The organism is Niveispirillum sp. GW835-FHT14G11, from assembly GCF_058793615.1.
Genome location: NZ_JBXAFZ010000002.1, coordinates 1 through 115343, shown reverse-complemented (window position 1 = coordinate 115343; position 115343 = coordinate 1). Strand labels below are relative to the sequence as shown.

At 63.7% G+C, this 115343-nt stretch carries 94 protein-coding genes, 1 tRNA gene and 1 pseudogene (1 of these 96 running past the window's edge); 58 read left to right on the top strand and 38 right to left on the bottom strand.

Translation table 11 applies throughout. The features are described from left to right. Positions 1–319 carry the 5' portion of a 2,4'-dihydroxyacetophenone dioxygenase family protein gene (locus tag AC1Q7F_RS04105; protein WP_492504081.1) on the bottom strand. The gene continues 89 nt to the left of window position 1, outside the view, so the window shows 319 of its 408 coding nt (coding positions 1–319); the start codon lies at positions 317–319; its stop codon lies beyond the left edge, outside the window. 16 nt (positions 320–335) lie between these two features. Next, on the bottom strand, positions 336–2543 hold the full coding sequence (locus AC1Q7F_RS04100; RefSeq protein ID WP_492504079.1) for a TonB-dependent receptor: 2208 nt from the start codon (positions 2541–2543) through the stop codon (positions 336–338). Positions 2544–2805: 262 nt separating this feature from the next. Between AC1Q7F_RS04100 and AC1Q7F_RS04095 the strand changes: the two genes are divergently transcribed. From AC1Q7F_RS04095 to AC1Q7F_RS04045, 11 genes are all read left to right on the top strand, one after another. Beyond that, complete coding sequence (locus AC1Q7F_RS04095; RefSeq protein WP_492504077.1) at positions 2806–3774, top strand: helix-turn-helix domain-containing protein; 969 nt, start codon at positions 2806–2808, stop codon at positions 3772–3774. A 189-nt stretch (positions 3775–3963) separates the two neighbouring features. Next, on the top strand, positions 3964–4731 hold the full coding sequence (locus tag AC1Q7F_RS04090) for an SDR family NAD(P)-dependent oxidoreductase (RefSeq protein WP_492504075.1): 768 nt from the start codon (positions 3964–3966) through the stop codon (positions 4729–4731). After that, positions 4728–5732 (top strand): thiamine pyrophosphate-dependent dehydrogenase E1 component subunit alpha, encoded by a 1005-nt coding sequence (locus AC1Q7F_RS04085; protein WP_492504073.1) that lies wholly within the window; start codon positions 4728–4730, stop codon positions 5730–5732. Before AC1Q7F_RS04090 ends, AC1Q7F_RS04085 begins: the two co-directional genes overlap by 4 nt. Beyond that, on the top strand, positions 5732–6748 hold the full coding sequence (locus AC1Q7F_RS04080) for an alpha-ketoacid dehydrogenase subunit beta (protein WP_492504071.1): 1017 nt from the start codon (positions 5732–5734) through the stop codon (positions 6746–6748). The genes AC1Q7F_RS04085 and AC1Q7F_RS04080 overlap by 1 nt, the downstream gene beginning before the upstream one ends. Further along, positions 6745–6984, top strand: coding sequence for a lipoyl domain-containing protein (locus AC1Q7F_RS04075; protein ID WP_492504069.1), 240 nt, complete (start codon positions 6745–6747; stop codon positions 6982–6984). Before AC1Q7F_RS04080 ends, AC1Q7F_RS04075 begins: the two co-directional genes overlap by 4 nt. After that, positions 6981–7655 (top strand): 2-oxo acid dehydrogenase subunit E2, encoded by a 675-nt coding sequence (locus AC1Q7F_RS04070; RefSeq protein WP_492504067.1) that lies wholly within the window; start codon positions 6981–6983, stop codon positions 7653–7655. The genes AC1Q7F_RS04075 and AC1Q7F_RS04070 overlap by 4 nt, the downstream gene beginning before the upstream one ends. After that, complete coding sequence (locus tag AC1Q7F_RS04065; protein ID WP_492504065.1) at positions 7624–8352, top strand: lipoate--protein ligase family protein; 729 nt, start codon at positions 7624–7626, stop codon at positions 8350–8352. The genes AC1Q7F_RS04070 and AC1Q7F_RS04065 overlap by 32 nt, the downstream gene beginning before the upstream one ends. Before the next feature lie 122 nt (positions 8353–8474). Beyond that, entirely contained in the window at positions 8475–9839 is a 1365-nt protein-coding gene (locus AC1Q7F_RS04060) for a tetratricopeptide repeat protein (RefSeq protein ID WP_492504063.1), read from the top strand. Beyond that, positions 9836–12379, top strand: a complete 2544-nt coding sequence (locus AC1Q7F_RS04055) for an ABC transporter substrate-binding protein (protein WP_492504061.1) — start codon at positions 9836–9838, stop codon at positions 12377–12379. Before AC1Q7F_RS04060 ends, AC1Q7F_RS04055 begins: the two co-directional genes overlap by 4 nt. Continuing rightward, positions 12376–13176, top strand: a complete 801-nt coding sequence (locus tag AC1Q7F_RS04050; RefSeq protein WP_492504059.1) for an ABC transporter permease — start codon at positions 12376–12378, stop codon at positions 13174–13176. Before AC1Q7F_RS04055 ends, AC1Q7F_RS04050 begins: the two co-directional genes overlap by 4 nt. Continuing rightward, complete coding sequence (locus AC1Q7F_RS04045) at positions 13173–14759, top strand: dipeptide ABC transporter ATP-binding protein (protein ID WP_492504057.1); 1587 nt, start codon at positions 13173–13175, stop codon at positions 14757–14759. The genes AC1Q7F_RS04050 and AC1Q7F_RS04045 overlap by 4 nt, the downstream gene beginning before the upstream one ends. Positions 14760–14788: 29 nt before the next feature. On the opposite strand, the gene AC1Q7F_RS04040 is transcribed toward AC1Q7F_RS04045, so the two are convergent. The 4 genes from AC1Q7F_RS04040 to AC1Q7F_RS04025 all read right to left on the bottom strand — a co-directional run bounded on the left by AC1Q7F_RS04040 (position 14789) and on the right by AC1Q7F_RS04025 (position 18080). After that, on the bottom strand, positions 14789–15784 hold the full coding sequence (locus AC1Q7F_RS04040) for a P1 family peptidase (protein ID WP_492504055.1): 996 nt from the start codon (positions 15782–15784) through the stop codon (positions 14789–14791). Then, entirely contained in the window at positions 15781–17187 is a 1407-nt protein-coding gene (locus AC1Q7F_RS04035) for an amidase (RefSeq protein WP_492504053.1), read from the bottom strand. The genes AC1Q7F_RS04040 and AC1Q7F_RS04035 overlap by 4 nt, the downstream gene beginning before the upstream one ends. A gap of 10 nt (positions 17188–17197) precedes the next feature. Further along, a complete protein-coding gene (locus AC1Q7F_RS04030; RefSeq protein WP_492504051.1) occupies positions 17198–17524 on the bottom strand; it encodes a hypothetical protein in 327 nt (108 codons plus the stop codon). Between the two features lie 61 nt (positions 17525–17585). Next, positions 17586–18080, bottom strand: a complete 495-nt coding sequence (locus AC1Q7F_RS04025) for a YciE/YciF ferroxidase family protein (protein ID WP_492504049.1) — start codon at positions 18078–18080, stop codon at positions 17586–17588. Positions 18081–18342: 262 nt separating this feature from the next. Here AC1Q7F_RS04025 and AC1Q7F_RS04020 point away from each other — a divergent pair, with 262 nt between their 5' ends. The 10 genes from AC1Q7F_RS04020 (at position 18343) to AC1Q7F_RS03975 (ending at position 31406) form a co-directional block, all read left to right on the top strand. Further along, the gene (locus AC1Q7F_RS04020; protein ID WP_492504047.1) at positions 18343–19857 is read left to right on the top strand and encodes a thymidine phosphorylase family protein; all 1515 of its coding nucleotides are present in this window, start codon (positions 18343–18345) and stop codon (positions 19855–19857) included. Next, on the top strand, positions 19854–21452 hold the full coding sequence (locus AC1Q7F_RS04015) for an MBL fold metallo-hydrolase (protein ID WP_492504045.1): 1599 nt from the start codon (positions 19854–19856) through the stop codon (positions 21450–21452). The genes AC1Q7F_RS04020 and AC1Q7F_RS04015 overlap by 4 nt, the downstream gene beginning before the upstream one ends. A 135-nt stretch (positions 21453–21587) precedes the next feature. After that, positions 21588–23105: a PAS domain-containing sensor histidine kinase gene (locus AC1Q7F_RS04010; protein WP_492504043.1), complete on the top strand. Its 1518-nt coding sequence runs from the start codon at positions 21588–21590 to the stop codon at positions 23103–23105. Next, positions 23095–23718, top strand: coding sequence for a response regulator transcription factor (locus tag AC1Q7F_RS04005; protein ID WP_492504041.1), 624 nt, complete (start codon positions 23095–23097; stop codon positions 23716–23718). The genes AC1Q7F_RS04010 and AC1Q7F_RS04005 overlap by 11 nt, the downstream gene beginning before the upstream one ends. 125 nt (positions 23719–23843) lie before the next feature. After that, entirely contained in the window at positions 23844–24227 is a 384-nt protein-coding gene (locus AC1Q7F_RS04000) for a response regulator transcription factor (RefSeq protein WP_492504039.1), read from the top strand. Positions 24228–24361: 134 nt separating this feature from the next. Next, entirely contained in the window at positions 24362–25084 is a 723-nt protein-coding gene (locus tag AC1Q7F_RS03995; RefSeq protein ID WP_492504037.1) for a helix-turn-helix domain-containing protein, read from the top strand. A 111-nt stretch (positions 25085–25195) separates the two neighbouring features. Beyond that, positions 25196–26197 carry an HlyD family secretion protein gene (locus AC1Q7F_RS03990; RefSeq protein ID WP_492504035.1) on the top strand — a complete coding sequence of 334 codons (1002 nt, stop codon included), beginning with the start codon at positions 25196–25198 and terminating at the stop codon, positions 26195–26197. Continuing rightward, positions 26184–28928: a ribosome-associated ATPase/putative transporter RbbA gene (rbbA, locus tag AC1Q7F_RS03985; RefSeq protein ID WP_492504033.1), complete on the top strand. Its 2745-nt coding sequence runs from the start codon at positions 26184–26186 to the stop codon at positions 28926–28928. Before AC1Q7F_RS03990 ends, rbbA begins: the two co-directional genes overlap by 14 nt. A 2-nt stretch (positions 28929–28930) precedes the next feature. Continuing rightward, positions 28931–30061, top strand: coding sequence for an ABC transporter permease (locus tag AC1Q7F_RS03980; protein WP_492504031.1), 1131 nt, complete (start codon positions 28931–28933; stop codon positions 30059–30061). A gap of 103 nt (positions 30062–30164) precedes the next feature. Beyond that, positions 30165–31406 (top strand): HAD-IIIA family hydrolase, encoded by a 1242-nt coding sequence (locus AC1Q7F_RS03975; protein ID WP_492504029.1) that lies wholly within the window; start codon positions 30165–30167, stop codon positions 31404–31406. Between the two features lie 36 nt (positions 31407–31442). Here the strand turns inward: AC1Q7F_RS03975 and AC1Q7F_RS03970 are convergent, their stop codons facing one another. The 4 genes from AC1Q7F_RS03970 to AC1Q7F_RS03955 form a co-directional block, all read right to left on the bottom strand. After that, positions 31443–34124, bottom strand: coding sequence for a glycosyltransferase (locus AC1Q7F_RS03970; protein ID WP_492504027.1), 2682 nt, complete (start codon positions 34122–34124; stop codon positions 31443–31445). Between the two features lie 106 nt (positions 34125–34230). After that, positions 34231–35022: a hypothetical protein gene (locus tag AC1Q7F_RS03965; RefSeq protein ID WP_492504025.1), complete on the bottom strand. Its 792-nt coding sequence runs from the start codon at positions 35020–35022 to the stop codon at positions 34231–34233. A gap of 92 nt (positions 35023–35114) precedes the next feature. Beyond that, positions 35115–36020 carry a calcium-binding protein gene (locus AC1Q7F_RS03960; RefSeq protein ID WP_492504023.1) on the bottom strand — a complete coding sequence of 302 codons (906 nt, stop codon included), beginning with the start codon at positions 36018–36020 and terminating at the stop codon, positions 35115–35117. A gap of 255 nt (positions 36021–36275) precedes the next feature. After that, on the bottom strand, positions 36276–37937 hold the full coding sequence (locus AC1Q7F_RS03955) for a methyltransferase domain-containing protein (RefSeq protein ID WP_492504021.1): 1662 nt from the start codon (positions 37935–37937) through the stop codon (positions 36276–36278). 171 nt (positions 37938–38108) lie between these two features. Here AC1Q7F_RS03955 and AC1Q7F_RS03950 point away from each other — a divergent pair, with 171 nt between their 5' ends. From AC1Q7F_RS03950 to AC1Q7F_RS03930, 5 genes are all read left to right on the top strand, one after another. After that, positions 38109–39404, top strand: a complete 1296-nt coding sequence (locus AC1Q7F_RS03950; RefSeq protein WP_492504019.1) for a glycosyltransferase — start codon at positions 38109–38111, stop codon at positions 39402–39404. A gap of 129 nt (positions 39405–39533) precedes the next feature. Beyond that, positions 39534–41171, top strand: coding sequence for a tetratricopeptide repeat protein (locus tag AC1Q7F_RS03945; RefSeq protein ID WP_492504017.1), 1638 nt, complete (start codon positions 39534–39536; stop codon positions 41169–41171). A 139-nt stretch (positions 41172–41310) separates the two neighbouring features. Continuing rightward, positions 41311–42063 carry a FadR/GntR family transcriptional regulator gene (locus tag AC1Q7F_RS03940; protein ID WP_492504015.1) on the top strand — a complete coding sequence of 251 codons (753 nt, stop codon included), beginning with the start codon at positions 41311–41313 and terminating at the stop codon, positions 42061–42063. Between the two features lie 103 nt (positions 42064–42166). Continuing rightward, a complete protein-coding gene (recR, locus tag AC1Q7F_RS03935; RefSeq protein ID WP_492504013.1) occupies positions 42167–42760 on the top strand; it encodes a recombination mediator RecR in 594 nt (197 codons plus the stop codon). A gap of 260 nt (positions 42761–43020) precedes the next feature. Further along, positions 43021–44274: a polyhydroxyalkanoate depolymerase gene (locus AC1Q7F_RS03930; protein WP_492504011.1), complete on the top strand. Its 1254-nt coding sequence runs from the start codon at positions 43021–43023 to the stop codon at positions 44272–44274. Between the two features lie 53 nt (positions 44275–44327). On the opposite strand, the gene AC1Q7F_RS03925 is transcribed toward AC1Q7F_RS03930, so the two are convergent. Next, positions 44328–44840, bottom strand: a complete 513-nt coding sequence (locus tag AC1Q7F_RS03925) for a GNAT family N-acetyltransferase (RefSeq protein ID WP_492504009.1) — start codon at positions 44838–44840, stop codon at positions 44328–44330. A gap of 131 nt (positions 44841–44971) precedes the next feature. On the opposite strand from AC1Q7F_RS03925, the gene AC1Q7F_RS03920 reads away from it, so the two are divergent. Then, a tRNA-Leu gene (locus tag AC1Q7F_RS03920) sits at positions 44972–45057 on the top strand. Positions 45058–45396: 339 nt separating this feature from the next. Here AC1Q7F_RS03920 and AC1Q7F_RS03915 read toward each other — a convergent pair. Further along, a complete protein-coding gene (locus tag AC1Q7F_RS03915) occupies positions 45397–47757 on the bottom strand; it encodes a hypothetical protein (protein WP_492504007.1) in 2361 nt (786 codons plus the stop codon). 306 nt (positions 47758–48063) lie between these two features. Here AC1Q7F_RS03915 and qatA point away from each other — a divergent pair, with 306 nt between their 5' ends. From qatA to qatD, 4 genes are read left to right on the top strand one after another with little or no spacing between them, the layout of a single operon-like run. After that, positions 48064–50013 carry a Qat anti-phage system ATPase QatA gene (qatA, locus tag AC1Q7F_RS03910; protein ID WP_492504005.1) on the top strand — a complete coding sequence of 650 codons (1950 nt, stop codon included), beginning with the start codon at positions 48064–48066 and terminating at the stop codon, positions 50011–50013. Between the two features lie 4 nt (positions 50014–50017). Next, on the top strand, positions 50018–50905 hold the full coding sequence (gene qatB / locus AC1Q7F_RS03905) for a Qat anti-phage system associated protein QatB (protein ID WP_492504003.1): 888 nt from the start codon (positions 50018–50020) through the stop codon (positions 50903–50905). Further along, on the top strand, positions 50902–52275 hold the full coding sequence (qatC, locus tag AC1Q7F_RS03900) for a Qat anti-phage system QueC-like protein QatC (protein ID WP_492504001.1): 1374 nt from the start codon (positions 50902–50904) through the stop codon (positions 52273–52275). Before qatB ends, qatC begins: the two co-directional genes overlap by 4 nt. Next, positions 52272–53039: a Qat anti-phage system TatD family nuclease QatD gene (gene qatD / locus AC1Q7F_RS03895; protein WP_492503999.1), complete on the top strand. Its 768-nt coding sequence runs from the start codon at positions 52272–52274 to the stop codon at positions 53037–53039. The genes qatC and qatD overlap by 4 nt, the downstream gene beginning before the upstream one ends. A 27-nt stretch (positions 53040–53066) precedes the next feature. Here qatD and AC1Q7F_RS03890 read toward each other — a convergent pair whose 3' ends face one another. The 4 genes from AC1Q7F_RS03890 to AC1Q7F_RS03875 are packed head-to-tail and all read right to left on the bottom strand — an operon-like array spanning position 53067 to position 54869. Next, positions 53067–53909 (bottom strand): protein NO VEIN domain-containing protein, encoded by an 843-nt coding sequence (locus AC1Q7F_RS03890; RefSeq protein ID WP_492503997.1) that lies wholly within the window; start codon positions 53907–53909, stop codon positions 53067–53069. Next, a complete protein-coding gene (locus tag AC1Q7F_RS03885) occupies positions 53899–54084 on the bottom strand; it encodes a hypothetical protein (protein ID WP_492503995.1) in 186 nt (61 codons plus the stop codon). Before AC1Q7F_RS03885 ends, AC1Q7F_RS03890 begins: the two co-directional genes overlap by 11 nt. Before the next feature lie 11 nt (positions 54085–54095). Next, positions 54096–54593: a hypothetical protein gene (locus AC1Q7F_RS03880; RefSeq protein ID WP_492503993.1), complete on the bottom strand. Its 498-nt coding sequence runs from the start codon at positions 54591–54593 to the stop codon at positions 54096–54098. Between the two features lie 27 nt (positions 54594–54620). After that, positions 54621–54869, bottom strand: a complete 249-nt coding sequence (locus AC1Q7F_RS03875; protein ID WP_492503991.1) for a hypothetical protein — start codon at positions 54867–54869, stop codon at positions 54621–54623. A 392-nt stretch (positions 54870–55261) separates the two neighbouring features. Here AC1Q7F_RS03875 and AC1Q7F_RS03870 point away from each other — a divergent pair, with 392 nt between their 5' ends. Genes AC1Q7F_RS03870 through AC1Q7F_RS03860 form a run of 3 tightly spaced genes read left to right on the top strand, consistent with a single transcriptional unit; the run spans position 55262 to position 58597 of the window. Beyond that, positions 55262–56857: an ATP-dependent nuclease gene (locus tag AC1Q7F_RS03870; RefSeq protein WP_492503989.1), complete on the top strand. Its 1596-nt coding sequence runs from the start codon at positions 55262–55264 to the stop codon at positions 56855–56857. Then, complete coding sequence (locus AC1Q7F_RS03865) at positions 56844–57914, top strand: UvrD-helicase domain-containing protein (protein ID WP_492503987.1); 1071 nt, start codon at positions 56844–56846, stop codon at positions 57912–57914. Before AC1Q7F_RS03870 ends, AC1Q7F_RS03865 begins: the two co-directional genes overlap by 14 nt. Before the next feature lie 8 nt (positions 57915–57922). Then, positions 57923–58597 carry a HEPN domain-containing protein gene (locus tag AC1Q7F_RS03860; RefSeq protein WP_492503985.1) on the top strand — a complete coding sequence of 225 codons (675 nt, stop codon included), beginning with the start codon at positions 57923–57925 and terminating at the stop codon, positions 58595–58597. A 90-nt stretch (positions 58598–58687) separates the two neighbouring features. Here AC1Q7F_RS03860 and AC1Q7F_RS03855 read toward each other — a convergent pair whose 3' ends face one another. Next, positions 58688–59383: a hypothetical protein gene (locus AC1Q7F_RS03855; protein ID WP_492503983.1), complete on the bottom strand. Its 696-nt coding sequence runs from the start codon at positions 59381–59383 to the stop codon at positions 58688–58690. 137 nt (positions 59384–59520) lie between these two features. Between AC1Q7F_RS03855 and AC1Q7F_RS03850 the strand changes: the two genes are divergently transcribed. From AC1Q7F_RS03850 to AC1Q7F_RS03840, 3 genes are all read left to right on the top strand, one after another. Continuing rightward, on the top strand, positions 59521–59745 hold the full coding sequence (locus tag AC1Q7F_RS03850) for a YodC family protein (protein WP_492503981.1): 225 nt from the start codon (positions 59521–59523) through the stop codon (positions 59743–59745). Positions 59746–59748: 3 nt separating this feature from the next. Next, positions 59749–62766 carry a DEAD/DEAH box helicase gene (locus AC1Q7F_RS03845; protein WP_492503979.1) on the top strand — a complete coding sequence of 1006 codons (3018 nt, stop codon included), beginning with the start codon at positions 59749–59751 and terminating at the stop codon, positions 62764–62766. A gap of 205 nt (positions 62767–62971) precedes the next feature. Beyond that, the gene (locus AC1Q7F_RS03840; protein ID WP_492503977.1) at positions 62972–63925 is read left to right on the top strand and encodes an MvdC/MvdD family ATP grasp protein; all 954 of its coding nucleotides are present in this window, start codon (positions 62972–62974) and stop codon (positions 63923–63925) included. A 366-nt stretch (positions 63926–64291) separates the two neighbouring features. Here AC1Q7F_RS03840 and AC1Q7F_RS03835 read toward each other — a convergent pair whose 3' ends face one another. Further along, on the bottom strand, positions 64292–64588 hold the full coding sequence (locus tag AC1Q7F_RS03835; RefSeq protein WP_492503975.1) for a hypothetical protein: 297 nt from the start codon (positions 64586–64588) through the stop codon (positions 64292–64294). Between the two features lie 26 nt (positions 64589–64614). Continuing rightward, the gene (locus AC1Q7F_RS03830; protein ID WP_492503974.1) at positions 64615–65343 is read right to left on the bottom strand and encodes an endonuclease; all 729 of its coding nucleotides are present in this window, start codon (positions 65341–65343) and stop codon (positions 64615–64617) included. A gap of 408 nt (positions 65344–65751) precedes the next feature. On the opposite strand from AC1Q7F_RS03830, the gene AC1Q7F_RS03825 reads away from it, so the two are divergent. Together AC1Q7F_RS03825 and AC1Q7F_RS03820 are read left to right on the top strand one after the other, a co-directional pair. Next, positions 65752–67695 (top strand): hypothetical protein, encoded by a 1944-nt coding sequence (locus AC1Q7F_RS03825; protein WP_492503972.1) that lies wholly within the window; start codon positions 65752–65754, stop codon positions 67693–67695. Between the two features lie 59 nt (positions 67696–67754). After that, positions 67755–68357, top strand: a complete 603-nt coding sequence (locus AC1Q7F_RS03820; protein WP_492503970.1) for a hypothetical protein — start codon at positions 67755–67757, stop codon at positions 68355–68357. 122 nt (positions 68358–68479) lie between these two features. On the opposite strand, the gene AC1Q7F_RS03815 is transcribed toward AC1Q7F_RS03820, so the two are convergent. Together AC1Q7F_RS03815 and AC1Q7F_RS03810 are read right to left on the bottom strand one after the other, a co-directional pair. Continuing rightward, positions 68480–68665 carry a hypothetical protein gene (locus AC1Q7F_RS03815; RefSeq protein ID WP_492503968.1) on the bottom strand — a complete coding sequence of 62 codons (186 nt, stop codon included), beginning with the start codon at positions 68663–68665 and terminating at the stop codon, positions 68480–68482. 29 nt (positions 68666–68694) lie between these two features. Next, positions 68695–69567: an endonuclease/exonuclease/phosphatase family protein gene (locus tag AC1Q7F_RS03810; RefSeq protein ID WP_492503966.1), complete on the bottom strand. Its 873-nt coding sequence runs from the start codon at positions 69565–69567 to the stop codon at positions 68695–68697. Between the two features lie 142 nt (positions 69568–69709). Here AC1Q7F_RS03810 and AC1Q7F_RS03805 point away from each other — a divergent pair, with 142 nt between their 5' ends. Then, positions 69710–69889, top strand: a complete 180-nt coding sequence (locus tag AC1Q7F_RS03805) for a hypothetical protein (protein ID WP_492503964.1) — start codon at positions 69710–69712, stop codon at positions 69887–69889. Between the two features lie 6 nt (positions 69890–69895). Here the strand turns inward: AC1Q7F_RS03805 and AC1Q7F_RS03800 are convergent, their stop codons facing one another. After that, positions 69896–70285: a ribbon-helix-helix domain-containing protein gene (locus AC1Q7F_RS03800; protein ID WP_492503962.1), complete on the bottom strand. Its 390-nt coding sequence runs from the start codon at positions 70283–70285 to the stop codon at positions 69896–69898. Positions 70286–70679: 394 nt separating this feature from the next. Between AC1Q7F_RS03800 and AC1Q7F_RS03795 the strand changes: the two genes are divergently transcribed. The 5 genes from AC1Q7F_RS03795 (at position 70680) to AC1Q7F_RS03775 (ending at position 78887) form a co-directional block, all read left to right on the top strand. Further along, the gene (locus tag AC1Q7F_RS03795) at positions 70680–72776 is read left to right on the top strand and encodes an AAA family ATPase (protein ID WP_492503960.1); all 2097 of its coding nucleotides are present in this window, start codon (positions 70680–70682) and stop codon (positions 72774–72776) included. Positions 72777–72965: 189 nt separating this feature from the next. Further along, the gene (locus AC1Q7F_RS03790; RefSeq protein ID WP_492503958.1) at positions 72966–73751 is read left to right on the top strand and encodes a PDDEXK family nuclease; all 786 of its coding nucleotides are present in this window, start codon (positions 72966–72968) and stop codon (positions 73749–73751) included. Positions 73752–73767: 16 nt separating this feature from the next. Beyond that, positions 73768–75945, top strand: coding sequence for a TnsB C-terminal domain-containing protein (locus AC1Q7F_RS03785; protein ID WP_492503956.1), 2178 nt, complete (start codon positions 73768–73770; stop codon positions 75943–75945). After that, positions 75946–77043, top strand: a complete 1098-nt coding sequence (locus tag AC1Q7F_RS03780) for an ATP-binding protein (protein WP_492503954.1) — start codon at positions 75946–75948, stop codon at positions 77041–77043. It begins immediately after the preceding gene. Next, positions 77040–78887 carry a TniQ family protein gene (locus AC1Q7F_RS03775; protein WP_492503952.1) on the top strand — a complete coding sequence of 616 codons (1848 nt, stop codon included), beginning with the start codon at positions 77040–77042 and terminating at the stop codon, positions 78885–78887. Before AC1Q7F_RS03780 ends, AC1Q7F_RS03775 begins: the two co-directional genes overlap by 4 nt. A 294-nt stretch (positions 78888–79181) precedes the next feature. Here AC1Q7F_RS03775 and AC1Q7F_RS03770 read toward each other — a convergent pair whose 3' ends face one another. Together AC1Q7F_RS03770 and mprF are read right to left on the bottom strand one after the other, a co-directional pair. Further along, positions 79182–80450: a virulence factor family protein gene (locus AC1Q7F_RS03770; RefSeq protein WP_492503950.1), complete on the bottom strand. Its 1269-nt coding sequence runs from the start codon at positions 80448–80450 to the stop codon at positions 79182–79184. Then, positions 80447–83017 carry a bifunctional lysylphosphatidylglycerol flippase/synthetase MprF gene (gene mprF, locus AC1Q7F_RS03765; protein WP_492503948.1) on the bottom strand — a complete coding sequence of 857 codons (2571 nt, stop codon included), beginning with the start codon at positions 83015–83017 and terminating at the stop codon, positions 80447–80449. The genes AC1Q7F_RS03770 and mprF overlap by 4 nt, the downstream gene beginning before the upstream one ends. Before the next feature lie 132 nt (positions 83018–83149). Here mprF and aptA point away from each other — a divergent pair, with 132 nt between their 5' ends. Together aptA and AC1Q7F_RS03755 are read left to right on the top strand one after the other, a co-directional pair. Beyond that, positions 83150–84478, top strand: a complete 1329-nt coding sequence (gene aptA, locus AC1Q7F_RS03760) for an omega-aminotransferase AptA (RefSeq protein WP_492503946.1) — start codon at positions 83150–83152, stop codon at positions 84476–84478. A gap of 27 nt (positions 84479–84505) precedes the next feature. Then, on the top strand, positions 84506–85957 hold the full coding sequence (locus AC1Q7F_RS03755; protein ID WP_492503944.1) for an NCS1 family nucleobase:cation symporter-1: 1452 nt from the start codon (positions 84506–84508) through the stop codon (positions 85955–85957). A 12-nt stretch (positions 85958–85969) separates the two neighbouring features. Here the strand turns inward: AC1Q7F_RS03755 and kynA are convergent, their stop codons facing one another. Next, positions 85970–86803: a tryptophan 2,3-dioxygenase gene (kynA, locus tag AC1Q7F_RS03750; RefSeq protein WP_492503942.1), complete on the bottom strand. Its 834-nt coding sequence runs from the start codon at positions 86801–86803 to the stop codon at positions 85970–85972. Between the two features lie 71 nt (positions 86804–86874). Further along, positions 86875–88041 carry a GGDEF domain-containing protein gene (locus AC1Q7F_RS03745; RefSeq protein ID WP_492503940.1) on the bottom strand — a complete coding sequence of 389 codons (1167 nt, stop codon included), beginning with the start codon at positions 88039–88041 and terminating at the stop codon, positions 86875–86877. 209 nt (positions 88042–88250) lie between these two features. Here AC1Q7F_RS03745 and AC1Q7F_RS03740 point away from each other — a divergent pair, with 209 nt between their 5' ends. Beyond that, positions 88251–90188 (top strand): TonB-dependent receptor domain-containing protein, encoded by a 1938-nt coding sequence (locus AC1Q7F_RS03740; RefSeq protein WP_492503938.1) that lies wholly within the window; start codon positions 88251–88253, stop codon positions 90186–90188. Between the two features lie 195 nt (positions 90189–90383). On the opposite strand, the gene AC1Q7F_RS03735 is transcribed toward AC1Q7F_RS03740, so the two are convergent. From AC1Q7F_RS03735 to AC1Q7F_RS03725, 3 genes are read right to left on the bottom strand one after another with little or no spacing between them, the layout of a single operon-like run. After that, entirely contained in the window at positions 90384–91277 is an 894-nt protein-coding gene (locus tag AC1Q7F_RS03735; RefSeq protein ID WP_492503936.1) for an alpha/beta hydrolase, read from the bottom strand. Positions 91278–91322: 45 nt separating this feature from the next. After that, entirely contained in the window at positions 91323–92318 is a 996-nt protein-coding gene (locus AC1Q7F_RS03730; protein WP_492503934.1) for an inorganic phosphate transporter, read from the bottom strand. Between the two features lie 16 nt (positions 92319–92334). Then, entirely contained in the window at positions 92335–92988 is a 654-nt protein-coding gene (locus tag AC1Q7F_RS03725) for a DUF47 domain-containing protein (protein WP_492503932.1), read from the bottom strand. Positions 92989–93226: 238 nt separating this feature from the next. Between AC1Q7F_RS03725 and AC1Q7F_RS03720 the strand changes: the two genes are divergently transcribed. From AC1Q7F_RS03720 to rutD, 5 genes are all read left to right on the top strand, one after another. Further along, a complete protein-coding gene (locus tag AC1Q7F_RS03720) occupies positions 93227–93649 on the top strand; it encodes an NUDIX hydrolase (protein ID WP_492503930.1) in 423 nt (140 codons plus the stop codon). 198 nt (positions 93650–93847) lie between these two features. Continuing rightward, positions 93848–94927 (top strand): pyrimidine utilization protein A, encoded by a 1080-nt coding sequence (gene rutA, locus AC1Q7F_RS03715; protein ID WP_492503929.1) that lies wholly within the window; start codon positions 93848–93850, stop codon positions 94925–94927. Then, positions 94924–95655, top strand: a complete 732-nt coding sequence (rutB, locus tag AC1Q7F_RS03710) for a pyrimidine utilization protein B (protein WP_492503927.1) — start codon at positions 94924–94926, stop codon at positions 95653–95655. The genes rutA and rutB overlap by 4 nt, the downstream gene beginning before the upstream one ends. A gap of 23 nt (positions 95656–95678) precedes the next feature. Further along, a complete protein-coding gene (gene rutC, locus AC1Q7F_RS03705; protein ID WP_492503925.1) occupies positions 95679–96068 on the top strand; it encodes a pyrimidine utilization protein C in 390 nt (129 codons plus the stop codon). Next, positions 96068–96841, top strand: a complete 774-nt coding sequence (gene rutD / locus AC1Q7F_RS03700; RefSeq protein ID WP_492503923.1) for a pyrimidine utilization protein D — start codon at positions 96068–96070, stop codon at positions 96839–96841. The genes rutC and rutD overlap by 1 nt, the downstream gene beginning before the upstream one ends. Before the next feature lie 3 nt (positions 96842–96844). Here the strand turns inward: rutD and AC1Q7F_RS03695 are convergent, their stop codons facing one another. From AC1Q7F_RS03695 to AC1Q7F_RS03670, 6 genes are all read right to left on the bottom strand, one after another. Then, complete coding sequence (locus AC1Q7F_RS03695) at positions 96845–97147, bottom strand: type II toxin-antitoxin system RelE/ParE family toxin (RefSeq protein ID WP_492503921.1); 303 nt, start codon at positions 97145–97147, stop codon at positions 96845–96847. Between the two features lie 2 nt (positions 97148–97149). Continuing rightward, positions 97150–97395, bottom strand: a complete 246-nt coding sequence (locus tag AC1Q7F_RS03690; protein WP_492503920.1) for a type II toxin-antitoxin system ParD family antitoxin — start codon at positions 97393–97395, stop codon at positions 97150–97152. 63 nt (positions 97396–97458) lie between these two features. Then, positions 97459–99108, bottom strand: coding sequence for an alpha-glucosidase family protein (locus AC1Q7F_RS03685; RefSeq protein ID WP_492503918.1), 1650 nt, complete (start codon positions 99106–99108; stop codon positions 97459–97461). A 242-nt stretch (positions 99109–99350) separates the two neighbouring features. Next, positions 99351–99734, bottom strand: coding sequence for a hypothetical protein (locus AC1Q7F_RS03680; RefSeq protein ID WP_492503916.1), 384 nt, complete (start codon positions 99732–99734; stop codon positions 99351–99353). Positions 99735–100227: 493 nt separating this feature from the next. After that, the gene (locus AC1Q7F_RS03675; RefSeq protein ID WP_492503914.1) at positions 100228–100908 is read right to left on the bottom strand and encodes a Fe2+-dependent dioxygenase; all 681 of its coding nucleotides are present in this window, start codon (positions 100906–100908) and stop codon (positions 100228–100230) included. 146 nt (positions 100909–101054) lie between these two features. Continuing rightward, entirely contained in the window at positions 101055–103454 is a 2400-nt protein-coding gene (locus AC1Q7F_RS03670; RefSeq protein ID WP_492503912.1) for a TonB-dependent receptor, read from the bottom strand. 573 nt (positions 103455–104027) lie between these two features. On the opposite strand from AC1Q7F_RS03670, the gene AC1Q7F_RS03665 reads away from it, so the two are divergent. Next, the gene (locus tag AC1Q7F_RS03665; protein ID WP_492503910.1) at positions 104028–104582 is read left to right on the top strand and encodes a hypothetical protein; all 555 of its coding nucleotides are present in this window, start codon (positions 104028–104030) and stop codon (positions 104580–104582) included. Between the two features lie 62 nt (positions 104583–104644). On the opposite strand, the gene AC1Q7F_RS03660 is transcribed toward AC1Q7F_RS03665, so the two are convergent. Beyond that, positions 104645–105346, bottom strand: coding sequence for a hypothetical protein (locus tag AC1Q7F_RS03660; protein ID WP_492503908.1), 702 nt, complete (start codon positions 105344–105346; stop codon positions 104645–104647). 156 nt (positions 105347–105502) lie between these two features. On the opposite strand from AC1Q7F_RS03660, the gene AC1Q7F_RS03655 reads away from it, so the two are divergent. From AC1Q7F_RS03655 to AC1Q7F_RS03645, 3 genes are read left to right on the top strand one after another with little or no spacing between them, the layout of a single operon-like run. Further along, entirely contained in the window at positions 105503–106462 is a 960-nt protein-coding gene (locus AC1Q7F_RS03655; RefSeq protein WP_492503906.1) for a UDP-glucuronic acid decarboxylase family protein, read from the top strand. A 58-nt stretch (positions 106463–106520) separates the two neighbouring features. Further along, positions 106521–108485 (top strand): O-linked N-acetylglucosamine transferase, SPINDLY family protein, encoded by a 1965-nt coding sequence (locus AC1Q7F_RS03650; RefSeq protein WP_492503905.1) that lies wholly within the window; start codon positions 106521–106523, stop codon positions 108483–108485. Positions 108486–108489: 4 nt separating this feature from the next. Next, positions 108490–110340 carry an O-linked N-acetylglucosamine transferase, SPINDLY family protein gene (locus tag AC1Q7F_RS03645; RefSeq protein ID WP_492503903.1) on the top strand — a complete coding sequence of 617 codons (1851 nt, stop codon included), beginning with the start codon at positions 108490–108492 and terminating at the stop codon, positions 110338–110340. Between the two features lie 23 nt (positions 110341–110363). Here the strand turns inward: AC1Q7F_RS03645 and AC1Q7F_RS03640 are convergent, their stop codons facing one another. Beyond that, on the bottom strand, positions 110364–111782 hold the full coding sequence (locus AC1Q7F_RS03640; RefSeq protein WP_492503901.1) for an HlyD family type I secretion periplasmic adaptor subunit: 1419 nt from the start codon (positions 111780–111782) through the stop codon (positions 110364–110366). Continuing rightward, positions 111782–113899 carry a peptidase domain-containing ABC transporter gene (locus AC1Q7F_RS03635; protein ID WP_492503899.1) on the bottom strand — a complete coding sequence of 706 codons (2118 nt, stop codon included), beginning with the start codon at positions 113897–113899 and terminating at the stop codon, positions 111782–111784. The genes AC1Q7F_RS03640 and AC1Q7F_RS03635 overlap by 1 nt, the downstream gene beginning before the upstream one ends. 508 nt (positions 113900–114407) lie before the next feature. Between AC1Q7F_RS03635 and AC1Q7F_RS03630 the strand changes: the two are divergent. Further along, positions 114408–115343 (top strand): annotated as a pseudogene (locus AC1Q7F_RS03630) (beta strand repeat-containing protein); the annotation flags it as partial.

Below are 115343 nucleotides of genomic sequence, written 5' to 3'. Positions count from 1 at the left end.
TCACCGGGCCGTGGTTGGTGAACAGCAGTTCGGTATATTCGGGGAAGGTCGTGCATTCATGGATCGTGTCCAGGGGTTCGTACCCCCAGGTGCCGGCCAGCGCCACCCCCATGCGATATTCCATGCGGCCCTTGACCACGAAATATTCGCCGGCCCCGTAATGCTTATGACGGCCGAAGGAACTGCCGGGCTGGCAGCGCAGCATCACGGTCCAGCGGCCCGTCTCCGCACTGGTGAACAGCAGGCGGAAATCGATCCCCTCGGCCAAGGGCACCCAGGGCTTTTCTTCGGCCGGGATCAGGCTTTCATCGGTGGACATCTGTCCCTCCCTTTGATCAGAAACGTTGGGTGTATTCGACGCCCCAGGTCGCCCGCTCGCCGTAATACAGCGGGATCAACCCGAAATCGCGCAGGTCGGTGGCGTCGACGATGTAGGCCTTGTCGGTGACGTTGCGGCCCCAGACGGCCAGTTCCCAATCGGCTTCGGGGGCCGACAAGGCCAGGCGCAGGTTCAGCAGACCATGGCCGCCCCGGCTGCTGACCAGATCGTCCTGGGCGTTGTTGTAATATTTCTTGGCCGTGTAGTTGTATTCGGCCCTGAACGCGGCACTGTAGCTGTCGTTCAGCGGCACCTGATATTGCGCGAAGCTGGACAGCGTGAATTTCGGCGCTCCCGGCAGCTTGTTGCCGGAGAAGTCGCGCGGCCGGCCCGTGGCCGGGTCGATGGCACCGGAGGTGTAGTTGCGATACTGCGCATCCAGCAGGCCCAGATTCAGGCCCAGATCCAGCCCGTCGGTGGGGATGGCCGTCAGTTCCACCTCGATCCCTTTGATGCGGGCATCGGCGGCATTGTCCAAGCCCAGGGTGGGCACGCCGCTGCCCTGCTGGTTCACCGACAGGACCTGCAGGTCGCTGTAATCATAGAGGAAGGCGGCGATGTTGGCGCGCAGGCGGCGGTCCAGCAGCGTGCTTTTCAGGCCGACCTCGTAAGCCGTCAGGAATTCCGGATCGACCTTGGTCCGTTCGGCCACGCTGGTGATGATGCCGATATTGAAATTGCCCGACTTGAAGCCGCGCGTGACGGAGCCATAGGCCATGACGTCCTTGGTCAGGTCGTAATCGGCGGCCAGCCGCCAGGAGGACGCTTTGAACGTGTCGCCCATGGCGGCATAGGGCACCAGGGCGATGGGAGCGCCGTCGGGAATGTCGGCATCGAAGAAGCCGGGGATCAGCAGCCCCTCATGCGTGGCATCGACCTTGTCCCAGGTATAGCGGGCACCGCCGGTCAGGCGCAGATCGTCGGCCAGATTGACCGTCGCCTGCCCGAAGATGGCATAGCTCTTGTTGTTGCGGCTGGCATTGGTGATCAGCGGCACGGCCCCCTGGGCGAAACTCAGTTCCCCCACCAGATCGGCCTCGGAATGGGAGGTGAAATCCTCGTCGAAATAGAAGGCGCCCAGCAGGCCCTGGATACCGTCGCCATTATAGGCGAACTGCAGTTCCTGTGACTTCTGCTCCGTATCGGTCAGGAACTTGATCTGGTCGATGCGCTTGGGCCCGCCATCCACATCGACGCGGTTATCGACATTGCCCTTGTCATAGCCGGTGATGGATTTCAGCGAGAGCGTGTCCGTCAGCCCGAAGGACGCCGTCAGCGACACCCAGTCATTGTCGGAGTAATTGCGGCTGTCGGCGTTGAAATTCAGGATCTTGACATCGTCCGGGGCCGGGTCGGTATAGCCGAACAGGTCGGCGCCATTGATCTGCCCGTCGGGTTTGGGCTGCAGGTAATCGCTGCGGTCGCGGCCCGTGCCGGCGGCCAGACGGATATCCACGTCATGATCGCCGTCCGGGTGGTAGCGCAGGATGGCGCGCACCGCCCCTTCATCGACATCGATGGCGCGGTCCCCGGTTTGGAGATTGACCCGTTCCCCGTCGCGCCGGCGCAAGGTCCCCGATACGCGCGCCGACAACCCATCGGCCAGCGGCATGGAAGCCGCACCTTCCACCTCGAACAGATTGAAGCGGCCATAGCCCAGGCGGAAATAGCCCTCCTGCTTCTCGTCCGGCAGCTTGGAGATATAGACGATGGCGCCGCCCGTGGTGTTCTTGCCGAACAGCGTCCCCTGCGGCCCGCGCAGCACCTCCACCCGGTCCAGGTCGAACAGCGAGAAGATCTGGCTGCCGGTCGAGGCCACGGGCACGTCGTCGCGATAGATGCTGACCGGGCCCACGGAGGAGGAGTTGAAGTCGTTATTGCCGACGCCGCGGATGAAGATGTTCGGCACGCCGCCAAAGGTCTTGATCTCCAGGTTCGGCACCACGTCGCCGATGGCCAGGCTGTTGGACAGGCCGCTTTCCTGCAGCTGCTCCCCACCCATGGCGGTGACGGAAACCGGCACCTCCTGCAGGTTCTGGGCCCGGCGCTGGGCCATGACCACGATCTCTTCGATCGCCTCCTGTGCGACCGCCGGTACCGTCAGTGCCGTGCCGGTCAGCAATGACAGGGCCAGCGCCGCCGGCGCTCCCTTCCTGAAACCCATGTTTCCTCCCTTGTCCCTTTGATCGGGCGTTCTTCTGCGATGGTCGGAAACTATCCCGCCGGCCGCGGCGTGACTTTGCGCTGAGCGTCAGAACTCATGCGTCAGAGCGCGTTCGCCGGCCCGATTTGCGCGGCAGCGACAGTTCTTTTGTTCTTGCGCGCATCGCCCCGTATGCGGCTGCTCGTCAGGATGGGGATTGCGGTTTACTATGCGCTACCCGAACGGATCGGGCCAAAAACAAGATCAATCCGTGGGAGGATACATGTCGTTGGCCGAGATCGAGAACTGGTCATCCCAGTCCATGCCTGTTGCGCGCCGGTTCCGGGGCTTCCAGGACGTGCTGGACCGCACTCATTTCCATTGGGACCTGCATGTCGACCGGGGCGATAATTACAGCGCCGAGGTGCGGCGCCGGCCCGTGGATGAATTCGTCTTCACCCATGTCGTGGCCGATCCCTTGTCCGGCTGGCGTCGGGCCGACGATATCCGCAAGTCTGAGGCCGCATATTTCTGCCTGCTGTTCCTGGAGCAGGGCCGCACCCTGCTGGAACAGGGGCGCAACCAGAGTGAACTTGGGGCCGGCAGCATCTCGCTCTGGGACAGTACCCGCCCGGCCTATTTCGCGGCCAAGCAGGTGCAGCACCAGTTTTCCCTGCTGATCCCGCGCCAGCAGGCCCTGTCGGCGCTGCCCTGTATCGAGGATATGTGCGGGTTGCAGGTACGGGGCGATAGCGGGGTGGGGGCGGTGCTGCTGGCCCATCTGCGCCAGTTGCACCGGTCCATCGACAATATCGATCCCACCGACCGGCCCGCCATGCTGCGCGCCACGGTGGAACTGGCGGCCATCGCCTTCCGCCCGGAACTGGAACGGCTGAACGGATCGGCCTTCCAGCGCGCCTTGCTGGCGCGGGTGCAGGATTATATCAACGCCCATGTCGGCGATCCGGACCTGGGGCCGCAATCCATCGCTGCCTCCTTCCGCTTTTCCCCGCGCTACCTGCATCGCCTGTTCGAGGCGACGGAGATGACCGTGTCGGAATGGATCAAGCAGCGGCGCCTGCTACGCTGTCGGGAGGATCTGGCCGCCGTCGGCTGTGATGGGCTGTCGCTGACCCAGATCGCCATGAAGAACGGCTTTGCCGACGCTTCCCAGTTCAGCCGCTCTTTCCGCGCCGCCTTCGGCACCACCCCACGGGAGTTCCGGCAGCAGGCACGGGAGGGGCGGGGGTAGGAGAACTGGGGGCGCCATCATTGCCGCTTTCCCCACCGTCACCCCGGCCTGCACCGGGGTGACGGTGGATAGCGCAGTAAGCCGCTCCCCTGTTCCCTGCCTGACAAACTATCCGCCCCTGCCCGACAAGCCCGGAGACGCCATCCCGTCCATCATCCCCATAACGAAACAGGGGAGGGGATGGAACCCATGGCAAGGCGATTGGAAGGCAAGGTGGCGCTGGTCACCGGGGCCGCGCGCGGGATCGGGGCCGGCATCGCCGCCGCGTTCCGCGAGGCGGGTGCTACCGTCTATGGCGGCGATCTGGGCGAACCCGATGGCGGCGACGACCGCACCCTGCGCCTGGACGTGCGCCGGGAGGATCACTGGCAGGCGGCGGAGCGGCTGATCCGGGAGCGTGACGGGCGGCTGGACATCCTGGTCAACAATGCCGGGGTGGAGCTGGTGCGGCCGCTGTCGGAACTGTCGCTGGATGACTGGCGCCACGTTATGGCGGTCAATGTCGATGGCGTGTTCCTGGGCTGCCGCACGCTGCAGGGCCTGATGGCGACCACCGGGTCGGCCTCTTCACCGGCGTCGATCATCAACATCTCCTCCATTGCCGGCATCGTGGGCTATCCCGACCAGTCGGCCTATAACACGTCGAAGGGGGCTGTGCGCCACCTGACCAAGAGCCTGGCCATTGAATTCGCGGCGCATGGCCAGCCCATCCGGGTCAATTCCATCCATCCCGGCTGCATCCGCACGCCGATGCTGGAAGAGGCGGTGGAAGGCTGGACGAAGCAGGGGCTGCTGAACCGCGACGATCCCTGGAAGGACGTCGGCGCCATGTGCCCCATGAACAAGGTGGGCAGCCCGCGCGACATCGCCATGGGGGCCGTCTATCTGGCGTCGGACGAGGCCGGTTTTGTCACCGGCATTGAACTGATCATTGATGGCGGATGGGTCGCGCGATGAACGACACGGGCAGCAACCGCCATCACCGGCTCTGGATGTATGAGCAGATGGTGAAAAGCCGGCATTTCGAGGATCTGATCAAGCCGGCCTATCTGGAGGGCAAGAAGCCCCTGTTCAACATGGCCAAGGGCCCCATTCCCGGCGAAATGCATCTGTCCGATGGGCAGGAGCCATGCGCCGTCGGTGTCTGCGCCCACCTGCGCCCCACCGATACCGTCACGGCCACCCACCGGCCGCACCATGTCGCCATCGCCAAGGGCGTGGACCTGGACGCCATGGCGGCGGAGATCTTCGGCAAGGAGACGGGCCTGTCCGGCGGGCGCGGCGGGCATATGCACCTGTTCGACCCGGCGGTGAATTTCTGCTGCTCCGGCATCATTGCCCAGGGACTGGGCCCGGCGGTGGGGGCGGCCATGGCGGCCAAGCTGCGCGGACGCGACGATGTGGCCGTCGCCTTTCTGGGTGACGGGGCCGCCAATCAGGGGGCCTTCCACGAGGCGTTGAACCTCGCCGCCATCTGGAAGGCGCCGGTGGTCTTCGTGATCGAGGATAACCGCTACGGCATCTCCGTGCCCAAGGCCGAATGCACCGCCGTGGCCAGGAACGCCGACCGTGCCGTGGCCTATGGCATGCCCGGCATATATGTGCCCGGCAACGATCCCGACCTTGTGCATGCGGCGGCGGGTGAAGCCATCGCGCGGGCCAGGGCCGGGGGTGGCCCCAGCCTGATCGAGATCGAGACGACCCGGCTGGAGGGCCATTTCATGGGCGATGCGGAAGGCTACCGTCCGCCGGGCGAGGTGGCGCGGCTGCGTGAGCAGGACCCGATCCAAGCCTACCGGCAGCGACTGCTGGCCGACGGGTTCGAGCCCGGCGAAATGGACGCGCTGGAACAGGCCGCCAGAGGGGCGGTGGATGCCGCCTTCGCCCATGCTCGTGCCTCGGCGCTGCCGGGGCCGGAGCAGGCTTTCCTTCAGGTCTTCGTGGAAAGGGCCGTGTGATGCAGGCGACCCAGACAATGCGCAAACTGACCATCGCCAAGGCCATGGCCGAGGCCATCGGCCAGGAGATGGAGCGCGATCCCGACGTGCTGGTGATGGGCGAGGATATCGGCCGGCTGGGCGGGGTGTTCGGTAATACGGCCGGCCTGCTGGACCGGTTCGGAGCCGAGCGGGTGCGCGACACGCCCATTTCGGAGACGGGCTTCATCGGGGCCGCCGTGGGCATGGCGGCGGCCGGGTTGAAACCCGTGGTCGAGCTGATGTTCGTGGATTTTTTCGGCGTCTGTATGGATGCCATTTATAATCTGGCCGCCAAGCAGAGCTATTTCAGCGGCGGACGCGTGTCCTGCCCGATGGTGCTAATGACGTCGGTCGGCGGTGGCTATGGCGATGGGGGGCAGCATTCGCAGTGCCTTTACGCCACCTTCGGGCATCTGCCGGGGCTGAAGGTGGTGGTGCCGTCGACCGCCTATGACGCCAAGGGCTTGATGCTGGCCGCCATCCGCGACCCCAACCCCGTGATCTTCATGTATCACAAGGCGTTGCAGGGCATGGGCTGGCTGGGCACCGTCCCCGGTTCCATCACCCGCGTGCCGGAGGAGGAGTATGAAATCCCCATCGGCAAGGCGGCGCTGGTGCGCGAGGGGAGCGACATCACCCTGGTCGGGCTGGGCGTCACCGTCCATCATGCGCTGGAGGTCGCCAGGGCGCTGGAAAAGGACGGCGTGTCGGCCGAGGTGATCGACCTGCGCACCATCGCCCCCCTGGATCGCGAGACCGTCCGCCGGTCGGTGGCCAAGACGGGCCGTCTGCTGGTCATCGATGATGATTATCAGAGCTACGGCGTGTCGGCCGAGGCGATCGCCAGTGTCGTAGAGGCCGGGATCGCGCTGAAGGCCGCGCCACGCCGGCTGGCCTATCCCGACATCCCCGTGCCCTTCTCCCCCGCCCTGGAACATCACGTCCTGCCCAACGCGGACAAGGCCCTGGCCGCCGCACGAGAGATATTGTCATGAGTCAGACCCCGATCCTGATCCCCGCCACGCTGTGGGATGATGACAGTCCCGGCGTCATTTCCACCTGGCTGTTCGAGGATGGCGACACCGTCACCGAGGGGGCGGTGGTGGCCGAACTGATGAATGAAAAGGTCAGTTTCGAGATCACGGCCCCCGCCACCGGCCGATTGTCCATCGAGGTTCCGGCCGAGGCGGAGGTGGCGCTGGGCCAGCGCATCGGGTCGGTGACGGGATGAGCGCGCCCATTCCCTTGAAGGGCGTGCGCGGCGTCATCGCGGCGCGCATGATGGACAGCCTGCAGCATTCCGCCCAACTGACCTACCATGCCGAGGCCGACATCGCCCCCCTGCTGGCCCGACGTCAGGCATGGAAGGCGCAGGGCCTGAAGATCAGCGTGGAGGATTGCGTCATCCACGCCCTGGCCGGCGTGCTGGCGGCCTTCCCCGCCTTCAATGGCACGCTGGAGGATGGATTGTTCACGCCCTCCCCGGTGCTGGACCTGTCCATCGCCATCACTACACCGGGCGGTCTGATGACGCCCGTGCTGCGGGGGGCCTCGTCCATGACCCTTGCGGAGATCGGCGTTGCCCGCGCCGATCTGGTGGCCCGCGCCAATGCGGGAAAACTCGCCGTGTCGCAGATGAAGGGCGGCAGTTTCACGCTGTCCAACCTGGGCACGACGCGCGTGCGTTTCTTCACCCCCATCCTGAACCGGCCGCAGGTGGCGCTGCTGGGCCTGGGCCGTGTCGATCCCGTGCTGCTGCCCGACGGCGATGGTGGGGTGCGCGTAGCCCAGCGCCTGGGCCTGTCGCTGACGGCCGACCACCGGCTGCTGGATGGCTATCCTTGTGGTCAGTTCCTGGAGGCGCTTTGCCATGCTGTTGAGCGGTTCGACGCGGCTGTCTGATCTGGCATCCCTGTTCATGGGCAACCTGTCGATGCGCATCGGGGCTGTCCGGCTGGAACGGCCGGCCAGCGATGTGCAGATGATGGTGGATGGCGACATGGCGCTGCTGGCCCGCGTCATGGGGCAGGGACGGCCCAGCCTGCAATGGCGCTGCTGGCAGAACCGCCATTGCCTGGTGGTGCCGCGCCACTGGTCACGCTTGGCCGGATTCCGTGACGCCGTGCTGGACTGCCCGTTACCCGTGGCGCTGCGGGCATCGGGCGGCAGCGCCGTTATCCACGGTCCCCATATCCTCAATATCAGCCTTGCCTGGGTGGTGGTGGCAGGGGACAGCGCAGGTATCAAGGAGGGATACGAGCGGTTGACCGGCCCTCTCATAGAGACCCTGGCTGACCTGGGTGTAGCGGCCGAACTGTCACCCGTGCCAGGGGCCCATTGCGATGGCAGGTATAATCTGGTGCATGATGGCCGCAAACTGGCGGGAACGGCCGGACTGATCCGACCGGCGCAGGACCTGAAGGGCTTCCTGCTCCATGCCAGCCTGTCGCTGGGCTTGCAGGAGGAGGATCTGGAGACGATTGCCGGCTTCGAACGTTGCCTGCAGCGAGATGCAGATTATCGCGCCGAAGCGCATACCAGTCTGGCGGAGGCCGGGCGCAGGGTGAACGGCGCACACATTTCCCACTGTCCGGCTTAAGGCCGCCATTCCCCAGGCCGGCCTGATCAACTACCCTGCCACCGGCCATCTGCCGCAATGGAAGATCCGGCCATGTCCATTGCCGACATCGCCGGCTTCCTGGACCGCAGCAAGGGTGGATGATGGCAAGGGATCTGCTGGGCAATTCCGTTACGGTACCGGATCGATTACTGCCTGCGATCAATGATTTCGTGGGCGGTATGATCGCCTGTGAATCGCGTGCGCTTAACATCCTGGAAGCGGCGAAGGCACCGGATGCGCCGGCCCTGGTCCATGTCTATGCCGGTTTCCTGAATCTTCTGGCCGAGGCACCGGCAGCGGCCGATGCCGCCCGCCCGCATCTGGCGGCGGCCCGCCTGTTTCTGGCCACGGCCAATGAACGGGAAACCCGGCTGGCCGGGGTGCTGGCCGCCTGGATCGATGATGATATCGACGCCACGACTGCCATCCTGTCGGCCATCCTGGCCGATCATCCGCGCGATCTGGCGACGCTGAAGCTGCTGCATTATCATCAGTTCAACCATGGCGATTTCCCCGGTATGCTGCGCGCGGCACAGGTAACGGCGGCGGCGGCGCCCGACCTTCCCTATCTGGGCGGCTGTCTGGCCTTCGCCTATGAACAATTGCACCTGCTGGATGATGCGGCCGCGGCAGCGCGGGCAGGGCTGGCCATCGTGCCCACCGATCCCTGGGCACAACATGCGCTGGCCCATGTCTGGCTGACGCGCGGGCAGGTGGAGGAGGGGCTGGCGGCACTGACCGGCTGGTCGCCGGGCTGGCAGGGGCTGAACAGTTTCATGGTCACCCATCTCTGGTGGCATCTGGCGCTGTTCCACCTGAGCCGGGGTGACGCGGTCCGGGTGCTGGAGATTTACGACACCCAGGTCTGGGCCCATGCCCGGGACTATTCTCAGGATCAGGTGGGGGCCGTATCGCTGCTGGCCCGGCTGGAACTGGCCGGTTATGCGGTGGGGGACCGCTGGGCGGACCTGGCACCCTATCTGGCGGTGCGGGCCCGCGACGTGGTGCAGCCGTTTCTGTCCGTCCAATATGCCTATGGTCTGGCGCGGGCCGGGCGGGCGGAGGCCGACCCGTTACTGGCCGCCATCGCCGAGGCCGCCGAACATGGGCCCCTGCACAGCCGCGCGACGTGGCGGGATGCGGCCCTGCCGCTGGCCCGCGGGCTGGTGGCCCTGGCGCGGGGTGATGCGGCGACCGCTTTGGCGCTGCTGTCCGATGCCGTGCCGCGCCTTGCCCGGCTGGGCGGCAGCCATGCGCAGCGCGACCTGTTCGCCCAGTTCCTGCTGGACGCCCAGATCAAGGCCGGAGCCTGGGTGGAGGCACAGCAGGCGCTTGAACTGCGCCGTGTCACTGATCCCGGCAATGTGCCGCTGAACCGGGCGCTGGCCGACCTTTACCGTCGCCTGGGCCTGCCGCGACTGGCCGAGCAGGCTCAGGCCCGCGCCGACGGGCGGGCGGCGGCATGAGGCTGCTGCGGCACTGCCTGCTGGCCCTTCTGATCCTGCTTCTGCCGCTGGCCGTGCAGGCGGCCCCGCGCGATACGCTGCGCATCGGCCTGCAACTGGAGCCGCCGAACCTGGACCCGACCAGCGGGGCGGCCACGGCCACCGACGATATCGTCTATGCCACCATCTTCGAGGGGCTGACCCGCATCGCCGCCGACGGCACGATCCGGCCCTTGCTGGCCAGCGGCTGGACCGTGTCCGACGATGGCCGGACCTATCTGTTCGACCTGCGGCCGGGGGTGCATTTCCATGATGGCAGCCTGCTGACGGCCGAGGATGTGGTGTTCAGCCTGACGCGCGCCATCGGCCCCACCTCCACCAATGCCCAGATGCAGGCGCTGCGGGCGATCACCGCCGTGACGGCCACGGGGCCGCTGCAGGTGCGCATCGATCTGGCGGAACGCGATTCGGCTTTCCTGACACTGCTGAGCCTGGGGGATGCGGTCATCGTGTCGCGCGCCACGGCCGATGCGCTGGCCACCCGCCCGGTGGGAACGGGACCGTTCCGCTTTGCCGGTTGGCGGCGGGGCGACGCCGTGACATTGGAACGGTTCGATGGCTATTGGGGTCGCCCGGCGCGCCTGTCGCGGCTGGTCTTCCGCTTCATCGCCGATCCCAACGCGGCCTATGCTGCCATGCGGGCGGGCGACCTGGACCTGTTTCCGGATTTTCCCGCACCGGAGGTGCTGGATCAGCTGGCCGCCGATCCGCGCCTGAAACTGGCGATCACCCCGTCGGAGGGGGAGGTGATCCTGGCCATCAACCAGCGCCAGGGTCCCCTGGCCGATAGCCGCGTGCGCCGCGCCATCGCACTTTCCATCGACCGCCAAGCCATCATCGACGGGTCCATGTACGGGTATGGCACGCCCATCGGCAGCCATTTCCCCCCACACAGCCCGGACTATGTCGACCTGACGGGCCTGACACCGCACGACCCGGCCGCCGCCCGCCGGTTGCTGGCCGAGGCGGGGTATGGTCGGGGCCTGGACCTGACCCTGAAGCTGCCGCCCCCCTCCTATGCCAGGCGGGGCGGGGAGATCGTGGCGGCGCAACTGGCCGCAGTCGGCATCCGTGCCCGCATCGTCAATGTCGAATGGTCCGCCTGGCTGGACGAGGTCTATAAGCGCTACGATTTCGACCTGACCATGGTCAGCCATGCCGAACCCTTCGATTATGCCATCTATGGCCGCCAGGACTATTATTTTGGCTATGAAAGCCCGGCTTATCGCACGTTGCTGACCGACCTGAAGGCGGCGCCCGATGCGGCCGCACGCCACCGCATCCTGGGCGACCTGCAACGGCGGCTTGTTGACGATGCGGTGAATGGCTTCCTCTACCAGTTTCCACATCTGGGGGTGCAGGACCGCGCCCTGACCGACCTGTGGATCAATTCCCCCAATCAGGTGCTGGATTATGCCGCCGCGCATTACGGCCCCGGCGATGCGGAGGGGGACGGGCAGTCGGCGGCCGTGGCGGATGACGGGTGGGGCATCGGGCTGTTGTGGGGGGCGCTGGCCCTGCTGCTGGGGACCGCCATCATCGGTTTCGGGCCGTCTTATGTGCTGGCGCGGCTGTCGGTGCTGGCGGGCACGTTGCTGGGCGCCACCCTGGTGATCTTCGCCCTGGTGCAGGTGGTGCCAGGCGATCCCGCCGCCTTCATGATGGGGCTGAATGCCAGCCCGGAAGCCATTGCCAATCTTCATCGGGAACTGGGCCTGACAGGCTCGATCCCGGCCCACTATCTGGATTGGGTCGGCGGGCTGCTGCGGGGCGATTTCGGCATCTCCTATACCTACCGCGTGCCGGTGGCCGATCTGATCGGGGAACGGCTGTCGCTGTCGCTGCCGCTGGCACTGCTGTCGGTGTTGGTGTCGATCATCATCGGGCTGCCGGCGGGATATCTGGCGGCGGTGCGGCGGGGTGGATGGATGGATTGGATTCTGTCCTGGGTCCTGCGGGTCGGCATTGCCGTGCCCGGTTTCTGGCTGGCCATCCTGCTGGTCCTGATTTTCGCGCTGGGATTGGGCTGGTTCGCGGCCGGCGGTTTTCCGGGCTGGGCGGCAGGGCCGGGTCCCGCCCTGTCGGCCCTGACGCTGCCCATCCTGGCGCTGGGTCTGCCGCAGGCCGCCATCCTGGCCCGCGTGGCGCGGGGTGCCCTGATCGAGACGCTGCACAAGGATTTCGTGCGCACAGCAAGGGCCAAGGGGTTGAGCCGGGCGCAGGCCATCCGGCGCCACGCTCTGCCCAACGCGCTGGGCCCGGTGCTGACGGTGCTGGGCCTGCAGGTGCCGTTCCTGCTGGCCGGCGGGGCGATCGTGGAGAATGTGTTTTCCCTGCCCGGCCTGGGGCGGCTGGTGCTGCAGGCCATCGCCCAGCGCGACCTGATCGTCGTGCAATCGGTGGTGGTGGTGCTGATCGGCTTCACGGTCTGCGCCTCGCTGCTGGTCGACATGGCCTATGCCCTGATCGATCCGCGCCTGCGGGACGGGGGGGTGGCATGAACGCGTTGCGGGTGGGATTGCTGCTGACGGGGCTGTTCGTGGCGGCGGGGCTGCTATCCCTGGTCTGGACACCCCATGACGTGACGCTGGTCGATATCGGTGCCCGGTTGTTGGCACCATCGGCAGTGCATCCGTTCGGCACCGATCATCTGGGCCGCGATGTGCTGTCCATGATCCAGGCCGGGGCGGCGGTGTCACTGTCCGTCTCGCTGCTGGGTGTGGGGGGTGCGCTGCTGCTGGGCGTGCCGCTGGGCCTGCTGGCGGCGGCGCGAGGCGGATGGGTGGATGAGGCGTTGATGCGTACCGGCGATCTGGTCTTTGCCTTTCCCTGGCTGATGCTGGCTATCCTGCTGGCCGCCACGTTGGGGCCGGGGGCATCGAACGCGGTGCTGGCCATCGCTATCCTGAACGTGCCCGTCTTCGCCCGCCTGACGCGCGGGGAGGCACGAAGGCTGTGGCAACTGGATTTCGTGGCGGCCGCGCGGCTGGCGGGCAAGGGCAAGGCCCGCATTTCCGCCGAACATATCCTGCCCAATCTGTCGGGTCCGCTGTCGGTGCAGGCGACGATCCAGTTCTCCCTGGCGCTGCTGGCAGAGGCCGGCCTGTCCTATGTCGGTCTGGGCGTACAACCGCCGGCCCCCAGTTGGGGCCGCATGCTGGCCGATGCGCAGACCCTGATCGGGACCGCACCCTGGCTGGCCATCGCACCGGGCTTGGCCATTCTGCTGGCCGTGTTCGGCCTGACCCTGATCGGTGACGGGCTGGCCCGGCATCTGCGGCGGGGGGAGGGGGCATGAATATCCTGTCCTTTCAGGATGCCAGCATCCGTTACGGCGACCGGTCGGCCTTGTCGGGCCTGACACTGGATGTGGGGCCGGGCGAAATCGTCGGCCTGATCGGGGAGTCGGGGTCGGGCAAGTCCACGGCGGCCCTGGCCGCCATGGGCCTGCTGCCGGATAGCGCATCCGTGACCGGCCGCGTGCTGCTGGACGGGCGAGACTGGACCGGCTTGGCCGAGCGTGAGGGCGACAGGCTGCGCGGCCGGGTGGCCGGCATGATCTTTCAGGAGCCGCTGACGGCGCTGAACCCCATCCTGTCCATCGGGGCGCAGGTGGCGGAGGCGGTGCGGGCGACCCGTGGGCTGGGTCGCCGGGCGGCCTGGGCGGCGGCGTTGGCCTTGCTGGCCCGCGTGGGCCTGGACATTCCTGCCCGGCGCTACCCGCACCAATTGTCGGGTGGTCAGCGGCAACGGGTGGGCATCGCCATCGCCATTGCCGGCGGGCCCCGGCTGCTGATCGCCGATGAACCAACCACGGCCCTGGATGTCACCACCCAGGCGCAGATCATGGACCTGATCGTCCGGCTGGTGCGGGAGGAGGGGATGGGCCTGCTGCTGGTCAGCCACGATCTGGGGCTGGTGGCGCAGGTGGCGAACCGGATCGCCGTGCTGAAGGCGGGAAGGCTGGTCGAACAGGGGGCAGCAATGGATGTGCTGTCACGGCCGACCGCACCCTATACACGGTCGCTGCTGGACCGGTCCCGGCACCGGCCGTTGCGGACCCACGCCGTTGACCCGACCGCCCCGCCCGTGCTGTCGGTCACCGGCCTGACGCGCACCTATCCCGGTGAGCGTCAGGGCCTGTTCCGGCGGGGTGATCCCGTCCATGCCGTGGCCGATGTCAGCTTCACCATCGCACCCGGTGAAACCCTGGGTGTCGTGGGGGAAAGCGGTTCGGGTAAGTCGAGCCTGCTGCGCTGTGTCCTGGGGCTGGACCGGCCGCAGGCGGGGACAATCCTGCTGAATGGCCGGTCGGTGCAGGACAGCCGGGGATCTGAATTACGGACGCTGCGGCAACAGATGCAGGCCGTATTCCAGGACCCGGCCGGTAGTTTCAACCCGCGCCAAAAGGTGGTGAGGATCGTGGCGGAACCGCTGCACCTGCTGGATCAACCGCTGACCATGGCGCAGCAGCGGGAGCGGGTGGAAAGGGTGCTGTCGCTGGTCGGCCTGTCCCCGGACGATGCCGACCGTTACCCCCATCAATTCTCCGGCGGGCAGCGCCAGCGCCTCGCGCTGGCCCGCGCCCTGATCGTGGAACCAAGGCTGGTGGTGCTGGACGAGGCGGTGTCGGCGCTGGACGTGTCGATCCGGGCCGACATCCTGGACCTGCTGGTGCGGCTGTCGGCGGAACTGGGCCTAGCCTATCTGTTCGTCTCCCACGATCTGTCGGTGATGCGGGCCGTCACCGACCGGGTGCTGGTGATGAAACAGGGCCGCATCGTGGAACAGGGGCCGACTGCGCGCGTGCTGGCGGAACCGCAGCACTCCTATACGGCGCAATTGCTGGCCGCGACGCCGCGATTACCCGAAATCCCGTAGGTCAGGTCGAGCCGAAGGCGAGCCCTGACTTACATGGCGTGATGCACGCCGCGCGCAATGGCGCGGGCCAGCACGTCGGCGGCAGCGGACCCGACGCGGGCGGCCTGCCAGGCCCTCGTTCGCTCATCCCCCAGGGGCACGGCCCCGCTGCCGATGGCGAAAACCAGATCACCATCGAACGGCGTGTGGACAGGCCGGATGGCGCGGGCCAGACCGTCCTGGGCCATGATGGCGATACGCTTGGCCTCCAGCTTGTCGATGGCGGCATTGGTGGCGACGACAGCCAGCGTCGTGTTGGCACCGGGGTTCAGCCGGCCCAACTCGCGCAGGCGCGTGACATCGGGGGTGGGGTCGGTGACCGGTGGGCCGTCGGGGGCGGGGCGTTGGGCACCAAACTCCCCATCAATCTCATAGGGCCAGGCCCAGAAGGTGCGACCGTCGGGCATGAAGACGGACCCGACGGGGTTGACCGCCACCAACGCCGCCACGATTAACCCATCGCCCAGGTCCAGAGAGGCCGTGCCGATACCACCCTTGACATAGCCGGCCATGGCGCCCCGTCCGGCCCCTACCGAGCCCAGGGCGACATCGGTTCCCGCCGCCGCCACGGCGGCCGCACCCAGGGCGCGATAGGGCGAAACCTCGCCCCAGTTCTTGTCACCCGGATTGTTCAGGTCGTGCAGCACGGCGGCGGGCACGATGGGGATGGCGCGGCCGCCGGGGCGCAGGCGCAGGCCGACATCGCGTTGCGACAAGTATCCGACCACCCCGTCCGCCGCCGCCAGCCCGAACACCGATCCGCCGGACAGCGTGATGGCATGGATGCCGCCCACGACATTTTCCGGGACCAAGGTCTCCGTCTCCCGCGCGCCGGGACCGCCGCCGCGGATATCGACCGCCGCCACCCATTGGCCGCCACAGCGGATGACGGTCACGCCGGACCCGATCTTCTCATCCGTGGCGTGGCCGACCAGCAATCCATCGATGTCGGTGATGCTGTTGCGGGGTCCGGGACCCAAGTTCATGGCTTCACCTGTTGTCGCCAGGGCGTGGGCCAGGGCCGTTGCACCGGGCGGATGGTCTCGTAAAAGCGCGACAGGCGCAGAACGCCGACATCATTGAACCGCCGCCCCACGATCTGTAACCCGATGGGCAGCCCGGTGTCGGTATAGCCGCAATTGATGGAGGATGCCGGATGGTCCGACATGTTCCAGGCCACGGTGAAGGCGATATGTTCAAAGGGTCGGGCGGGATCGTTGACGGGGCTGGCCCATTGGGCCGGGAAGGTGGGAACGGGAGCGGTGGGTGACAGGATGAAGTCCAGCCCGTGAAAGATGTCCCGTGCCGCCTCCTTCATCGCCAGCATTTGTTCCTGGCCCGTATAGACATCCATGGCGGTATAGGCGCGGGCCGCCGCCACCCAATCGCGGATATAGGGCAGGATCAGCCCCTGGCGTTCCGGCGGCAGCTTTTCCATTTCATGCAGGAACCGTGTCCGCCAGAACCGGTCCAGCCCGTCCAGCATCGCACGGCTGATCACCGGCCCCACCGGTTGCAGAACGGCACCCGCATCGGCCAGCGCCTGCGCCGCCGCCGTCACCGCCTGGATGATTTCCGGTTCCACCGGCAGGCCGCAGCCAGCATCCAGCATCAGGCCGATGCGCAGCCCCTTCACGTCGATATCCAGATCCTGCCAGGGCAGGTCGGCCGGCGGCAGGGACATGTGGTCGCGTTCATCGGGCAGGGACAGCACCGACATCATCAGGGCGCAGTCTGCCACATCGCGCGTCATGGGGCCGGCGACGCGCCCGTGATAGGGCGGGTCGATGGGGATACGGCCATTGCTTGGCTTGAACCCGAAGATGCCGCACCAGCCAGCCGGCAACCGGATGGAACCGCCAATGTCGGTGCCAACATGCAGCGGGCCATATCCTGCCGCCGCCGCCACCGCTGCCCCGGCGCTGGACCCGCCAGGGTTCATCGCTGCGTTCCAGGGATTGCGCGACAACCGGTGGAAGCTGGATAGTCCCGATGACAGCATGCCGTAGTCGGGCACCGTGGTGCGGGCGAAGAGAATGGCGCCGGCATCGCGCAGACGCGCCGCGGGTGGCGCATCGGCCGCTTGCGGCACCAGTTCTGTGGCGGCGGTGCCCAACGGTTTCGGGAAGCCCTTGGTGGCGATCAGTTCCTTGATGGTAACAGGCACCCCGTCCAGCGGCCCCAGCGGTTGACCCGCCCGCCACCGTGCCTCTGCCGCCCGCGCCTCCGCCAGGGCATTATCCGGCTCGGCGGCCCAGGTTGCGGCCAACAGCGGTTCCGCCGCTTCCATCCGGTCCAGCACATCACGCATCACCTCCACAGGTGACAGCGTACATTGCCGGAAGGCCGCCAACATGGGGACGGCACCAAGGTCGCAAGGATCGGTCATGGATTGCAGCCTAAATCCGCTTGTCAAGCGGGCGCAAGCCACTGATTTGGCTGGTGAGAGGGATCGAGGCCACGGATCGGGACGTTGGAGACAGCCCGGTCATGATCATTTGGCAGCGGGTCTGCTTCTCGGCCGAGACCTGACAGCCGAAGCCCGGATTGGCGATGACGTTGATCCAGGGGGTCGGCGTCGCCCGGTCGTGATCCAGGGTGATGACATATTCCCGCCCGTCTTTGTCGAAACCGACCATCCCATTGGAGAATTCCAGCCCCGACGGGACCAGTGTCGGCGCCACCTGCAGGTGGCGATGATGGGTGGGCGGCAGCCGGGCCGGCAAGTGACACTGGCCCGTGCCGGCACAACAGGCCGGCACGGGGGGCGGACCCTGGCGCCGCGGGTCAGGCGGCGACGGCGTTGACGCTGGAGAGCGCCAGCTTGCTCAGCAAAACGTCGGTGCGCTTCTCCTCTGCCAGGGTCTCCTCCAGCAGCGGCACGGCCTCGGTCAGGCCCAGTTGTTCGGCCCAGGCGATCAGGGTGCCGTAGCGGCTGATCTCGTAATGTTCGACAGCCTGGGCGGCGGAAAGGATGCCGGCGTCCAGCGCATCGCTGTCAGCGAAATCCTCCATGACCTCCTTGCTCTCATCGATTATGCCGATGATGGCGTCGCAGGTCTTGCCGCGCGGGGTCTTGCCGATGATCTCGAACACCTTTTCCAGCCGTTCGATCTGGCCTTCGGTCTCTGTCCTGTGCTGTTCGAACGCCTGGGTCAGCTGTTCGGCATTGGCCTTGCGGGCCATCTTCGGCAGGGCGCGCAGGATCTGCTTCTCGGCGAAGTAGATGTCCTTCAGCGTCTCGTGGAACAGGTCGTTCAGGTTCTTGGGTTGCCTGGACATGAGGGTGAGCTCCTGAAGCGGTGGGGGGATTGGTCGGGGGGCGGACGCCGCCGGCCCGCACCGCTTAAACACCGCCGGAGAGCAGGCGTTCCCATGCGCCATGACTGAATATCAGACGACGGAGTTGGTGCCGGCTTTTCGACAATATCTGACCGTTCCATCGGTTGCGGCACGGGGGGGGGCAGCTTGATCCAGATCATGGTGGCCGCTCCATGCGCCCCTCATGGTTCGTTGAAAGAACGACATGGAGGAGGGACGGAGATTGCTGCGATTGAAGCGTATCGGCATCTCCACCAGCCGGGAGAATGTCGCCTACCTTTCGCGCGCCTGCACCCATTACCGCGCCGCCGCCTTTGAGGGACAGGAAAAGGTGGAGGTGGTCGCAGGTGCGACACGACTGGTGGCGGCGTTGAACCTGGTGGATGATCCGGCCATCCTCCCGCCCGATTGCCTGGGCCTGTCCGAACAGGCCTTTATCCGCTTCGGCCAGCCCGACGGTGCCGAAATCCGCCTGGATCATCCCCATCCGCCCCGAAGCCGGGAGGCCCTGCATGCCAAGATCGGCGGGCGGGAACTGGATGAGGCCAGTTTCCGCGCCATCATCGACGATGTCGCCGGTCACCGTTATGCCAAGGTGGAAGTGGCGGCCTTTCTGGTGGCCTGCGGATCATTCATGACGACGGCGGAGACGCTGGGGCTGACCCGCGCCATGGCCGCCGCCGGCGAGGGGCTGTCCTGGCCCGGCATACCGCTGGTGGTGGACAAGCATTGTATCGGCGGCATTCCCGGCAACCGCACCTCGATGATCGTGGTGCCGATCGTGGCGGCGCATGGCCTGCCCATGCCCAAGACCTCCTCGCGCGCCATCACATCGCCCGCCGGCACGGCCGACACGATGGAGATCCTGGCCAATGTGGCGGTGGATCTGCCGCACATGCGCAACGTCGTGGCTGAGGCCGGCGGCTGTCTGGTCTGGGGCGGGCATGTGAACCTGTCACCGGCCGACGATGTGCTGATCGCCGTGGAACGACCGCTGAACATCGACACGCGGGAGCAGATGGTGGCCTCCATCCTGTCCAAGAAGAAGGCGGCCGGATCCACCCATCTGGTCATCGACATGCCCGTCGGCCCCAGCGCCAAGGTGCGTTCGGCCGAGGAAGCGGCCCGGTTGCGCAAACTGTTCGAATATGTGGGCGACGCCATCGGTCTGACCCTGCGCGTCACGCTCAGTGACGGGTCGCAGCCGGTGGGGCGCGGCATCGGCCCCGTGCTGGAGGCGCGCGACGTCATGGCCGTGCTGGAGAACCGGGCCGATGCGCCGCGAGACCTGCGCGAACGGTCCCTGGCCCTGGCCGGCCGCATCCTGGAATTCGACCCCGGTTTGCGCGGCGGCGCCGGCATGGCACGGGCGCGCGAATTGCTGGAAAGCGGGGCGGCGCTGAAAACCATGCTGAAGATCATGGAACTGCAAGGGCCGCCGCCCCGCATCGCCACCCTGGGCACCCTGGTCCGCGACGTGGTCGCCGATGCAGATGGCAGGGTGGTGGCCATCGACTGCCACCGTCTGGCCCGCATCGCGCGGCTGGCGGGCGCGCCCTTCGATCCGGGGGCCGGCATCGACCTTCTGAAGAAGGCGGGCGATCGGGTGCAGGCCGGGGAGCCGCTTTATCGCATCCATGCCGAGCGCGAGGTGGAGTTCCGCTTCGCCTGCGGTCTGGCGGCGGAAGCGTCGGGTTATGTCGTGAACGGCAAACATGAAGGGGAAACCATCCGATGACCCAACCGACCCGCTATGCTGATGGCGACCCCATCATCACCTTCCATGGTGCCGCCGGGGGCGTCACGGGCTCCTGTTTCCTGGTGCGGCACGCGGCCGGCACGCTGCTGGTCGATTGCGGCATGTTCCAGGGCTCCAAGAGCGTCCAGGAGCTGAACTATCGTGACTTCCCCTTCGATCCGGCGGAACCGTCCGTCCTGCTGCTGACCCATGCCCATATCGATCATAGCGGCCTGATCCCCAAGCTCTATCGCCATGGCTTCGCTGGCCGCGTCGTCACCACGCACGGCACGGCCGATCTGTTGACCTTCATGCTGCCCGACAGCGGCTTCATCCAGGAAAGCGAGGTCCGCCGGTTCAACCGTCGCAACCGCCAGCGCGGAGGGCGGGAGGTGGAGCCCATCTATACCCAGGCCGATGCCGAACGTGTGCTGTCGCGCCTGTCACCCGTGAAGCACGATATCTGGGTCGATGTGGAGCCGGGCGTGCGGGCGCGCTTCTGGGATGCGGGGCATATCCTGGGCTCCGCCTCCATCGAACTGGAGGTGCCGGGCGCGGACGGACCGGTGCGCATCCTGTTCTCCGGCGATATCGGTCCGGGGGACAAGCCCTTCCATGTCGATCCGCAAAGCCCCGTGCGGCCCGACTGGCTGGTGGTGGAATCGACCTATGGCGGACGTGATCGGCCGCTGATGACCGCCGACGAACGCCGGGCCCTGCTGGGGGCGGAACTGAAGGAGGCGCTGGCGCAGGGTGGGCCGGTCCTGATCCCGGCCTTCGCAGTGGAGCGCACGCAGGAACTGCTCTACGACCTGGATCGGCTGTTCGACACCGGCGTGCTGCCGCCGGTGAATGTGTTCCTGGACAGCCCGCTGGCCATCCATGTCACCCGCGTCTTCGACCGGCACCTGCCGGACATCAACGAGGCCGGCACGCCGCCGCCCTTCTCCCGCCGCAACCTGCATCTGACGGAGGATGTGGAGGCCAGCAAGCGCCTGAACCGCATCACCGGAGAGGCCATCATCATCGCCGCCAGCGGTATGTGCGAGGCCGGACGTATCCGCCACCACCTGAAGAACAACCTGTGGCGCCCGTCGGCAACCGTGCTGCTGGTGGGGTACCAGGCGCCGGCCACGCTGGGCCGGCTGATGCAGGAAGGGGTGGATCGCGTGCGCATCCATGGGGAGGAGGTGCGGGTCCGCGCCCGCATCCGCACGCTGGACACCTATTCCGGTCACGCCGACCGCTCCCATCTGTTGCGCTGGACGCTGGACCGGCTGCCTGTGGCCGGCGGCATTTTCATCGTGCATGGGGAGGAGCAGGAGCGGGCGGCGCTGAAGGCGGGACTGGCCGCCGCCGGCATCGATGACGTCAAGATTCACATTCCGGCGCTGGACAGCCGGTGGTGCCTGACCGCACGCGGCGCGCGGAACGACCAATCCCCGGTCCCGCCACGCGCCGTCACGACAGCCCGTGACTGGCACAATGATTACGCCGCCACCATGCTGGCCCTGTCCGACAAGGTGCGGGGCGAGAAGGACGACGCGGCGCGGGAGGCGCTGCTGGCCAAGGTGAAGGCAGCGCTGGGAATATAATTTGAAAGCGGGCGGCGCTGCAGCTGCGGGCGACTATGGATCGCGACCACACCCTATGCGTGGTTTCCACCCACCATGATTTCGCATTAGACTGGATCGGCAGCCAAACTGTTCAGAGAGTGGCAGATTTCAGCCGTGACAGAAGACCGCGAACTCTTCACCCGTTTCCAGGCGCTGATGGAAACGGTGCCCGACGGGGTGATCATTATTGATCATCAAGGCCGGATCCAGTCCTTCAATCCCGCTTGCGAGGCCCTGTTCGGCTGGTCGGCTGCCGATGTGGTCGGCCAGAACATCAAGATGTTGATGCCGCCCCCCTATCGGGATGAGCATGATGGCTATCTGGCCCGCTTTCATGCCACGGGCGAACGGCGGATCATCGGGATCGGGCGGGAGGTGACCGGCTTGCGGCGGGACGGCAGCACCTTCCCCATGGAATTGTCCGTGGGCGAGGCGCAGCAGGATGGTCCCCCCGTCTATATCGGCATCATCCGCGACATCAGCCGCCGTCGGGATGCCGAGCAGACGCTGCGCAACCGGGAGGCGCGGCTGGCTTCCATCATCGAGACTATTCCCGATGCCCTCATCGTCATCGACGGGCAGGGGCTGATCCGTTCCTTCAGCCCGGCGGCCCAGCGGCTGTTCGGCTATGGGGAGGCGGAGGTGCTGGGCCGGAATGTCAGCCTGCTGATGCCCGCGCCCTATCGTGACCAACATGACCAGTACATCGCCCGCCACCTGACCACCGGCGAGAAGCGGGTCATCGGCACAGGTCGCATCGTGTCCGGCCAACGGCGCGACGGTTCCGTCTTTCCCATGAAACTGGCCGTGGGTGCGGTGGACCTGGAGGGTGAACGGCTGTTCACCGGCTTTGTCCATGACCTGACGCAAACGCAGGCGGCGGAGCGGCGGCTCCAGCAGCTCCAGTCCGAACTGCTGCATGTCAGCCGGGTTAGCGTCATGGGCCAGCTGGCGTCCGCCCTGGCGCACGAGCTGAACCAGCCGCTGACGGCCGTGGTCAACTATATCAAGGCGTCGATGCGGATGATCGAGCGGGCGGATGGCGCGGACATGTCCCTGGTCAGGGACACCATGGAAAAGGCGTCACAGCAGGCGCTGCGGGCCGGACAGATCATCCGGCGGCTGCGCGACTTCATCGCCAAGGGCAGCACCGACCGGCGCGTGGAAGGCCTGGGCGGGGTAGTCGAGGAGGCGGCCGCCCTGGCCCTGGTGGGGGCCAAGGAAACCGGCGTGCGGATCGAGCTGAACCTGCCCCGGCAGGAACTGAGGGCCACCATCGACAAGATCCAGATCCAGCAGGTGCTGCTCAACCTGATCCGCAACGCCGTGGAGGCGATGAGCGGCAGGCCCGAACGGGTTCTGTCCATCGCCGCCATGACGGACGGGCAGGGTTTCATCGAGGTCGCCGTGGCCGATACCGGCCCCGGACTGGACGAGGCGGCGATGGCCAACCTGTTTCAACCCTTCGTCAGCGGCAAGGAACGCGGCATGGGCCTGGGCCTGTCCATCAGCCGCTCCATCATCGAGGCGCATGGCGGCCGGCTCTGGCCGGAACGCAACGACAGGGGGGGCGCCACCTTCCGCTTCACCCTGCCGCTGCTGACCGAGGGGGAGGGTGACCATGGTGTCTGATCCGATCATCGCGATCGTCGATGATGACGAGGGGGTGCGCGACAGCCTGCAGCTGCTGCTGATTGCGTCTGGTTATCGGGTGGAAAGTTTCGCGTCGCCGCTGGCGTTCCTGGCCTCCGACGCGCCCGAGCGCTGCGCCTGCCTGGTGGTTGATGTGCGCATGCCGGAACTGACGGGGCTGGAGGTGCAGGAACGGTTGCTGGCGGCGGGGCGAACCCTTCCGATCATCGTCATGACAGGCCATGGCGACGTGCCCCTGGCAGTCTCCGCGATGAAGGCCGGCGCCGTCGATTTCATCGAGAAGCCGTTCGAGGAGGAGATGCTGTTGGCCTCCCTGCGCACGGCCCTGTCCCGCCCCCGCGTGGCGCCGGTTGAGCAGGGGCCGTCGCCGGAGATGCTGGCGCAGCTGTCGGCGCTGACCCCACGGGAACTGGATGTGCTGCGGGGGCTTGTGGATGGCAAGCCCAACAAGATCATCGCCTTCGACCTCTCCATCAGCCCGCGCACCGTGGAGATCCATCGCGCCCGCGTCATGGAGAAGACGCGGGCCGATAGCCTGTCGCATCTGGTGCGCATCGCCCTGGCGGCCGGCATCCGGCCGCGGGGCGATTGATCCGCATCAAATCGCGCCGGTATACGCAGAACCCCTTATTTCCTCTTCGACACGGGCTTTCTAAATTCACGATTGTTTGGGGCGGACATCGCCCCGACGGAAGTTCCACTGTCCAGAGGTTCATCGTGGCCGACGCAATGTCCGGCCGGATCTATGTCGTCGATGATGACGGATCCATCCGGGATTCCCTGCATGTGCTGTTGCGCCTCTATGGCTTCGAGGTCGATTGCTACGCCTCCGCCCGTGAATTCCTGTCGGCCTTCGACGGCCGGGCAGGCTGCCTGCTGCTCGACCAGCATATGCCGGAGATGACCGGGATCGACTTCATCGAACAGCACGGTCCGGCGTTGGACGGGATGCCCGTCGTGATGATGTCCGGCCGCATGGAACCGGAAACGCAGGAGCGTGCCTGCCGGGCCGGCGTCGCCCTCTTCCTGGACAAGCCCGTCGATACCGACCGGCTGATCGCTGAACTGCTGCGTCTGGCGCCGGCACCCGATGGCAATTGATTCAGTCCTGGGGCCATAGGGGATTTTACGTAGGTAGAAGACCGAACTGATCGGGCAGCCGTGTAGACGATAAGGTCGGGGCATGGAGATGGAACGGGCCGCACCGCGGACCGGAGAAGGGGAGCCCGATGATCATGTCGCTCGCAAATGTCCCTGTTGTCGGCCGCAGCGCCGGCCCGGCCCTGCCTGCGCCCGGTATGTTCCTGCCCAAGGCGGCCGGCCCGGTCCCGGCCGCCAACCCCTTCATCCTGTGGGCGGATGAGTCCGGCACCTATGACCGCGACCAGACGATCTTCTGCGAAGGAGACCCGGCCACCAGCATCCGCATCATCACCGCCGGCATGGTGCGGATCGTCAGAATGCTGGCCGACGGCCGCCGGCAGATCATTGGATTTCTCCAGCCCGGCGACATGCTGGGACTGGCCCCGGCCGGCAGCTATCTCTATTCCGCCGAGGCCGTTACGTCCGTCGCACTACGGCGGCTGTCGCGGACGCAATTGGACATGTTGCTGGAGCAGGACCCCGACCTGCGCCGGCGCCTGCTGGCCGCCACCGCCACGGAGCTTCAGGTCGCCCAGGACCAGATGGTGTTGCTCGGGCGCAAGACGGCCGTCGAGAGGCTGGCCAGCTTTCTGCTGTCCCAGGCCAGGCGGCGCATGCCGGAGCCTGAGGATCATTGCCGCATGGAACTGCCCATGACGCGGGCGGATATGGCCGACTTCCTGGGACTGACCACCGAGACGGTGTCGCGTGCCGTTACCAGACTGAAGACGGAGCGTCTCATCCGGCTGCATGCCGGGCAGGTGATCGAGATACTGGATGTCGCGGCCCTGACCGATCTGGCCGACGGATATTGATTTCCCCCGAAAGGTCTTTTTGCACCTGCGAAATTGATATCGCGCAATGCCGGTGCTGATCGCGCATATTACGGTTGCCACATCATCGCGGATTTTATGGAGTGGACCGGAATGCGCGCGCCACCCTTGATCGCCCTGGCTGCCATGGGGCTCATCGCCGGCGGTTTCGGCCTCTATTGGTGGAACGCCCAGGCGGGGCAACTGCCCTTGGGGCTGGCCACCGCCAATGGCCGTGTGGAAGTGGAGCGGATCGATATCGCCACCAAACTGCCGGGGCGCGTGGCGGAAATCACCGTGCGGGAGGGCGACCAGGTGGCACGCGGCGCCATCGTGGCCCGCATGGACAAGGCCGAGTTGATGGCGCAGCGGGCGGCGGCGGCTGCCAGCGTGCGGCGTGCTGAACAGGCCATTCTGCAGGCCGAAGCACAGGTGGCTGTACACCAGGCCGAATATCGGCTGTCGGGCGTGGAGTTGCGGCGGGGCACAGAGTTGGCCCGCACCAATGCCGTGCCCGCGAGCGAGGTCGACCGCCGCAAGGCGCAGAATGACGTGAGTGCTGCGACCGTGCAGGCGGCAAAGGCCGCCGTGGGTGACGCCGGCGCAGCCTTGCAGGCGGCACAGGCCCAGCTTCTGGTGGTGGATACCAATCTGGGCGAAACCGATCTTGCCAGCCCGGTGGCCGGCCGTATCGAATACCGGCTGGCCCATCCGGGCGAGGTGCTGGCGGCCGGCAGCAGAGTGGCGACCCTGCTGGACCTGTCTGACGTCTACATGACGATCTTTCTGCCCACAGGACAGACGGGGCGTGTGGCCCACGGTTCCGACGCCCGCATCGTGCTGGACTCGGCACCCGGCTATGTCATCCCGGCCGAGGTGAGCTTCGTGGCGGCGGAGGCGCAGTTCACGCCCAAGGCCGTGGAGACAGCGGACGAGCGCGAGAAGCTGATGTATCGCGTCAAGCTGGCCATCGCCCCGGCCTTGCTGACCACATACCGGGACTATGTACGGGCCGGGCTGACGGGCCAGGCCTATGTGCGGCTGGACCCGGCGGTGGCGTGGCCGGACCGGCTGGCCATCAGATTGCCGCCGGTGCCCAGCCATGCAGCCCGGTGACCCTTGCCCCCCTGGTGCCACCGTCCGGCTGGAGGGCGTGCGCCATTCCTATGGCGACGGCGTGGCCCTGGGGGATGTTTCCCTTGTGGTTCCGACCGGCGCCGCGCTGGCGATCATCGGGCCGGACGGGGTGGGAAAATCCACCCTTCTGGGCCTCATTGCCGGGGTGAAGCGGTTGCAGGCCGGCCGGGTGGAGGTGTTGGGCGGCAGCATGGCGGATGCCGGGCATCGCGCGCTTATCGCGCCGCGCATCGCCTATATGCCGCAGGGATTGGGCCGCAATCTCTATCCCACCTTGTCGGTGACGGAGAATATCGACTTCTTCGGCCGGCTGTTCGGACAACAGACGTCGGAACGCCGGGCCCGCATCGACAGGCTGCTGAAGGCGACGGGTCTCGACCCGTTCCCGGACAGGCCGGCTGGTAAACTGTCGGGCGGCATGAAGCAGAAGCTGTCCTTGTGCTGTGCGTTGATCCACGATCCCGATCTGCTGATCCTGGACGAGCCGACGACAGGCGTCGACCCGCTGTCGCGCCGCCGGTTCTGGGCGCTGATCGACGCGATCCGCGCCGAGCGGCCGGGCATGACCCTCATCGTCGCCACGGCCTATATGGAGGAGGCAGCGCGTTTCGACCATCTGGCCCTGGTCGATGGGGGCCGCATCCTGGCCGCCGGCCCGCGTGAAACGGTCTTGGCCCAGGCCCATGCGGCGACCCCGGAGCAGGCCTATGTCGCCCTTCAGGCCGGCGGGCGGCACGAGCCGCTGGTCATGCCGCCCTTCGTGCAACGCGACGGACCCGACGCCATCATGGCCGAGGGACTGACGCGGCGGTTCGGTGACTTCACGGCGGTGGACGATGTCAGCTTCCGCATTCGGCGCGGGGAGATTTTCGGCTTCCTGGGCTCCAATGGCTGCGGCAAGACCACGACCATGAAGATGCTGACGGGCCTGCTTCCGGCGACGTCCGGAACAGCCACCCTGCTGGGTCGGCCCGTTGGCCGGGCAGATGTGCAGACGCGCCTGCGCGTCGGCTACATGTCGCAAGGCTTCTCGCTGTATGAGGAACTGACCGTCCGGGGCAATCTGGACCTGCATGCACATCTCTACCGCATTCCGGGGGCGGAGATGGAGGGGCGGATAACACGGGCACTGGATGATTTCGACCTGGCGGATGTGGCGGGGATGCTGCCATCGACCTTGCCGCTGGGCATCCGCCAACGCCTGCAACTGGCCGCCGCCTGCCTGCACAAGCCGGAAATCCTGATCCTGGACGAGCCGACATCGGGCGTGGACCCAGGCGCCCGCGACCTGTTCTGGCGACATCTGGCCGACCTGTCCCGGCGTGACGGCGTGACGATCTTCGTTTCAACCCATTTCATGAATGAGGCGGAACGCTGCGACCGCATATCGCTGATGCATGCGGGCCGCGTGTTGGCCGTCGGTGGGCCGGACGAGCTGACGGCCGCTCGGGGAGCGCAGACGCTGGAAGATGCCTTCATCGACATTCTGGGCCAAGCCGACAGCCTGTCGGAACAGGCAGCCCTGCCGGCACCTGCCATCGCGGTACAGGCAACCCCAGTGCTGGCCCCGCAGGAGGGCCTCGCCCGTTCGCTGGTACGCATCTGGGCGTTTGCGCAGCGGGAGATGGTGGAGGTTATGCGCGACCGGGTCCGTCTCACCTTCGCGCTGCTGGGGCCGCTCATCCTGTTGCTGACCTTCGGATACGGCATCACCTTCGACGTGGAGGACCTGCCATTCGCGGTCTATGATCGCGACCAGACGCTGGAAAGCCGGCAATTGGTGGAGAATCTGACAGGGTCCCGCTATTTCCATGAACGGGCCCCCATCCGCTCCGAAGCGGATATTGAAAGGCGGCTGAGATCGGGGGAATTGCGGCTGGTCCTGTCCATCCCGCCATCGTTCGGACGCGATCTCATGCAGGGGCGGCGGCCGGAACTGGCGGTCTATCTGGACGGGGCCATGCCGTTCCGGGCGGAAACGGCCAAGGGCTATGTCCAAGGTATCGCCATCGCCTATGCGCAAGATCTCGCCCGCCGCTCAACGTCGGCCCGCGCGGTGGCAGCGGGCGTCCGCATCGAACCCCGCTTCCGCTACAATCAGCAATTCCGCAGCGCCGCCGCCATCCTGCCGGGCGTCATCATGGTGCTGCTGGTCATGATCCCGCCCATGTTGACCGCCGTCGGCGTCGTGCGGGAGCGGGAGGTAGGCTCCATCGCCAACCTCTACGCGTCGCCCGCCACGGTGGGCGAGTTCCTGATCGGCAAGCAGGCGCCCTATGTGCTGGTCGGATTCCTGTCCTTCCTGATCATGCTGGGTGCTGCCGCCCTGCTGTTCGCCGTGACGGTGAAGGGATCGCTGGCAGCGCTCTGCCTGGGGGCATTGCTTTACCTGTTTGCCGGTACGGCCCTGGGTCTGCTCGTCTCGTCCTTCGTGCGCACGCAGGTGGCGGCCATCATGGTCACCGCCATCCTTTGCACTGTGCCGGCCGTCAATTTCTCCGGCTTCATGTATCCGGCCGCCACCCTGGAAGGCGGGGCGCGCCTGCTCGGCCTGTCCTTTCCGGCCCTGTGGTTCCAGACGATCAGCCTGGGCAGCTTCGCCAAGGCCCGGCCTTTCGCAGCCTTCCATCTGGAATTCGTCATGCTGGGCCTATTCGCGCTGGGCTTCATGACCATGGCCTGCCTGTTGCTGCGCAAGCAGGAGACATGAGCATGCGCCACTGGCTGACCACCGTCTGGTTCCTGGGGCGCAAGGAGTTGGCCAGCCTGCTGGCCGACCGCGTGCTGCTGGCCCTGATCATCTACAGCTTCACCATATCGGTCTATACGGTGGCCAAGGGCGTGCAGACGGATGTCACCAATGCCCGCGTCGCCATCATCGACGGCGACCATTCGGCCCTGTCGCGGCGTATCGGCGAAGCATTGCTGCCACCCTATTTCCGGCCCCCCACCGATCTGGACCGGTCGGAAATGGACGCGGCCATGGACCGGGGGGAAAGCACCTTCATCCTGGACCTGCCGCCCCGGCTGGAAAGCGACCTGCGGTCCGGCCATTCCCCCACGGTACAACTCAATATCGATGCCACGGCCATGACGCAGGCCGGCGTGGGCAGCGCCTATATCCAGCAGATCATCGACCAGGAGGTTCGCCGCGCGTTCTCTCCCCGTGACGCGGATACGGCACCGGTAAGCCTGGTGGCCCGCGTCTTCTTCAACCCCAATCTGGAAGGCATGTGGTTCCAGGCGGTGATGGCGGTAATCCAGTTCGTCACCATCCTGTCGATCCTGCTGGTCGGGGCCGCCGTCATCCGCGAGCGCGAGCATGGCACGATCGAGCATCTGCTGGTCATGCCGCTGGGTGCGTCGGAGATCGCGGCGGCCAAGATCTGGGCCAACGGTCTCGTGATCCTGATCGCCACCGGCCTGTCGCTGCGCTTCGTGGTGACGCTGTGGCTGGGCGTGCCCGTCGCGGGCTCCATCGGGCTGTTTCTGGCGGGTGCAGCCCTCTATCTCTTCGCCACCATGTCGCTGGGCATCCTGCTGGCCACGGTCACGCGGTCGATGCCGCAATTCTCACTGATCGCCATTCCCACCTTCATGGTGCTGAATATGCTGTCGGGCGCCACCTCGCCACTGGAGAGCATGCCGCAATTCATGCAATGGCTGATCCAGCTTTCGCCCACGGTGCATTTCGTGAAGCTGGCCCAGGCCATCCTCTATCGTGGCGCAGGGATCGATCTCGTCTGGCCGCAGATGCTGGTGTTGACGGGTCTGGGTGCCGGCTTCCTTGGCGTTGCCCTGTCGCAGTTTCGCGCCATGCTGGCCCGCAGCCAGCAGGGTTAAGGTCATCAAGGCTGGGGCCCGGCACCATCTGCCAAGTTGCAGGTTGATTTCCGGTCCCATCGCTGCTTCGTATATTCATCGATGAAAAGATGGGGGTGGCGATTTGGCGATATTGCAAGCAAAGCTTGCGGCCCAGGCCCAAATCGCGTTGGCAAGGCAGGCGGTCATCCTGATCGGTGGTCGCGATACCTGTCCCGGTTCGCCAACGGACTCCATGCCGACGCCGCTTTTGCCTGTCGGCGGCGTGCCATTCCTGGATTATCTGCTGGCGAACCTGGCCCGCCATGGCTTCCGCCGGATCGTGCTGTTGACCGGTGGTCCGGCCGAACAGATGCGGGGGGTGGTGGATCGGGCACCAGACCTGGGTATGCAGATTACCTGCATCGCCGCGCCGGAACCGGCAGGGACCGGCGGCGCCCTGCGCTGTGCCGGCCACCTGCTGGATGAGAGGTTCCTGCTGCTGAACGGTCAAACGTTGCTGGATATCAATTATCTGGCGCTGTCGGTCGGGGCGGGCTGGCGGGACGGTGACCGGGGGCGCATCGCGCTTCGTGCGGTGGCCGATGGCGCCCCGTGTAGCGTGGTGGAACAGACGGAGGGTCGTATCACCCGTGTTGGCGAAACGGTCGGTCACGCCGGCCCCGCAATGGTCAATGGTGGCGTCTATTGGTTGGACCGCGCTGTCCTGGAGATGATCGACGCTCTACCCTGCTCTTTGGAGCGGGAGATCCTGCCGGCCCTGGCGCGGGGCGGGATGCTGAGCGGCGCGTTGTGCGATGGTTATTTCATCGATATCGGCGTGCCGGCGGATTTCCGCCGTGCGCAGACCGAAATCCCCACCTGGCAGCAACGGCCGGCCGCCTTCCTGGATCGGGACGGGGTTCTGAATGCCGATATCGGCTATGCCCATCGTCCGGATCAGATCGAATGGCTGCCAGGTGCGCGTGAGATGATCTTGTACCTGAACGAGCACGGCTATTACGTCTTCGTCGTCACCAACCAGTCCGGCGTGGCCCGCGGTTATTATGACGAGGAGGCGGTTCGCGCCCTGCATGCCTGGATGCAGGCGGACCTTGCCCATGCCGGGGCCCATGTCGATGATTGGCGCTATTGCCCCTATCATCCCGACGGCGTCGTTCCCCAGTATCGCCGCCCCCATCCGTGGCGTAAGCCTGAACCCGGCATGCTTCTCAACCTGCTGGAGCAATGGCCCGTCACACTGAAGGGCAGTTTCCTGCTGGGTGACAAGGAAAGTGACATCCAGGCAGCGACGGCGGCCTGCATCCCAGGGCACCTGATTGATTGCGCAGACATGTTGGAGCAGGTCCGCGCCCTTGTCGGATAAAGTGTGCGCGCCGTTGGATCCCCGGCTCCGGATGCCTCAGGCGAAGTGCGCCAACAGTGCATCATTGATATCGCTTGGCGTCATTGTCGCCGGCAACAGCAGGGATCCGTCCGCGGCCCGCAACCGCTCCGCCTGGGCCCCAAGATCGAAGGATGCCACCGGCAACCCCGCCGCCATCACATGGCTGAGCGCATAGCACCAGGTTTCCGGCCAGACGGAAGGCAGAAAGGCGGCATGCGGGCGCAGGATATCCAGCAATTCCGGCACTTCCCCCTCCTCATACCGGCCCGTCACCTGGACATGGCCCGTGGCCGCCAGCGCCGCGTCATCCATGCTGTAGCCCAGCACCTGGAATTGCAGCGGCAGGTTCCGGGCTTCGGCGTCCTGGGCGCAGGCCAACAGGATGCCGAAGCCCTTGGGCGGCCCGATGGCACCCGGCACGACGACCCGAAGAGCCTCACCATTGCGCGGTGCCGGAAAGCGGCTGCTCGGGGAAGGGGAGGGAGGTTCCGCCGGGCGGACCTGGAATGTCGCAGCCGGCATGTATCGGCGCATGCGGTCGGCGCTGTCCTGGCTGGAACAGCCGACGATGCTGGCCTGTTCCAGAACGCGCCGGGTCAGGGAACGCCATTGCGCCACCGGCCGGTCCAGGCCCAGCAGATCGCCATGGGTAATCACGCAGGCGTCGCACACGGCCGCATCCGGTTCGCCGCAATAGCGGTCGGTCCCGTCGGTCAGCGTGATGCGCGGACAAATCCAGCTGTAATCATGAATATGCGCCCGCAAGGGGAACCAGCCCGCCAATGCCGGCAGCAGATCACCCGACAGGCCGAACGGGTGATGCAACTCCATCTCCGTGACGCCAAGCGTCGCCAGATCAGCGCGCAGCCTGTCCAGATCCTGCACACCATCATAGATCAGATTGGTAAGGTCCGGACGATCCGGCAGTTCCAGACGCAGAAGCGGCGTCGCATCCGCCGGCTTTTCGGGCCGCAGGATCAGCGCCGAACCGCCCCGGCTCCGATGCTGCACGATCAGATGGTTAATGAAACGATCCGTACCACCCCCCAACTTGGCGCTGACAATCAGCAGGGAATGTTTCGCATCATCTTGGGTCAGTTGCGCCAGGTCCAACTGCCGGCGAAACGCGCGCATCGGATCGGCCGCGATGAAGGCATGAATGTCAGCCTGATAGCCGGGATAGCGGCTTTCCAGAACGCCAAGCGCCTTGTCGATCCGGGCCTGCTTGGCGGCACCGAAGGAACCGCCGCCGACATGTCCCACATACAGGTCCAGGGCGATCCGGTGCCGCCAGCCTGCCGCAGTAGCGCGCAGGCAGAAATCATTCTCCTCGCCATAACCGGTGCCGAACGCATCCGCATCGAACCAGCCGGTCTGCGCCAGGCAGTCGCGCCTGATATACATGCAGAAGCCGACGGCCGTCGGGATGGTGGCCGTGCGGCCCGTCAGGGTGCGGGCGGCCAGCCGATCCAGCGCCGCCACATCCACTGCCGTCAGCGGCGTCGCACTGTTGGCCGCGGGGTAGGAACAGATGGTGGCGTCGTTCGACCAAGGGGTGACGGTACCCGTATCGACCTGTGCATGGGCGGCGGCGCGCAGCCGGGACAGCCAGCCCGGCGCCACGACCGTATCCGCATTCAGCAGCACGACATCCCGGCCCGAATGCCGCGCCATGCCGACATTGACGGAGCGCACGAAGCCCAGATTGCCGGGATTGCGCACCAGTTCGACACGGCCATCCGCCGCCAGCCTATCCAGCATCTGGCTGATACGGGGATCGGGGCTGGCATCATCGATGGCCAGGACCCGCATGGCGGTGCCGGGGTCGCTGCCCAGCAGCGCCTCCAGACAGGCCCGTGTCGCATCATAATCGCCATGGACCGGCAGAACGACATCGACGATGCCATCATCCGCCGCCACACCGGATGCCGGCGTCGCCGGTTCGCCGGTCAGTTCGAAGATCAGATTGGGATGCGCCGTTCCGGCGGGAATGTCGATGGGCAGGGGCGGCATGTCACCGGGACCAGCCGGGGCGGTGCCCGCAGCCGGAACACCGACATGCCGTGACAGAACGCTGGTCCCGTCCCGCAGCAGCAGCGCCACGGGACGCATGGGACAAGTCCGGTCGATGGCCTGCACAACCCATCGATCGGGACCATCCACATGCCGCAGGGCCGTCAGCCGGGGGGGTGCCAGCAGGTTTGCCGTGAACGCCCCCTGCGGCAGGTCCACCCCGTTCACCACCACGACCGGATCGACGGCCCCACGCAAGGCATCGGGAAACGTCAGCGCAATGATCCGCGTCTGTTCCGACGGCTCCAGATTTGCCTGCGTCAGCATCAGATGCCGCCAGCGCAGACCCACTTGCCATGTTCCGGGCGGCAGGATGCAACGGATGCCGCGCGCGCAGGGATAGGCTTGCGGATGGCCTGTGGACTGCACCTGAGCGACCAGGGTCGCGACACTGTCGGGATCGGTTTCCGCATGCCAGCGCAGGGCGGCGACGGCCTGTGCGGACAGGGGTCCCAGCCGGGCCATGGCCTTGGCCGTGAGGGCGTGAAGCGGATCGATCTGCAGGGCCCGCTCCAGCAGGCGGGTGGCCTGTTCCGATTCACCCCGGCCGATCCAGGCCATGGCGGCTACGGCCAGATCATCGGGATGCTGTGGCTCCAGCCGCGACAGGCGGATGCCGGTCAATAGGGCCAGATCGTAATCACGGTCGGCCAGGGCCTTGAAAAGTTGTGTCCTAATTACCGCCCGTCCGGAGGGAGGAATCGATACGGGAGCGGACGAAGGGGGGTCATCAACGCGGGACAACGGCCACCCTGACGCCGATCAGGGGATCCTGGGCCTGGGGCGACCGACAGGGTTCGCCATCCGCACCGGTGATCTCTCCATGGCGCAGGAAGCGGGCCGCATAGACCACGCGATGGCTGTTGGCCAGCGGCGGCAGCAACCGGAAGGCGATTCCGGGCAGCGGCGCGCCGCCGGGCGTGCCCAAGCGGCCGGGCGCCGGGGTCCAGGCCCCATCACTGGTGCTGGTGCCGGGCACCCGGTATTGCAGCAGCTGTCCGACGCTGGACGTCACCTCCAGCCGCAACGCCTCGATCCAGAACGGCGCATCCGCGGCCGCCCATTCACCGGCCGCAAATCGCTGCTCACCGATCTGCTGGATATGGGCATGGACGGACAAGCCGACAGTAGAAGCAGAGGCGACACGGCTCAGCCGCTTGATCTCCAGATCCAGGCATTTCTGGAATTCCGGACCATAAAGGTAATTGGTGATCAGCAGCGGCGCTGATCCCGCTGGTACCGTGATCACGGCTTCTTCCAGCCCGCTCAGCCAGACGGCGTCGGATAATTTCCCCTTGTACAGGAAGGCCGGCGCGATGGTCCCAGGCTGGGGAATGGACGAAATCTGCGTTGCGGGGAAACTGACGCCGTTCACCTGCCGCGGCGGCTGTTCCGATGGCTTTATGGAAGCCAGATACAGCCCCTCCGGCAGGGGCAGCACCTGCGCGGACGAGCGAAAGCGATCAACCCCGGTATCCCGGCCATCGGCCGGAACCACTGCATTCGCGATCGACATATCCACCACGTTCGTCCCGCAAGAATAGGGATGGCAAAAGCACCAAAAGAAATGGCGGACAAAAGTCCGCCATTTCCACTGTCACAGCAACGATCAGCTTACTTGATCGTAAACCAGTTCACGTTGATGCCGGTGACACCAGACACCGTGACGCTGGAACCATCCGGCATGGTGATGACGGTGCTGCCACCGACCACGGTCGCACGGCTAATGATGTCCGTGAGGCTCAAACCGGCAGCGGAGATGTCGGTGAAGTTGGCCAAGGCCAGCGTATCCTGGGTCGGATCAAAGCCCGAGATAACGTCATTGCCGCCACCGGAGGTGTAGATGAACACATCCTTGCCGGCACCGGCGACCATCGTATCGTTACCCGTTTCACCGATCAGCACGCCGCCACCGGAAGAGGCGACGATGCTGTCGGCACCACCACCGCCACCCAGCGTAGCAGCGCCCAAACCACCGATCAGGGTATCAGCACCAGAGCCGCCATTGGCGACACCGAAATCGCCCAGCTGAACCTGATCATTACCAGAGCCACCGATGACCGAGTCGTTGCCAACGCCCGACACAATCGTGGCCCCGACCGTCGAACGGGAATTGTCGATGAACTGCGTACCGGCATCGCCGACAATCATGGAAGTGTTGGCACCACCCAAGACGCCGACAACGGTATTCGCCTGGGTCCCGGTAATCACCAAACCCTTCACACCGCTGTCCGCGATGACGTTCGTCACCGAACCGGGCGTGCCAGTGCTGATGCTGACCTGGGAAAGATCACTGCTGCCACCACTAACCGACTGATTCAGTACGGTGTTGGTCGTGAAAGTGCCGACGGTGACCACACTCGGCGTCGTCGTCAGGGTCGACGAGGTATCGGTCACGACTACCTGGGTAGCCGAGGTCGTCGATGTGAAACTGGTCTGCAAAATCTGGGAGATCTGCTGGTTCTCCTGGGCGGTCAGCCCAACGCTTGCAATCGTGCCGCCACCACTTAACGTCGCCATGAAAGTCCCCCGTCTGCCTTGAGGTCCAGCGCAACACCACCCCTTTCGGGCAATCTCACTGCTTAACCATATTTCCTCAAATTCGATCTGACCCTAACACCCCTGACGACATGTTGCAATGCCGTTGGCGCAGAGGGTACCTCTCCATAAAGTAGTATCTCACCGCGTCCAACGGCCCTCCTTCCGACCATGTCCTTGGTGTGATTGAGGGATCGCTATATCGGGTGGATATCTTAACGTGTGCTCCGCCGTGCATCACCGCGCCGAAGCCGCAATCGACATTGCCGTTGCCACGGATGCATCCTCCGCCAGTGCCGGGCTTTCCCAGGCGGTGAACAGCGCTTCCGCATCTGCGAAGGCGCCAAGCAGCACCAGCCGGATCAGGGTCAGCTTGCGGGCATGGCGGATCGTGGCCGAAGCCTCCGCCGCGCCCGGCGTTGTCCAGACGGCCCAGAAGGCAGCGTGCACACTGTCCGCGTCGGGGGCGGTCTCGATCGCCTCGAATTCCATGACCGGAGACGGTGGCAAACCCGCCGATACGATGGCGCATAGCGACGCCAGTTCACCCGCCGCCAACGGTTCGGCGACGGTCAGTCCCTGCCAAAGGATGCGCGAATCGCCCATTGCCCGCAGGTCGGCCACCACCATGGCGCGCAGGCGGGCCCGGAATGCGGCCGGCAGCAGCAACCCATCCTCCGCACTGCCCCGCTCGACCGTTGCCAAGAGGCGTGCCGAATCGGCGCCTGCGCCGATCGCCGCCGTCAGGTGCAGATGGATGGCTGCCATGGAAAGCGATTCGGTTTCGCCATCTTCAATTCCAAGGGGGCGAATCGCCCGGCGCAGCGACGCGCCCATGAAAGCCGCCGCCCCTGCGAAAAGCGCGGCGCGGCGCGCGTCGGCCTGCACATTGTTGGCCAATACGGCGCGGAAATAGAGCAGGCCCGTGATGTTGCCAGGCAGAACTGACAACCATTCCCGGCCGTCGGCACCGGCATCGGGGAATCTCAGGCTTTCGGGCTGTTCAATGTCGATGCCGAACCGATGCCGCATGGAATCGGCAATCTCGCCATACAGCGCCAACGCAGCGGTCAGTTGCCCGCCATTGACCAGTTCCTTCAACAATCGGTAGCGCAAACCCGACAGGAAGGCCGGCACCAGATCCGGTGTTTCGATCCGGCGCTGCAGATAGGCGCGGTAATGCCCGTCATCCAGTGCACGCGGCTCCGGCAGCGGCTGGTCGGCAGCGAATGCCCGCAGAGCCGTGCCGTGTGTTTCGACGCGGACCTGTGGGAACCCCGCAGCGCGCAGCGCCATTTCCAGCCCCTTGGCGCTGAACAGTGTCAAATGCAGGCCGGGGCTGGCGATGGGGATCAACATGCCGGGCGTCGTGCCGGGGTTCAGGGCAGCGCCATCGGGCGTGGTCAGCACCACGATGCCGGTACCCCCAACGGCATGCCGCATGGCGGCCAGAAAGGGTGCCGGTTCGGGAATATGCTCGATGACCTCGGATGCGTAGGCAACGTCGAAGGGCTCGGACAGCGGCGTATCGCTGGTCCAATAGTCGCGGGTGATGTCCAGGCCCAGATATTGCCGACCCAGCACGGCCAGTCCGGACGGATCATAGCATTTGGCCGTCCAGCCCAGGACGGTCTGCACATAATCGCTGGGAAAGCCGAACCCGCCGCCGATCTCCAGCATCCGCCGCGCGCCCGGCTGCGCGAAACCCAACGGCTCCAGCATGGAGCGCAGGCCGGCCCCCTGTTCCAGATAGTAATGCACGAAGGGGGCGTCCGGCACCTCATCCCCGCGGTAATCGGCGCCGGCGCGGTCGGTGGAGAAGCGGCTCAGGCAGTCCGGGCACTCCACGATATGCCAGTCCGCACCCTTGGGCCCGCTCCCCGGCAGAATCAGTACCATCCTGTGCGGCCCCGGATGGGAGCAGACCGGACAGAGACAGGCGACAGGTTCGGTGGCTTCGTCCGGCCATATGAACTGCAAGGAAGTGCTCCGATCGTCTTGGGCGTGCGCGCCCCACCATAGGCGCCACGCGGCCGGGCGCAACCCAATTGTCTTGCGGGTGGAGAACAAGTGCGCCACCTTGCCGGGCAATACCCGCGCGTGCCGGGCCCGGACGGGGCGACCATGTTCAAGGTTTTGTTTCTGCACAAGGATTTCCCTGGCCAGTTCCTGCATCTGGCCCGGTCCCTGGCCACGATCCCGGGCGTGCAGGTGGATGCCCTGGCCAGCACCCCGGAACGGCAACTGGCGGGCGTCACGCTCCACCGTTATGAGGTGGACATCGCCAGCGACAGCCGACCACATCAATATATGTATATGGCCGACCGTGCCGCTTGGCGGGGTCAGGCCGTGCTGGCCTTCTGCGCCACCCTGGCGCGCGGCGGCTACCGGCCAGACCTGATAATCGGCCATAATGGCTGGGGAGAGATCCTTTATCTGAAGGATCTATGGCCCGACGTGCCGCTGATCGGCTATTTCGAGTTCTACTATCACGGCACGGGTGCGGATGTCGGTTTCGACCCGCCCGGCGGCGTCAGCCTGAACGACATGGCACGCGTGCGCAGCCTGAATGCCACCGGCCTGCTGGGCTTGGCGGCCGTGGACCGGGGCGTCAGCCCCACCCGCTGGCAACGCGACCTGCATCCACCGGAATTCCGGGCCAAGCTCTCCTTGATCCACGAAGGTATCGATACGGACATCGCCAGCCCCGGTCCCGCCCGGCCGCTGGTCCTGCCCGGCGGGGTCAGGCTGGAAGGGGGACAGCCGGTCATCACCTATGTCGCCCGCCACCTGGAACCCTATCGCGGTTTCCATATCCTGATGCGGGCGGCGGGCGATCTGCTGCGCGGCCGGCCCGACGCACAACTGGTGATCGTGGGCGCGGACGGAACCTCCTACGGGCCACCGCCCGATGGCGGCGGCTCGTGGCGTGAACGGCTGCTGGCGGAACTGAAACATACACTGCCGCTCAACCGGGTTCATTTTCTGGGTAGGATCGATCACGCGGATTTCATCAACCTGATGCGCCTGTCCGCTGCCCATCTGTACCTGACCTACCCGTTCGTGCTGAGTTGGTCGATGCTGGAGGCCATGGCCTGTGGCGTCACCCTGGTCGCTTCCGATACCGCACCGGTGACGGAGGTGGTGGAGCACGGGATCAATGGTGTGCTGGTACCTTTCCATGACCCGGCTGCGGTGGCCAGCGGGCTGGCGGCCGCGCTCGACATGCCGGCGGATCAGCGGATGTCGATGCGGGCGGCCGCCCGGCAGACCATCATCGACCGCTATGATCTGACGCGGGTGGCGATACCGGCCTGGATGGACATGCTGCATCGGGCCTTCGGCCTGCCGCTGCCCCCGGCATGACGCCAGCGGTTCAGGCTTTTCCCGCCGCCGCCGGTAGGATAGACCAAGGGTCGGGCGTGGCCGGCAAAGGCGTGGACAGTGCAATCCTTTTTCTCAAGATCATTTTGGCGCCGGCTCGTCACCGGCCTTGTGGGAACGCCGCTGACCTGGGGCCGCCGCGCCGCGAGACGGGGGCGCCAGACCCGTGCCGCCGCCTACTGGCTTCAGGGGGCTCGCGCCGGCGACGCCGATTGCCAGTTGCACCTGGCGGAGGCGTTATGGCACGGCGCGGGCGTCCTGCGCGATCCACGAGGGGCCATGCGCTGGTACGAGCAGGCGGCCGATGCCGGCCTGGCGCCCGCACAGGCGCGACTGGCCGGCCTTCATGCCCTGGGTGTCGGTGACCTGATCGAACAACAAAAGCTCGGAAAGCAGGCAGAAGGCCAACTGGTGGTGCCGCGCGACCGGACAAAGGCGCGCCTCTGGGCAACGCGGGCGGCCGAGCAGGGGCATATGGAAGCCCAGGTTCTGCTGGGCTGGCTGCTCAGTCTGGAGGAGGAGGAGGAGGGGCGGGATATTGGCCTGGCCATCGATTGGTACAGCCGCGCCGCCGAGGCAGGCAGCGGCCCCGCCATGGTCGGTCTGGCCGGCCTGATCAGTGCGGGGGAGGTACCGGGCCAGGGGCCGGAGGATGCCTATGAACTGTACCGGCGGGCGGCGAAGCTGAACAATAAAACCGCCTTCTTTTATCTGGGCATGAATCTGCTGCAGGGCGTCGGGGTCGAGGCCGACCCGGTCGAGGCCCGAAAATGGCTGTTGCGCGCGGCGGATGAGGGGGTGCCCGGCGCCATGCGCGTCCTGGGACTGATCCATCTGCGCGGAATGGGCGGCGAGCCGGTGGATATCGGGCAGGCGGAAACCTGGCTCCGGCGTGGAGCGATCAAGGGCGATCCGGAAAGCATGGTGTTGCTGGCCGACCTGCATTCCAACGGCACGGCTGGCGTGCCCAATCAGGCGGAAGCCATCGTCTGGTACGTGGCAGCATCGGAGAAGGGGCATTCGCGGGCCAATACGGCCCTGGGCCTGGCGCATCTGGCCGGCAATGGCGTGCCGATGGACCCGGTACGCGCGGTCAGTTTCTTCGAACGGGCCGCGGACGAGCATCCAGAGGCCCGGTTCCAACTGGCACTATGTTATCTGCACGGCAAGGGCGTGCCTGTGAATAACGAACTGGCGGCGCAGCATATGTTGAAAGCGGCGGCCCAGAAACATGCCGATGCCACCTATAATTACGGCGCCCTGCTCTATCACGGCACCGGCGTGCCACAGGACCGGCACGCTGCCCTGTGCTTCTACAGTTCCGCGGCGGAGCTGGGCAGTGCCTCGGGCCAGTTCCGCATGGCCCATGCCCATACGTTGGGGCGGGAAGTGCCCGAAGACCCGGTGCGCGCCATCGACCTGTTCACGGCCGCCGCCGAACAGGACCATGTGGCCGCCCAGATCAATCTAGCGCGAATGCTGCTGAAATACCGACCCGATGACCGTGCCGCGCTGGAGAAATGGCGTGAACGGCTGCGGGTGCACGCCATGGCGGGGGTGGTGGAGGCCGTCACCATCCTGGCCGAGCTGCAATGGCGGTTGGACCGCGATGCGGAAGGGGCCATGACCCTGGTCCGTCAGGCCATGGCCAAGGGTGACCCGATGGCGGATTATGTGCGGGGTATGATCGGCGACTCCACATTTGCGACCAAGCCGGCGCTGCCGGCACCGGCCGACGCAAAGGCTTGACCAATTCCCATATGGCGACGGGGCCAGCTGATGTTAGACTGGCCATCCTGGTCAGGTAACCCGGCGGATCTGTCATGGACCAGATCCAAGGGGCAGCCCGGCCCCGGTCCAACCGCCTTCCCCCTTGCCAGCAGACATGATGACCGCCCCTGAAGGCCGCAAGCTCTATCAGCAGATCGCCAACGCCATCTCCAAGGCCATCCGGGCCGGAACCTATCAGCCCGGCCAGCGGCTGCCGCCGGAGCGGGAACTGGCGGAGGAGTTCAATGTCAGCCGCCCCACCATCCGTGAGGCGATGATCGCATTGGACATCCAGGGGCTGGTGGAGGCAAAGCAGGGATCGGGCATCTATGTCACCCATTCCAAACCCTCCGAACAGCCCGACGACCTGGATATCGGTGCGTTCGAGCTGACCGAGGCCAGGCGCATGTTCGAGGGCGAGGCGGTGGCCCTGGCCGCCACCACCATCACGGAACCGGAACTGATCGAGCTGGCCGGCATCCTCAAGGACATGGTGGACGAGAACGAGCGCGATATCGCCGGCGACCAGGCCGACCGCCGCTTCCATGTCGCCATCGCCCGGGCCACACGCAACAGCGCCATCGTGCTGGTGGTGGAGACGCTGTGGGACCTGCGCTACAAATCGCCCCTTTGCCGCAACATGCTGGCCCGCGGCCGCGCCGTGGGCGTACGTCCCCTGGTTGATGACCATGTCGATATCCTGGAAGCGCTGAAGACCCGCGACCCGCGCAAGGCACGCGCCGCCATGCACCACCATCTGGGCACCGTGATTGAAAATCTGCTGATCGCCACGGAGCTGGAGGCGGTGCAGCGCGCCCAGTCGGAAGTGGCGGCCCGGCGCAGCGAGCTGGCGCGGCGCACGGCGCTTTAGGAAAGTGGTTGATGGGATCTACGGGTGGCGCGCGTCTGGTAAACCTCAAGCACCCTATCGGTTTTTATGGAACATTCGGCGAACATCCTGTAGCGTCACGGCCATGATTGGACCCGAAATCGACCGCCTGATCCAGTTGCTGGCCAAGCTGCCGGGTCTCGGACCCCGGTCGGCGCGACGTGTGGCGCTGCACCTGATCAAGCGGCGGGACAGCCTGATGGCGCCCTTGGGCGACGCGCTGGCCGCCGCCGCATCCTCCATCCGCACCTGCTCTGTCTGTGGAAACCTGGACAGTCAGGACCCCTGCCACATCTGCACCGATGGCGGCCGCGACGCCACGATACTGTGCGTGGTGGAGGATGTGGGTGACCTCTGGGCGCTGGAACGCACCGGCGCCTTCCGGGGGCGCTATCATGTGCTGGGCGGCACGCTGTCCGCCCTGGACGGAGTCGGCCCCGACGATCTGTCCATTCCGGCTCTGCTGGAACGCGCCGGCCGGCCGGAAGTGGGGGAGGTGATCCTGGCGCTGAACGCCACGGTAGGCGGTCAGACCACGGCGCACTATCTGTCGGATCGCCTGGCACCGTGCGGCGTGAAGATGTCACGGCTGGCACATGGCGTGCCTGTGGGCGGCGAGCTGGACTATCTGGACGACGGAACGTTGACCGCAGCACTCCGGTCACGTCGAAACCTGTAACGAATACAGTCCATACACGCGTGGTCATATTGAACTGCCCGAAATTCAGGCAGGTGAGACCGGTGTCAGGGTACCGTCCCTGTCCGCCCCCGACTTTGGTCTCAGGGGCGTGTTCTTAACTGTTTCGAGATTTATCTGTTGCAAGCTGATCAAGCGTGGTTACGTTACGCCTGAGACAGGGTGCCGCAGGGGTACCGCTCTGGTCGCGTATGGGCTCGTCCGTTCGGACGTGTCCGGTTGGTTGAAAGGGGGCGTTTGAAGTGCTCTATCATCTGTATGATCTTCAGCATGCCGCATTGACGCCCCTGCGCCTGATGGCGGAAGCGACACAGCAGACCTTCCAGAACCCGTTCCTTCCCGCTTCCTATACCAAGGTCGGCCGCGCCGTGGCTGCGGGGGCCGAACTGATCGAGCGGACGACGCGCCGCTGGGGCAAGCCGGAATTCGGCCTGCCCACCACCCGCATCAATGGCCGCGACGTGGCTGTGACGGAGCGTGTGGTGCTGGAGAAGCCCTTCGGCAATCTGGTGAATTTCGAACGCGCCATCCCGCGCGACGATCCCAAGGTGCTGCTGGTGGCGCCGATGTCGGGCCATTATGCCACGCTGCTGCGTGGCACGGTCCAGGCGCTGATGCAGAACCATGATGTCTATATCACCGACTGGCATGATGCGAAGCTGATCCCCCTGGCGCGTGGACGCTTCGACCTGGAGGACTATATCGATTACGTGATGGATTTCATCCGTCACCTGGGTCCCAACACCCATGTCATGGCCGTGTGCCAGCCGGCAGTGCCGACCCTGGCCGCTGTGGCATTGATGGCGCAGCTGGACGATCCGTGCCAACCCTCCTCGATGACCCTGATGGGGGGGCCGATCAACACCGCCGCCGCCCCCACGGTGGTCACCCAATTGGCCGAAGACAAGGATATCGGCTGGTTCGAACGCAACGTCATCTCCTCGGTGCCCTTCTATTATCCGGGCGCGATGCGTCCGGTCTATCCGGGCTTCGTGCAGCTGACGGGCTTCATGTCCATGAACCTGGACCGGCATGTGGGCGAACATCTGAAGCTGTTCAAGCATCTGGTGCGTGGCGACGGTGACAGCGCCGAAAGCCATCGCAAATTCTATGACGAGTATCTGTCGGTCATGGATCTGACGGCGGAATTCTATCTGCAGACCGTAAATCAGGTATTCCAGGAACGGGCGTTGCCCAATGGCCGCATGAAGTGGCGTGGTCTGACGGTCGACCCCTCGGCCATCGGCAAGACGGCACTGCTGACCGTGGAAGGGGAGTTGGACGACATCTCCGCCCCGGGCCAGACGGTGGCGGCCCACGACCTGTGCAGCGGCCTGCCCGCGGCCAAGAAGCATGCCCATCTTCAGAAGGGTGTGGGCCATTACGGCATTTTCAACGGCCGCAAATGGCGCGAGGACATCGAGCCGCGCGTGCGTCGCTTCATCCTGGAGAATGACACGGTGCGCGCCGGGCGGAAATCGACCGCCGCTGCCTGACAGAATGTCGAACCCGCCTTGATCGGTCACGATCAAGGCGGGTTCGTATAAGGTCAGGGATTGGGCCGTTCATCCAGGATCAGCTGCAGGAGGGCCAGGTCCAGCCAGCGGCCGAACTTCATCCCCACCTGCGGCATCAGGCCCGTGCGCTGAAAACCCACATTTTCATGCAGGCGGATGGAGGCGGCATTGCCAGCCTCGATCGCGCCCACCATCACATGTTTGCCCAGCGCGCGGGCCCGGTCGGCCAAGGCCAGCAGCAGGACCCGGCCAATGCCGCCGCCCCGCCGGTCGCCGCGCACATAAACGGAATGTTCCACCGTGTGCCGGTACCCGTCAAAGGCCCGCCAGTCGCCGAAAGACGCATATCCGATCACGGCGCCATCGTTCCCATCCACCGCCACCAGCACCGGATAGCCCAGCCGACGCCGGTCGCCCATCCAGGCGACACGGTTGGCCCCATCCACGGTGACCTCGTTCCAGATGGCGGTGGTGTTGACCACGGCGTCATTATAAATGGCGGCAATAGCGTCGGCATCGGCGTCGGTGGCGTCACGGATCAGCATGTTCGGTTCCCTTTCGTCCGCGCGCACCTGTCGCCGGCTGCCACTTGAACTACGTGTATCTGTCTGCCGACGGACAACCAGGGGCTTGCCATCCAGGGCCACCATCGGCTAGGTTCCCCTACCCTATAAGGGCCCGCCTGGCGGAATGGTAGACGCCACAGACTTAAAATCTGTTGTCCTCCGGGGCGTGCCGGTTCGAGTCCGGCGGCGGGCACCAATTTGATTTTCAAGGGTTTTTGTGACGGCAACCAATTAGCGCACTCAGTGAATCATATGGTAGCCGGCTGCAAACCATAAAACGAATCTGTATAACTTTTCCAGCGCCTGGGCCTGGCTGGAAACCCATCGCCATTCCGCTCGATGTTCGACAATTACCTTGGGAAAAGCGCACTTCTTGACCGGAATATGTGCTACGCGGCCGTCCCACAGGTGTTTGTCAGCAACATCGTCGCCGCTCTCTGACGTGTCGGCTATCCTTTGGATAGGGCCTCTCATTCGTCGCATCGTTTGCGGCGAATATCGCCCTATTCGCCGCAAGCGCTGACGTCGACACCCCCTACGCCGCCTCCCAGACCTCGTTCAGCACCTTGGCCGCCAGCGCTGCCTTGTCACCCGGCAGGAAGCGCCCGTAATGCTCCTGGACCGTCTCTGGCGAATCCTGGATGGCGTAGCTGGCCTGCTCGTACGAGCCCGTCTTCTTCAGGATATGCGTCGCCAGCACGTCGCGGACGTTGTGAGGACCGTGGGGCAGCAGGCCCGGGATGGCGCCGCGCTTGGTGAAGGGATTGTAGATCCCGTAGCGCTGGATGATCAGGCGCCAGGCTTCGTAGAAGGTCGTCTGGCCGTATTCAGCGTCGGTCGAGGTCCGCTTCGCCGTCTTCACGAAGAACGTTCCCGGATCAGCCGCGGCGCCCAGCAGCAGAAGGCGGTGGCGGTCCAGGTAGCCGGAGATCAGGTCGTACAGCCCGTGCAGGTCGGGCAGCCGCAGATGGAAGGCCTGGCCGCGGAAGTAGGACGATCCGGCGTTCTTAAAGGCTTCCACTGGGATGTAGACCTCCCAGCCGCCCTCGCGGCTGTTCCAGCGCAGCTCGCCGCGGCGGAGGTCGCTCAGGTGCCGCGCCGTGGATGGCATGGCGCCCCTGGGCTTCCAAAGCAGCTGGCGAAGGTTCTTCTGCCTCACGCCCAGGTGCAGGCCCAGGCGGATCATCAGCAGCGCCCGCGTCGCCTCTGCCGCCGCGATGGGATAGCGGTCGGCCCTCGGCATGAGCCGGACGATCTCGTCGGCGATCTTCTTGTATTCGGTCAACGGGCTGTCCGCCTCCAGGACCGGCAGGATCGGCTCGAACGGGTCGCGGTGGACCTTGGCCACCCGCTTCACCTCCTTGCCCCGGCTGACGGCGTACCGGTGCGCGGCCTGGCACGCGGCCCGCCAGTCGGCCAGGGCCCGGTCGATGTCGCCCTGGGCCAGCAGGCCCGGCACGGGCTGAAGGCGCTGGGCCAGTCCGGGGTTCTGCCACAGCCAGCCCGTCTCGGGGCGGGTCAATGCGGCCGCCACCGACAGCGCGCCGCTCTCCCAACTGGTGTAGAAGCCGCGCCGGCGCTCCCGCCAGTCCACGTACCACCCCCAGGTCTGGGGGAAGGCGAGCAGCGCCAGGCACAGGCTGCCCTTGTCGGCACCGAGGCCGCGGATCGGCCCGGCTGCGGGAGCGGCCAGCGCCCCGAACATCAGGCCCAGGTGCTCGATCTGCTGCAGGGCCATTTCCCGGCCCCAGCCCCCGGACCGCTGGTACCCGACGGGCGTCAGGGTGGCGCTCTTGAATCCGACCAGGCCGGCGATCTCGCGGTCCAGCTCTTCGTCGGCCATCGTGGCGACGTCGAACCTCGCACCTTCCGAACGCCGGCCTCCCTGGTCTTTCCAGCGCGCATCCACCACGGCGCCGGCATGGGGCAGCCGGAGGGCGAAGGGCGTCTTCATGGCGGCCGCCTGGTACGCCCTGTAGGCGGTGGAGCCGCGCACGATTACCTCCCGCACCCATCGCAGGATCTCTTCCCGTTCCCTCGGCGGTCGGGTGGTGAAGTCGTCTGGCAGGTGCCAGGCCAGCCGCCGGTGCTCGGCGTTGGTGATCCCGTGGACATTGTTGCCGGAAATGGCGCGGGAAGGGTGGGGCAGGCGGCCCGACAGGTGCCCGTCAGGTAGCCGATACCGCTGCTCAAGGATCGCGATGGCCTGCATGCTCCGGACGGTCCTGGGATGGCGGACCCCGCTCCGCCAGTTGCGGATCGTGGAGACGTTGACCGCGATGCCGGCGGCGGCGAGGGCCCGTTGGAGCACGTGGTTGTTGTCGCCGTGCCGCCGCGCCTGCTGGTCCAGTTCCCGGTGGAAGTCGGTGAAGGCGCGCGCCTCGGGCCACAGTGCGGATGGGAACTGGATAATCGGGGCCGGTTGGCGCTTCCGGCGAGGGGCCTTGGCCACGGGCGCGATAGCAGGGGCATCCTTTCTCGGCCGCCCCCGCTTCCTGGCCGGGGCCGGTGGCACGGATTGCATCTTGGCCCTCGGCGGCTCTTTAGTTGGGTCGGCCAAGGGCTTCGGCTTCGGAATAGGCAGAGCCAGCTTGCGCGCCACCTTCCGAACGGCCCGCTTCGGCTCCGAGACGGCAGGGCTGGGGAGTTCCCGCACGATGGCGTCTAGAAGGGGCTTCAACTGCACCCTGGTGTCGAGCAGCGTGGACGGTGGGATACCGGCCGCCGCGGCGATGGCTTGGTAGTCGAAGCCGCCACCCGACCTAGCTGGCCAGCGCCTTTCCCGCGCCAGCCCCAGCAGGTGGTCGCGCAGGGCCATGACCTCGCGCGGTGGCATGAGGGGTTCGAGCCGAAGGCGGACGTAGTCGGCAATGATTCGGTGGAGGCGCAGGGACATATGGGTTGCCTGGTTGGAAATGGGGCGCTTCCCTGCTCCCTGGATCGCGGAGAAGTCTGTAACCAGCCTCATTGCGTTTAGGTTTCGACATGCAGAGTGCGAGGAGGCGGGGACATCGCTGTAAACCCGCGAGGAAGTCCGGGATTGGGAAAGGGATTTCGCAATGCAAGCTGGGTTCTGCCAGAGATTGTCTCCAGGACCGTGGACACCGCCTGCGGAAGTGGTTAAAATTATAGAGAAGTCAACTTGAAGCGCAAATAATGTAGTGCCATGCCCCACGTGGGTAGGCGAGGGGGGACTGTGTTCTTGAACGATCAGGAGACGGCGACCGATCTCCTCTACTATGAGGCCATAGCGAAGACAGTCGTGACCCTGATTCGCAAGACGCCCGATGCACCCGTGACGATCGGCGTCCACGGCGATTGGGGTGCCGGCAAGTCAAGTGTGCTCAAAATGCTGGAGGGCGCTTTCGCGGAGGATGATCGTGTCCTCTGCCTCTGGTTCAACGGTTGGACGTTCGAGGGCTTCGAGGACGCAAAGACGGTCGTCATCGAGACCATCGTGGATGAGCTTCGCCGGGCCCGTCCGAATTCGGAGAAAGTGGCGGATGCCGCGAGAAAGGTCTTCAAGCGGGTGGATTGGTTGAAGCTTGCTCGCAAAGCTGGCGGTTTCGCGTTTTCGGCGGCGACTGGCATTCCGACTTTCGATCAGGTTAAGAGCATCTATGATGTTGCCACCTCATTCCTGGCCAAGCCCCAGGAACATACCTCGATTGAGGATTTGAAGGAGATGGCCGAGAAGGCCGGTGAATTCCTGAAGGAAGCCCCCGCAGATAGCGACAATCTTCCCGAGCACATTCATGCGTTCCGTAAGGAGTTCAAGGAGCTTCTCGATGCCGCCGACATCGATCAGCTTGTCGTCATCGTTGACGATCTCGATCGGTGCTTACCGAAGACGGCGATCGCGACGCTCGAGGCGATCCGTCTTTTCCTCTTTGTCGAGCACACAGCATTCGTTGTTGGCGCAGATGAACTGATGATCGAGTATGCAGTTCGTGAGCACTTCCCTGACCTGCCGCCCAGTTCCGGCTCAGTGAGCTATGCGCGAAATTACCTGGAAAAGCTGATCCAGGTTCCCTTCCGAATTCCCGCGTTGGGCGTAGCCGAGACCCGCGTGTACGTGACCCTTCTATTGGTGGAGAGCGCGCTCGGCTCGAAGGACCCGCGGTTCATCGAGCTACTCGCCTCTGCACGGGAGGATATGCGCCGGCCCTGGAAGAGCCGCGGCCTTGAGCGAAGGACCGTAGAGCAGGCCATGGCAGGCAAGATGCCGCTTGAAGTTGACCAAGCGCTTGTGATCAGTGCCCACGTGACGAAGATTTTGAGCGAGGGTACCCGTGGCAATCCGCGCCAGATCAAACGCTTCCTTAATTCCATGATGCTTCGCCATGCCATTGCCGACGCGCGTGGATTCGGTGCCGATATTCAGCGCCCTGTGTTGGCAAAGGTCATGCTTGCGGAACGGTTCTATCCGGACTTCTACGAACAGATCGCTCGCCTTGCTGCCAATCATCCCGATGGTCAACCCGAGGCGCTATCGCGTTTCGAAGAACATGTGCGGGCACCTGCGCCTGAGACAAAGGACGAAGAGAAACCTGCTGACAAAGGCGGGCGCAGGGTTGCGCGCCCGGCACCCGCACCCCTTCCAGCCGAGGCTGTGGAATGGGAGAAGAATGAGTGGGCCAAGAATTGGGCGGCAATAGATCCATCGCTGATAGGCGTAGATTTGAGGCCCTATGTGTTCGTCACGCGGGATAAGCGCAGCTCGTTGGGTGGCTTGACCGCTGCAAGCCATCTTGAGGGCCTCGTCGAGAAGCTGATGGGCCCGACAATGCTGGTGCGGGGCGCCATCGGCGAAATCGCCAAGCTCACGGGTCCTGAACCAGAAGAGGTGTTCGAGGCGATCCGAGGCCGTATTCTCCAGGGCGATAATTTCACGACCAAACCCAAGGGGGTGGACGGCCTTGTTCGGCTGGTCGAGGCACATCCAGCACAACAGCGACGTTTGTTAGAGTTCATCCGGGAGTTGCCCGTGCCCAAGGTCGGAGCCTGGGTAGCATCGAGCTGGGGAACCTGCTTCAAGGATACGGGTATCTTGGCGGAGTATCGGACGACGCTGCGGTCATGGGCTGAGCAAGCTGAGAATCCAGTCCTGCAAAAGGCCGCGCAGGGCATCGACAAGATGCAGCGGGGTTGATCGGATGGGTACGTCAAAACGCTACGGCGGACCTTCGAGTGGCCTCGTACCGTCATTCGTTGACGACCCGACGCCTCCGACCCAACCCCGCCCCCCGGCGGCAGTACCGGTAGCCCCGAATATGCCGGGCGGCCCAGATGGACCGTCGCCGCGACCGGAGCCGCCAGCAGCGCCTGCCGTTCCGCGCCCACCGTCAGGTCCGAATACGGATGGTCAGGGCAATTTGCGTGGCGTGAAGGGCAAATTCACACGTTTTGCAAGGACCGGAAGCCTCGGTGACCTTGGGAGTGCGCTGTCGGGGTATGTACGAGGTGGCACCGGCGGCGCGAGACGAGCTGCGCAGCGTATGGGCTCGTCCCGCGCCACGGCCAGCAGATTGTTGGGCATTGTCCGTGACTTCGAACGTCTCGGACCGGCCGAAACGCTTCGCCAGCTGAACTTGGCTGGATTGGCGGCACAGCCCGCGGCTGATGTGTTTGTCTCGATCCTGGAATTTATCTGCCCCCCCGGCGGTGCCGTGGACGACGCCATCGCGCGGCAGGCGATGTTAGAGGCAATCGCTGATCTTGCGGAGGCGGGCGTTGGCAGTTTCGACACACTCACACGAGAACAACTTCAGGACTTCTTCCTGGACTTCATCGCGCGTTCGATCGAAGGTCGGGTGATGGCCGACATCGGCGGTCGAGGTGTCACCTTGCCCGATGACGTGGCTGCCGTGGAAAGCGTCCAGGCTCAACTTCACGATTTCATCGAAGGGGCAACTCGCAGCCAGCTCGCCGGGAAGATTGAAAGCCTGAAGCGTCTGTCTGACCGGGATATCGACAATGTCGTCAGGCAGATTTATGAGACCGCTTTTGAGCTGGTCGCCGTCGCCGGGGAGGCAGCCGCATGAAGCACCATACGATCATTGCCCGGCTCGGTCCTGGGGATAACGCCAAGGTTTCACCGAGCCGCGCCGGCACGCTTGTGACGGAGATCGACTTCGTCGATGGCGAATTCCGTTTGGGCTATGGGCTGGGCCAAGCATTGGATCAGCTCGGTGAGCTCGGCCTTCATCCGTCCGAGACGGCCGTTGACTTGGCACTGCTTGCCGCAGCGATCACTGCCGCCGATACCCGGATTTCGCGTAACGCTGATGCCCAGGATGCCTGGACCCGCGAGATCGAACTCCACCTGCCGGTACATGATTTGGTTCGCTGGCAAGGATTGTCGCCGCTGATAGTGACGACGTTGAACTTCCTGACCGGCGACCGTTGGGGCGTCCATTTTCGCCCTCGCGCAGCCGGCACTCCCGACCTGGCGCCCCGGCCGGCAAAGTTGCGCACCGCCACTCCGACCACGGTCTGTCTGTTTTCGGGCGGACTGGACAGCTTCATCGGCGCGATAGACCTGCTTGCGCGTGAGGAAACTCCGATGTTGGTGAGCCACTATTGGGACGGCATCACCAGCACGCACCAAGCTTATTGCGCCGATGCGATCAAGCGTCACTTCGGCAGGACCACGCTTCATCATATCAGGGCAAGAGTTGGCTTTCCGACTGATATAGTCGAGCATTCCGCGGTTGAGGACACGCTGAGGGGCCGTTCGTTCCTGTTCTTCTCGCTGGCGGTCATGGCAGCAGACGCGATAGGCGGCGACATGGTGGTGCATGTGCCGGAGAACGGGTTGATTTCGCTCAACGTACCCCTTGATCCGCTGCGGCTGGGGGCACTCAGTACCCGGACGACACATCCATTCTACATGGCGCGCTTCGACGATCTGCTCAATGGTCTCGGCCTGAAGGTCCGACTGGAAAATCGCTATGCCTTCAAGACGAAGGGCCAGATGATGAAGGAGTGCGCCGACCTCCCGTTCCTCGGGAAAGAAGCGAAGCATACGATGTCATGCTCATCGCCGGGCGCCCGCCGCTACGATCCGGATCCTCATGAAAGGACGCCCAAGCATTGCGGACGGTGCGTGCCTTGCCTCATCAGACGCGCTGCGATTCTCGAAGGGTGCGGGGCCGATGACACGCCGTACCGAATCCCCGATCTTCGAGCGCAAGTCCTCGATTCGAACAAGGCCGAGGGCGAACATGTGCGTTCCTTTCAAGTCGCGCTTTCACGTCTTGCGCATAAGCCCGATCGTGCCCGTTTCGATATTCATCGGCCCGGACCGCTGATCGACCATCCTGACAAGCTTCCCGATTACGAAGCCGTGTACGTCGCCGGCCTGCGGGAGGTCGGCAGGTTGTTGCAGGGCGTTCGAGCTTGCCCCTTATGACGGAGACATACAATCCGTCGGCGCCGCGCTGGGTCGACTTCCATTGCCACGTCGACCTTTACAATGACCACGCAGCTCTTATTGCCGAATGCGACAGGGAACGCGTGGCGACGCTTGCGGTGACGACCACGCCCAAGGCTTGGCCACGAAATCGTGAACTGGCGTCGAAGTCGCCGCATGTCCGCACCGCACTGGGACTGCATCCACAGCTTGTCGCCGAACGTGAGAATGAGCTGCCAATCTTCGAGCGCTACCTCCCTGACGCAAGGTATGTCGGTGAGATCGGCCTTGACGCCGGACCTCGCTTCTATCGCAGTTTCGCGGCCCAGGAACGGGTGTTCGACCATATCCTGCGCGCCTGTGCCGAGCATGGCGGCAAGATACTGACGGTCCATAGCGTTCGTGCGGTTGGTAAGGTCTTGAACCATATTGAAAGCGCCCTGCCGCAGGACCGGGGGCGTGTTGTCCTGCATTGGTTCACGGGGACGTCGGCCGAAGCCCGCAGAGCGATCGGGCTCGGTTGCTATTTCTCAATCAACGGAGAGATGCTTCGCTCACCCAAGCACCGGCAGCTGGTTGCCGGTCTTCCACTTGACCGGCTGCTGACTGAAACCGACGGGCCGTTTGTGGAAATCGACGGGCAGCCCCTCAGGCCGCGCGACGTGAGGAGTACCGTCGCCGAGTTGGCCGAAGTGCGGAGCCTTTCGGTGAAGGCCATGGAAAATGAGATTCTCCAAAACCTGAGACGTCTGGTAAGCGCGTAACGGTGTGGCACCTGCGATGCGTCTGCATCACAGGAAACTGGCCTGGAAGCTGGTCGCTACCAACGATACATGCGCGTCGAGCGGCGGACGCAGCTCGAAGGCCCTGGGCTCCCGGGCGAAGTTCCACAGCCGGACCAGGCACCACTCGCCATGGCGTTCATCGGCGACGGCCAGCTCGTTGCGGGTGATATGGAAGGGCGTCCGCTCCCAGCCGTTGGTCGTCTTCACCTCGATCAGCCGTTCTCGGCCGTCGGTGCCGAAGCTCCGGATGTCGTAGCCGGCCCCGTCGCCGTCGAGGTGGGATACCCAGCGTATCCCGTTCACCAGGTCCGTCCTGCCGGCGGAGAGCAGGTTAGCCCTTTCATGGGCGAGCACCCGCCTTTCACCCGCTTCGCCGAGATCCCGATTGCGCGCATCGCGTCCCGCTACGTCGTACTTCCTGGCGATCGCGGCCATCCGACCAAGCTCGGGGGAAGGGGGCGCGTTGCTGAGCGTAGGGGGCGGGAGGATTCGCAGCAGGTCGTTGTCGCTGATGGGGACGAACTGGGGCTCGACCGCCATGGCGTGAGCGACTGGTGCGAGCCATTTCGGATGGAGTTCCAACCATCGCATGATTGCGGGCTCGAGCGACATCTGGTAGTTGGACGCCGGCTTGTACCCAGGAATCCATGGCTTCCCGAGGCCCTTGAGGACTGCGCTGATATTCTGGTGCTTGAACTCGATCGCGCCACGCGGCCGGCCAATCACCGCTTGAAGGCGGCGATTGTGTTCGGCCTTGCTGTAGGGCCGGCCCGAAATGTCGGCGTCGAGCATCGCGAAGTAGTCCGCGACGGTGGCGTCGTTCTCATTGTCGGTCCAGTCAGCGGTCATCGACGCTCCCGGTATGTATGGCGATGAAAGATTCCACTTCCAGATTCCAGCTGGTCGCCAGCGCCTTCCAGCGTGACGGACCACCCGGTGGGGATGCCGGCGACACTGAGATGCCGAGATTCTGGTGGATCAAGAAGGCCAGCTTGGTCAAATGTTTGTTAGAGAAATCGGGCATCGCCCTCATCCTTATATTCTCTTCTTAAAGTATTTACCTTTCCATGAGATTATTATATTGTATAATATCATATAATCATCAGATGATCTCACTGGGTCAATTCTCAAGTATTCCGAAAAAATGGCATGATCAATTTCTGTATCTTCAATTATTTGCTTATTATGCTGTATAGATAAAATATAAAATAAAAACACTGCCACTACAAGGCAATTGAATGTATCTCCATATTTTTCACTATCAAATAAACAATAATATGGCCTATTGCTCAGGATAATAATTGCCACTTGGCAGGCTTCTTTTATTAATCTATCGCCGGGTTTTGATTTTACCGCAGATTCCACGCCAGACATTTTATTCTTTACTAAACTCCACCTGCTTTCAGGTCTTTCATGTAGAATTGAATCGGCATCGACGTGATGCACTGTGGCTAAAATCTGACTAGCCTTGCCTTGCGCTCTAATTACAAGTGAAATAAATAAATCTTCTTTTTTATTGGATTTTTCAGTCATGGGCTTTTTCTTATATAATGGGAAAAATTACCCCAGTATCTTTATTATTTCTTCTCTCTCTTTTGCCCTCAGGTTGTCAATGCCGTCAAGAATTATATTTCTTAATTCTTCATTGGATGGATATTCGTTTTTATTTGATCTTATCTTTTCTTCGATCCAAATCTTAAAGCGATTTGACAAAGAAATACGATGCTTTATGGCGGCATTACCTTTCTCAGGGTAGCCATGTCTTAAAGTTACTGTGGGCAGCATTTTATTTTTACCTTTGCCGATCATAGGGCACCTAGCTGCATATTATGTACATGATATGCTAACAACGGACAAGGGTGGGAAGGCCCTCTCATGAAGAGTCAGTCTTTCCATTGGGATATATGGGGGTATAGCGACTCGACCAACAGCCCTATGTTCTTCGAAATCGTGCCAACATGAAAATGGCTGAACCCAGCCATGGAATGGCGATATGGGTGCCCTCTAAATTGCCGGCTCCTTTCATCTCTTTTGCTGCGTCCAAGGACCTGTCTCGCCACCTGCGCCGCCATGGCATATCTGATATCTGGATTGCCTTGCGTGCCTCACTCGCTCCACATAAAGTAGAGAAAGCCCGTTCTTCAACCGGCGTTCCTATCGCTTCGCCATGGTGACTTCGGGGATGATCCCAGGAGGGGGCCTTGCACATATCGCGGGTGATCATCAGCAACTACCGGTGCCTCAAGGCAGCGGACGTCCGCCTGAATGACGATCTGAACATTATCGTGGGCGACAACGAGGGTGGGAAATCCACCCTGCTGGAGGCGATCCACCTTGCACTCACCGGTCAGTTGAACGGTCGGCCGATCCAGACTGAACTCCATCCGTACCTGTTCAATGCCGAGGCAGTGGCGGACTACATCGCCGCCCTTATCGCCAAGACGCCAGCCACACCGCCGGCGGTGCTGATCGAGCTTTATTTCCATGACGACCCTGCGCTGGCGAAGCTGAAGGGGACCAACAACACCCAAGGCGACGATCTGCCCGGCGTATCGCTCTTGATCGAGTTCAACCAGGAATATGCGGAGGAGTTCAAATCCTATGTCGCGGACCCGACGCTGATCCGAACCCTGCCGATCGAATATTACGTGGTCAGATGGCGCGGGTTTGACGACAACGAACAGCTCACCTCGCGCTCGATCCCCATCAAGCCCGCCTTCATCGACGCCAGCACCATCCGCAACAACGCGGCGGCGAGCCGTTACGTCGTGGACATCATGCGCGACAGCCTGAGCAAGGGCCAGAAGGTCGACCTTGCCCTGTCCTACCGCATGATGAAGGACGCATTCCTGGACAATGACAAGGTCAAGGGCGTCAACGAGGCGCTCGCGAAGAAGAAGGGCGAAATCTCGGGAAAGGCGCTGTCGGTCTCCCTGGACACGTCGTCGCGAGCGACCTGGGAGGCAGGCGTCATGCCGCATCTCGACGATGTGCCGCTTCCGCTTGTCGGGAAGGGTGAGCAGAACGCCATCAAGATCAAGCTGGCAATGGAATCTTCCGCTGACTCGCACCTGATCCTGATCGAGGAGGCGGAGAACCACCTTTCGTTCTCGAACCTCAACGAGCTAATCAGCCACATTGCAACCAGGCGGGGCAGTCGCCAGCTCATTATCACCACGCACAGCAGCTTCGTCATGAACAAGCTGGGCGTCGAGGCGGTGATCCTGTTCCATCGCGGCAAGTCGATCCGGCTCACCGCGCTTACCAAGGGAACGCAGGCGTACTTCATGCGCCTGCCCGGCCACGATACCCTGCGGCTCATCCTGGCCAAGCGCGCCATCCTCGTGGAGGGTCCGTCGGACGAGTTAATCGTCCAGGCGGCCTATGTGAAGCAGCATGGGAAGATGCCCCTTGAGGACGGCGTCGACGTCATCTCCGTGAACTCCCTGGCTTTCCTTCGCTTCCTTGAGATAGCCGACCTCCTTGGCCGGACGGTCTCGGTCGTGACCGACAACGACGGCAAGGTCGCCGCCCTGGCCAAGAAGTATGCCGACTACGTCGGGAAGCCGAAGATCAGCATCCACTACGATACGGATGAAACCTTCCCGACGCTCGAGCCGCAGCTCTTCAAGGCAAATGGCAGGGCGGTGATCGAGAAGGTGCTCGGCAAGACGTTCGCCACGGATGACGAACTTCTGGAATTCATGAGGGAAAACAAGGCCGACACGGCGCTGAGGTTCTTCATGGCGACGGAGCCGTGGACAGTCCCAAGGTACATCGCCGATGCCGTCGACTAACCGGATCGTCATGTGCGCCGCGGGCGGCGGCAAGACCACGCGCATCGTCGGCGAGGCCGTCGGTGGTGCCGAGCGGACGCTGCTGGTCACCTACACGCGCAACAACGAGAAGGAGATCGAGCGGAAGCTCTACGGCCTGGGCCCGGTCATCCCACCCCACATCGAGGTCACAACCTGGTTCACCTTCCTGCTGCGCGACCTTGCGCGGCCCTACAGGCGCGTGATGCATGATCAGCGCATTGATGGAATTCTCTGGGAGAAGGGACGCTCCGCTCTCGGAATTCCTGCATCGAACGTTGGGGCTCATTATTTCGCGGGTGGCCGCCTGATCTATTCCGACAAAATCTCGAAGTTCATCTGTGAGTGTGATCGTCGCACAAACGGTGCGGTCATGCGCCGGCTCGCGCAGCGTTTCGACCACATTTTCGTGGATGAAGTCCAGGACATGGCCGGATACGACCTCAATGTCCTCGAACTCATCCTGAGGGCGGGGATCAAGCTGACCCTGGTCGGTGACCACAGGCAGGCTACCTTTAAGACCAACCAGAACAGCAAGAATACCTCCTTGAGCGGCGTCAATATCATCGACAAGTTAAAGGCGTGGGATAGGGCAGGTCTGGCGGTGCTGAGCTATGAACAGCATACCCATCGCTGCCACCAGCACATCGCCGACCTCGGCGACCGCTTCTTCCCCGGTGAGCCCGCCACCAAGTCGTTGAATGACGTGGTGACCGGACATGACGGCGTGTTCATCGTCGCGACCGCGAAGGTCCAGGCCTACGTGGCAGCCTTCGCGCCGCAGGTCCTGCGCTTCGATCGAAGGACGGATTGCCAGGGCCTTCCCGCGATGAATTTCGGTGAGTCGAAGGGCCTGACGTTCGACCGCGTCCTGATCTTCCCGCACGTCTCTGCAGGGAAATGGCTCAGCACCGGCCGGATCAGCCACGTCGAGAAGTCGGTAACCAAGATGTACGTCGGCGCCACGCGCGCACGGCACAGCCTCGCCTTTGTCCATGACGGCACCGTCAAGATTCCCGATGTCCAGAGGTACGAATAGGAGATGCCATGACCGGCGAGAACACTTTCGCATCCCTTCTGGATAGTGAGTTTCGTTGGCCAAAGGCCGGTGACAAGCCTTTCAGGCAATCTCAGGACTGGCAAGACAACGCGCATATTGCCCCACATGGACACGACCGGGTCGTCATGATGATGACTGGCTACAAGAGAGCCGCTGACTTGATGGTCGAGAGGGCGATTGCAGATGACGTCGACAGGTCATCACTGGTCTATCCGATCATCTTCAACTATCGGCAGTTTATCGAGCTGTCGCTGAAGTATTTGATCTCGACCTATGGCCGCACCGTTCATGTAGATGCGATCTGGGACACCCATGATCTGGGGAAATTGTGGGTCAAGCTAGTCGATGTTCTCAAGAGATATGGCCATCAGGACAGCGACGGCACCGATCTGGCCGTCGATCAGATTGTTGCTGAATTCGCGAAGATCGACTCGAATTCATACTCATATCGGTATCCTGTCGATACCAAAGGCAGGCCGATTCCGATTACTGATCGCGCAGTCGACCTCGCCGCGCTCGCCGATGTGATGAAGGCGCTGGATGGCTATTTTTCTGGGACGGACGGTTACCTGGATTCTATGCAGAGCGCCGGCCCATTATCTGAAGCAGACGGCCAATTTACGGCCATGAGAGTCAATCTGTCAGATTTTACAAATCTGTAACTGATGTCAGCAGCATACGGTTGGCTAATTTTCGAGTGGAAAATCTCCTAATGAGCCCATACTGTTATACGATAGATTTTGCAGGGCTTCCTATGCACACCCTTCCGCAAGAAACCCCGCCGGGCAAGAAGGCTCCCCCCTCTGTTCCCGGTCACTATATCTCGCCGCCTGGCCGGGGAGTTCCGCCTCCACCGCCGCCTTCGCCCCGCCCGTCGCCGCCACCGCCCCCACCGCCGCCCAAACCGCCAAAAAAGTAAGCGCACCCACGAGTGGGGCAGTGAAGGCGCACCAACTGCCCCATTTCGTGAACTTCCCGTTGCGGCCCATGATCTCGTCGTTCCTCTCGATACGGCGCTGGTAGAGCCTCGCCGATTCACAGATGGCGACGACCAAATCCCCACGCAGGTCCTCCTCGGTGAACCAAGCCTTCGGGTGGGCGCCAGCGTAGTGGAAGTCGATGGGGCGGGCCGCATAGGTCAGGAGCCCGCAGCCGGCCAGGAATACCATGCCGGCTGCCGAGGCGCCCCATCCTATGGGACTCGATAAGTTCCCCAGGAGCAACGTCGCGCCACCGCCGATCAGGCCGGTTGCAAAGGCCGCGTACATGGTGGCCATGGTCATGGCCCGCTGGTCGGCGGCGATGGCGCACTGCAGCTGCGCCGCCAGGTAGGCCTCGCCCTGCCGCAGGATCTCGCGAGCCGTTTCGTCCCGCACCCCGGTCCATGACGGCGGAGCATCGGCCGGCTTCACGATTGCCGGCCGCCGCCGCCAGACCCGGATATCCATGTCGTCCCTCATCCATTCCGCAAACCAGAACCTATCCCAGATACCTGTGATGGGGCTATTTACGAATCACTAGCACCCGGATCGGTTTCATGCCAGTATCGAACAAACCAAGAACTGCTATTTGAAGGAGATACCCCATGGATCTCAAGGCTGGTGATCTGGTCCGAGTGAAGTCGGGCGGACCGCTGATGACCGTTGACAAGGTGAGCGTGCTGGCGATGACGCAGGAGCCCGCCGTTTGGTGCGTCTGGTTTGAGAAAGACGGTAGTAGGCAGGTCGCCAAGAACGACACTTTTCCGCCCACTGTCCTGGAAATTTCCTCCAAGCCCACCGTGGGTGCCATCGCGTTGAGCCGGAGATAACGATTGATCCGCGCTGCCTTCATCGGAATCGACCGCTACGCCGACAGCAGGATCTCCGACCTGAACGGCGCGGTTCGGGATGCAACCGCCCTTTGGGCGGTCCTTTCCGATACGCTCCAGGACATGTCCGGTACGCTGATCAAAGACCAAGACGCGACGCTGGGGGCGGTCAACGCAATCCTCGACGCGACGCTCGGCGAAGCCGGCCCTGACGACGTGGTGCTCATCAGCTTCGCCGGGCACGGGACGCCGGACCATCGCCTCGTCGTCGCGGACACGGATACCAGCGATCTCGTCGCCACGACCTTCTGCATGGAGAACCTTGCCGATCGGTTCAGGAGGACGCGCGCCCGCGCCGTGCTCATGCTGCTGGACTGCTGCTTCAGTGGCGGGGCCACCGCCCGCGTCCTGGACATCGGCGTCGCGCCCCGCGCCATCGGCGTCCCGTTGGTGGACGTGGCCGGGCAGGGCAGGATTCTGTTCGCGGCATCCGCTCCCGACCAGCCTGCGTTGGAAGACCACCACACCCGCCACGGCCTTTTCACCAAGGCGGTCCTCGACTGCCTGCTCCAGGACGGCGATCCCATCAGTGTCGTGGGCATGGTGGACGACGTGGTCAAGGCGGTCCGTGCCGCGGCCGCCAGCTATGGGTATGAACAGACGCCCGTCATGTTCGGCCATGTGGAAGGGGAGCTGTCCCTGCCGGCATGTCGGCGAGGGGCGAACTTCTACGCGGCGTTCCCCGAGCGGGCACCCATCCGGACCACTGGACAGTTCGCTGAGCTGGCGGGCTACGGAATTCCGGACGAGGTCCTGCAGGCTTGGCAGAGGCGCTACCCTGCCGGGCTCAACCAGTTGCAGATCACCGCCGTCAACGAGCACAACGTGCTTGGCGGCAATTCGCTGCTGACGGTCGCGCCGACGAGCGCCGGCAAGACCTTCGTGGGCGAGATGGCCGCGATCAAGGCCGTCGCGGAGGGCCGCAAGGCCGTCTTCCTGTTGCCCTATAAGGCGCTCGTGAACGAGAAGTTCGAGGACTTCACCGACATCTACCAGGACCAGCTCCACCTGCGCGTCGCCCGATGCAGCGGCGACTGGCAGGACCAGGTCGGCGACGTGATGCGGGGCAAGTACGATCTGGCCTTCTTTACCTATGAGAAGTTCCTCGCCCTCATGATGGCGGCTCCCCACATCCTGAACCAGATCGGGCTGGTGGTGCTGGACGAAGCGCAGTTCATCACCGAGCAGGGCCGCGGCATGGTGGTGGAGCTGCTGCTGACGAACCTGATCGCGGCCCGTCGACGCGGCGTTGCTCCCCAGCTCGTCGCGCTGAGCGCGGTCATCGGGCACGTAAACGGCTTCGACCGATGGCTCGGCTGCGGACTGCTGCTGACCACCGAAAGGCCGGTGCCCCTCATTGAGGGGGTGATCGACCGGACAGGCACCTGGCAGTTCCGTTTGCCGGCGGGGGAGGTCGGCACCGCGCAGTTCCTGGACCGGTTCGCGATCCGGCAGCGGGGGGAGAAGCAGTCCTCACAGGACGTCATCGTCCCGCTCGTCAGGCACCTGGTCGGCCTGGGCGAGAAGGTCATCGTGTTCCGGAATTCCCGGGGATCGGCGAGCGGCTGCGCGAAATACCTTGCGCGTGAACTGGGGTTGCCCGCCGCCGGCGACGTGATCGCGGCCCTGCCCCAGGGCGACCCCTCGGCGATGTCCGCCAACCTGCGCGAGGTGCTTGCGGGCGGCGTCGCCTTCCACAGCAGCGACCTGAACCGTGAGGAACGCCAGGCCGTGGAGCGCGGCTTCCGCCATGGCGAAGGCGGCGTCAAGGTGCTGGTCGCGACCAGCACCGTCGCGGCCGGCGTGAACACGCCCGCATCCACCGTGGTCATCGTCGAGACGGGCTTTCCCAGCGGCGGCGGACAGACGACGCCATATGCCGTTGCCCAGTACAAGAACATGGCCGGCCGGGCGGGCCGCCTGGGATACGAAGCCCAGGGCAAGGCGATCGTCATCGCCGAGACGGTGATGGAACGTTCGCGGCTGTTCCGAACCTACGTCCAAGGACAGCCTGAGGCCATCTCGTCCTCGTTCGACGAGCACCGGCCGGGGACGTGGGTGGTCCGCCTCCTGGCCCAGGTCAAGGAGGTGCCGCGGAGCATGGTCATCGGCCTCGTCTCGGATACGTACGGTGGCTACCTGGGCCTGCTTCGTGATCCGCGATGGCGGGACGCCATGGAGCAGCAACTCGAAGGCCTTCTTGACCGCATGGTTGCCGATGGGCTGGTGGAGCAGGCCGATGACGGGATGCTGCATCTCACGATGCTTGGCCGCGCCTGCGGTGAGTCGCCGATGACCCTGGATTCGGCGCTGCATCTGGTCGAGGTCGTTCGCCAGCTCAGTCCGGAAGATGCCACCCCCGAAGCCCTTCTTGTACTGATCGAAATGCTCCAGGAGCGGGACGACGACTATACGCCGCAGACGAAGCAAGGGGAGTCAAGGTGGCAACAGGAGGCAGCGAACAGGTTCGGCTATGACATGGCCAGGGCGCTGAGACGCGGCGCCCATGCTGACCGCACGTACTATGCTCGCTGCAAGCGGGCCCTGATCGTGAACGACTGGATCAACGGCGTGCCGGTGACGGACATCGAGGAGGGCTATTCGGCGAACCCCTACTCGCGCGTTGGCCATGGCGACATCCGCGGATACGTGGACGGAAGCAGGTACATGCTGGAAAGCGCGGTGCGGATCGCATCCATCGTGCTGGAGCGGCCAACGGACGAAGAGCGGGTGGAGGCCTTGTTCCGCCGGCTTGATATCGGGATTCCCGAAGCCATGCTGCCGATGACACAACTGAAGCTCGAACTTACACGTAGCGAACTGCTTATGCTTTGGCGGGAGGGTGTTTCCACGCCCGAGCAAGCAGTGACAACCACGGTGGCTGGCCTTGAGCGTTTTATCGGAGGGAAGGGGACACGGCTGCATCAACTGGCGACTACGTTTTGTAATAAGGGGATTTGAGCCGCTGGGGGCCAACAGGTCCAATTTGACCTGAGTGCTGTGCTATTCAAATGGTAGCAGGCTCCATGAATCATGATGTAAATGGTAAATTGGCATGAAATCTACGTGACGCATTAGGTTCATTATGCGTAAATCACATTCAAGTGTCGATTTTTAAGAGCATTTCAATACAAGAATATGCTCTTTTGCATCTTTTGGAGCTATCATGATCCTTGTCGTCGCAGATAGATTTGATGTTCATGCCGATAAAGTAATTGAAAAGATTAAAGAATCCGCGGGAAGCGTTTTCCGTCTGAATATAGATATGGAGTCGCTGCAAGATACTATCGTACATTATAATTTTGACGGTATTGGTATTTTTCAAAATAATGAATATATTCATACTGAAGTTGTAAAAGCGGTGTGGATGCGTCGATCTTATGTTGAGATACCTTTTGAGATGCAGACCGATTCTGTATCTCAGCGTATCTGGAAGGGGGAGTGGAATAAGTTTATTTCCGGTATTTTTTATTTATTAAGATCTGCGAGATGGATGAATGATCCTAGGCGGGCATTTCCAGCAGAAAATAAGTATATGCAAATGGATGTGGCCAGAAGGCTTGGTTTTTTAGTTCCGAATTCCGTTGTATCCAACGATAAAAAGAAAATATCTGAATTTGTTGGGGATTCTCGTTCTATTACAAAGATGATGAGTCAACAATTGTACAAAACAAATGACGGAATAATGGGTATATATGCAAATATATTGGAAAAAGATGACATAGAAAGTTTTAATATTTCTGGAGAAAATCCGATTTTCGTTCAAAGCTATATAAGCAAGAGTTATGAGGTTCGATATACTGTAATTGGAAATGACCATTTGGCGTGCCGTATAGATTCCCAAGCCTCTGCCGAGACACGGATCGACTGGCGACGTTACGATCTTCCCCGCACACCACACAGCCAGATTGAAGTGCCGTTGGAAATCCGCACTCGCGTTGATGCCCTTATGATGGAGCTCGGATTAATCTATGGTGCTTTGGATTTCGTTGTCGCTCCTGATGGTCAGTGGTACTTTTTAGAGGTTAACCCGATGGGACAGTGGCTTTGGATTGAGGACCTAACCGGGCTTCCAATCTCTAGCGCTATCGCTAACTGGCTGAGAGGGAGAATTGAATGAGTGTTTTCTCTGAACGCTTTCTTGAAGCGCCGAGAGCCCAGATACCTGTGCCACTCGACCAATGGAGTTGGAAGCCGCATTCAACGGACCTTGGCGAAATTTACGCAAGCGGCGGGAAGACTACTACCCGTGCTTCAACTTACGCATCCGAAAAGGACAGCAACGAGGATACAGACCGCCCCAATGAGGGGCCGTGATGCTGACATCCAAAAGGCTGTTCTCCTGTGTTGATACGGATTGAGCATCGCCAGGAGAATGTTTTCGTAATTACTTATCGGCTGGGATTTATTCCCGGCCGATTTTGTCTTTAAGTTATAAATATGAGTTTTGTGTTTTTATAATTATTTAGAATTGCGTTGAAATATATCACTTCGGCTTGGCCCCGTTCGCCCGCCGATAGTCCTCGACCATCTTGTCCGTCACGTCCGCCGGAAAGCAAAGCGGCGCATGGCCACCCGGCTTGCTGTAGGCGCTCCGCTTCCCGCACCGGCTGCCGTTGGCAGCCGTGTTGTAGGGGCAGGGGCAGTTGCCGGGATAGCTGGCGATCGACTGCTGGATCAGCGCCTGCCGGATCTGCTCGTCGGTCTGGCTGAGCGCCATGGCCGGGATTGCCGGCATGGACACCAGGACCGCCAGCAGGCCGGCATGGAGAATCCGCCTCATCCTCTTTCCTCCTGCCCTCGCCATGGTCATGGACCGGCATTCCGCACATATGGATTGAAGTTGCCCTGGGCGGCCTCGATCCGTCGGTCCCGGAGCCGTTCCCAGTCATCCACGGGATCGGCGAGAGACCACAGCTTCAGGACGGCCAGGTCGGCGTCCGAAACCGACACCCCGTAGGTGTCGATCATGTACAGCCAGATGCGGGCAAGGTCGCCGCGCACGGACGGCGGCGGCTCGATCCGCTTCGGGTCCCCGCCGACCTCGAACTCGCACCGCCCGTACTTCCTGGGGTTTCCCGCCACCATGCCGTAGGCGTGGTTCGACCGGACGACGTTCAGCAGCGCGACCGACGGCACGAGGTTGTGAAGGTCCGCCTCCACCTGCTTGAATTCGGGATCGGTACGCTTGCAGCATTCCCGCCCCTCAACACCGGGCTTGCACCCGACCTTGGCCCAGCAGGACCGCTTGTTGCCGAAGAACCAGGCCGGGACGACATGCTCCCAGTCCAGCCGCGTGGCGATGGATGAACTGCTGACCAAGCCGCACCCGGCCTTGTCGATCACGCCCCCCGATTCATTCTTCGGCGTGTAGCTGCATGCGCAATAGTAGTCGACGGGCCGGCTGGCATGGATGCTGTCCCGGGCGACGACCTTCGCCTTGTCGAAGTTCGCCAGCGGACGGGTGGGACGTTGGCCCAGCGCCGGGATGGCGCCGAGTAGCAGGATCAGCACGCCGATCAACGCACGGCAGGACATATCCACCTCCATCCCGGATTGATCGGAGCATAGGCCGGTTTTCGGCAGGGCGCATATGAACGGCTTCACGGCGCTCCGGCGAGTTGGGCCGCGGGGAGGGGGATGGCCATCGACAATCGGCAACCGAGATGTACGCCGGAACCGGTCATCTCATGGGCCGTATTTGCAAATGGCATTTCCAGTACGTCGAACGCCATGGCATAGTCCCGAGTGCCGTCAAAGGGAGTGATACCCCGGAGACGGTGCGCACGACCAATGCGCACACGAGGCTTCCCGCTATGCCGGGTGGCCCCACGGACATACAACACCTACGGGAAAACCGTGGGGGCGCATCCTCGTGTGCGTGTATCACCCGCCCGGCACCAGCTGGGGTGGGAGAGGTGCGCTCGCTCGCCACGAGGAGACGAGATGTCCACCGATACACCCTTATCGCACCCCAGCGGCTGCCCATGCTGCGCCGCCCTGTCCAGCTTGGACAACCTCCATGCCGCTGGAACCTCCCCGACAGTCCAGTACCCGTCTGGCCTCCACACCGACCGCATCTCTGATTCCGATATCGACGCAATCCTGTTCGCGCGTTCCCAGGTTTCGGGCGGAGTATTCGACTACGGCCTCGCGCGCTGGAACATCGACCTTGCGGTTGGCAAGGGCCTCACACTCAACCAGATGCGCAACAGCGACATCGGAATGGGCACCGGCGTCGAGCTCAAGTATCTCTTCCCGACTTCGAACCCTCTTACCTCGAACCATCCCGTGACCGGGCCCGCCTCGAGCTTCCGGGCTGTCAACTCGTCCGAAAGATCCATCATCCTCGACGAACTCGCGAAATTCTCCTCCGTGGCGAACATCAAGTTCACCGAGGGGACCGAGAACACCGGAAAAACCTTGTCCATCGTGACGACGCGGTTCGTGACGGATTCCGGCTTCGGCAATGCACCGGGGGGCGTCTCCCTCGCCGTCGATGGCGCCGGCGCCGTGAGCTCGCTCACTTTCGGGGCCGCCGACGGGGACGTGTTCCTCGACAGCAAGCTGCTGGACAGCCTGCACCAGGATGGGTTGACGTCAAGCGACCGGGCGACCATTGCGATGATTGTCCGGCATGAGGTCGGACACGCGCTGGGCCTCTCCCACCCCTTCGGGCACACGACGAACCTCGACCTTGCCAAGCAGGTCAAGATCGTCACCGTGATGTCGTACACCGAAGCAGCAAACAACACATACGGAATCGATGCGACGGGCAAGGGGCTGAACGTGGAGTTCGGCGGCCTCGGCCTCCTGGATATCCTTGCCCTACAGAAGCTGTACGGTGCCAATCACAGCACCGCGGCTGGCGACGACATCTATTCCTGGAACCAGGCGACGGGCTTCAAGGAAGTGATCTACGATGCGGGCGGGAAGGATACCATCGACCTTTCCGCATCCACCATGCAGTCGCATATCGACCTGACGCCGAATTCCTTTTCGAGCATCAATCTCCGCGTCTCCGCCGCAGAAATCGCGACCAATGTCGATCCACGCTTCAATTTCCCACTGTGGACAAACCTCATCAACTATCGGGGTGAAGACAATCTCGGCATCGTCGGCACCATCGAGAACGTCCGCGCCGGGGCCGGTGACGACAAGATCAACGGCAATTCGGTGGACAACGAGATCTTCGGCGGCACGGGTGCCGACAGCGTCTGGGGCGGCGCCGGTGACGATCGGCTGATCCTTGGAGTTGGGAATGACCATGTCGTTGCTGGCGGCGGCAACGACTCCGTGGATGGTGGCGCCGGTGTGGACGTGGCCGGACTGTTCGGCCCGCGCTCCAGTTACACCGTCACCCGCCAGGCGGACGGTTCCCTAAAGGTGTCAGGCCCGGAGGGTGCAAACGACACCTACCAGGGTGTCGAATTTCTCGCCTTCAATGACGGCGGCAAGGTCGGGCTCTGGATGAACACCGATCTGAAACTGGGCGGCTTCGACGAGGGTTTTTACCTGGCAGCCAACCCCGACGTGGCCGCCGCCGTCGAGGCCGGTGGGTTGCGCAGCGGCTGGGAGCATTATAATGCCTTTGGCAAGGCCGAGGGCCGCCTGGCCACCTTCCTGTTCGACAAGGACTACTACCTGTCGAAGAATGCCGACGTGAAGGCGGCCGGCATGGATGCCTGGACCCATTTCATGAACTACGGCTGGCGTGAGGGCCGCGACCCGAGCGTGTACCTGGACGTTTCAGCTTACATGGAGGCGAACCAGGACCTGAAGGCCGCCGGCGTCAATCCGCTGAGCCATTACATGCAGTATGGCCAAGGCGAGGGTCGCCTGCTGGTCGCCACCGAGGACCTGAACTTCGATTGGACCTATCTGGGCTGACCTGACGCCAGCGCCAGCTTCGCCCAAACGAGCAATTCCTTTTTAAGAGGATGCGATCAATGCACGCTTCCACTCGCGTAAAATCTGCTTCTGCTGAGCCAATTTACGACTTCAAGACCTCCAAGGACGGCGACAGCGTCGTAATGGACGTTTTCGTGAAGCAGTCGTCGGCGGCTAAGATTTTGTCCTGCTTCATCATCCTCATCCCGTCTTTGATCGTGATTGATCCGACGCGCGGAAAGTCTCTTTATTTGGCGATCCCGTGCATCGTCTACTTGATCTATCTACTCGCCCGGCGTGGCAAGAACGTTGTGACAACCCGCATCGTAATCGATGCCAACCAGATTTCGGTGCCAAGGATCAAGAAGACGTTCGATATCAAGCATGTACGGTCAGTTGGCTGGGGACCGACGGCATCTGCGCAAGGTAGCTCTCAGACGGTCGTCGTCGGCTCCAATCCTGGTTTGGCGCTTTACGCCGGCGCACAGAACGTCGGCCAGATGGCCGGGGAGCATGTGAGACATAAGTCTGGGTACTGCATTTATGCGGTCTATGGCTCGCGGCGCGAAATTCTCGTTGCCGGCTTGCATGAGCATGTTGTCGAAACGATCTACAATGAGTTCAAGAAGAACCTAGCAGCATGCGGTCACGCCTATTCGTGACCGTTGCCATCGGTGGGGGCATAGAAGGCCGAGCCAATAATTCCAAGATCAGGATGAACGAGCCATGACGGGCGGTAGGGTCACCTACCAGCCCGTCATGGCTCGTCGGCAGCCTCCGCTCATTAGCTGCCAGCATCGGTTTCACTGTCCGTGGCGATCCGCTCCATCGAGCGCTCGAAGAGCAGCCACCCGCCTACGATCCCACCGACCCCCAACGGTAGAAACACCTCCGCCATCCAGAAGGCCGAGGCCACCAGGGCAGCCGCGCCACCGATGAACGCCGCGACGGACGCGACGGCCAGCAGCATGGCGGTCCGGGAGATGCGCGGCGGGAACCTCATCTGACCTGTACGGAGACCGGGCAGTGGTCCGACACCCGATTCTTGTCGGCCTTCTCCGTCTCCTTGTAGACAAGCACGCCGAAGGTCTTGGGATCGACGCGGCCGGCGATCGGGCCGCCAAGCACCAGCTGGTCGATGAAGTCGGGGTATTCCCCGGACCAACACCCATTTGCTTTGCCCTCGGTGGCCAGGGCCAGCGGGGCAGGGCCGTCGTCCAACACCTTCCAGAGCGGGTCCTCTCTGTTGAGCCGCCGGTTGAAGTCGCCAGCGACAAGCAGGGAGACGCCTTCCGTCTGCCGATCGTCGATCCACCGCGCGACGATCGGCATCTGGTTCGCTATGACAGGGCAGGCGTCGTTCTGGCTTTTCGGACTGAAGCATCCGGATTTCAGGTGGACGGCGAGGGCGCGCAGGTCGCCGGAGGGCAGGTGGAAGACGACGTCGACGCCCTTGCGCAGCGAGCGCGGCTGCCCGTCGAGCAGGTCCAGCGCGGCCACGTCGGGCATCCGCGTGTAGCGGACGGTGCGGCGGATAGCCCAGCCAGCCCTCTGGAAATCCGTTTCGTCGCCCAGGACGATGTCGTACTCGGCCGTGTCGAAAACCTTCGCTACGGCCTCGGGGGTGTCGACCTCCTGCAGGGCCACGATGTCGGCGTCGAGCTGGCGGGCGTACGCCTTCAGCAGTGTGAAGTCCGCGTCGGTCCTCTGGTAGATGGCCTTCTTCGGGTCGACGTCCGGCCCGTTGATGTCGGCGGCGCGCAGGGTGAGCCAGCCAAGGTTCCAGGTGGCTATCTTCACCTCCTTCGCCTGGGAGGCAGTGGGGAGGGCGGACAGCAGGGCGGCGAGGAGGAAGGGCAGGCTGCGGCGCATTCGGAACTCCTGGGATGACGCAGAAGCAGTACGACCAGGGCTACCGTTTCCTTCGTGACCGTTCAACCGTGGCCCGGAATTTTTTGGCGCCTGGAAAATGTTCTTATTTTGTTCTATGCTCGACGACAGCACGGAGGTCGTCATGGACGAAGTCGAAGAGGGCGGGGGAATGCAGCCCCATGCCATATCGGCGGAGGAATTCGCCAACAGCCCTTTCAGGTTGATCGCTACCAAGCGCCGCTGCCAGGGCCTGGCTCCGCCGCATGAGAAGGCGCCGACCGCAGCCAAGCCGGAGAGGCCCATGATCTGGGATTGGGGCTGACTTCCGTCATGTCGGGACCAACGGCCGTTCACCTTGCTGCGCTGGCGCTCCCTGGAGGAGTTGGGCGTGATGGGCACCATCCCCAGCCGCTTCCTTGAGGCGCAGCAGCTCCCGAAAATACGTGATCGCGAAAAGGCGCAGCGCGCCGGCGAGGGACGTGTCGCCCCGCCGGCCGTCGATTTCCGTGACCACCTGGGAAAGGCTGCATCCCTCGCGCTGTGCGATATGGCGCAGGCCTTCCCATTCCGATTTCCGAAGGCGGATGCTGGTCCGCTGGCTGCCGATGTAGATGTTGTGGACCTCAGATCCTTGGTCCAGCTTCATTTCGTCCAGTACGGGATCATCCTTCGTAATAATCGTGCGGCGGCGGCTAAGAGGCGGCATCTGACTCTCCATGATTGTTTTTCTTCTTGTATGTTATCCTATTGAGTCAATCGCGCCAGTGAACTACTTCACCGACCAAGTCCGGCATGCGGCGCCCGGGTCGCCGGCGACATGGCAATGGCAGGTGAGGTTCCCACCGCAGCGTGTGTTTTTTTGGTTGACATCACGCCCTCGGCTGAATGAGCATAGGCCTATGAAGACCTATCATCTCCACCATGCTCTCCGTTTGACTGCCCCGGTGGCCTTTTCGGCCATGTCCACGGCGTTGGAAGAGATATGCTGCGCCGCGTAGGCGCAGGGGATCGGTCGTTTTCCTAACACCCGCCCTTAGCGACCTGCGCCAAGCGTAGCCGCCTTCGCACGTTCGTGCCGAAGGCCCGACGACACTTGGACAAGGCAGGTTCCCATGTCCTTTTATCAGACTTCCCGGCCGCCATCTGCGTTGGCTGCCGCAGCGGATGCGTACCACGCGAAAATCGTGAAACATCTCGACCCCGCGCCCAACGGGGCGGTCGAGGTCGAACGTCCGGCCCCCCATATCGCCACGGCGGCGGTCCTGTTGGACCGTGCGTTGGCGGATGCCCCCGACATCGCCGCGGCGCTTTCGAGGCGCGGTGGGTCCGTCATTGTCGTTGAAGCGCCGTCGGATTGGGTACAACCGATCGCACATGCGGCCAACACGCGCGTGGATGCTTGCATCATGCGCGAACTGGGACTGGAAGCAGACGCCACGGGCAGCCAGATCGCAGCCGATCCCGACGAGTTCGATAGCCTCGGTGACGACGAAGAGGGTGCAGACCGGCCATCCCTTTTGCGGGAGCAGCCGGACGACAGGTGGTTTGTCATCGAGGCTGCCACCCAACGCTCGCCGGACACCCTCAATTGCCTTGAAGGGGCTGCGCTGCGGGCTCTTGAGAATGGGAAAGGCGTGCTCGTGGTGGTGGCGCCCGACGCTGCCATCCCCACGATCCTCGACAGCGGCGCGGATTACCGCCTGTCCATTCCCCGATTGGATGGAATGGCATTGGCGGATGCCGCGGAGGCCGCGTTCGGAACCCGGCCGGCGGTATGGGTGCAGGACCAGCTGTGCAGGCTGCTCATGCCGATCGATTTGCGGTTCGCCCATCGCCCAGGCGAAGGCGCCGACCGGTGGATTGATCGCCTGGCACAGCTGGCGGAGGCGAAGGTTCGCGTTCCGACCGCAGAAGGCCCTACCCTGGACGACCTCCATGGGATGAATGAGGCCGTGGAGTGGGGACGTGAACTGATCCGCGACCTGACGGACTACGTCGAAGGCCGCCTGCAGTGGTCGGAGATCGACAAGGGGTGCCTGCTTATCGGCCCTCCTGGCTGCGGCAAGACGACGTTCCCGCAACGGTTGGCGATGACGGCCGGGCTTCCCTTGATCGTCGGCTCGTATGGAGCGTGGCAAGCCCATGGACACCAAGGGCACATGCTTCGGGCCATGGAAGAGACCTTCGCACAGGCCAAGGCGAGTGCGCCGTGCATCCTCTTCCTTGACGAGTTGGATTCGGCCCCCGACCGATCGAAACAGCAGGAGGGCAGGAACAGGGACTATTTGATCCAGGTCGTGAACCGCCTGTTGGAACTCCTTGACGGATCTGCTCGCCAGGGCGTGGTCGTCGTAGGGGCTGCGAACCGCCTCGACATGGATCCCGCGATCATCCGGCCGGGTCGGATCGACCGGATTTTCCACATCCAGGTGCCCGATGAGGATGAGCTCGCGGGGATTCTGCGCGAGCATCTCGGTGATCACCTTCCCGGCGTCGATCTCATGGAGATCGCAGCAGCCGGCCTCGGAGGGACGGGGGCCGATGCCGAATGCTGGGTGAAGGGCGCCAAGCGCCGCGCCCGCCGCGCCGCCCGCCCGATGGTCATCGGCGACCTTCTTGCCGAGGTCTCCCCCGCGCCGGAGCTGGATCTTCCGGCCCACTATTTACGCAGGGTGGCCCTCCATGAAGCCGGGCATGCTGTTGTCGGAGCGGTCGAACTGCCCAGCCAGCTGGTAACGGTGACCGTCCGGCAGAACCGTGCCGGCGCCCATTTCAGGCCGGCCGCCATGGAAACCGGTGGCTCGATGCGGGCGATGATCCGCACGCTTCTGGCCGGCCGTGCCGCCGAGGAGATCATCTACGGATCGCCGGCGAACGGGTCCGGCGGACCTGCGGAGAGCGACTTGGCCAAAGCCACCGCCTTGGCCGCGGAGATGCTGGGCTGCCACGGTTTCGGCTCCGGCCTCGCCTGGAAGGGCCACGTCAACATTCAGACCGTCGCCTCTGTGCTGCGTCATGATCCGGCCCTTGCCGCCCAGGTTGAGGCCGAGCTTGCCAGACAGTACCGGTCTGTCCAGGATCTGCTCCGCCGGCACCGACACGTATTGGATGTCGTTGCCGATTTGCTCCTCGATCGCTGCACCCTGACCGGGGTCGAGGTGGAGGAGATCGTCGCCTCGATGTCCCATGACGCTGGAGCCGTGCAATGAGCAACGCCCACGCCAACCACCGCACCATTATCCACTCCACCGAGCACCACCCGGCGCGCCACATAGGCTGAGCGTTGCTCTGCCTACCCGCCACCGTCGGGGTCTGGGTTTCCGAACGCCGTCGTTCCTGACGGCGCCGCCCTCCCTTTGCCCCGATGGCCCCTGAGTTCAGCCAACGATGAGCTGACCATGCGCCAAATCCTTATTGCACAAGCTGTCCATCGCCGCCGCCATGGCCTTCCGGTCGCGGACACGTTCGCCAATGCGGATTGCGCGCTTCATCCCGACCTGCCGGTTGCGGGCCAGATCGTCGACGGGGCCTGGATTCCCCCTGCGGAATCCACTGCCTCGCGGATGCCCGCTATCAACAGCCATGCATCCTGCAGGGGGACCGTCGTGGACCGTTCGTCCGGCCGGATCCTCGTTTACGAAAGCACTCTGGAGAGGAACCTTGCGTACATCCTCCTTGCTGACCGGCGCGTCGCCTGCGTCTACGACCAGCCGCCAGCGGTGGAATTCATCAAGCTTGACGGCATGCCGGGCCGTCACACCTTCGACTTCATCGCGGTGACCGCTTCCGGACGCAAGGTTGCCTATGCGGTGAAACCATCCGCCAGAATCCATCGGAGCGGCATCCTCGAGACGATTGCCCTGATCCGCCGCCAGACCGGCACGGCGGTTGCTGACAGGTTCTTCGTCATCACTGAGGCGCATCTGCCCCCTGACAGGGTGTCCAATGCGCGTTGGATCCTGCGTGCCAGGGCCGTCCGCAACAACAGCGACGTCGAGGCCGTGGCTGCGGTCCTCGCGGACCTGCAGGGAAGCGTCGGCATCCGCGACCTCGCCGCGCTTTCCGGGCTTCCCCCGGCGCGGGGCTGGAACGCTGCCGTCTGCCTGATCGACGAGGGCGTACTGAAGCTCACCAGGGGGCCGATCAGCGACGAAGCCCTCGTTTGCCGTTCCATCGCCGCTTGATCGGGGGAGAACAACCATGCTCCAGATGAACAAGCCCGCCGTCCCCTATCGGCTGGGCAAGCATGACAAGGTGATCCTGAACAACCGGCCCTATCGTGCCGCTTCTGTCAGCGATCGCGGATACGTAATGGCTCGCACCGACCAGGACGATCTGCAGGAATTCTTCACCCACGCGGATCTTGCGAACCATGTCCGTGCCGGCAGCCTTTCCTGGGCCAAGGATTTCTACCTGCCCACGACTGCCATCCGCATGGCAAAGGGCCAGGACGGCATGCTGGGCGACCTGCCGGCGCGGGAGCAGAGGCGGGTTATGGTCCGGACCGAGTTCTGCCGGCGGTTCATGCAGCTTGAGAAAGCCCGCAGGGACGTGACCCGATCGGACGAGTCCATGCGGAAGGCGATCCTGGAGATCGCGCCGTCGATCGTCATGCTGCAGGTTCAGGACGCCGGGTCGAAGGGGTCGTGCGTGACCGATACCAAGGTCTTCCCGCCCCCGACGCCGTCGACGCTCCGGCGGTGGCTCCGTGATTTTGCCGCGGGCGGTTATGTCGCCGCAGCGCTGTCCGCCAATTTGGCTGCCCGGGGCAACAGGACGCCCCGCAAGGGGCCGGAAGAGTGGGAGTTGGTCGACGCGCATGCCCGCAACTACGCCAGCGCGAACCGCGATACCAAGCGCATGGTGTTCCGGGACTACCAGGCGGCCCTGGCCCGGAGGAACGAGGAACTGGCCGCCCAGGGTGTGCCTGCGCTGACGGGGGTGAGCTACCAGACGTTCCGGCTCAGGATGGCCAAGATTCTGGATCCCTTCCAGCTGACGGCGGCGCGCCGTGGTCGGGAGGTCGCCCGGCGGAAGTTCGCGATCATCCATGGCGGCGACGCCGTCCTCCGCCCCCTGGAAAAGGTCGAGATGGACGAGTGCAATGTCCCATTGCAGACTTTGCTCGTCGACATCGGGATCTGGAAGACGCTCAGCCTTGAGCAGCGAAAGCAAGCTGCCCTGGTCAAGCGGGTATGGATCTCGATTGCCATCGATTGCGCCAGCCGGTGCGTGTTGGGATTCCGAATTACGTCGGCTCCGTCGTCGGCGAGCGCCATCTCCACCTTGGCGATGGCTGTCATGGGCAAGTCGGAGATCGCCCGCGCTGCGGGATGCCGGTCGGAATGGTCCATGCACGGCACGCCCGAGGCGGTGTCCATGGATAACGGCACTTCCTTCGCCGCGGCCGCCACGGCGGCGGCGATCTCCGACCTTGGCGCTACCTGCCACTACCCTCCGGCCAAGCACCCGGAGATGCGCGGCCGCATCGAAAGGTTCTTCGGTACGGTGCAGCAGGACTTTTTCCATAACTTTTCCGGGCAGACGTTCGAGAACGTAGTGGCAAGGGGCGACTACGACTCCCAGGCGAATGCCTGCGTCGACCTGGCTACCTTGGAGCGGACGCTGATCCGTTGGATTGTCGATGTCTACCACCATCGGCCCCATCATGAACTCGCCGGTGCGACGCCGTTCCAGATGTGGAAGGAATTGGCCGGGAAATACGGCGTGACGCCGCCCCCCGACCCGACGACGAGGCGCCACATTTTCGGAATCAAGCTGCGGCGGAATGTCGGCGGCAAGGGGATTCGCTGCTTTGGCGTCTACTACCAGTCGGCCGAACTGCAGATGCTGCACCGTCTGGCCCGCGATACCGAAATCGACGTCAAGGTGGACCCGTTCGACTTGGGCGCGATCTCGGTCAAGGGCACCGACGGTTGGATCGTCGCCAAGCCTGCCGTGCAGGGGCTGAAGCTCGACGGTGTGAGCTGCAAGGAGTGGGTCGCGGCATGCCGCTCTCTGAGCCAGCGCAACGCGAACACGGCTGCGCTGACCGCGTACATCGCGAATGCCGCGATTCAGGCGATCCGCGCGGAAGCGGCGTCGGCTGCTGGTGCCGCAGGGCTCCGGGGGCCGGTCTTGGACGCGGAGGAGATGGAAAGGATCCACGATGAAGTCTTCAAGGCCTTCGACTTCCAGGCCCGTGGCGGCGAGGCCGAGGAACTGCCGGGCCTGGAGATGGAGGAATGGGTTGATGCGGATGGCGTGATCCGTGGAGTGCCGCCCGGGAACGAGCCGGCGCCGTTCGATATGCCGGCCGAGGTCGGCGACCTGGGCTTGGATGACTTCAGCGACATTATTCTCAGCACGGAGGACTGAATGGACACGACGTCGGTCGATAGCACCAGCGCCGTCGCGCTGAAGCGCCCAGCGGAGGAAGCCATGAAGATGGCTGCTATTCCGCAGATTCCGCGCAAGTACATCACGACGGCCCGTGACGGCCGGTTCTGCGAGGTCCTGCAGGAATTCGTGAGCGGCACCCTTGCGATGGGCCATACCTCCGAGGAGGACCGGGAAGGCGAAATTCTGGCTGTCACCGGCACGTCGGGGGCCGGCAAATCCCGCCTCATGAAGGAGTCGATCGGGAAGGTCATCGGATTGGAGAAAGGGGATTTCTCGTCTTCCGAGGCGGCCACTGCCAACCTGTGCCGCAAGCTGGATGCATCGACGCCGAACGAGGGGCCTAACCTGCTTGCGTTCCCAGCCCCGTCCCCCTGCACCGGCAAACTGCTTGGCCTGGAATTCCTTGAGCGGACCGGATACTCCGGAATGAGGGCCACCGCGACGGAATCCCAGATCTGGCAGCAGGTCCGGCTTCGCCTGCGGGTCGCAGGCGTCCGGTTCGTCTGGATTGACGAATTTCACCATGCCATGGGTCGTAGCGGCCACACGGACCTGGTCAAGCTTTGCGACAACATGAAGTCCCTTCTCCAGACGGAATGGCCTGTCAGCTTGATCCTGTCCGGGCTGCCGGCCTTGTCCTCGTTCATCGGCTTCGATCGCCAGATTGAACGTCGGAGCCGGACGCATCGCCTGGAACAGCTGGAGTTCCCTGGCGATGCAAGGCTGGTCAAAGGCTTCGTGCAGGAAATCGTTGTCAAGCACGCCGGCATGGCAGTGACGAGGGACATCCTCACGGACGAATTCGCGCATCGTCTGATCGTGGCGGCCGAGGGAGGGCTTGGTTCGGTTGTCGACATGGCGCGAAGCGCCGCGTTCTCGGCGCGGGTCAGGGCCGGCCTGAGCACTGCCGTCGAGGTGCAGGACTTCGCCAAGGTCTATGCCGTGCAGCGTGCATGCTCCCGTGAAGAGAACATCTTCCTGGTGCTGGACTGGCAGCGCGTCGCGCCGTCCGGTTCCCGCATTGGGGATGGATTGCAGATGGCTAATCGGAAGACGCGCGGGGGGAAGAAATGATCAGGCGGGCCTGGATTCTTCCCTTCCACGACGATGAAACCCCCGGCGGCTATTGTTCCAGGCTGGCGGCTTGGAACGGCTGCGCCGACGTTTCTGACTTCTGTTCGGACATGGGCCTGTCTTACTCCGATATCGTCAATGGAAACGACGCTGCGCTCCAGATCCTGGGCAGCCTGACCGGGGTGGATGTCGCGGCGTTCAGGAGGAACTCGTTCATCAAGGTAGCACCTCGGATCTTCGCAGTTCGTGACGATGCAGAAATTTCAGCTCATTCGCGCCGGAACTATATTCGGGTTTGTCCCCGATGCCTCGCCGATGATATCGCGACCAACCCCAGCCATGGAATTGCAGCACCGTTTCAACGTGTTCATTGGCAACTGTCATGGGCCCGTTCCTGCCCCATTCATGGGCTGTCCCTTATGGTCATTGCCGAAGGCAGGACCGCCGCCCAGCTGGATTTCAGCCGCTCGATCGAGCGGCTGATGGCTGGTTTGGCTATCGACGGCATCGAAACGGTTGCCCTCCCGTCCACGGGGTTGGAGCGATATCTGCTGGGTCGGATTTACGCAGGAAGTGCAAGCAAAGTTGACATCCTGTGGCTGAACGAACTCCCCTTTTACAAAGCGGTTCGACTTTGTGAAGTCCTTGGCGCGGTTTCCCTCTTTGGAGTTGATGTCAGCATCAAGGGAATGGACGAGGCGACGGTAGCTGCTGCTGGCGCTGCGGGCTATGAAATTCTGCTGACAGGTCCCCAAGCATTGCGCGAGATGTTAAGCAAACTGGTAGCCGCGTTTTGGAACATGGAGGGACGGGTCGCGGGGGGAAAACTATTTGGCCTTCTTTATGAATGGCTACAAGATACGATGGCGGATTCTGACTTTGATCCTGTTCGGAATTTCATTCGATCCATTATGCAGGATGGATTACCGGTAGAATCCTTTGTCCCGGTATTCGGCCGGCCAATTGAGGAACGGAAAGTATGGTCAATCCTAACAGCCGCTCAGGAGTTTAATGTCAAGGTAGAGACATTGCGAAAGTACCTAGTCATGAAAGGCGTGATCGACCGTAGGTATAAAAGCATCCCCAATGAAAAAGTCGTGTTCGATGTTGAAAGCATCGCTCCAATTTTAGAGCCGCTTCGTGGAATTCTATCTTCTAAAGACGCCGCTGCTCACCTTGGAATTCCGTTAACTTCCTTTCGACGCCTCGCTAAGTCAGGCCATATTTCTCCTTATGTTCCAGATGATAATGGCAGTACATGCGATTCACTTTTCTCCAAATCTACCTTGGAGGATTTTTTCAATCGTCTGTTTTCATTCGTGACGATGGAGGAAGCCCAGATCGGCATGTTGGACATCTATACCGCTGCTTCATCCACATCAGCAGATTTAGAAACGGTATTCGAATTACTTTTGGATGGTAAGCTAGTACGTGTTGCGCGCAATGTATTATCTAACGGATGCGCCTCCATTATTGTCGATCCAGAAGAAATTGAGCGAATTATGCAGCACAACAATAAGAAGACTTCATTTACGATTAAGGAGGCGGCAAAATATAAAAAATGGAGTTCAATCACTATTAATTCTCTCACATTGAGGGGAATTCTTCCTTATGAGAACTCAACCTGTAAGAGTGGACAAAAATGTTTATCGATTCATATTGATGATTTAGATAGATTCGACGGAAAGTATATCTCGTTTGAAGGGGCTTGCAAGGAGTATGGATATCGGAACGTTTGCAACATAATCTCAAGTGATGATTTAAAAGTGGCAATCGAATCTGTATATGGCTCTGCCAGATTCTATCTAAGATCAGATTTATCTCGCTTGATTAAAAGTAAATAATTTTGGCCGCCTTTGGGCGGCTTTATTTTTGACAATTTTTGATTTATTTTTCAGTTTCTTTGTGAGTATTAAATTATTTTCTGTTGAGCTTAGCTCTATTCAAATCAGTAACTTACAGATTATTTAGGGCACTATTTTCATTTCGCCACAGTTTTCCCCGATTTTTAACCATGTAAGCATCACAGGGCCCGCCAACAGCGGGAACAGAGCCCGAATCTGAATTCCTTATTCAGGGTCACGGGGGCGGGCGGGGCGAAGGCGGGCGCTGTCATGGGTTCGCGTCCGATAGCGTGGTCAGTTGGCTTTCAGGCGCCGGTCGATGCCGGCCAGAATCGTTTCCGCCAGCTTGTCATAGTCGCCATCGAAATGGTGGCCGCCTTCGGTGGTGACGATCTCGATCCCCGTGCCCGCCAATGTCTCGCACACCCCGTCCTCATCCTCCTTGCCTTCGAAACATTGCAGCAGCGTCGGGTCGATGCGGTCCAGGTCGGGACGGGTGGGCTGGGTGCTTTCGCTGTTGGCGGTCAGAATCTCGCCCACCGTCACCTCGAAATTGGCACGGGCCGACAGGGCCAGCAGGGAAATCTGCGCCACGCTGGCCCGCTGATCGGCAGGAAGCAGGTTGTACAGGGCGGGCATGACGTCGGCGCCGAAGGAATATCCCACCAGCACCACCTTATCGATGCCCCATGCCTGGCGGTAATGGGCGATCAGACGGGACAGGTCGGCGGCACTATCCTCCGGCGAGCGCCAGGACCAGTAATAGCGGAGCATGTCCACGCCCACCGTCGGCACGCCATGGGACTGGAGATGTTCGGCAATGTCCTTGTCCAGATCGCGCCAGCCGCCATCCCCGGAATAGACGATGGCCAGCACGCCATGCGACGCCTGGGCCGGCAGTTCGGTCAGCGGCAGGTCGGACAATGCATCGGCGCCATGTGCGTCGGAGCGCCGCGCCAGTTCGGCCACCAGCCGTTCACCCGGACGGCCGCCGCCGGTGGGCCGGGTCACGGGCACATCCTTGCCCCGCGGGTTGATACAGAGGGGGCGGGGAGGGGGCGCGCCCTTTCCATCATCCACTGCGATGACGCCGCCCAGGATGGCGGGCGTGCCCGTGGCGGCGATGGCCAGCGCCATGTCGGCCGCGGCACCGGTGCCGACCAGGATAGGCAGGGCATATTGTTTCAGACCCAGGCTGCGCTGGGCGGATTGGGATATGTCCTGCACGGCCCAGATGGGATCGATACAGTCGCCCTCGGCCTTGGCGATGCCACCGGTCACCGCCTTCAGGTCCATCCCGATGATCGTGCTGCCTGCATGCACTAGGCGGCGGGCCAGATGGTCGCTGTGCGCATCCCAGCCCTCGGGACCGGAGAACAGCATGATGACGGGACCCTTGCCGCCGCCCTTGCCCTCCATCACCCGCACCGGGCCCAGCAGGTCATTGGGCGGCAGCGTCACGCGCGGGGGCGCGATATCATACCGGTGGGTCCACCAGGCCGGCACCGTCAGGCCGGCCAGTCCCGCCACCAGCAGCACCAAGAGCACGGAACGCGCCTTCATTTGCCCACCACTCCCCGCAAGCCCCCAGCGATCAGCACCGTGATATCGGCCAGCGCCAGCATCGGGTTCAGCCCGCCGGGCACGGCCATGTAGCGCGCCTCCCACTGTGGTCCGAACTTCGATTTGAAGGCGCGCAGCCCGCTGAAATTATAGAACCGGTCGCCACGTTCATAGACGGTGCGGCCCACCTGCTGCCACAGGCCCACGGCACTGGCCGACAGGCCGGACAAGGGTGCCATGCCCAGGTTGAAGCGCAGATAGCCTTCGGCCTTGAAATGCAGGATCAGGCGCAGCAGCAGATATTCCATCACGGCCGGTGGGGCATGGGTGGAGAATCGCATCAGATCGATACTGGCCTCCACCCGCTCCCCCGTCATCATCAGGCTGGCGAAGGCCACGATCCGACCCTCCTGCCGCACCACGGCGACGGGGCGCAATGCGATATAGGCTTGGATGAAGGCGCCCAGGGAGAAACGCTTCTCCCGCACATTATGGGCTGCCATCCAATCGTCCGACACGGCGCGCAACGCATCCAGGATCGCCGGCACACCATCGGCCGGGACCAGGGCGAATTCCAGCCCGGCCTTTTCACAGCGGTTGAAGCTGTTGCGCAGGTTGGCGCGCTTGGCCCCCTTCAGCTCGAAGGTCGGCAGATCGATCCGCGCCTCCTCCCCCAGCTTGAAGGCGACAAGGCCGGCATCGGCGTACAGCGCCAGATTTTCCGGCGCCACCTGGTAGAAGACGGCGCGGCCGCCCGAGGCGCGGGCCATTTCCACGAAGCGCCAGATCAGCGGCGCCCATTCCACCACCGGCCCCACCGGATCGAACAGGGCGATCCAGGACCGTCCCTGGCGGGCATACATGATGAAGGCGCTGCCATTTTCCGCGAACAGCAGCTTCTTGTCGCCCAGCAAGGCCAGTTGCACGCTGGCACGCGGCTGGGCGTCGATGATGGCGAGTGCCTTGGCCAGGGTCGCGGCATCGGGCAGGGCCTGTTCGGCCAGCACGGCGGGGCGCAGCAGCACCCAGGCGGCCCCGACACCGGCCAGCAAGCTTACGCCCAGCAGCGCGCGCAGCGCGCGGGGTGCCTCACCGGAGAAGGCGAACTGCCACCATAGTTCGTGGGCGTAGTCCAGATCCTTGTAGATGAAGAACAGCAGCGACAGGGCGGTGATCAGCAGCAGACCTACAGCCACCAGCCAGGGGCGCGTCAGCGCCTGGTGCAGCAGCGATGCCTTGCGCGTGAACGACCCCCGCGACAGCAGCAGCAGGCCCAGCAGCACGGACAGCAGCACCATTTCCGTCACGGCCAGGCCCTTGGCCAGGGCCAGCACGATGCCGGCCCCCAGCATCGACACCGCCGCCCACCAGGCGCCGTCCAGCCGGTAGGTGATGCCGCGCGCCACCACGAACAGCATCAGCCCCAGCACCGAGGACAGGAAATGCGCGCCCTCGACCAGCGGCAAAGGCAGCCAGTCGGCCAGCAGGCCCAGCCGGGCGTCATCGGCCGGGGTCACGCCGGAAAACACCAGCATGCTGGCCAGCAGCAGGGTCAGTGCCCCCAGCACGGGCGGGGCCAACCGCCGTCCGGCCCTCACCAATCGGGTGCCGGCCAGTAAAACGGCCACCCGCCGCGTCTCCAGCAGCGCCACGATCAGACCGGCCAGCAGCAGCGGCACGACATGGTAGATGACGCGGTAGAGCAGCAGGGCGCCCAGCACGTGCTCGGTATCCGTCCGCCCGCCCATGGCGGCGATCACCACCGTTTCGAATACGCCCAGCCCGGCCGGGACATGGGACAGCACACCCAGACCCACGGCCACGGCATAGATGGCGATGAAGGCCGGCAGGCCGATATCGGTGGTGGGCAGCAGCAGCCACAGCACCGTGCCCGCCGCCGCGATGTCACCCAGCGTGGCCGCGAACTGCACCAGCAGCAGGCGCGGACGCGGCAGATCCACCCGCCAGCGGCCGATGGTGATGAAACGGTGCCGCCCCGCCGCCAGGACCAGGCCGGCCAGCCCCGCCAGGACCAAGGCACCCACGCCATGGCCGATCCAGCCCGGCAGGCCCAGACCGGTCACATCGCCGGCGATGAACAGCCCCAGGGCGGTGATCCCCAGCACCCCCAGCCCGAAGGTGGCGGTGACGAAGCCGACGATGCGCGCCACCTCCTCCGGCTCCAGCCCGTGCGGGGTGTAGAAACGATAGCGGATGGCCCCGGCGGTCAGCGGCCCGAACCCCACACTATTGCCCACCGCATAAGCGCAGAAGGAGGTGAGGCCGATGACCGGGTAAGGCACCCGGCGCCCCACATAAGCCAGCGCCGTCCAGTCATAGAGCGTCAGCGCCAGGAAACTGAGCGCCGTCACACCCAACGCCGCGCCCAACGCCCAGAGTGGGGTGGCGCGCAGAGCGTCCACCACCTCGCGATAGGAGATTTCGGCGGCTAGATGCGACAGGGCGGTCCAGGCGAGCGCGCCCACGGCCAGGATGACGGCACCGGTCGCCCCGCCCTTGGCCCAGGCCCGCCAGGGGGTGGCGGCATCGCTTGCAATGTCAGCCATGGTTCCCCGTGTTTCCTGCACCAAGCCTGTTTCTTGTCAGGCGCTTAGGGTTGTCATCCGCCAACTTCGTGCACACGGCAAGTGACTTCTATGTCATCCTATGACCACTTGTAACAACGAGGGAGCGGTGTCGTGACCGCAGCGGCGCATCCGTCCACCAACAATCTCGACGCCTTCTGGATGCCGTTCACGGCGAACCGGCAGTTCAAGCAGGCCCCGCGCATGCTGGTATCGGCCAGCGGCATGTATTACCGCACCGATGACGGCCGCCAGATTCTGGACGGCACGGCGGGCCTGTGGTGCGTGAATGCCGGTCATTGCCGGCCGGAGATCGTGAAGGCGATCCAGGCCCAGGCGGCGGAGATGGACTATGCCCCGGCCTTCCAGATGGGCCATCCCGGTGTCTTCGACTTCGCGTCCCAGTTGACCGCCTTGCTGCCGCCCGGCCTGGACCATGTGTTCTTCACCAATTCCGGGTCGGAAGCGGTGGATACGGCGCTGAAGGTGGCGCTCGCCTATCACCGGGCGCGGGGCGAGGGGCAGCGCACCCGTTTCATCGGGCGGGAGCGCGGATATCATGGCGTGGGCTTCGGCGGCATCTCCGTCGGCGGCATCGTCACCAACCGCAAGGCGTTCGCCACTATGCTGCCCGGCGTCGATCACCTGCCGCATACCCATGACCGGTCGCAACAGGCCTTTTCCCGCGGGCAGCCGGCATGGGGCGCGCATCTGGCGGACGAGTTGGAGCGCATCGTGGCGCTGCATGATGCCAGCACCATCGCCGCCGTCATTGTCGAGCCGGTGGCCTGTTCCACCGGCGTGCTGGTGCCGCCCAAGGGCTATCTGGAGCGGTTGCGCGCCATCTGCGATAAGCACGGCCTGCTGTTGATCTTCGACGAGGTGATTACCGGTTTCGGCCGGCTGGGCACGCCGTTCGCCACCGATTATTTCGGCGTGGTGCCCGATATCATCACGGCGGCCAAGGGCCTGACCAATGCCACGGTGCCGATGGGGGCGGTGTTCTTCCAGAAGAACATCTATGACGCCTTCATGACCGGGCCCGACCATGTGATCGAGCTGTTCCACGGCTACACCTATTCCGGCCATCCGCTGGCCGCCGCCGCGGGCCTTGCCACCTTGAAGGTGTATAAGGAGGAAGGGCTGCTGACCCGCGCCGCCGATCTTGACCATTACTGGGCCGACGCAGTGCATTCGCTGAAGGATGCCCGCCATGTCGTCGATATCCGCAATCTGGGCCTGATCGGCGCCATCGAGTTGGAGCCGCTGGCCGGCCAGCCGACGAAGCGGGCCTTCGCCACCTTCCTGAAATGTTTTGCGGCAGGTCTGCTGATCCGCACCACGGGCGACATCATCGCCTTGTCGCCACCGCTGATCGTGGAAAAGGCGCAGATCGACCGGATCGTGGGGACGATCCGCGAGGCACTGGCGGACGTGGATTGATGCAACGGGCAAGGGGGACGGGGGTCCATGACGGGAACGGTCGATAAGGGTTCCGATATCTGGAACGAGGATCTGGCGCCGGTGCCGCCGGAGCGGCGGACCTGGAACTGGATCCATTATGCCTCGCTGTGGATCGGCATGGTCATGTGCATCCCGTCATACCTGCTGGCCTCTGGCCTGATCCAGCAGGGCATGTCGGCGGGCCAGGCGGTGGGGACGGTGCTGGCCGGCAATCTGGTGGTGCTGGTGCCCATGGTGCTGATCGGGCATTCCGGTGCCAAATACGGCCTGCCCTTCGCTGTCATCGTCCGGTCCAGCTTCGGCACGCGCGGCAACAAGCTGCCGGCGGCGCTGCGGGCGCTGATCGCCTGCGGCTGGTTCGGCATCCAATGCTGGGTGGGCGGTAGCGCCATCTATGCCATCGCCAACATCATGACGGGTGGGGCACTGGCCGGGGACAAGATCGGCTGGCTGGGCATCGATCCGGGTCAGCTGGTCTGTTTCCTGTTCTTCTGGGCCTTGCATCTCTGGTTCATCCGGCGCGGGCCGGACAGCATCCGCTGGATCGAGACCATCACCGCGCCGTTGAAGATCGTCATCATGCTGGCGCTGCTCTGGTGGGCCTGGGACAAGGCCGGCGGGTTCGGGCATCTGCTGTCTGCCCCCTCGCAATTCGTCACCGGAGGTGCGAAGCAGGGGCAGTTCTGGGCTGTGTTCTGGCCGGGGCTGACGGCCATGGTCGGGTTCTGGTCCACGCTGGCCATCAATATCCCCGACTTCACCCGCTTCGCCAGAAGCCAGAAGGACCAGATGCTGGGCCAGTCGGTGGGCCTGCCCATCCCCATGGCGCTGCTGGCCTTCGTGTCGGTGGCGGTGACGTCGGCCACCATCATCATCTATGGCGAGGCGGTGTGGGACCCGGTAGATCTGGCCGGGCGGCTGGAAGGCATCGCCGTGGCCATCGGCCTGATCATCATCACCATCGATACTTTGTGCGTGAACCTGGCGGCCAACACGGTGGGTCCGGCCTATGATTTCTCCGCCATCTTCCCCCGCCATGTCAGTTTCGCCACCGGCGGCTACATCACGGCCGGCATCGGCATCGCCATGATGCCCTGGAAGCTGATCGAGACGACGGACGGCTATATCTTCACCTGGCTGATCGGCTATGGCGCCCTGCTGGGCCCGCTGCTGGGCATCATGCTGGCCGATTACTGGCTGATCCGCAAACAGGTGCTGAACGTGTCGGCCTTGTTCGAGGTTGACGGGGAATACGGGTTCAAGGGCGGCTGGAACCCGGCGGCCCTGATCGCCTTCATGGTGGCTGTGCTGCCCAACCTGCCGGGCTTCCTGCATGCGGCGTTCCCCGGTGCCTTCACGGGCATGCCAGGCTTTTTCATGGAGATCTACAATCACGCCTGGTTCGTGGGGTTGGGGATTTCGGCGGTCGTGTATCTGGGGCTGATGCGGGGGCGGTGACAAGGCTGCCTCTCACAGTGCCGTCCTCACCGACAGCAGTTCGGGGAAGAAGGACAAGTCCAGCGCCTTGACCAGATAAGATACACCGCCGGTGCCGCCCGTGCCCTTCTTATAGCCGATGATGCGTTCCACGGTCTTCATGTGGCTGAAGCGCCATTGCTGGAATCTATATTCCAGGTCCACCAGCTTTTCTGCCAGTTCATACAGTTCCCAATGTGCATGCGGGTCGCGATAGACGGCGGTCCAGGCGGCTTCCACCGCCGCACTGCCCTGATAAGGCTGCGACCAGTCGCGATCCAGGGCGGCATCGGGAATGGCGAAGCCGCGCCGGGACAGCAGCGCCAGGCATTCATCATAGAGCGACGGACTGTTCAGCGCCGTGACCAGCCGTTCATGCAGCGCCGGCATCCCCTGATGCACGGTGACCGTGCCGGCATTCTTGTTGCCCAGCATGAATTCCAGCAGCCGATACTGGTAGGACTGGAAACCGGAGCTTTGGCCCAGATGCGGGCGGATGCGGCTGTAATCGGCGGGCGTCATGGTCGACAGTACGTCCCAGCCCTGGATCAGCTGCTGCTGGATGCGTGCCACCCGCGCGATCATCTTGAAAGCGGGACCCAGATCGTCCTGACGGACCTGTTCGCGCGCCGCCGCCAGCTCATGCAGGCACAGCTTCATCCACAGTTCCGACGACTGGTGGATGATGATGAACAGCAGCTCGTCATGCTCGCCGGACCGCGCATGCTGGCAGGAGAGGAGCTGGTCCAGCCCCAGATAGGCGCCATAGGACAGGTCGGGTGCCTGATGCACCCCTTCTTGGGACAGATCGACGGCGTTGGGCTTCATGGGGCAGGGCACCGGCTGGGTTGGAATGCCGGGACCATTTCACTTGCAACGATGGCCGTCAATAGCAGCCCTCAGGCCACACTCATCGCGCCATGCGGTTCTGGCGGCCGGGCAGCCTCGAACCGCACGCGGTTGCGGCCCAGGCCCTTGGCCACGTACAGCGCGGCATCGGCGCGCGACATCAGATCATCAAGTCCGCGATCGCCGGGGGCAAGTGTGGTGGCGCCGATGCTGGCGGTGAAGGCCGGGTAGGTGTCGCTGCGGTCGGCCTCCAGCATGGCGCGCAGCTTTTCCGCCACCAGCAGCGCCCCGGCCTCGCCAGCACCCGGCAGCAGGATGGCGAATTCCTCCCCGCCCGTGCGGCCGACCATATCGCCCTGTCGTAGGGCCATCTGGGCCAGTTCGGCGAAGCGGACCAGGACGGCGTCGCCCGTGGCATGGCCGAACCGGTCATTGATGGATTTGAAATGATCCAGATCGACCAGCAGGCAGGAAAGATCCGTCCCGTCGCGCCGCGCCTGGATGATGGCGCTTTCGCCGCTATCGACCAGGAAGCGGCGGTTGGGCAGGCCGGTCAGCCCGTCGCGCGTGGCCAGATCAAACAGGCGGCCGGCATAAAGCCGGATGCGCGTCACCATGGGCCGGAAGATGAAGAAGGCTTCGGCCAGAAGCGTGGTCAGCAGGATGGCCAACACCACCTTCTGCGCCTCGCGCAGCCAATGGGTTCGGCCATTGGCCTCCGTCTCGAATATGGTGACGGCATGGTCCAGGGCCGGCAGCAGCGTATCGCGTGCAGCCCTGTGGAAGCGGCCATAGGCGGCGGGATCGCCGGTATCGGCAAACAGGGCGGCATCTGCCAGGAAGGCATGCACGGCGGCGTCCAGGGGCGTCGGGCCCTGGAAATAATGGGCGCCGGCGTCCTTTGACAAGGGATTGGAGATACCCAAATCATTGCCATGAACCAGCGCATCCTGTGACCGGCGCATCAGCGCGATGGCATCGATCAGCGGCTGGCGGGCACTTTCGTTGCCCTGGTGCAGGTCGGTACCCAGCAGGGCGATGCGTTGCGACAGCATGCGCTGACGTCCGGCGACATTGATGATGGTGGCAGCGTCGCGCTGTTCGGCGATGACATTGTCCAGCAGCAGATGCACGCCGCCCGACAGCAACGCGATCAGGGTCAATGCGATCACATAGCCGGCCGTCAGCCGGCCCACTACATGGCGATCCGCGGTCAATGCATCCTCCCCCAAGGTCTGCGCCCTCAATGCTCCATCAACTAAACCCAGGCGACGATCAGGGAAACAGTCCAATCGCATAGGTTTAGAAGGAACCACCGGGGTTGGGGAGTTGGTTGGCACAACATATCCGATGACGGATGTATTTTCCCTGTGCTAGGGTCCGCGACCTTGCCAAGAAGCGTTAACCAAGAACAGGCAGCGATCCCATGCCCTCAACGATGACTTTCCGGCGCGTCCCGGCCCTGTCGGCTGCGGTGCTGCTGACCTGCGCGCCCCTGGCGGCGGCGCAGAATGCCGGCGATGATAATGTCGTGCGCAACGCCGTCGATGCCTTCGGCCTGCGCGTCGGCACTGAGTCCATCGGGCTTTATGATGAAGGCAATGTTCGCGGATTCAGTCCCGACAGCGCGGGCAATATCCGGCTGCAGGGGCTCTATATCTCCCAGCAGGGTGAGCTTTCCGACCGGGTGGTGGAAGCGTCCAGCATCCGGGTGGGCCTGAATACCGTCGGCCTGCTGTTCCCGGCCCCATCGGGCATCGCCGATCTGGCCTTGCGCGATCCGGATGCGACCGGGGCGGAACTGACGCTGGGCATCGATCCGTTCAGATCGCCCTTTATGGAACTGGACACGGGCTATGTCTCCAGCGACGCGCGGTTCCGGCTCTCGGCCGGGGTCGCGGGCAGTCCGGATCATAATGGTGGCTTTGGCGGGGATTATCGCGGCTGGTCGGCGGGCCTGGTGCCGCGCCTGAAGCTGGGGGAGGATGTGGAGATCACGGCCTTTGCCGACTGGGACCGCATGCATGACAGCGAAGTGGTGCCCAGCTATCTGCCGGGTGGCCCCTATCTGCCGCCCCGCGTGAACCGGGATGTGGACCATTCTTTGCCGTGGGCCGATTGGGCGTATGAGACGGAAAATCAGGGCCTGATCCTGGATGCGGGCCTGGCCGAGGGGCTGGTGGCGCGGGCCGGGCTGTTCCGGTCGGTGCACCGGCTGCCCTATGACGCCTTCGCCCTGATGGCGGTGGACCCGGACCGGCAGGGACGGATGCTGCATGTCCTGCTGCCCGCCACCCGCTATGAAGCCCTGTCGGGGGAGGCGTCGCTGGCCTATCAATGGCTGGACGGCAAGGCCGGCCATACGCTGAGCCTGGCCGGGCGCGGCCTGTCCAAGAAAAGCCACAAGGGCGGGGATGTGGAGGTCGATTACGGCCCCTGGCCCCTGGATGCGCCTCCGTCGGTGACGCGGCCCAATGTGGATTTCGACGTGCCCCAGGATGTGGACCGGGTGCAACAATATACGCTGGGCCTGGCCTATAACCTGTCCTGGGATGGGCGGCTGGATGTGGGTGCAGGGCTGCAGAAGGCCGATTACGCGAAGACGACGCGGCCCGGTGCCGGCGGCCGGGCGCATGGATCGTCGGCCCCCTGGCTTTATAACGCGGTCGCGGCCTGGCGGTTCGACAATGGCCTGGTCACCTATGCCAGCTATTCGCGCGGGCTGGAGGAAAGCGGATCGGCCCCCATCACCGCCGTGAACCGCAACGCGGTGCTGCCAGCGGTGAAGACCACGCAGCGCGAGCTGGGGGTACGGGTCGGGCTGGGGCCCATGGTGCTGACCAGTTCCGTCTTCGATGTGCGCCGCCCCTATGACGGGGTGGATGCGGACGGTATCTACGGCTTCCTGGGCACGGTGCGGCACCGGGGGGTGGAGGCGTCGCTGTCCGGCAACCCGGCGCCCGGCCTGTCGGTCGTACTGGGGGCCGTGCTGCTGGACCCGGTGGTGCAGGGGCCGGAGGTGCGTGATGGCCTGATCGGGCGGCGGCCCGTGGGGCAGACAAAGCTGCAATGGCAGGCCAGCCTGGATTATGCGCCGGACTTCCTGGCAGGGCTGTCGGTGGATCTGACCGTGGACCACCGGGCGAAGACCACGGCGCGCGGCGACAATCTGGCCGATGCGCCGGATTATACGCTGGTCGATCTGGGCCTGCGGCGGGACGTGGATATGTGGGGACGGGAGGTCAGCCTGCGCGCCCAGGTACAGAACCTGTTCGACGGCTATGGGTGGGACGTCAATGGCGATGGGGAGTATGAGCCCCTGACCGGCCGGGCTTGGCGGATGGCGGCAACGACACGGTTTTAGAGTCTGTCAGATTTAAATAGAATCACCATTTTATCCGCCTTCCCGGCGAAGGCCGGGACCCAGGGGCCACAGGATCAAATCTATACGCAGCGTCTATCAAATCTGCCGATAAGTCGGGCGCTTGGCCCCTGGGTCCCGGCCTTCGCCGGGAAGGCGGGACAGAAGATCCTGTCTAAAACTGACACATCCTAAAGGTCACCGCCGCAACCGGTCGCGGATGTCGGCCTGGATCACCGCCCAGGCATCGGATTGCGGCGTGATCAGTTCGAAATGCCCCGCCCCGTCGATCTCCAGCTCGCGCAGCTCCGGTCCCGCCGCCTTGGCCGCGTAATGCTGGGCGAAGCTGGGCGGAACGATGGCGTCGCGGGTGCCCGACACCAGCGTCAGGGGCAGGTCCTTCACCGGCGCTTCGCCGGGGGAGGTGTCGACGAACGGGTTGCCCTGGCGTTCGGCGCTGCCGATCAGCCGGTCGATGGTGCCGGGCCCGCCACACGCGTCGGGTCCGCGCACGTGATAATCCCGCAGGTCGACGATGCCGGCCAGGGACACCACGCCGCGAACGGGCAGCGGGTCAGGGGTCTTCAACGGGCTGTCGGTAGGCAGGCTGCCGCGCCCTGCTGCCCATAATGACAGGTGACCGCCGGCCGAATGGCCCGACAGCACCACGCGGGTCAGGTCAAGCGGATAGGTGCCGGCCAGGGTGCGGACATGGTCCACCGCGGCCGCCACGTCCTGGAACGTGCCGGGATAGCCGCCGCCCGCTTCCCCCAGCTTGCGATACTCGATATTCCAGACGGCGATGCCCTGGTCACGCAGCGCCGCCGACATGGGCCCCATCAGGTCGAAGCCCGCATATTCGGCCAGCCAGCAGCCGCCATGAACCAGGATGACCAGCGGATGCGGCCCGTTCCCCGTGGGCAGCCAGAGTTCGCCGAACTGCTGCGCCGCCGCCCCATAGGCGATGCGCAGTCCGCCCGTCACCCGGGGCCGCGCCGACAGTTCTTTGTAGGTCAGCAGCGGCGGCAGATCGGCAGCCAGGGTGGGCGTGGCGAAGAACAGAGCGCAAAGCGGGGCGAGGAAACGACGCATGACGATTGGCAACCTCCGGTGACGCACCCCGCCATGGTGGCGTGCTTACAGAACCTGCGTCAACCAGTAGAAGCCGGCCCCCACGGCAGCGGCCGCCGGCATGGTCAGGACCCAGGCCACCAGGATGCCCTGGGCCAAGCCCCAGCGCACCGACGACGCGCGCCGCGCCGACCCGACGCCGACGATGGCACCGGTGATGGTGTGGGTGGTGCTGACCGGCACACCCATATAGGTCGCCGTGAACAGGGTGATGGCGCCCGCCGTCTCCGCACAGCTGCCATGGACCGGCTTCAGGTCGGTCAGGCGCGACCCCATGGTCCGCACGATCTTCCAGCCGCCGAACAGCGTGCCGGCACCCATGCAGGCCTGACACGAGATCACCACCCAGAAGGGCACATGAAACCCGTCTTGCATATAGCCCTGGCTGAACAGCAGCACGGCGATGATGCCCATGGTCTTCTGCGCGTCATTGCCGCCATGGCCCAGGCTGTAGAGCGAGGCGGAGACGATCTGGACGCTGCGGAACACCTTGTCCACCTTGAAGGGGGAAAAGCGGCGGAAGCTCCAGGAGACGATGACCATCAGGGTGATGGCCAGGATGAAGCCAACCGTGGGCGAGATGACGATGGCCACCGCCGTCTTGATCAGGCCCGACCCCACGACATCGACACCGGCCTTGGCCACGCCCGCCCCCACCAGACCGCCTACCAGCGCGTGGGAGGAGGAAGACGGAATGCCGCCCCACCAGGTGACGAGGTTCCAGAAGATGGCCCCCATCAGCGCCGCGAAGATCACCGGCGCGTCAATGACATTGGCATCGACAATGCCCTTGCCGATGGTGTTGGCCACATGGGTGCCGAAGAACACGAAGGCGATGAAGTTGAAGAAGGCCGCCATGATCACAGCATTGCGCGGCGACAGCACGCGCGTGGACACGACGGTGGCGATGGAATTGGCCGCATCATGCAGGCCGTTCAGGAAATCGAACGCCAGAGCCAGTGCGATCAGGCCGATCAGGATCGGCAGGGAGATCAGTTCCATGGGGCGGGGCGCCGGATCAGACGTTGTCGACGATGATGCTGTCGATGATGTCGGCGACATCCTCGCCCGCGTCCAGCACGGCTTCCATCAGTTCCAGGATCTCGCGGATCAGCGCCTGGCGATAGGTGATGGGGGCATCCAGACCGCCGCTTTCCTGCCGCAGCCGCGCCTTGCCGGCCCGCAGGATGCGGTCGCTGTCGCTCTCCAGCTCCGACAGTTCCCGCGTCATACGAGTCATTTCCGTGACATGGCGGGGAATGTCGCGCAGCTTGGGCAGGCATTCCGGCAGGATGGCGGATGCCCGCACGATCAGATCGGACAGGGCGTGCATCTCGGCCGTATATTCCATGGGGCCGGCTTCCGTCATGTGACGGGCCACGTCCTGGATCAGGTCGATGATGTCGTCCATGCGCTTGGCCAGATCCTGGATGTCGGACCGGTCGAAGGGCACGATGAAGGAACGATGGACGGCCGCCTGGATCTCCTTGGTGATCTTGTCGGCGTCGTTTTCGGCCTGGTGGATGCGCTGGAACCGCATCTCCAGCTGGTCGCCATTGCGCACCAGGTCGCGCAGCGCTTCGGCGGCGACCAGGACCAGACGGGCATGGTTGGTGAAATGGTCGAAAAACCGCTCTTCGCGGGGCATCATGGCCCGGAACAGGCTCAACATCTTCTATCCCGATCAACGCTATCGCAATGGGGGGCTGACGGCGGCGACGCCGCAGCGTGGGCCCTGCTGTATCATTGATCGACGCGGGATTGTAATGTTAATGTCATAAAACAGTCATGAAATGCGCCCATCCATCTTTACCGGAAATTCATGCTTCAAAAGCAATCTGACAGATTACCCGTCGGCTTCATGAACGGGTGGCTGTTCAGGCAGTTCGTGCGAGGTGTAGTCTAAGTCGATGAGTGAGCGTAAAATCCAGTATGCGGCCCTGCCGTATCGTATGACCCCGGCCGGCCCGCAGATCCTTCTGGTCACCTCGCGTGAGACGCGGCGTTGGATCATCCCCAAGGGCTGGGCCAAGAAGAATGTCGATCCGCAGGACATGGCCGCAACCGAGGCGTTCGAGGAAGCGGGCGTGCGCGGTAAGGTCAAGAAGAAGCCCGTCGGATCATACGAATATGACAAGCGCCTGGATGATGGCAGCTGCGTCACCTGCGATGTCAGCGTCTATACGCTGGAGGTCACGGCGGAACTGCCCGATTGGCCGGAGCGCACCCAACGCGAGCGCCGCTGGCTGTCGCCGGCCGAAGCCGTGGTGCTGATCAGCGAGCCAGGATTGGTGGACATCTTCCAGAAGCTGGCGGTGAAGTGGGAGGATTGAGAATCTCTGCCCGCTTTCCATGCAATCCGCTGCTTTTGCTGGCAATGACTGTTTCACGAGCGTAGCCTGTTCTTTGATCGGCCAAGCATCAGGTCGAGGTTTCCTTGATTTCCGCGATTATCGGTCTTCTGGCACGAAACCTGCGATGCAGTCCCGCTTTCCCAGGTTTCGACCAGGTCACCTTTCAGGGGAGGCAGGATGGAAGTCGGTGTTTTCATTCCCATCGGGAATAATGGTTGGCTGCTGTCGGAGAACGCGCCGCAGTACAAGCCCAGCTTCGATCTGAACAAGCAGATCACGCTGTCAGCGGAAAAGCACGGGCTGGACTTCGTGCTGTCGATGATCAAGCTGCGCGGCTTCGGGGGCAAGACCGAGTTTTGGGACCATAACCTGGAAAGCTTCACCCTGATGTCGGGGCTGGCCGCCGTGACCAGCCGCATCAAGATCTACGCCACCGCCGCGACCCTGGTCATGCCGCCGGCCATCGTGGCCCGCATGGCTGCCACCATCGACAGCATCTCCCATGGCCGTTTCGGCGTTAACCTGGTCACCGGCTGGCAGCGGCCGGAATATTCGCAGATGGGCATGTGGCCGGGGGACGAGCATTTCGCCAACCGCTACGACTATCTGGCGGAATATGCCACCATCCTGCGCGAACTATGGGCGACGGGGCATAGCGACCTGAAGGGCAAGTATTTCCAGATGGAGGATTGCCGCCTGTCGCCGCGACCGCAGGCGCCGGTCAAGCTGATCTGTGCCGGGTCATCCAATGCCGGCATGGCCTTTTCCGCGCAATATGCCGACTATAATTTCTGCTTCGGCATGGGCGTGAACACCCCCACCGCCTTCGCCCCCACGGTGGAGCGCATGCGGGCGGCGGCAGAGAAGACGGGACGCGAGGTGTCCTCCTATGTCCTGTTCATGGTCATCGCCGACGAGACGGACGAGGCGGCACGGGCCAAGTGGGAGCACTATAAGGCCGGCGCCGATCAGGAAGCCATCGCCTGGCTGGGCGTGCAGGGGGCGGCCGACACCAAGTCAGGGGCCGACACCAATGTGCGGCAGATGGCCGATCCGGTGTCGGCGGTGAACATCAATATGGGCACAATCGTCGGGTCTTACGAGACAGTGGCAAGACTGCTGGACGAGGTGCCGACGGTGCCGGGGACGGGCGGCGTGCTGCTGACCTTCGATGATTTCGTCAAGGGGGTGGAGGATTTCGGTACCCGCATCCAGCCGCTGATGAAGTGTCGCCAGCATATCAAGGCCGCCGTATGAGCACGGCCGGCTACACTCCCCCGCCGGAACGGTCGAAATCCGTCACCCTGCCGGCACGGCCGGAACCGATCAGCCTGAAGCCGTCGGAAACCGCCGTCGTCGTCGTCGATATGCAGAACGCCTATTCGACGGAAGGCGGTTATGTCGATCTGGCCGGGTTCGATATAGCGGGCGCCAAGGGTACCATCGCCAATATCAAGCGCACGCTGGATGCCGCACGGGCCGCCGGGGTGCTGGTGGTCTATTTCCAGAATGGCTGGGACCCCGACTATGTGGAGGCCGGGGGACCGGGCTCGCCCAACTGGCATAAATCCAACGCCCTGAAGACCATGCGGGCGCGGCCGGAATTGCAGGGCAAGCTGCTGGCCAAGGGCACCTGGGACTATGCCATCGTCGATGAGCTGCAGCCCAAACCCGGCGACATTCTGGTGCCGAAGACCCGCTATAGCGGGTTCTTCAACACGCAGATGGACAGCATCCTGCGGGCGCGCGGCATCCGCAATCTGGTGTTCGTGGGCATTGCCACCAATGTCTGCGTGGAAAGCTCGCTGCGCGACGCCTTCCACCTGGAATATTTCGGGGTGATGCTGGAGGACGCAACCCACCATCTCGGCCCCGACTTCATTCAGCAGGCCACGGTCTATAATGTCGAGAAATTCTTCGGCTGGGTGGCGACCGTGGATGATTTCTGCGGCGTGATCTCACAGGCGGCACCAATCGTCGGATAGCAATCAGAACAGGAGCAGCAAATATGCCCAAGCAGATCATCGTTCCGGTGGGCACGCAGAAGCCCATCGCCCCCTATTCGCCCGGCACGCTGGCCGATGGCATCGTCTATGTCTCCGGCACCCTGCCGTTCGACAAGAATAATGACGTGGTCCATGTCGGCGATGCCGGGGCCCAGACGCGCCATGTGCTGGAGACTATCAAGTCGGTGATCGAAACGGCGGGCGGCACGATGGAGGATGTGACCATGAACCATATCTTCATCACCGACTGGGCCAATTATCAGGCGGTCAACAAGGTCTATGCTGAGTATTTTCCCGGCGACAAGCCTGCGCGCTATTGCATCCAGTGCGGGCTGGTGAAGCCGGACGCGCTGGTGGAAATCGCCACGGTCGCCCATATCGGGAAGCAGTGATGCATGTCGAGACCCATGGCAGGGACGACGCGGACGCCCCCGTCCTGATCCTGTCATCGGGGCTGGGCGGGTCCGGCTCCTATTGGGCCGCCCAAATCCCCGCCCTGACGCCGCATTTCCGGGTCGTGACCTATGATCATCGCGGCACGGGCCGCACGGGGGGGACGGTGCCGGAAGCAGGTGGCATCGCCGCCATGGCCGATGACGTGCTGGAGATCGCGGACCGGCTGGGCGTGAACCGGTTCAGCCTGATGGGCCATGCGCTGGGCGGGTTGATCGGGTTGGATCTGGCGCTGCGCGTGCCGGAGCGGGTGGAGAAGCTGATCCTGATCAATGCCTGGAGCAAGGCCGACCCGCATTCCGGCCGCTGCTTCGATGTGCGCCTGGAATTGCTGGCGACATCCGGCGTGCCGATGTTCGTGAAGGCCCAGCCCCTGTTCCTCTATCCCGCCATCTGGATGGCGGAGAATGCCGACAGGCTGGAGGCGGAGGAGGCGCACGGGGTCGCCCATTTCCAGGGGGTGGACAATATCCGACGTCGGATTGCGGCTTTGCGTGCCTTCGATGTGGATGTACGGCTGCGCCAGGTGGCGGCCCCAACCCTGGTGGTGGCCACCAAGGATGATCTGCTGGTGCCGTACAGCCGGTCGCTGCGACTGGCGGAAGGGATTCCCCATGCAAGGCTGCAGCTGAGCGATTTCGGCGGGCATGCCGTCAATGTGGTCGAACCCGACACCTTCAACCAAGCCGTGGTGGAATTTCTGAGGGCGTGATCCTCATTCCTCGAAATGCGCCGCGATATCCTTGTGGGCATTCAGGATGTTGATCACTTCCAGCCGGTCCCCGGCATAGCGGAAGAAGATGACATAGCCGCGAAAAGGCGTGCTGCGCATGTCTGGGCGCAGTTCGGGGCGGGCACGGCCCAGTGTGCCGGGAAGGGCTGCCAGCTTGCGGCAATGAAGGTCGATTGCTTCGACGAACTGCCAGGCGGTCGGAGGGTGACGGCTTTCGCGGGTGATATAGCGGAGGATCTCCGACACATCACGGCGGGCCGCGGCGGCATAGACCAGCGTCCGCATGGTCAGTACCCTTCGCGCTCAAGCTCCGCCGCTGTATCCGACAGTTCGCGCATCAGGTCCTCGGAAGTACCGTATGCACCTCGCTCAATCGACGCGTTCAACGTGTCGCGCAGCGCTTGCAGCTTGACCTCACGCTCTTCGACCAGACGCAGGCCTTCGCGGATGACTTCGCTGGCGGAGCCGTAGCGGCCGGTCTTCACGGCATCATCGACGAACTCTTCCCAGCGGCGGCCAATCGAGACATTCATGATGTCCTCCATGGAAATGGGGCGGACATCATAACATAGACTGCGCAAAGATTGTTATCGGCTTCAGCCCCGCCGTGCGATCACGGCCCCATAGGGGGGCAGGGCAGGGCCGGACAGGTCGGCACCGTTCACCGCCTCCTCCACCACCCAGTCGGCCGCGTCGGGCAATCCGTGGGCCGCTGGTTCTCCCGAGAGGTTCACCACCACCAGCAACTCTTCACCCGCATAGGTGCGCTCAAATGCCAGGATAGGGTCGGCGGGGGGGCGGAAGCGGATGTCGCCCCAGCGCAGGGCCGGTTCCGCGCGGCGGCGGGCCAGCAGGCGCCGGGTGACCGACAGGGTGCTGGCGGGGTCCGCGGACTGGACATCCACGGCGAGCGGCAAATGGTGGGGATCCACGGGCAACCAGGGCCGGGCCGTGGAGAAGCCCCCATTGGGCGCGTCCTTGATCCATGGCATGGGCGTGCGCGCGCCGTCCCGGCCCAACGTATGTGGCCAGTTGGCGATGGCCTCCGGATCCACCAGATCCTCGAATGCCACGCGCGCCTGCGGCAGGCCCAACTCCTCTCCGAAATAAAGGAAGACGGAGCCGGGCAGTGAAACCAGCAGCGCGTTTAGGCAACGCGCCAGGGCTGGCGGTGGCACGTCGCCGCCCCAGCGCGACAGGGCGCGCGGCGCATCATGGTTGGAGAAGGTCCAGGACGGCCAGGCGCCGCCGGCCGTCTGGTTCCAGCCGCCAATGATTCGGCGCGGGACACCGGCATCCAGCCGCTGATGATAGAGGAAGGAGAAATTATAGGCGGAATGGAAGCGTTTGCCCGGCAGCGTATAGTCCGCCACCATGTCGAACGGCGCCTCGCCCATCTCCGCCACCATGAACCGGTCGGGATAGAGGTCCAGCAGCCGGCGCAGATCCTCGATGAAGGCCAGGTTCTCCGGCTGGGAGATATTGTGGACCTGGCTCTGGAACTCATAGGGGCGCTTGGGCGCCGTGGCTTCCCGGTTGACGGGATTGTCGCGGAACTGGCGGTCATGCATGAAGAAATTGGCGGCATCGACGCGCAGCCCATCAACACCCCGGTCCATCCAGAAGCGAGCCACGCCCTTGATGGCTTCCTGCACCTCGGGATTGTGCAGATTCAGGTCCGGCTGGCTGGACAGGAAATTATGCAGGTAATATTGCCGCCGCCGCGCATCCCAGGTCCAGCCCGGCCCGCCGAACACGGACTGCCAGTTGTTGGGCGGCGTGCCGTCCGGCTTGGCATCGTGCCAGACATACCAGTCGGCCTTGGCATTGGTGCGATCGCGGCGGCTTTCCTGGAACCAGCGGTGAGCGATGGAAGTGTGGGAATAGACCTGATCGATGATCACCTTCAGGCCCAGGTCATGGGCCCGGGCGATGACCGCATCGCAGTCATCCATGGTGCCGAAAATTGGATCGATATCGCAATGATCGGATATATCGTATCCGAAATCATCCATGGGAGATTTGAAGAAAGGTGAGATCCAGATGGCGTCGACGCCAAGCCGGGCGACATGATCCAGATGGGCGAGCAGCCCTTTCAGATCACCAATGCCGTCGCCATTGCTGTCGGCAAAGCTGCGTGGATAAATCTGATAGATGACGGCGCCCTGCCACCAGGGACGCGATGCGCCCCGGTCGGGCCCGGCCGTTCCATCGGCCCCCAGACCCGTCTCCGCCATTCTACCCATGCTCAGGTTCCCCCCTGATACGCGACGCTTGTTTTCTGGCCCTATCCTAGTTTTGGCGGGGACGGACGGGTATGGGCCACATACGTATGCGCCGCCATGCTGCGCTGCGACGCATACGTATTTACTGTTGGGCACCGGCAGGCAAGGGCCGGTCCAACCGGTTTCATGGGAGCCGGAAACGAAAAGGGACGGGTGTCGCCACCCGCCCCCTCGCCAGGACCAAGGATATGTATGGTGCCGGATTACTTCTGGGCGACCTGGGACTGCTGGGCCTTGAAATCGCGCAGTTCGGCATTGTAGGCGTTCACGGTCGCTTCCAGACGGTCGGCAACCTGATCGCGATAGGCGGCCAGCTGGGCCCGGAAGGACGGCTGCGCCATGTAGGAGGAGGAGGCGGGCTGGCTGTCCAGGCAGGACAGGTAATCCAGCGACTGGTCGGCATAACCGCGGACGGAGCCGGCGACCTGACGCATGGAAGCCTCGGTGGCGGACTTGCCGGCCACCAGTTCGGGGCTGGCCGGGGCCTCACCACAGATGCGCTTCAGCGCGGGGTGGGCAGCCTGGGACTGGCCAGCAGCGAGCAAGGCCAGGGCGGAGAGGATCAGAGCGGAATAGAGCTTCTTCATAGCGATACTCACAAAGCTGGAAGCGGGGGCGGGATGCCACCGACATTTCGGGCCTTGTACGTTCGCTCCCTTTAAATGGTCCTGGTCGACGCCGGAAACCGTGTTCTTGTGCATTGCAGTATAAGGATGTTGCGACGCAGCGGAAGGGGAAATTATCGTTAACTGACACCGCTAACATGATTTCCTAGTATGCACACAGCGCATGCCTTCGCGTCCATTCGTGGACTGAGGCAGATGTCTGATGACGCACAATCCGCGGACTTAACCATATGAATCAACCATTTTCGTGCAATGGCGAGCGGTATCAGGATACAGCATCGCGGGCCAAGAGTGCAAATTCAGGTTCATGAAATTCCATTACATGTATTTTTCATAATTTAAATTATCAATCTTCTGCCTGTACGCGCAAAGTTAAAATGTCAGTCCTGCGCAAGATAGAAATGTCAGTCTCTGGATCGGTTTTGGCCGGTCTTGGAGGCTGCCATGGGGTGCATTACACCTCCACCCAGCGGCGCAACAGGTTGTGATAGGTGTTGGTCAGTGACAGGATGCCCGGATGGTCGGGCATGTCCTTGTTCAGCGCCAGGATGGCCATATCCATGTCGAACAGGGTGCGCCGTTCCGCATCGTCACGCACCATGCTTTGCAGCCAGAAAAAGGAGCTGACGCGGGCCCCCGCCGTCACGGGGCGGACATGGTGCAGGCTGGAACTCGGATACAGCACCATGTGACCGGCAGGCAGCTTCACGGCATGGTGGCCGTAAAGATCCTCGACCACCAGTTCCCCACCCTCATACTCGTCCGGCTCGCTGAAGAACAGGGTGCAGGACAGATCAGTGCGAATGCGCGGGCCGCCGAACGGGGCCTGGCGCACGGCATTGTCGACATGGGCGCCGAAATGCTGGCCGCCGGCATAGCGGTTGAACATCGGCGGATAGACCTTGGCCGGCAAGGCTGCGGACATGAACAACAGGTTGCGCGACAGCGCATCCAGGATCACCTGCCCCACCTGCTGGGCCACAGGATGGCCCTCCGGCAACTGGCTGTTATCCTTCGCCTTGCTGGATTGGAACCCGGCTGTGACCTTGCCGTCCACCCATTGCGCCGCGTCCAGCGCCTGGCGGCACTGCCGCACCTGGTCCGGGGTCAGGACATCGGGAATGCTGATCATCATGATACACGGTTCCTGGCAGGGAGGCTGGTAGGGCGAGCCTATAGCATCCCTGATTGCGATCCACTCTGATTTGCATCAACCCCGACATGAAAAAGGGGCGGCCGTCGCCGACCACCCCTTCCCTGTCGCCTCTGAACCCGGAAGGATCAGAAGGTGTAATTCACCGTCAGCGTGGCGTTGCGGGCATCGCCCGGCGTGGCCCAGCCATTGTTGCGGATGCGCTGGAAATAGTTCTTGTCGAACAGATTGTTGACGTTCAGTTGCACCTGCAGGGCATCGGTCACCCAATAGGAGGCCGAGGCGCGATGCACCCAGAAGTCCGCAGTCTGGTAAAGGGGTGCCGCGGCATTATTCAGGTACATCTTGCCGAAATAGGTGACGCCGTAACCCAGTTGCAGCCCGATCGGCAGGTCATAGGTGGTCCACAGGCTGCCGGAATGCTTCATGACGCTGGTCAGCGGGTTGCCCTTCTGCGGGTCGCTGGCGGCGCCATCGTCGGCATTCTGCAAGACTTCGCTGTCCAGATAGGTATAGTTGGCGAAAATGCGCCATTCCTCGGTGATGGTGCCGGCGGCACCCAGCGAGATGCCGTCGACGCGGCTCTTGCCCTTCAGCTGGTTTTCCGGAACCAGCGGATCGGCTGACGGCACCTTGTAGTTCTGGCGCTCATTGCGGAAAATGGCAGCGGTCAGAGACAGCTGGTTCTCCAACAGGTCCCACTTCGTGCCAATCTCGTAATTCACCGCCGTTTCCGGATCGACATTGCAGGTCAGCGCCGTACAGGAACCGTTGACGCCCGTCTTGGACGGGGTCTTGGAATTGCCGTAAGCGACATAGATGCTGCCATTCTGGGCCGGCTTGTAGACGGCACCGGCGCGATAGGAGAACAGGGTCTCGGTGTTCTTGAACAGTTGGCCCTGCGAGGTGAAGGTGCCGTTCGTGTAGGTGCCGGTAGTATAGTCACCCTTGTTGTGTTCCCAGCGCACGCCGCCATTCAGCTCGAATTGTTCGTTCAGCTTGATCTGATCGAACAGGTAGACGGCCTGGTTTTCCAGCGTGCCGTCCTGGGTGCCGGTCTTGATGAAATTGACCGGGCCATTCCAGACATTGTCGGGGTCGGCGATGTTTATCAGCGGAACGTCGGCGGGCACTGTGCCGTTGGCGTTGCGCAGGGAGTTGCCATTGTCCAGATGGTATTTCTCGCTGAAAATGGCGGCGCCGAAGGTCAGGTTGTGGGTGACCGCGCCTGTCTCCAGGCTGGCCTTCAGGTCCGTCTGGTTGAACAGCATGCTGTTGCGGCTGTCGCGGGTCGTGCCGCGCGGGCCGGTACCCAGGGCCGCCGGAGTGCCGGAGACGGAGAACGGAGCGAAGAAGCCCTTGGGTACAGTGATCGCCGGCCGCGCCGGGTTGGTGGAGGCGGCGATGGTGCAGGCCCCACCCGTTGGCGTGTGGCCGGTGGCCGTGCCGTCATCGACGCACCAAGTGCCCTGCGGCGGGCTGGCGATGGACAACTGGGTCACGCGCTGCCAGCGGGTCAGGTTCTGGATCGATAGCTTATCGGTGAAACTGTGCTCGATCTTGGCGGTGACGATGTCGACATCGCTCTCCTGTGTATCGACATTGGCATAGCCGTAATAGTTCGCCCGGTCCACGCCGGGCAGCATACCGCTGTAGAGAGCATTCTGGTAATAAGGCACGCCATATTGTGGGATGTTGTCGTCATGCTGGTGGAAATAGGACAGCGTGACCTTTGTGTCGCTGTTCAGACCGAAGACAACCGACGGGGCGAAGCCCCAGCGCTCGGCCTTTTCCACATCGCGGCCGGCCGCGTCGTTCTTGTGGCCCATGGCGTTCAGGCGGATGGCGATGTCGTCGCCGATCTTCTGGTTGCTGTCCACCGTGGCGCGGTAATAGGCGTCGGTGCCGATACCGGCGCTGGCGCGGGTGAAGACGTCATCCTTGGCCGCCTTGGAGACCAGGTTGATGGAGCCGCCGACAGAACCGGAGCCCGCATAGACGGAGTTAGCACCATTGGTGACTTCCAGCTGCTCCAGATTGAAGCTGTCGCTACGCGTATACTGGGCGCTGTCGCGGATGCCGTCGATGGCGATGTCGGAATTGGCCGAATAGCCGCGCAGGTTGATGCTGTCGCCATAGCCCCCGCCGCCTTCGCCGGCGCCGAAGGTGATGCCCGGCACCGTGGTCAGGATATCGCGCAGGTTCAGCAGGTTCTGTTCCTGGATGACCGCGGCGGGCACCACCGTGATGGTCTGCGGCGTATCGCGCAGGGGGGCCGTGTATTTCGGCGAGGCGGCCTGTTCCGGCTTGTTGGTCGGCGCCACGGTCTGGCCTTCCACGCCCAGCGTGGGGAGCATAACGGCCTTCTTCTCGCCGTCCTTGGCGGCGGAGCCGCCGGGCTGCTGCGTGGCGGAGCCGCTGGCCTGCTGGGCCATGGCCGGAATGGCGGCGGCGGCGACACCCACCGACAGGGCGGCCATAAGGGCCATGCGGCCACGGGCCACCTGGGAATTATTCTTCTCGTCCATGTCTCTTTGCCTCTCTCGCGGCGCGCAGGCGCCAATGATTCTTATTCGCTTTATTATTTGGCAATAGCACCTGCCATTGCCCGGGTCCCGTCGCGCGGACTATATTAAGAGCCGTTCGCATTCGCAAACAATGACACGCCCCCACCCATGCGGCTGGGGCATATCCTGCGACAGCCTATCGCATAGCTGCCTTTTTGGTTCGCCGCCCGGCACCGATGCATGTATAAATTTGGGTGAAATTAAGCCAGGGATATTAATCCATTAATGCGCAGCACGCCGAAACCATTGATCGCCCAGCAAATCGCTCCGATCGACAGGCTGCAAAAAGCACTGACAGCCCGCTTTCTTGCACCGTTACAGGAAGAGATCTTCCAATATCTCTATCATTTGCGAGAAGATCTGGACCCTGAACTGATCAGGCTGTATCCACAAGTATCTCCAGGGAAACCATATCCTTTAGGCCGCTGCACGGAGATCACGCAAACGGTACTGAAGGCGCTGCAACAGCGCATCGCACAGCCGCAAGCGCCGGCCGAACGTGCCATTGCCGCCTTCGTGAGATCCGGCGGCGTCATGCGGCCCATCTGGGGCGCCCTGCGTGGCCAGTTCTTCCAGAATGCCACCCAACTCGGTGCGCTCTATGTCGATGTCGCCAATGATACTGTGACCGTCACCAAGCCCAAGGTCGAGATATTGCCCCTGGACCAGGCCGGCATCGTGAATATCCGCGACCTTGATCATTTCAGCGAAACCGCCGGAAAATACTGGAACGCCCGGATTGTGGCCAATCATGTGGCCCCGGCATTGGCGCCATTGCTGCCCATGCTGGCGATTTTCGCCAATGGCGAGGGGCGGCTTGTTTCCATCTGCGACTACATGATCGGTCTGATGATGCGCGACCAGTTCCGCATGGCGGAGGCCTGGGTGGCGCAGGCGCCACCGCCGCCACCCGACCTCCTTGCCCATTACCGCACGCGCCTGCCCGAAACGTTGCGCGTGCCCGACGGTGTTGACGGACGGCAGGCCGCCGTCACCGCTTGCCGCACCGCAAGGGCCAAGGGGCAATGGAAGAACCAGGCTTGGCTGACCAACCAGATGCAGCAGATCATGGGCCTGACCGACCTATAAAACGCGCACCTCAAAAAGACGGGTTCGCAGCCTGCGCGGCTTTCCAGTCGATTGAAGCCGTGTCACGGCGGGCTGTCGAGCGCGAACAGCAGCACCAGACCCGTCGCCCCCTCCCCGGCCCCACCCTGGCGCAGGTCCAGGGTACGGCAACCGGATGCCATGGGGGCGGCCAGGGTACTGTTGACGAAGCGGGCGAAGGTGGGGTCCGTCATCTCCCTGTTCCCGCCGCGGAAGGCCGCTCCGCGGATCTGGCCCGTGGCCGGGTCATAATAGACGCCGATTTCCGCCCGGAAACTGCCGGCCCCGCGCGGCAGCGGCGGCGGTTCCCAGCAGTCCATGATCTGGCTGCGCAGCAGCGGGCCGGTCCGGCCCGAGACATCGTCGATCTTGGCCCAGTTCACGGGCGGCGCCGGCGCCTCGGCGATGGTCAACTCACCTTGCTGGTGGCTGGGCGGTGGTGCCTGTGCCTTTGACGGGGCGGGTTTCGGCCGTGCCGGGGCCGGATTCTCCTTCGCCGGCTTGGGGGTCAGCGCCTCGATACGGATTCGCGCCAGGGAAGAGAACCGCCCGGCCGGATAGGCATGCAGATAGGCATAGAATTCCGCCGGGTCCTTGCTGTCACGCACACTTTCCCAGAAGACCAGTTCGGGATCGGCCTGCACCGGTGCGGCGGGGGCCGGCATCGGGGCCGGCGGCCTGCCGCCACAGGCCGCCAGGGCAAGGAAGCCGGCCAACGCGACACTGTGACGAAGGGTACGGGCCACCGGCTTTTCCTTACTGGTCGGGAATTGGGTTAAAGCAGGGTGCCTTCCGTCGCTTCCGCTTGGCATGTCCCCCCCTTGCCGGGTTATAGATGAGCCACGTCCATCATGAAAGGCCCGCCATATGCCGGCCTTTGCGAACGGCCAAGAAGGAACAACATGAAGCGGGCACGCAAGCGGGTTCTGGTCGCCGGTGGCGCGGGTTTCCTCGGGTCGCATTTGTGCGAAAGATTGCTCAGTGACGGGCACGAGGTGCTGTGCGTCGATAATTTTTTCACCGGCTCGCGCGAGAATATCCGTCACCTGCTGACCAACCCCTATTTCGAGGTCATGCGGCACGACGTCACCTTCCCGCTGTTCGTGGAGGTGGACGAGATTTACAATCTGGCCTGCCCCGCCTCCCCCATCCATTACCAGTTCAATCCCGTGCAGACGACGAAGACGTCGGTGCATGGCGCGATCAACCTGTTGGGTCTGGCCAAGCGCACCAAGGCCAAGATCTTCCAGGCCAGCACGTCGGAGGTCTATGGCGACCCCACCGTGCACCCGCAGACCGAGGATTACCGGGGCAATGTGAACCCGATCGGACCGCGGGCCTGCTATGATGAAGGCAAGCGCTGCGCGGAGACGCTGTTCTTCGACTACCACCGCCAGAGTGGCGTGAATATCCGCGTGGCCCGCATCTTCAACACCTATGGTCCGCGCATGCACCCCAATGACGGGCGCGTGGTGTCGAACTTCATCGTCCAGGCATTGCAGGCCCAGCCCATCACCATCTATGGCGACGGCTCGCAGACCCGCTCCTTCTGTTATGTCGATGATCTGATCGAGGGCTTCATCCGGCTGATGGCGGCCCCGGATGCGGTGACAGGCCCCATCAATATCGGCAATCCCGGCGAATACACGATCCGTCAGCTGGCGGAGAATGTGGTGCGCCTGACGGGAGCCAAGTCGGAGTTCGTGGTGAAGCCCCTGCCCCAGGACGACCCGTTGCAGCGCTGCCCCGACATCACCAAGGCGAAGGCGCTGCTGGGCTGGCAGCCCCGCATTCAGCTGGAGGAAGGGCTGAAGCGCACCATCGCCTATTTCGCCGACCAGCTGGGGGTGGCGGTCGGCTGATCCTGCCCTTCCCCCCTTCCCCGCCCCCCTCCCGACATGGAAGCCTGTGTTCCGAGCCATGAATATCCTTGAGCTGTTCACCGCCGCCCAGGCCCATGACCTTCGCGGAGACCGGCAGGCGGCAGTCGCCCTTTACCGGGAATGGGTCGCGGCCAATCCCGACGATGCGAACATGCACGCCGTGCAGTTCAATATGGGCACCGTGTTGCTTCAGATGGGGGAATCCTATCCGGCCCTGGCCGCGTTCAACGAAGCGATGCGCCTGCGGCCGGATTTCATGCCGGCCGTCATCTCCCTGGGCACGGCGCTGGAGCGGATGGGCCAGGTGGATATGGGGATGGGTTACTGGCGCCAGGCCGTCCACCATATGGCCAATATCACCGCCGACAGCATCAACTACAAGACCACCGCGCTGAAGCAGCTGGCCCGCGTGCTGGGCCAGCGCCAACAGACAGCCGAGGCGGAGGAGATGCTGCGCCTGTCGCTGGATGTGGCGCCGCACCAGCGCGAGGAGATGCAGCACTGGGCCAATGCCCGCCAGCGCCTGTGCAAATGGCCCGTGCCGCAACCCGTCGGCCCCGTCACGGCCGAGCAGGTGGTGGCCACCATGGCCCCGCTGACGCTGGCCTATTACACCGACGACCCCATGCTGGCCCTGGCCAACGCCTATAATTACAGCCGGCGCGACCTGGGCTGGCCGGACCGGTTCAAGACCAGCGCCGATTTCGCGGACCGCCGGCGCCGCGCCGACGGCCGGCTGCGCATCGGCTACGTCTCGTCCGACTTGCGCGGGCATGCCATCGGCTATCTAACGTCGGAGATGTTCGCGCTGCATGACCGGGCAAAGGTTGAGGTCTTTGCCTTTTTCTGCGGGTTCCAGATGGAGGACCCGACCATGGTGCGCATCCGTGGCAGCGTCGATCACTGGATCGACATCAATGCCATGGAGGATGCCAAAGCCGCGGAACTGATCGAGGAACTGGGGATCGACATCCTGATCGATATCAATGGTAACACCAAGGATGCCAGAACGAAGATGCTGGCCATGCGGCCGGCCCCGATCATCATGAACTGGCTGGGTTTCCCCGGAACCATGGGCAGTCCCTATCACCATTACATCATCGCCGACGAGGTGATCATTCCGCCCGGGTCGGAGAAATATTACAGCGAGCGGGTGTTGCGTCTGCCCTGCTACCAGCCCAATGACCGCAAGCGCATCGTGTCGCCCACTGTACCCAGCCGGGCCGAGCATGGATTGCCGGAAGATGCCATTGTCTTCTGCTGTTTCAACGGTTTGCAGAAACTGACGCGCTTCACGCTGGAACGCTGGGCGGAGATTCTGCGCCGGGTGGAGAAGAGCGTCTTCTGGATATTGGCGGCGGGCAAGGAGTCCGATGCGCGGTTGCTGGCGCTGATGGCAGAGGCCGGGGTCGATACGTCGCGCATCGTCTTCGCGCATTACGCCATGAATGCCGACCACATGGCCCGCTATCCGCTGGCCGACCTGTTTCTGGACAATTCACCCTACGGTGCGCATACGACGGCCTCGGACGCGCTGTGGGCCGGCGTGCCGGTGCTGACCGTGCCGGGGCGCGGTTTCCACAGCCGCGTCTGCGCCAGCCTGGTGACCGCTGCCGGCGTGCCGGAACTGGTCTGCCTGGACCCGCGCGAATATGTCGAGAAGGCCGTGCGTCTGGGCAATGATCGCCCCTCCCTGCAGGCCTTGAAACAGAAGCTGCTGGCACAGCGCGACCGGTCGGTGCTGTTCGACACCGACCTGTTTACCCGTTCCATGGAGGAGCTGTTCGATCAGGCCTGGGCGGAATGGGAGGCGGGCGATCTGCCCGTGCCCGATATCACCAATCTGGACACGTATCTGGAGATGGGCAGCGCCTTCGACCATGACGCGGAGGAGTTCGGCTTCATCCCCGATTACGAAGAGCGCTATCAGGCAAAGCTGGCCCGTCGCCATGCCTTGACGCCGCTGCCCTATGACCAGCGTCTCTGGCCGAGACCGGAATGAGCCCATGCGCGCCATCGACTTGCTGATCGCAGACCTGCACGCCGCCACCGCCGGCCAGCCGGAGCCCGAGCGGGTGGCGCGGTGGCAGGAATGGATGCGCAGCGTGACGCTGCCCGACATCCTGTCGTTGCCGGCCAGGGTCGGGTCCGACCCCAATCGCCTGTGGCTGATCGAGATGCTGAACGCCTGGCTGCAGGTGCAAGGCGCCGGCGCCGTGGGTGGGGGGCTGGTCTGGTTCAACCTGGGCGTGGAACTGGGCCGGATGGAACGGCCAAACGATGCCGCCACCGCCTATCAGAATGCCCTGCTGCTGCGGCCCGACCTGTGGCAGGCAGCCGTCAATCTGGCCAATCTGCACGAGGCGGCGGGCGACCGCGACACCGCTGCCAACATCCTGGCCGGCGCCCTGCAGGAGGATGCGGCCCGCATCACCCTGCTGAACCAGCGCGGCCGCTTGCTGGAGGTACAAGGCCGGCTGGCCGAGGCGGAGAATTGCTATTACCGCAGCCTGCTGATCAATCCCGACCAGCCCGACGTGGTGCAGCACTGGGCGTTTACGCGGCAGAATATTTGTGCCTGGCCCATCTTCGGCCCGCCCGTGCCGGGCCGCACCCCCGACCAGTTGCGCGCGCAGTCCGGGGCGCTGGCCACCTTGTCGCTGATCGATACGGTGGCGGGGCAGCGCCAGGCCGTGGCGGGCTGGCTGGAACGACGGCTGGCCAAGACACCAGCACCCACAGCCCGGCTGGCCCCGGATGAGGGCTATGCCCATGACCGGCTGCGCATCGGCTATGTATCCTCCGATTTCTGCCGCCACCCGATGAGTTATCTGATGGCGGAACTGCTGGAACGGCACGACCGCACGCGGGTGGACGTCTATGGCTATTGTTCCAGTCCAGAGGATGGCAGCGATGTGCGCGCCCGCGTGCTGGCAGCCCTGGACCATCGCCGGCTGGTGCGCACCCTGGACGACGAGAGCGTGGCCCGCCTGATCCGCGCCGATGAGATCGACGTCCTGGTCGACCTCAACGGGGTGACGGCGGGCGAGAGGCTGGGCGTGCTGCGCTGGAAGCCGGCGCCGGTGCAGGCGACGTATCTGGGTTTCATCGGTCCTGTGCCCATTCCGGAGCTGGACTATATCCTGACCGACGAACATGTCATCCCGCCGCATCTGGCCGGTGAGTACCAGCCGCGGCCCCTTTATATTCCCGGCGTCTATCAGGCCAATGACAGCCGTTCCATACCCCTGCCCCCGGTTAGCCGCGCCGCGGAAGGGCTGCCGCAGAACAGCTTCGTCTTCTGCTGCTTCTGCAACGCCTACAAGATCACCGACGCGATGTTTGACGCGTGGATGGAGATCTTGCGGGGGGCACCGGGCGCCGTCCTGTGGCTGCTGGCCGACAATGAATCGGCCGCCGCCAACATGCGCGCCCGCGCCTTAGAACAAGGGATCGATCCGGACCGTCTGATTCCTGCGCGCCGGGTGGAGCCCAGCCATTACCGGGCCCGCCTGGCGCTGGCCGATCTGTTCCTGGACACCACACCTTATAATGCCGGCACCATCGCCAGCGACGCGCTGCGCATGGGGCTGCCGCTGCTGACGCTGTCGGGTGAAACCTTCGCCGCCCGCATGGCAGGCAGCCTGCTGCTGGCCATGGGCCTGCCGGAACTGATCACGCAGAATCGCGGGGCCTATGTGGCGCAGGCCCTGCGCCATGCCGGCGATCGGGCCTATCACGCGGCCATCCGGGCACGGACGACGCCCGAACGCTGGCTGGCGACGTTGGGCGATACCGGCGCGTTCGCGCGGGCTTTCGAGCAAACGCTGGAGAGGGTGGCGATCCGGCGGAAATAATCCCCGCCGGATCATGGCATCCGTTACGGCTCCCGCAGGGATTCGTCCAGGCCCCGCAGGATCGGATACAGGAAATAGGACATCAGGCTGCGGCTGCCGACCTTGATCTCCGCCTGCACCGACATGCCGGCCGTCAGCACCGCACCCTCCGGCATGCGCCCCAGCTTCATGGACAGCAAGTCCACCTGGGCGCGATGGATATAGGTGGCGGCGACGACGGGCACGCGTGTCGCGTCGGACTGTTCCCCCGCCGTACCGGGTGCGAAGCTTTCCTGGCTGACGGACCGCAGCTGGCCCTTCAGCATGCCGTGACGCTGGAAGGGAAAGGGATCAACCTTCACCTCCACCGCGTCGCCGGCTTTCACATAGCCGATATCGGCCGAACTGATGGTCACCTCCGCCAGCAGAGGCGTCTCCAGCGCGATCAGGGTGATCAGCGCCTCCGCTTCTCGCACAACGGAGCCGGGGGACAGGCGGGCAACCTCCTGTACGACGGCATCGGCCGGGGCCGACAATTCGACCAGGTCGTTGCGGCGCACGGCCTTGGCCAGTTCCTCGTCCACCTGGCTGGCCAACTGCCGCGTCTCCACGAGCTGTTCCAACAGCTGGCGCTGCCAGTCGTCGATGAAATTCTGCCGTTCCGCGCGCTTCGCGGCCGCGGTGGCGCGCAGTTCCTGGATACGGTTGTTCATGGTCTGCAAGGACCGCTCCGTCTCCATGCGGGCGGCCTGGGCCTCCAGCAATTGCAAGCGCGAGCCGGTCTGTGCCTTGTAGAGCTGGTTGCGCACATTCTCCACGTCGCGATAGACGACGAGCTGGCCGGTCAACGACGTCTGGTCGTCAGCGGTGGAGCGCAGCGACGCTTCCAGGCTGGCGATATCGCCGTCGAAACTGGCCAGTTTGGAGGTGTATTGCGCCTGGCGCTGGCGCATCAGGTTGGCCTGCAGCGCCATGTCCGGTTCGGTGTCGGCCGCCATGTCCACGGGCACGGCCTTGCCCGCCGCCTCCAGCTCCAGCCGACGCAACTGCGCGAACAGGGAACGCTGGCGCGACGACAGGGCGGCACGGTCCGCCTGGGTGAAGGTCGGGTCCAGCGTGGCCAGGATCTGGCCCTTGCGCACGATGTCGCCGGACTTGACCCGCAACTCGCGCACCACCGACCGCTCGATCGGCTGCAAAAGGATGGGCGGGGCCTGGGTGGCCAGGCGGCCGGGCGCCACCACGATCTTGTCGACCTGTACGAAGCAGGCGATGACCGCGATGAGCACGAGCATCCCAGCCGCGGCCAGGTGTGGCGCGCCCAGGATCGGCGGTGGCGGCTCGCGCACGATGATCTCGAGTTCCGTTTGGAACTCCAGGGCTTCGGGTGCAACGGGCAGGCGTGGCTCCGGCGTGCCGACAAACCGCCGCCAGCGCTCGCGCAGCTCTCGAAAGGGCCGCATCAATGGATGTGCTGTGTCTGGGTTTCCCATAGGTGCCGGTAGATGTCGCAGCGTTGCAGCAGGGTGGAATGGGGTGCGCAATCGATCAGCCTTCCCTGTTCCAGCACGATGATCTTGTCGGCCTTCACCAGCGAGGACAGCCGGTGCGAGACGATGACCATGGTGCGGCCCTGGGCGATGCGGGTCAGGTTGCGCTGGACGATGGCCTCGCTGTCGGGGTCAAGGGCGCTGGTGGCTTCGTCGAAGATCAGAAGGCGGGGTTGGGTCAGGAGCGCACGGGCAATGGCAATGCGCTGACGCTGGCCGCCGGAGAAGTTGGAGGCATTCTCTTCCACCATCGTATCATAGGATTGCGGCAAACGGTCGATGAACTCGTCTGCACCCGCCATCTGGGCAGCCTGCAATATCTCATGGAAGGGCGCGTCGGGCCGGGCGGCAGCGATATTCTCGCGGATGGTGCCGCGGAACAGCAGATTGTCCTGCAAGACCACGCCGATGGATTTGCGCAGATGGTTCAGGTCGATATGGCGCAGATCGACGCCGTTCAGCTTGATGATGCCTTCCTGGGGCATATGGATGGATTGGATCAGGCGAGTGATGGTGGTCTTGCCCGATCCGGACCGGCCGACCACCCCCACCACCTGCCCCTCCTCGATATCGAAGGAGACGCGGTTGAGCGCCGGGGTGGCGCCAGGATTATAGCGGAAGGTGACCTCGTCGAAGATCATCTGGCCGGTGATCTGCGGCCGCGACTGGCGGGAATGGCCGCTGCGCTCCGGCTCGCTGTTCATGACATTGCCCAGCATGCGCACCGACAGGTCCGCCTCCTGGTACTCGTTGATCAGCGCCACGATCTGCAAAAGCGGCCCCGTTGCCCGGCCCGACAGCATGTTGAAAGCGATCAGGGCGCCCAGCGTCAGGTGCCCGTCGAACACCTGCACGGCGCCGATGGCCAGGACGCTGATCTGCATCAGCTTCTCCAGAACGCCCGTCAGCACGCCGCCCAGAATGCCGATACGGCCGACATCGGCGTGCCGGCGCACGGCCTGCGCCACCTTGTGGTCCCAGGCATGCTGCCGGTTCTGTTCCAGCACCAGCGATTTCACCGCGCGCATGGAATGCAGCGTTTCCACCAGATGCGCCTGCCGGCCCGCCTCGGTCTCGTAAAGCCGGTTCAGGTGGTTGCGGAAAATGGGCACCATGAAGCCGATGACGGCGGCGATGGCAATGGAGAAGCCCAGCACCACGGCCATCAGCAGCCCACTATAGAGGAACAGCAGCACCAGCAGCACGGGCAGGGTGATGGCATCCAGGAACACCTGGAACAGCCGGCCAGTCAGGAAGTGGCGCAGCTTCTCCGTCTGCTGCATGTGGCGCGTCAGCACGCCCGCGCTGTTCTTCTCGAAGAAATGCAGCGGCAGGGACAGAAGATGGCTGAAAGTGCGCGACGTGAGCTTGGCGTCAATCTTGTTGGACGCCAGGATCATCAGATTCTGCCGCACATAGCCGAAAAAGCCGTCGAACAGCGTCAACACTATATAAAGGATGACGATCACGAACAGGGTCTGGTAGCTGTGGTGGGTGATGACCTTGTCCACCAGCACCTGAAACATCATCGGCATGAACAGGCCAATCAGATTGGCCATCAGGGCCGCGACGGCGACGCCCCGGAAGAATTTCGCGTTGCGCAGGATTTCCGGAAGGAACCAGCGAAAGCCGAAAGGCTGCTTCTCGTCCATCAGCGCCCAGACGCGCTTGGCCAGGATCACGTCGCCTGACCACTCGGCCACAAACTCGGTCTCCGGCACGAATCGCACGCCCTCGGCCTCGCGCCGCGGATCCAGGATGGCAGCCTGCATGCCGCCCTCGGCAGGAACTGCATAGGCAAGGATTACCCAGTTGCCGTCCTTCAGGAGCGCAATTGCCGGGTAGGCGCCGCCAAGCTGGCACGCGGACTTCCATCCCATACGCACGCGGCGGCCCTTAAGCCCGGCCGCCCGCATGGCTTTCAGCACCGCCGCCGTATGGTCACCTTGCGTTTCCTGTGGCAACTCCTCCGGCGCCAACTGCACGCCATGGTGCAGGGCAATCAGGAAAAGGCACCGCAAAACAGTCATGTAAGGGGACAATCGCCACACCCGTTGGCAAGTTGGGGACCATCTGAGGCAGGGAAGCTAAAGCGATTCTTGCCGCCACACGACAAAAAAACGTCAATCGCTTCCCAATTCGGCGACGTGGCCACGTCGCAGGCCGACAAGATGGGCCGCTTCCTATCCTGAAGGATAAGTTCAGGCTCCACCTTGCGGCGAATCCGATGGTTTTGTTGGGGGTACGCCGATTGTAACTTGACTCATTCTCTAAGTCGGTCTTTTATCCGAAAAGACCCAAAAAATTTGGGCGCCTATACCAAAAGGGGAACGAACACGGCTTATTGGCCAGCACTTTTGTGCGCCGATATGGTTGGGTGCTTTTCCGGTAGTTGGCTCCAGATTTAGTGGGGTTTTGCATTAGAAGTTGGCATATGCCTTGCATGGCTGGTCAGGTTCTAAATGCGAAAGCGGGCGATCTTCCGGGCAGGGATGGTCGTTCGATCATCCACTAGCCTTGAAGACTCTGGAGTCCACCATGTCGATCATCTCGTTCCTGACGACCACGCAGATCGCGCAGCTGAGCACGACGACGATCGCATCGTGGACGACGACGGAGCTCAGGCAGCTCTCCTCCACTCAGACCGGGGCGTTTGAGACAACCCAGATCGGTGTGCTTTCAAGCACACAGATGGCCGGGTTGGCTACGACCCAGCTGTCGGGCTTCAGCACCACAGCCGTTGCGGCGCTGACCACGACACAGCTGAATGTGATCAGCGCCACCAATTTTGCCGGACTGTCCACGACACAGTTCAGCGCGGTTAGCACCACGCAGGTGGCAGGCCTGTCGACCACGGCGATCCGTGGTTTGAACAGCACGTTCATTGCGGGCTTGAGCACCACCCAGGTCGGGGCGTTGACCACGACCCAGATCGTGTCCCTGACCACCGCCCAGATCCAGGCGATTGAGACCACCGATCTGGCGGCTTTCGCCACGACGCAGATCGCGGCCCTGACCACCGCCCAGATCGCGGCCCTCAACAGCTCGCAGTTCAGTGCTATCGAGACGACCGATCTGGCGGCTCTGACCACCACGCAGTTCCGCGTTCTGACCAGCACGCAGGTCGCCGGCCTCAGCACCACCCAGGTGGGTGTCCTGACAACGTCGCAGATTGCGGCGATGACCACGACGCAGATCCGCGCCATCGAGAGCACCGACATTGCCGTCTTCACGACGACGCAGGTCGGTGCGCTGGTCAGCACTCAGATCGCGGCCCTGACCACGACCCAGGTCCAGGCGATCAACACCACCGACGTGGCGGCGCTGAACAGCACCCAGCTGAACTCGCTGACCACGGCCCAGGTCGGGGCGCTGACCACGACGCAGCTGGCCCAGGTCTCCACGACGCAGCTGGCCCAGGTTGGCACCACCCAGATCCGTGGCCTGAACAGCACCCAGATTTCCGCCCTCAGC

Bases quoted from the DNA above. Each gene is read 5' to 3' on its own strand.
- AC1Q7F_RS04100 (WP_492504079.1), bottom strand. From the start codon at position 2,543: ATGGGTTTCAGGAAGGGAGCGCCGGCGGCGCTGGCCCTGTCATTGCTG.
- AC1Q7F_RS04095 (WP_492504077.1), top strand. From the start codon at position 2,806: ATGTCGTTGGCCGAGATCGAGAACTGGTCATCCCAGTCCATGCCTGTT.
- AC1Q7F_RS04090 (WP_492504075.1), top strand. From the start codon at position 3,964: ATGGCAAGGCGATTGGAAGGCAAGGTGGCGCTGGTCACCGGGGCCGCG.
- AC1Q7F_RS04085 (WP_492504073.1), top strand. From the start codon at position 4,728: ATGAACGACACGGGCAGCAACCGCCATCACCGGCTCTGGATGTATGAG.
- AC1Q7F_RS04080 (WP_492504071.1), top strand. From the start codon at position 5,732: ATGCAGGCGACCCAGACAATGCGCAAACTGACCATCGCCAAGGCCATG.
- AC1Q7F_RS04075 (WP_492504069.1), top strand. From the start codon at position 6,745: ATGAGTCAGACCCCGATCCTGATCCCCGCCACGCTGTGGGATGATGAC.
- AC1Q7F_RS04070 (WP_492504067.1), top strand. From the start codon at position 6,981: ATGAGCGCGCCCATTCCCTTGAAGGGCGTGCGCGGCGTCATCGCGGCG.
- AC1Q7F_RS04065 (WP_492504065.1), top strand. From the start codon at position 7,624: ATGCTGTTGAGCGGTTCGACGCGGCTGTCTGATCTGGCATCCCTGTTC.
- AC1Q7F_RS04060 (WP_492504063.1), top strand. From the start codon at position 8,475: ATGGCAAGGGATCTGCTGGGCAATTCCGTTACGGTACCGGATCGATTA.
- AC1Q7F_RS04055 (WP_492504061.1), top strand. From the start codon at position 9,836: ATGAGGCTGCTGCGGCACTGCCTGCTGGCCCTTCTGATCCTGCTTCTG.
- AC1Q7F_RS04050 (WP_492504059.1), top strand. From the start codon at position 12,376: ATGAACGCGTTGCGGGTGGGATTGCTGCTGACGGGGCTGTTCGTGGCG.
- AC1Q7F_RS04045 (WP_492504057.1), top strand. From the start codon at position 13,173: ATGAATATCCTGTCCTTTCAGGATGCCAGCATCCGTTACGGCGACCGG.
- AC1Q7F_RS04040 (WP_492504055.1), bottom strand. From the start codon at position 15,784: ATGAACTTGGGTCCCGGACCCCGCAACAGCATCACCGACATCGATGGA.
- AC1Q7F_RS04035 (WP_492504053.1), bottom strand. From the start codon at position 17,187: ATGACCGATCCTTGCGACCTTGGTGCCGTCCCCATGTTGGCGGCCTTC.
- AC1Q7F_RS04025 (WP_492504049.1), bottom strand. From the start codon at position 18,080: ATGTCCAGGCAACCCAAGAACCTGAACGACCTGTTCCACGAGACGCTG.
- AC1Q7F_RS04015 (WP_492504045.1), top strand. From the start codon at position 19,854: ATGACCCAACCGACCCGCTATGCTGATGGCGACCCCATCATCACCTTC.
- AC1Q7F_RS04005 (WP_492504041.1), top strand. From the start codon at position 23,095: ATGGTGTCTGATCCGATCATCGCGATCGTCGATGATGACGAGGGGGTG.
- AC1Q7F_RS03995 (WP_492504037.1), top strand. From the start codon at position 24,362: ATGTCGCTCGCAAATGTCCCTGTTGTCGGCCGCAGCGCCGGCCCGGCC.
- AC1Q7F_RS03990 (WP_492504035.1), top strand. From the start codon at position 25,196: ATGCGCGCGCCACCCTTGATCGCCCTGGCTGCCATGGGGCTCATCGCC.
- rbbA (WP_492504033.1), top strand. From the start codon at position 26,184: ATGCAGCCCGGTGACCCTTGCCCCCCTGGTGCCACCGTCCGGCTGGAG.
- AC1Q7F_RS03980 (WP_492504031.1), top strand. From the start codon at position 28,931: ATGCGCCACTGGCTGACCACCGTCTGGTTCCTGGGGCGCAAGGAGTTG.
- AC1Q7F_RS03960 (WP_492504023.1), bottom strand. From the start codon at position 36,020: ATGGCGACGTTAAGTGGTGGCGGCACGATTGCAAGCGTTGGGCTGACC.
- AC1Q7F_RS03955 (WP_492504021.1), bottom strand. From the start codon at position 37,937: ATGGTACTGATTCTGCCGGGGAGCGGGCCCAAGGGTGCGGACTGGCAT.
- AC1Q7F_RS03940 (WP_492504015.1), top strand. From the start codon at position 41,311: ATGACCGCCCCTGAAGGCCGCAAGCTCTATCAGCAGATCGCCAACGCC.
- recR (WP_492504013.1), top strand. From the start codon at position 42,167: ATGATTGGACCCGAAATCGACCGCCTGATCCAGTTGCTGGCCAAGCTG.
- AC1Q7F_RS03925 (WP_492504009.1), bottom strand. From the start codon at position 44,840: ATGCTGATCCGTGACGCCACCGACGCCGATGCCGACGCTATTGCCGCC.
- AC1Q7F_RS03915 (WP_492504007.1), bottom strand. From the start codon at position 47,757: ATGTCCCTGCGCCTCCACCGAATCATTGCCGACTACGTCCGCCTTCGG.
- qatB (WP_492504003.1), top strand. From the start codon at position 50,018: ATGGGTACGTCAAAACGCTACGGCGGACCTTCGAGTGGCCTCGTACCG.
- qatC (WP_492504001.1), top strand. From the start codon at position 50,902: ATGAAGCACCATACGATCATTGCCCGGCTCGGTCCTGGGGATAACGCC.
- qatD (WP_492503999.1), top strand. From the start codon at position 52,272: ATGACGGAGACATACAATCCGTCGGCGCCGCGCTGGGTCGACTTCCAT.
- AC1Q7F_RS03890 (WP_492503997.1), bottom strand. From the start codon at position 53,909: ATGACCGCTGACTGGACCGACAATGAGAACGACGCCACCGTCGCGGAC.
- AC1Q7F_RS03885 (WP_492503995.1), bottom strand. From the start codon at position 54,084: ATGCCCGATTTCTCTAACAAACATTTGACCAAGCTGGCCTTCTTGATC.
- AC1Q7F_RS03880 (WP_492503993.1), bottom strand. From the start codon at position 54,593: ATGACTGAAAAATCCAATAAAAAAGAAGATTTATTTATTTCACTTGTA.
- AC1Q7F_RS03875 (WP_492503991.1), bottom strand. From the start codon at position 54,869: ATGATCGGCAAAGGTAAAAATAAAATGCTGCCCACAGTAACTTTAAGA.
- AC1Q7F_RS03865 (WP_492503987.1), top strand. From the start codon at position 56,844: ATGCCGTCGACTAACCGGATCGTCATGTGCGCCGCGGGCGGCGGCAAG.
- AC1Q7F_RS03860 (WP_492503985.1), top strand. From the start codon at position 57,923: ATGACCGGCGAGAACACTTTCGCATCCCTTCTGGATAGTGAGTTTCGT.
- AC1Q7F_RS03855 (WP_492503983.1), bottom strand. From the start codon at position 59,383: ATGGATATCCGGGTCTGGCGGCGGCGGCCGGCAATCGTGAAGCCGGCC.
- AC1Q7F_RS03850 (WP_492503981.1), top strand. From the start codon at position 59,521: ATGGATCTCAAGGCTGGTGATCTGGTCCGAGTGAAGTCGGGCGGACCG.
- AC1Q7F_RS03840 (WP_492503977.1), top strand. From the start codon at position 62,972: ATGATCCTTGTCGTCGCAGATAGATTTGATGTTCATGCCGATAAAGTA.
- AC1Q7F_RS03835 (WP_492503975.1), bottom strand. From the start codon at position 64,588: ATGAGGCGGATTCTCCATGCCGGCCTGCTGGCGGTCCTGGTGTCCATG.
- AC1Q7F_RS03830 (WP_492503974.1), bottom strand. From the start codon at position 65,343: ATGTCCTGCCGTGCGTTGATCGGCGTGCTGATCCTGCTACTCGGCGCC.
- AC1Q7F_RS03825 (WP_492503972.1), top strand. From the start codon at position 65,752: ATGTCCACCGATACACCCTTATCGCACCCCAGCGGCTGCCCATGCTGC.
- AC1Q7F_RS03820 (WP_492503970.1), top strand. From the start codon at position 67,755: ATGCACGCTTCCACTCGCGTAAAATCTGCTTCTGCTGAGCCAATTTAC.
- AC1Q7F_RS03815 (WP_492503968.1), bottom strand. From the start codon at position 68,665: ATGCTGCTGGCCGTCGCGTCCGTCGCGGCGTTCATCGGTGGCGCGGCT.
- AC1Q7F_RS03810 (WP_492503966.1), bottom strand. From the start codon at position 69,567: ATGCGCCGCAGCCTGCCCTTCCTCCTCGCCGCCCTGCTGTCCGCCCTC.
- AC1Q7F_RS03805 (WP_492503964.1), top strand. From the start codon at position 69,710: ATGGACGAAGTCGAAGAGGGCGGGGGAATGCAGCCCCATGCCATATCG.
- AC1Q7F_RS03800 (WP_492503962.1), bottom strand. From the start codon at position 70,285: ATGGAGAGTCAGATGCCGCCTCTTAGCCGCCGCCGCACGATTATTACG.
- AC1Q7F_RS03795 (WP_492503960.1), top strand. From the start codon at position 70,680: ATGTCCTTTTATCAGACTTCCCGGCCGCCATCTGCGTTGGCTGCCGCA.
- AC1Q7F_RS03790 (WP_492503958.1), top strand. From the start codon at position 72,966: ATGCGCCAAATCCTTATTGCACAAGCTGTCCATCGCCGCCGCCATGGC.
- AC1Q7F_RS03785 (WP_492503956.1), top strand. From the start codon at position 73,768: ATGCTCCAGATGAACAAGCCCGCCGTCCCCTATCGGCTGGGCAAGCAT.
- AC1Q7F_RS03780 (WP_492503954.1), top strand. From the start codon at position 75,946: ATGGACACGACGTCGGTCGATAGCACCAGCGCCGTCGCGCTGAAGCGC.
- AC1Q7F_RS03775 (WP_492503952.1), top strand. From the start codon at position 77,040: ATGATCAGGCGGGCCTGGATTCTTCCCTTCCACGACGATGAAACCCCC.
- AC1Q7F_RS03770 (WP_492503950.1), bottom strand. From the start codon at position 80,450: ATGAAGGCGCGTTCCGTGCTCTTGGTGCTGCTGGTGGCGGGACTGGCC.
- mprF (WP_492503948.1), bottom strand. From the start codon at position 83,017: ATGGCTGACATTGCAAGCGATGCCGCCACCCCCTGGCGGGCCTGGGCC.
- AC1Q7F_RS03755 (WP_492503944.1), top strand. From the start codon at position 84,506: ATGACGGGAACGGTCGATAAGGGTTCCGATATCTGGAACGAGGATCTG.
- kynA (WP_492503942.1), bottom strand. From the start codon at position 86,803: ATGAAGCCCAACGCCGTCGATCTGTCCCAAGAAGGGGTGCATCAGGCA.
- AC1Q7F_RS03740 (WP_492503938.1), top strand. From the start codon at position 88,251: ATGCCCTCAACGATGACTTTCCGGCGCGTCCCGGCCCTGTCGGCTGCG.
- AC1Q7F_RS03735 (WP_492503936.1), bottom strand. From the start codon at position 91,277: ATGCGTCGTTTCCTCGCCCCGCTTTGCGCTCTGTTCTTCGCCACGCCC.
- AC1Q7F_RS03730 (WP_492503934.1), bottom strand. From the start codon at position 92,318: ATGGAACTGATCTCCCTGCCGATCCTGATCGGCCTGATCGCACTGGCT.
- AC1Q7F_RS03725 (WP_492503932.1), bottom strand. From the start codon at position 92,988: ATGTTGAGCCTGTTCCGGGCCATGATGCCCCGCGAAGAGCGGTTTTTC.
- AC1Q7F_RS03720 (WP_492503930.1), top strand. From the start codon at position 93,227: ATGAGTGAGCGTAAAATCCAGTATGCGGCCCTGCCGTATCGTATGACC.
- rutA (WP_492503929.1), top strand. From the start codon at position 93,848: ATGGAAGTCGGTGTTTTCATTCCCATCGGGAATAATGGTTGGCTGCTG.
- rutB (WP_492503927.1), top strand. From the start codon at position 94,924: ATGAGCACGGCCGGCTACACTCCCCCGCCGGAACGGTCGAAATCCGTC.
- rutC (WP_492503925.1), top strand. From the start codon at position 95,679: ATGCCCAAGCAGATCATCGTTCCGGTGGGCACGCAGAAGCCCATCGCC.
- rutD (WP_492503923.1), top strand. From the start codon at position 96,068: ATGCATGTCGAGACCCATGGCAGGGACGACGCGGACGCCCCCGTCCTG.
- AC1Q7F_RS03695 (WP_492503921.1), bottom strand. From the start codon at position 97,147: ATGCGGACGCTGGTCTATGCCGCCGCGGCCCGCCGTGATGTGTCGGAG.
- AC1Q7F_RS03690 (WP_492503920.1), bottom strand. From the start codon at position 97,395: ATGAATGTCTCGATTGGCCGCCGCTGGGAAGAGTTCGTCGATGATGCC.
- AC1Q7F_RS03685 (WP_492503918.1), bottom strand. From the start codon at position 99,108: ATGGGTAGAATGGCGGAGACGGGTCTGGGGGCCGATGGAACGGCCGGG.
- AC1Q7F_RS03680 (WP_492503916.1), bottom strand. From the start codon at position 99,734: ATGAAGAAGCTCTATTCCGCTCTGATCCTCTCCGCCCTGGCCTTGCTC.
- AC1Q7F_RS03675 (WP_492503914.1), bottom strand. From the start codon at position 100,908: ATGATGATCAGCATTCCCGATGTCCTGACCCCGGACCAGGTGCGGCAG.
- AC1Q7F_RS03670 (WP_492503912.1), bottom strand. From the start codon at position 103,454: ATGGACGAGAAGAATAATTCCCAGGTGGCCCGTGGCCGCATGGCCCTT.
- AC1Q7F_RS03665 (WP_492503910.1), top strand. From the start codon at position 104,028: ATGCGGCCCATCTGGGGCGCCCTGCGTGGCCAGTTCTTCCAGAATGCC.
- AC1Q7F_RS03655 (WP_492503906.1), top strand. From the start codon at position 105,503: ATGAAGCGGGCACGCAAGCGGGTTCTGGTCGCCGGTGGCGCGGGTTTC.
- AC1Q7F_RS03650 (WP_492503905.1), top strand. From the start codon at position 106,521: ATGAATATCCTTGAGCTGTTCACCGCCGCCCAGGCCCATGACCTTCGC.
- AC1Q7F_RS03645 (WP_492503903.1), top strand. From the start codon at position 108,490: ATGCGCGCCATCGACTTGCTGATCGCAGACCTGCACGCCGCCACCGCC.
- AC1Q7F_RS03640 (WP_492503901.1), bottom strand. From the start codon at position 111,782: ATGCGGCCCTTTCGAGAGCTGCGCGAGCGCTGGCGGCGGTTTGTCGGC.
- AC1Q7F_RS03635 (WP_492503899.1), bottom strand. From the start codon at position 113,899: ATGACTGTTTTGCGGTGCCTTTTCCTGATTGCCCTGCACCATGGCGTG.